This window comes from Enterobacter sp. (assembly GCF_977039595.1).
On sequence record NZ_CDRQYH010000008.1, the window covers coordinates 1 to 91,581 of the forward strand.

Consider the following 91,581-nt stretch of genomic DNA (forward strand, 5'->3'; position numbering starts at 1 on the left):
TTGCCTGGCGGCTTTAGCGCGGTGGTCCCACCTGACCCCATGCCGAACTCAGAAGTGAAACGCCGTAGCGCCGATGGTAGTGTGGGGTCTCCCCATGTGAGAGTAGGGAACTGCCAGGCATCAAATTTAGCGTGCTGATATGGCTCAGTTGGTAGAGCGCACCCTTGGTAAGGGTGAGGTCCCCAGTTCGACTCTGGGTATCAGCACCACTTTATACTTAGGTTAAAGTTCGGCAAGAAGTAAAAGAATTTGTCTGGCGGCTTTAGCGCGGTGGTCCCACCTGACCCCATGCCGAACTCAGAAGTGAAACGCCGTAGCGCCGATGGTAGTGTGGGGTCTCCCCATGTGAGAGTAGGGAACTGCCAGACATCAAATAAGTGAGAAGGCCATCCGAAAGGATGGCCTTTTTGCGTTATGATTCTCGTGAAAACCGTAAGCCCGGTAAGCGCAGCGCTACCGGGCAGAAACTGCTGATTAGTGAATCACCTGCGACAGGAATGCTCGCGTACGCTCTGACTTCGGATGCGCAAAGAACTCATCCGGTGGCGCCTGCTCAACAATCTCCCCGCGGTCCATAAAGATCACCCGATCGGCTACGGTTCGCGCAAATCCCATCTCGTGAGTCACGCACAGCATGGTCATGCCGGATTGTGCCAGCCCAATCATGGTGTCCAGAACCTCTTTCACCATTTCCGGATCGAGGGCAGATGTCGGTTCATCAAACAGCATAATTTTCGGTTTCATACACAGTGAACGGGCGATAGCCACACGCTGCTGCTGGCCACCCGATATCTGGCCAGGGAACTTATTGGCATGCTCTGCGATGCGCACTCGCTCCAGATAGTGCATTGCCAACGCCTCGGCTTCCTTTTTCGGCATCTTCCGTACCCAAATCGGTGCAAGCGTACAGTTCTGCAGAACGGTCAGGTGCGGAAACAGATTAAAGTGCTGAAAGACCATACCCACTTCCTGACGCACGCGTTCGATATTGCGGATATCTTCATTCAGCTCGATACCATCAACCACAATGCGTCCTTGCTGATGTTCTTCAAGATGATTAATACAGCGAATGGTTGTGGATTTCCCGGAGCCAGAAGGGCCGCAAAGGACGATGCGTTCTCCCTGCTTTACCTTAAGATTAATGTCCTTCAGGACATGAAACTGTCCGTACCATTTATTCACACTTTCCAGCGTAATCATCGCGTCGGCGGGTGTCATAGTTATTTGGCTCATAATTTCCTCAGTGCGGTGTACGCCCGGTGTTAAAGCGCTTTTCCAGATGCTGGCTGTAGCGCGACATGCTAAAACAAAAGATCCAGTAGATCAGGGCAGCAAAGACATATCCTTCGGTGGACATACCCAGCCAGACTGGGTCAACGGTCGCCTGTTGCACGCTGCTAAAGAGATCGAACAATCCAATGATGATCACCAGGCTGGTATCCTTGAAGAGGGCAATGATCGTGTTGACCAGACCCGGGATGACCAGCTTGAGTGCCTGGGGAAGAATGACCAGCCCCTGAGTTTTCCAGTAGCCGAGCGCCAGTGATTCCGCCGCTTCGTACTGGCCTTTAGGCAACGCCTGCAGACCACCGCGCACAACTTCTGCAACATAGGCGGACTGGAAGAGAATTACCCCGACCAGGGCACGGATCAGTTTGTCGATCGTTGTACCTTCTGCCATAAATAGCGGCAGCATGACCGACGACATGAACAGGACGGTGATAAGCGGGACGCCACGCCAGAACTCAATGAAGATAACGGAGAGCACGCGTACAATCGGCATTTTTGAACGCCGTCCCAGGGCCAGTAAAATCCCCCACGGTAGCGCACCGGCTATCCCCACAGAAGCGATAATCAGCGTCAGCGTCAGCCCGCCCCACTGGCGTGTTTCAACGCGTTCCAGCCCAAGGAAACCGCCATACAACAGCACCCAGACAATAATCGGATAAACCACCGCCCAGACGGCAATATAGCGTCCACGGTGAGGCAGCTTGTTCCAGAACATGACTGCGACAGAGAGCAGGCCGATAACCAGCGCCAGATTAATCCGCCAGCGCTGTTCATGCGGATACAACCCATACATGAACTGACCGAAGCGTTCATGGATAAACACCCAGCAGGCACCGGCTTTTGTACAGTCTGCCCGAGTTGAACCGACCCAGTTGGCCTGTAAAAACGCCCAGTTCAGCAGAGGAGGAATCAATTCCCACATGAGCCACAGGCAGACAATCGTCAGCAGGCTGTTACTCCAGCTGGAGAACAGGTTCTTGCGCGCCCAGAGAATGAAACGTCCACCTGTCGAGTTGGCAGGGCGCGAGGAGTGCGACAGTATCGCTTTTGTCATCATAAATCCTTAGCGCTCGACCAGTGCTATACGACGGTTATAGAGGTTCATCAGCAATGAAATCACCAGGCTGATGATGAGATAGACAGACATCGTGATGGCGATGGTTTCAATGGCTTGTCCGGTCTGGTTAAGCACGGTTCCGGCGAAGAGTGACACCATATCCGGATAACCAATAGCGGCGGCCAGCGACGAGTTTTTAACGATGTTGAGATACTGGCTGGTCAGAGGCGGAATGATGACCCGTAAAGCCTGCGGGATAATGACCTGGCGAAGCGTCACGGTATGGGGTAATCCCAGCGAGCGTGCCGCCTCGTGCTGTCCGTAAGGTACGGCCTGGATCCCGGCACGAATAATCTCGGCAATAAACGCGGACGTATAAATCGACAGCGCCAATGTTAGAGCTGCCAGCTCGGGAATTAACACCATTCCACCCTGGAAGTTAAAGCCTCGTAGGTGTGGAACATCCCAGTGCAACGCGGCCCCAAACAGCCAGTGTGCCACCAGCGGCAGGCTAACGAGCAGGATAACTGCCGTGGGCCAGGTTCTGCGAAGCTGACCGGTTTTGATCTGATGCTTGCGGTTAAAACGGAATACCCCGGCAGACAGAGCAAACGCTATCACAATCGCGCCGATAAAAGCGTACAGACCTTCACCCGGCAGAGGAGAAGGGATAGACAACCCACGGTTGCTCAGGAAAAAAAGCTCAAACGCGTCGACGGCCTGACGGGGGCCGGGTAGGTTACGCAATACGGCAAAATACCAAAAGAAGATCTGCAGGAGCGGGGGGATATTGCGGAACGTTTCAATATAAACAGTCGACAGCTTCCGCAGGAGCCAGTTTTCAGAAAGACGCGCCAGGCCAATAAAGAAGCCCAGTATCGAGGCGAAGACGATACAAAGCGCCGATACCAGCAGCGTATTCAGTAAACCGACCACGAACACGCGTCCATACGTGTCACCTTCCTGGTAATCAATAAGATGCTGAACAATACCAAACCCCGCGCTGCGGTCTAAAAACGCGAAACCGGAGGTAATGCCGCGATTATTCAGGTTGGTGATGGTGTTATGGATGAGATACACGGCGATGAGAACAACCGCAACAATAGCAATAATCTGGAATAGCCAGGCGCGGACCGCGGGATGAGAAAAGGATAGCGATCCTTTTACGGCTGAGCGGCGATGGGACATAAGAAACCTCAGTAACCATGACTCTGGAGTGGGCACTGCCGCAGCAGTGCCCGTTACAGCTATGACTTAACGTACTGGTGGTGCGTACTGAATACCGCCGTTGTTCCAGAGATTGTTCTGGCCGCGTTTGATCTTCAGCGGGCTTTCCGATCCCACGTTGCGTTCAAAGATCTCAGAGTAGTTGCCCACCTGTTTGATGATGTTGTAAGCCCACTTGTTATCCAGCTTCAGATCCTTGCCGAAATCACCTTCTTTACCGAGCAGGTGCGCCATATCCGGGTTGGATGGTTTAGCAGCTTTCTCGTCCACGTTTTTCGAGTTGATGCCCATCTCTTCTGCGTTCAGCATGGCGAACAGCGTCCAGCGAACAATGGAGAACCAGTCTTCATCGCCACGACGAACGACAGGGCCGAGAGGTTCTTTGGAGATCACTTCAGGCAGAACAATCCATTCTGCCGGGTTGCTCAGCTTAATGCGTAAGGCATACAGCTGTGACTGGTCAGAGGCCAGCGTGTCGCAACGGCCGGATTCCAGCGCTTTAGCCGATTCATCCGAGCGGTCGAATGTCACTGGCGTATATTTCATGTTATTTGCTTTGAAATAATCGGCGACGTTCAGCTCGGTATCGGTGCCCGCCTGGATACAAACGGTGGCCCCATCCAGCTCCTTAGCGCTTTTCAGGCCGGCTTTGTTGTGGGTCAGGAAGCCGATGCCGTCATAATAGGTCACGCCCGTAAATGACATCCCCATGCCTGCATCACGGGATGACGTCCAGGTGGTATTACGGGAGAGCATGTCGACCTCGCCGGACTGCAGTGCCGTAAAGCGTTCTTTCGCCGTCAGCGGGGTGTATTTTACTTTGCTGTCATCACCAAAAACGGCGGCTGCAACGCCACGGCAGACATCCACATCAATACCGGTAAATTTGCCGTTCGCATCGGCATAAGAGAAGCCAGGCAAACCGTCACTGATACCGCATTGAACAAAACCTTTCTTTTTAACGGCATCCAGTGTCGTTCCCGCATGGGCTTGACCAGCTACGGCAAACAACATGCCTGCAGCGGCCAGGCTGGCTATCATCGTCTTTTTCATAATGCATCCTGTGTGGCGAAATTTATCGTTATAGAGGCGTTTTTAAACGCTTTACCTGTCTGTGGCTTTGGCCAACGTTTATAAAGCAAACGTAATGCCAGTTTTGCGTCCGACAAAATTAGAGATGAGTGAACGCTTAATGCTGAGTGTAGACAGGCTTAAATAAAACGAGCGCCCTGAAACGGTGCGAAATTACAACCTGTGCCACAAATTGGAGCAAAAGTTTTGAGTCGAGTCAGGAAAAAGAAGAGATAGTTTTCAGCGTGAATATTGGCAGGGTATTCAATAATATTAATGTGTGAAAATCATCACGATAGGCCAGGTAATTTGAGTGACTATACGAAAAAGTTGTGACTGGCGTCAGGCTTAAATTAATTACGCGAATAAATGCGGGGCTATTTTTTTACTTATTTGAAAATGCTGCACTCATTAAAAGCAAAAGCGCGGACAGAGCCGCGCTTTCTCAACAGATGTTACTTCGTCAGGGCAACAATACCCAGCGTCAAACCCGCCACTGCGGCAGCACCGCCGGCGATAGCACCTGCAGTTTCCCAGTTATCCTGGGTGGTGCCTTTCATACAGGTATTGGTATGAACCAGTCGGCCCTGGTCGTCGTAAACCGGTACACATGGAGAGTCGTGCGCGCAACCAGCAAGCAGCGCAGCGAGGAGTGCAACGGAAATGAATCTTTTCATGATGTTACCTCAGTATTATTTCTCGTCCGCTATAAAGCCAGGAGGGCAATTAACGAACTGGAGGTTATTTTACCACCGGGGTAAGTCCACGTTACACGAGGAATAATCTCAAATTATGTAGTTTGTAAAAATCGTGGAGAAAAGCCGGTTTCAGGACGAATTAATGGAGACATTATGAAGGGGTAATAGAGTGTTTTTACTTAATACAAATCATCGTATTTTTAACATGACTTTTGCTTAATGCCTAATTCATTGTTTATCTTAAAAATAAAAAAGGCACCTGAGGTGCCTTTTTAGGGAAATGTTAATCTTTATGACGGGTAAAGCGTCGACGGACAACCACAAAGAAGACGGGCACGAAGAAAATCGCCAGAAGCGTTGCAGAAAGCATTCCCCCCATCACACCCGTACCGACGGCGTTTTGTGCGCCGCTCCCGGCCCCGGCGCTGATTACCAGCGGCATGACACCAAGGATAAAGGCCAGGGAAGTCATCAGGATCGGTCGAAGGCGCATCCTTGACGCTTCCAGTGTGGCTTCAATGATGCCTGAACCTTCTTTCTCCATCAGGTCCTTAGCAAATTCGACGATCAAAATGGCGTTTTTCGCCGATAAACCAATCGTCGTCAGCAGGCCGACCTGGAAATAGACGTCATTGTTTAATCCACGCAGTGACGCTGCGAGAAGCGCCCCAATGACCCCCAGCGGCACAACCAGCATAACGGAGAACGGAATGGACCAGCTTTCATACAGCGCTGCCAGACACAGGAACACCACGATCAGTGAAATGGCGTACAGGGCAGGTGCCTGGTTACCCGAAAGCCGCTCCTGATAAGACATCCCCGTCCAGTCATATCCGATACCGGAAGGCAGTTTTGCCGCGAGACTTTCCATCATAACCATAGCCTCACCGGTACTTTTACCCGGGGCTGACTCACCGAGGATCTCCATAGAGGGCATCCCGTTATAGCGCTCCAGTCGGGGTGAACCATAGACCCAGCGAGCGTTGCTAAAGGCTGAGAAAGGGACCATTTCTCCATTCGCGCTGCGCACGTAAAGGTTGTTAATATCTCCTGGCAACATACGGAATTTTGCGTCGGCCTGTACGTAGACTTTTTTCACGCGCCCATGATCGATAAAGTCGTTCACATAGGTGCCACCTAAGGCCGTTGAAATCGTCTGGTTGACGTCAGAAAGACTGACGCCCAGCGCCTGTGCTTTCTCCTGGTCGACATCAAGCTTGAACTGGGGCGTATCTTCAAGACCGTTAGGTCGCACGCTAACCAGCAGATCAGAGTGCTCTTTCACCATGTTAAGCAGTTGGTTACGCGCCTGAGTCAGCTGGGTATGCCCCAGGTTAGCCTGATCGATCAATTCAAAATCGAAGCCCGTAGCGGTACCCAGTTCGATAATTGCAGGCAGGTTAAACGGGAACACGAGGCCATCTTTAATCTGACTGAAGGCTTTAGTCGCGCGACCGACAATCGCCTCAACGCCGTTTTTCTGTCCCGGGCGTTCCTCCCAGGGCTTCAGGCTGACGAAGGCAATGCCGGCGTTCTGACCCTGGCCGCTAAAGCTAAAGCCATTTACGGTAAAGACGGATTCGACGTTCGCCTTCTCTTTGTTCAGGTAATAGTCCTGTACCTGGTCGAGCACCTGTTGAGTACGCGTCTGAGTTGCACCTGCCGGGAGTTGAACCATCGTCATGAACACCCCCTGATCCTCTTCGGGCAGAAAGGAGGTAGGTAAGCGCAGGAAGAGCACCGCCATCCCACCGACGATGATGACGTACACCACCAGATAGCGCCCTGTCTTGCGCAAAATACCGCTCACGCTGTTGCTGTAGTGCTCCACGCTTTTATCAAAGAGCGCATTAAACCAGCTGAAAAAGCCACCTTTTTTCTGACGATGGTCGTCGGATACGGGCTTAAGCAACGTTGCGCAGAGTGCGGGCGTCAGGATTAGCGCAACCAGTACCGACAGCGCCATAGCGGACACGATAGTCAGTGAGAACTGGCGATATATTGCTCCAGTCGAGCCGCCAAAAAAGGCCATTGGAATAAAGACCGCCGAGAGCACCATGGCGATCCCTACCAGCGCACCCTGGATCTGCTCCATCGACTTCTGCGTGGCCTCTTTGGGCGGCAGGTTATCCTCGACCATGACGCGTTCAACGTTCTCAACGACCACGATAGCGTCATCGACCAGCAGACCTATCGCCAGCACCATGCCGAACATCGTCAGGGTATTGATGGAGAAACCAAATGCCGCCAGAACCGCGAAGGTACCCAGCAGAACGACCGGCACCGCGATAGTCGGGATGAGCGTTGCCCGCAGGTTTTGCAGGAAGAGGTACATGACCAGGAAGACGAGAATGATTGCTTCAAACAGGGTCTTCACCACTTCGTGGATAGAGATTTTTACAAAAGGCGTGGTGTCATAGGGATAGACAACTTTCAGACCCTGTGGGAAGAACTGTTGCAGTTGCGCCAGCTTGCTCTTAATGGCAGCCGCGGTGTCCAGCGCATTTGCTCCGGTTGCCAGCTTGATCCCGAGACCGGTTGCTGCCTGCCCGTTGATTTTAGTGACCATGTTATAGTTTTCGCCACCGAGCTCAATGCGAGCCACATCCTTCAGATGAACCATCGAGCCGTCCTGATTCACCTTGAGCGTCACGCGGCCAAATTCCTCCGGTGATTTCAGGCGAGTTTGCGCGATGATCGAGGCATTCAGCTGCTGACCGGGAATGGACGGCGTTCCGCCCAGCTGGCCTGCCGCTATCTGGTCGTTCTGCGTTTTCAGCTGGCTGATAATATCCAGCGGCGTCAACTGGTATTTGTTCATCGCGTTGCTGTCAAGCCAGATGCGCATCGCATACTGAGCACCAAACAGCTGCACGTCGCCGACGCCAGACGTTCGGCTGATGGCATCTTTGACGTTTGAGGCGACGTAATCAGAGATGTCGTTCTGCGTAAGATTATTGTTGTCTGAAACAAAGCCGGCGACCAGCAGGAAGCTGCTGCTGGATTTCTCCACGCCAATTCCTTGCTGCTGCACCTCTTGCGGCAGCAGCGGCATGGCGAGCTGCAGCTTGTTCTGCACCTGCACCTGAGCGATGTCCGGATCGGTTCCTGACTCGAAGGTCAGAGTGATGGTGACGTTGCCCGCTGAATCGCTGGTGGATGACATATACATCAGGTTATCGATACCGTTCATGTTCTGTTCGATAACCTGGGTCACGGTATCCTGTACTGTCTGGGCATCTGCTCCCGGGTAGGTCGCGGATATCGCCACGGCGGGAGGTGCAATGGTTGGGTACTGTGCGACGGGGAGTTTAAGAATGGCCAGCCCGCCTGCAATCATCAAAATGATGGCAAGTACCCAGGCGAAAACCGGTCTCTGAATAAAGAAATTAGCCATGTCGTCGTCCCTTAACCGGCTGGAGTCGTTGTGGTATCCGGCGTGGCGACGACGGTTACCCCCGGTCTGACTTTCTGTAGCCCGCTGACGATCACGCGGTCACCGTTTTTCAGCCCTTCGGTTACCAGCCAGCGGTCCCCAATCGCCTGAGGCGCAACGACGGTGCGAGACTCAACCTGGTTTTTATCGTTCACCACCATCACGGTGGCTTCGCCTCGCGGTGTGCGGGTCACGCCTTGCTGGGGAACCAGAATCGCATCCGGCTGCGTACCTTCATCAATGCGGGCGCGAACGAACATGCCGGGTAACAGCAGATGTTGAGGATTCGGGAAAATAGCGCGCAGGGTAATCGAGCCGGTACTTTCGTCCACCGTGACGTCAGAGAACTGCAATCTGCCTTTCAGCGGATAGGGCTGTCCGTTCTCCATCAGTAGCTCAACGCTGCTGGCGTTATCGCCTTTTTGCAGGCTCGTTTGTTTAAGGCGCATAAAATCATTGCTGGACTGGGTGACATCGACATAAATAGGATCGAGCTGCTGGACCGTTGCCAGCGCAGCGGTTTGTCCGTTCGTCACCAGCGCCCCTTCCGTCACGCTGGATTTGCCGATGCGACCATCGACGGGAGACGTCACCTTGGTATAAGCAAGATTGATTCGTGCACTTTCAACGCCCGCTTTGGCGGCGACGACGCTGGCATCTGCCTGCTGGGCCGTGGCGACGGCCTGGTCATACTCTTGCTTGCTGACATACTGTGTGCCGACCAGCGGGAGATAACGTTTCACCGTCAGGTGCGCAATATTGGCCGCCGCCTGGGCCTTCGCCAGCTCGCCTTTCACGTTATCGTATGCCGCCTGATAGGTTGCAGGATCAATCTGATAAAGCGAATCCCCGGCTTTTACATCGCTACCTTCCGTGAAGTTGCGGCGCAGGATGATACCGCTAACCTGCGGACGAACCTCTGCAACGCGGAACGCATCTGTTCTTCCCGGGAGTTCAGTGGTGACAGCCAGAGGCGCGCTTTGCACAATATGCACGCTGACCTGAGGTGCCTGCAGGTGTTGTTGATTTTCCTGACCATCGCATCCAGTGAGCAGTACCGCGCAGACAATGAAACCGGATAAGGGCAAGCGTCTGAAATGATTCGTCATTACTGTTCCTTTAAATACCCATAAACCGATATATGCCGCGAATCGGTAGCGGGGCAGAGGGATAAAAAATAAAATGTAGCTGCGTATAATAATGAGGGTATTTAATTTTTTTTAATTTATAAGTGCGAATGACCATACTTGCAGAAAAAATCAGAATCCGACCATGTCCATTTAGGGATATACTTCATGTATATTAATCAGGTAAGTGAGTTTAATGCTTCTTATTATTCATCCCGCTAATTTAATTGATTTAATGTATTTGTATTAATTATAAATTAATAGAGGTGACCTTTTTTGTGCAAAATTAAATCGGATTTTAGTGAATACTTACATTTGCATGAACGCAATATTACCTTTAAACCTTCTGAGTCACGAGTAGTTGCCTATGGCGCGTAAAAAGAAAGAAGAAGCTCAACAAACCCGGCAGAAACTGATTGAGGCGGCTATCGGACAGTTTGCGACGCGTGGCGTAGCCAGCACGACGCTGACGGATATCGCTGATGCTGCTAAGGTGACGCGCGGCGCTATCTACTGGCACTTCACCAGTAAATCTGAAATATTTAATGCCATCTGGGAACAGCAATTACCCCTTCGCGACATTATCCGCGACAGGCTTTCCCTTTCCGATAGTGACGATCCCTTGTTAAAACTTCGTGAGAAATTTATTACTGCGCTGCAGTATATTGCCCATGAACCCCGGCAATGTGCGCTTTTACAAATTCTGTATCATAAGTGTGAATTTAGCGGTGATATGATTTCAGAGCATGAAATCAGAAAACGTATTGGATTTAATGATGACACGCTCCGTGCCACGCTGGAAACCTGTATTTCGCGGAATATCATTTCGCCAAAGGTGAATGTTGATCTCACCTTGATTGTATTCCACGGGTTTTTTAGCGGAATAATTAAAAACTGGCTAATGAATACCGACAGTTTTAATCTTTATCAGCAGGCCCCCGCTCTGGTTGATAGCATTCTGGCGACACTTCCTGTCATTCGCGTGTCGCCTGATGATGCTTACTACTCAGCGGCAGGTAACATTTCTCCTCGGGCACAAAGTGCTTCGATGGTTTCCGCACTGACGGGTTTACCTAACAGATAACCCTGAAGGGTGTTACAGCCTAGCTCGGTCAAAAAGGCCTGCTGCGCTTCGGTTTCTACACCTTCAGCCACGACTTTCAGGTTAAGTGTTTTTGCAAGGGCTACAATCGCTGAGACAATAGTCGCATCCTCACTCTCCCCGCTAAGCTCTTGTACAAACGCCCTGTCGATTTTTAGTTCGCAGGCCGGTAAGCGTTTGAGGTACAGCAGGCTTGAATATCCGGTGCCAAAATCATCAATGGAGGCTTTCACCCCCGCATCCGTCAGCTCTGTCAGCACTCGTACGCTCTCATCCGGGTTGCTCATCGCCGTGGTTTCCGTCACTTCGAGGATCAACAATTCCGGTGGCACCTGGTGAAGTGCCAGGCAGTCGAGAACCGTTTTAACCAGCGAAGGTTGTTCAAACTGCAGTGTCGACAGGTTTACCGCCATTGACCAGCTTTGATGCCCCTGCAGATGCCATTCCCGCAGCTGGCGACAGGCTTCATTAATCACCCAGTTGCCTATGGGGATGATCAGCCCCGTTTTTTCCGCCAGCGGCAGGAAAAGGTCAGGGGTCAGTAACCCCTGCTTAGGATGCTGCCAGCGTAATAACGCCTCGAATCCGAGGACAGGACCCGCGGGGGCGTTGAATTTTGGCTGATAAAGCAGGCGCAGCTCATTGCGCTCGATTGCCATCCACAAATCGTTCATTAACTGGAGATGGGTCTGCGCCAGGGTGTTCATGGAGGGCTGGAAAAAATGGTAACCGTTACGGCCCATATGCTTCGTGTGATACATCGCCGCGTCGGCGTTAAACATCAGCTCACGCTCGGTTTTGCCGTCGTGAGGGTACAGCGCAATACCAATGCTGAGGGTAACCACCAGTTCATAGGAACTGAGATTGAATGGACTATCGATCGCGCGTACCAGCGAATTCGCCAGCGACGCCGCGTCGTCCGGACCTTCTCCCTCTGCCAGCAGAACAAACTCATCACCGCCAATACGTGCAAGGGTGAACTGGCCTTTCAGGAGAAGCAGCAGACGCTGTGTAACGGCGACCAGCAGCCTGTCACCGACATCATGACCGTAGGCATCATTGATGGCTTTAAAACCGTCAAGATCCATGAACATCAGGGCAAAATGGGTTCTTTCACGATCGGCTTTGCTGATGGCCTGATCGAGTCTGTCTTCCAGCAGGATACGGTTGGGCAGACGCGTGAGGGTATCGTGTAGAGCCAGTTGAGCGAGTTCCCGGTTAGCTTCTGCAAGCGACGAGGCCAAAAGGGCGGTACGAGCCTGAAGGCGGGCATCCAGCATCGAGACCAGCAGGGTGATCCCAAGAATAGAGAGCGCGACGACGCTGACCAGCACCGCCAGCCAGCTCCCGTTGATACCCTCATGATGACCCATTGTGGACATCGGAAACTGCGCCGCTTTCATCCCGGCATAGTGCATACCGGCAATGGCAATTCCCATCGTGATGGCGGCACCCATGCGCATCAGCACGACCTGCGCTGCTTCGTGGCGCAGGCGGAAGGTCAGCCATAACGCCGCGAGTGAAGCGGCAAGCGCAATCGCGACCGAAATGGCCACCCAGACCTTGTCCCAGATAATCCCGGGCATCACTTCCAGCGCCGCCATACCGGTGTAATGCATTGCAACTATACCGCTTCCCATCACCAACGCTCCGGGCAGCAGTCGGCGCAGGCGTAATTGCTCGCAGCTAACGAGCCATAGCGCAAATAGCGACGACCCCACGGCGATGACCATAGATAACACCGTCAGGGTGGCGTTGTAGCTCATGCTCATGGAGAGGTCCATCGCCAGCATACCGATAAAATGCATGGCCCACACGCCAATACCCATAGCAATACCGCCGCCAGCCAGCCAGACGCGGGCAGCGACGCCCTCGCTTCCGGCAACGCGTGCAGCCATATTCAATGCGGTATACGCAGCAAGGATGGCAACAACAAAGGAGAGGACGACAAGGATATGGTTGTATTGGCTGACCAGCATGGACGGTTCTACTCGAGTGTGGGGTTACGCTAGAGCGGTTGAGAAGGGCGAGACATTATCACCGTCAGGTAATGGCTCAAAGGGATTTAAATCCCCGTTTTTAGTGGGTAATAACAGGTGATTTGCGCAATCGAGCGCTTAGTCGAGCTCTGAGCAGTTCACGAGTTTAAGGGGATTCACGGAGTTCATATTGCGACACTTATCGGTTTCGGTGCTCATCAGTTCAATCCACTGCATCAGGAGTGCATCGAAAATGAGAACGGAGATTGCAAAGACAACCAGCCACCAGTATTTACGAATCATTGTGTCATTCCGCGAGAAGAGCGCCAGTAAGGTGGGGGAAATATACACCAAAATCTTCGGTTTTAAAGCGGGATAAGTGAAGGTTTACAAAGCGTTGACGGACTGAAGCAGGGGAATAAAAAAGGCGCTTCCCCATGCCGAAGAGCGCCTTTTTAAACAAGCATTCAACTGATTAGTATCAGTTCATGCCGTATTTTTTCAGTTTCTTACGCAGAGTACCACGGTTGATACCCATCATCAGCGCAGCGCGGGTTTGGTTACCGCGGGTGTATTGCATCACCATGTCCAACAGTGGCTGTTCAACTTCAGCCAGTACCAGCTCATACAGGTCATTAACATCCTGACCATTCAGTTGAGCAAAATAGTTCTTCAGTGCCTGTTTAACCGAGTCACGCAGGGGTTTTTGAGTTACCTGGTCCTGAGAGTTAACGGTAGAAACGGTCAGTACGTCAGAATTTACGCGTTGTTCGAACATAGTTCTGTCAGCTCTTTATTTCATTACGCAAGATTTTCGAAGTATGCCTCCAACGCCTCCAGCTGTACGCTGGCATCCTCTATGGCGTTGAATGTGCGCCGAAACTGGTCATCTGGAGCGTGCTCCTGGAGATACCAGGAGACGTGTTTACGCGCAATTCGGTACCCTTTTGCCTGACCGTAGTGGTCATGCAGTTCCCGAACATGCGAACAAAGCAAGCGCTTAACCTCTGCCAGAGGCAGCGGGGCAAGCAGCTCCCCAGTGTCCAGATAATGCTGGATTTCCCGGAAGATCCAGGGTCTTCCCTGAGCTGCACGTCCTATCATCAGAGCATCAGCTCCCGTATAGTCGAGTACAGCCCTGGCTTTAAGCGGGTCAGTTATGTCGCCATTCGCGATAATCGGAATGGAAACTTTCTGCTTAACTGCCCGAATGCTGTCGTATTCAGCTTCGCCGTTGAACAAACAGGCGCGAGTGCGTCCATGAATGGTCAGGGCCTGAATGCCACAGTCTTCGGCCAGTTGGGCAATCTCTACACAGTTACGGTGTTCCGGCGACCAACCCGTGCGAATCTTCAACGTAACAGGAACGTCCACCGCGCTGACAACCGCCGTCAGGATAGCTTTCACCTGGTCGGGGTATTGCAGAAGGGCTGAACCTGCAAGCTTGCGATTCACCTTTTTGGCCGGGCACCCCATATTGATATCAATAATCTGGGCACCACTTTCCACGTTAATTCGCGCGGCATCTGCCATCTCTTCAGGCACGCTTCCGGCAATTTGCACGGTGCGAATACCTGGTTCATCAACGTGCACCATCCGAAGGCGGGATTTATCGCTTTCCCAAACCTGCGGGTTAGACGACATCATCTCGGATACGGTTAAACCGGCTCCCATCTCATAGCACAGCGTCCTGAACGGCCGGTCTGTAATACCTGCCATAGGGGCTGCGATCAGGCGATTTCTAAGCTGGTGGTGTCCGATGCGCATGAGTTAAGAAATGACCATACTGTGACTGCAAGGCGGCGTATATTACGCATTTTTTGCACGAGATGAAAGGCCAAACTTTGAACAATCCACTGTTGTAGATCAAGGAATCGCCGCTCAATCTTTCCGTTAAGAATTATTCACTATTTAAATCATTGTGTTATGCGGGAATGACTATTTTATGGGCGCTTACAATTTCCCGTAACTTCTCATCATTTCTGAATAAAGGGCTTACCTGAGCGGGATAATCTGCTGTTTTTAGCAGCAGATTTCCCGTCTTCTTTGCGATCTGCGTCGCATTTTAGAACATGATCTTTAGCCTCTGGATGGGCGTTATTCGACCACAACACGCCCATGCAGAGACTGTACCGGACGGTTATTATCGTGATGCATTGTCCCGGTGAATCTGGCAAGTTGTTCAGCAGAAACCGTCAAGGGTTGCTTAAGCACAATCCAGGTGACGCCTTCTGAACACGGCGGGGTGGTCAGTGAACCGCTAAAGCGCCAGTACGTTTTATTTTTCGGCAGCAGTTTGTTCAGGTTGAGATCCTGTTTGATGGAGACGTTCTGCTCGGCCTGCTGAGGCATAACGCGCCACAGTTTTTCAAGCTCCGGGTTTGCGGCCCCTTTATCAAACATGACCGCCACCACAGTCAGTTCCCCGCCGGCATTTTTATGAACCAGATGCATTTCCATCGCGTACCTTTTTCCATGCACGGTATTTTCGCTCGGCGCGTGAAAATGGAACTGTTGTAACGTCCAGGTTTGCTTATCAAGAGTAAGGGTATCGCGGGTGTCAGCCTGTTCACCAGCCTGAATGGTATGGCCATTGTTTGTCAGTGTAACAGGGCCATCAATGTAGTGGGTTTGCAGCGGGGAAAGATGGGCGTTAGCGGTCGAATCAATATTAATCGGAGACTGGTTCATTCCGCTTTGACAGGTCTTGTAGGCCTCGTCCAGCTCGCCCCAGTGTTCCGGTGAACCTTCCCCTTCGTAGTTCCAGTGTGATGCAAATGCTGAAGCCGAGATCATGCTCAGCGCCAGCAGCGCTGCCTTGCCTGTAATGTGTTTCATCATATTCTTCCGGTGAATTTTTGTAATACAAACCAACGTGATTTGTGTGGTTATTTTACCGAAGAATGACCGGGGGAGAGAGGATTATCAAAGGGAGAAAGGCGTGGTCAGATGACCACGCCAGATTCTTATTTTTTATGGCCGGTGATGCGGCACCACTCTTCTTTTTCCACGACCGGATCGAGGGCAAAGAGATCGGCGTAGGCTTCACATACGCTGTCGGCCTGGCTTGCCAGGATACCGGAAAGCCCCAGCAGACCGCCCTCAACGGGCAGCACGCTGATTAGCGGGGCCAGCTCGCGCAGTGGGCCCGCCAGAATGTTTGCGACCACCACGTCGGCTTTCATCGCTTCTGGCTGCGCATCCGGCAAATACAGTTCCAGTCGATCGGAAACGCCATTACGCTCGGCGTTATCGCGGCTGGCCTGAATGGCCTGCGGATCGATATCGATCCCGATGGCTTTTGCCGCGCCCAGCTTCAGGGCGGCAATCGCGAGGATCCCGGAGCCACAGCCGAAGTCGATCACTGTCTTACCGTCCAGATCCAGACCATCCAGCCACTGCAGGCAAAGGGACGTGGTTGGGTGAGTGCCGGTACCAAACGCCAGACCCGGATCGAGCATGACGTTAACCGCGTTTTCATCAGGAACCTCGCGCCAGCTCGGGCAGATCCACAGGCGTTTGCCGAACTGCATCGGGTGGAAGTTATCCATCCACTCGCGTTCCCAGTCTTTATCTTCCAGCTGTTCGATTTTGTGGGCAAAACCCGCACCCAGCAGAGGATGATTCTCCAGAATCGCGACAACCTCTTTCATGTCGGTTTCGGCATCAAACAGGCCAATAACGTCGGTATCACCCCACAGGCGGGTTTCGCCCGGCAACGGCTCAAAGACCGGCGTGTCATGCGTGTCCTGGAAGGTGATAGAGACCGAACCGGCCTCCATCAGCGCATCGCTCAGTTCCTCGGCGTTAGCGCCGGTTGTGTTCAGTTTTAGTTGGATCCACGGCATGGCAAAACTCTTTATTTATCAGTAGAAATCATAGCGGGCTGTGGGACGGGCTGACCGAAACGGTTCCCCACCACAAACGCCAGTAAACTTAGCAGTAACGAAGGCACAATCGGATGGAAGCCCAGGTACTGAATCTTAAACGTTGCAAGGACGGCGTACAGCACACCGCCGACAATCATGCCGCTCAGCGCGCCCGCAGCGTTTGCACGCTCCCAGTAGAGCCCTAACACCAGCGGCCACAGGAATACCGCTTCAAGCCCACCAAACGCCAGCAGGTTCAGCCAGATGATCATCTCAGGCGGGCGCCATGCGGCTAACAGCAGCAATGCCCCTAACGCCAGAGTAATAATGGCCGACATGCGCTTCAGGCGCCGTTCATTCTCTGCCTGCTCAGGACGCAGGTTCAGATAGAGATCTTTAATGATCGTAGCGGAACTTTGCAGCAGCTGAGCGTTGATTGTCGACATAATGGCGGCCATCGGGGCGGCGAGGAAGATCCCGGCGGCAAATGGCGGCAGCACTTTAACCATCAGGGTTGGGATAACCAGATCGGGTACGGTAAGGTCAGGAATAACTGCCCGACCTAACGCGCCCGCCAGGTGCATACCAAACATCAGGATCGCAACCACGATAGTGCCGATAATGATACCTCTGTGCACGGCTTTGCTGTCTTTGTAAGAGATACAGCGCACGGCGGTATGCGGCAGGCCAATCACTCCAAAGCACACCAACACCCAGAACGAGGTCATAAAGGTTGGCGAAAGGATGTCATCTGCGCCCTGCGGAGAGACCAGTTTCGGGTCGATGGTTTCCAGCGTTTCGACTGCGTGGCTCAGGCCACCAGCAGCATGCACAATGCCCACCAGCAAAACAATGGTGCCAACAAGCATCACCAATCCCTGCATCGTATCGTTAAGCACGCTGGCACGGAATCCGCCGAACGCGGTATACAGCGCAATGCTGACTCCGAAGATGATCAAGCCTGTCTCGTAGGGGATCCCGGCCGCCGTTTCCAGCAGACGTGCCCCGCCGATAAACTGCACCGTCATTGCGCCAATAAAGGCCACCAGCAGGCTTAAGCTGGCCAGCCACACCAGTAAACGGCTCTGATAGCGGGCAAACAGCATATCGTTGAGCGTCACGGCATTATAACGGCGCGCCAGAATGGCAAATTTTTTGCCCAGTATGCCCAGTGATAGCCAGACGGCTGGAAGCTGGATCATCGCCAGAAGCACCCAGCCTAACCCATATTTATAGGCTGCTCCGGGTCCGCCGATAAACGAACTGGCACTGATGTAGGTCGCGGTCAGCGTCATGGCCAGCACGACGCCGCCCATCGAGCGGCTACCAAGAAAATACTCGTTCAGGAAGGTGCCCGTCGTTCTTTTACGCATGGCGTAAACGGATAAACCAAACACCACTAACAAGTAAGCGATAAGCGGCAGAATGACTTCAAGCTGCATCATCGTCCTCCAGCGGGATATCGCGATAGATGAATTTCACCATTGCCCAGCACAGCAGGATGAAGACCAGCGGTACCAGCAGGCACGCCATTTCGAACCAGTGCGGCAGGCCGGTGATGCCAATAGCGGAGTCAGGTAAGTAAGCAGTTACCAACCATGCTGCGAGATAGAGAAGGGTCAGCCACAGCGCCCAGCGCGCTTCTTTATGGGCCTGAACAAAACGTTTGTCCATTTATTGTCCCTTGTGGATGAAGAAAGCGGGGATTGTACATGATGAGCCTTTCCAGGCCCCAGAAATAAAAAAGGCCGGATAATCCGGCCTTTTAGCAACACAGGTCTCTTACTTCTCGTTCAGACCGAGTTTTTTCTCCAGATAGTGGATGTTAGTTCCACCATTCTGGAAGTGCTCGTCGCTCATGATGCGCATCTGCAGATCAACGTTGGTTTTGATACCGTCGATGATCAGCTCCTGCAGGGCATTCTTCATACGGGCAATCGCCACGTCACGATTTTCGCCGTAGCAGATGAGCTTGCCGATCATTGAGTCATAGTACGGCGGTACGGTGTAACCGGCGTAGATATGAGACTCCCAGCGCACGCCAAAGCCACCCGGCGCGTGGAAACGCGTGATTTTGCCCGGGCTTGGCAGGAAGGTGTTCGGGTCTTCGGCGTTGATACGGCATTCTACCGCATGGCCTTTCACCACAACTTCTTCCTGCTTGATGGAAAGCGGCTGGCCTGCAGCGATACGCAGCTGCTCTTTGATCAGGTCAACGCCGGTGATCATTTCGGTAACCGGATGCTCAACCTGAATACGGGTGTTCATTTCGATGAAATAGAACTCGCCGTTCTCGAACAGGAACTCAAAGGTACCCGCTCCACGATAGCCGATATCGACACACGCTTTAGCGCAACGCTCGCCGATGTAGCGACGCAGTTCCGGGGTAATGCCCGGCGCTGGTGCTTCTTCGACCACTTTCTGGTGACGACGCTGCATGGAGCAGTCACGTTCTGCCAGATAGATTGCGTTGCCCTGACCGTCAGCCAGCACCTGAATTTCGATGTGGCGTGGGTTTTCCAGGTATTTTTCCATGTATACCATGTCATTGCTGAAAGCGGCTTTCGCTTCTGCTTTGGTCATGGAGATGGACTGCGCCAGTTCAGCATCGCTACGCACAACGCGCATACCGCGACCGCCGCCGCCGCCGGACGCCTTGATGATAACCGGATAGCCAATGCGTTTAGCATGAGCACGGTTAGCATCCATGTCGTCGGTCAGAGGGCCGTCAGAGCCTGGTACGGTTGGAACACCGGCTTTTTTCATCGCGGTGATTGCAGACACTTTGTCGCCCATCAGGCGGATGGTGTCGGCTTTCGGGCCGATGAAGATGAAGCCAGAGCGTTCAACCTGCTCAGCAAAGTTGGCGTTCTCAGAGAGGAAGCCATAACCCGGATGAATTGCCACCGCGCCGGTGATTTCAGCGGCACTGATGATAGCCGGGATGTTCAGATAGCTTTTTACGGACGGAGCCGGGCCAATACAGACCGTCTCATCCGCCAGCAATACGTGTTTTAAATCGCGATCCGCGCTTGAGTGCACAGCGACGGTCTTGATGCCCAGTTCTTTACAGGCACGAAGAATACGCAGTGCGATCTCGCCGCGGTTGGCGATAACAATTTTATCCAGCATGTTCGCCTCGTTACTCGATGACGACCAGCGGCTCGTCAAATTCAACCGGCTGACCACTTTCGACCAGAATCGCTTTCACAGTACCTGATTTGTCTGCTTCGATCTGGTTCATCATTTTCATCGCTTCAACGATGCACAGGGTATCGCCGACGTTGACTTTCTGACCCACTTCGATGAACGCCTTCGCGTCAGGGCTCGGGGTGCGGTAGAAAGTACCAACCATTGGGGAACGTACGATGTGACCACTGATTTCTGCTGCAGCGGCAGGTGCGGCTTCAGCTGCTGGTGCAACGGCTGCGGAGAGCGCAGGCTGCTGCACTGGCGCAGCATAAGCCTGCTGCATTACCGGGAAGCTAGCGGCTGGGGCTGCACGGCTGATGCGTACAGACTCTTCGCCTTCAGAAATTTCCAGTTCGGAGATGCCTGATTCTTCAACCAGCTCGATCAGTTTTTTAATCTTACGAATATCCATGAGTGGGTTCCGTACTCTTGTTTAGTGTGATTGTGACAAGCGTTTTACCGCTGTCTGTAAAGCGTATGAATAGCCGTCAGCGCCCAGTCCACAGATAACGCCAGCAGCGATATCTGACAGATACGAATGGTGGCGGAACGGCTCTCGGGCGTGCACGTTACTCAGATGGATCTCGATAAACGGGATACTCACCGCGAGCAGTGCGTCGCGGATAGCAACACTGGTGTGCGTAAACGCGGCCGGATTGATCAGGATATAGTCCACATTGTCTTTAGCCTGATGAATACGGTCGATGATTGCGTACTCCGCATTCGACTGAAAATGATCCAAATCCACATTCAGCGACGCTGCTTCCGTTCCAAGACGGTTAACAATTTCACTCAATGTCAGCGTGCCGTACTTCTCTGGCTCACGGGTGCCGAGCATGTTCAGGTTCGGTCCGTTCAAAACTAAGATATGGAACTTATCAGTCATTATGCCGCTATCTCCTGCGATTTTCGGGTAAAAGACAAAATATACCTTCGAAACGCAAATGTCACCTTTTCAGAGGCTTAAAACCGCTGTCAGGCGAACCAAGGTCGCACATTATAACGATTTCGTAGCATTTAGCAGCTAAATACTGGTCTTATCAGGGAAGATTATCAACCGCTATCCGAAAAAGATTTGCGGTTGACGGGTAATCTGCGGGAAAACGCACAGTTTCGCGAACTATCGCAACCACTGGCGGAACTTCTTATAACGCCATGCTAAAAGCGCCACGGCGGCCAGTGCGTACAGGACCGGCTGCGGGGAGAGGATCTTCACCGACCACAGGTAATGAATGGGAGCGAGGATCGCGACAAGATAGACGAAGTTGTGCAGCAGCTGCCAGCGCCTGCCCAGTTTTCGCTGTGCATATTGCGTGGAGGTTAGCGCTAACGCCAGTAAAACCACCCAGCTCACGATGCCCAGCGTCAGATAAGGGCGTGTCACCAGTTCGCGGCCAAGCAGCGCCAGATTGTTAATTCCCAGTTCCAGCAGGGCATAGCTGGTAAGGTGCAGCGTTGCCCAGGCAAAACACCATAGCCCTAACAGCCGACGGGTGCGTATCAATAAGGGCTGTTTAGCGTAGCGCGCCAGCGGCGAGACGAGCAAGGTGGCCAGCAAAAATTTCAGAGCCATCCGACCGGTAAAATGCTGGATATCCTTGGCCGGGTCTGCGCTAAAGAGCCCCTGACTGGCGGCCCAGAACAGCCAAATAAAAGGAAGTACCCCGGCCAGGTGCAGCAGCACTTTCAGCCAGGTAATCTGTTTTGCCGTTAGACGCACTCAGAAGTTCTCCCGTAAGTTGAGACCACGATAAAGCGAGGCCACTTCATCCGCATAACCATTAAACAGCAGCGTCGGCTGGCGCTTCACGTCCAGCGCACCGCCGGAACCAATAAACCGCTCGGTCGCTTGCGACCAGCGCGGATGATCCACATGCGGGTTCACGTTGGCGAAGAAACCGTATTCGTCCGGGGCCGCCAGATTCCAGGTGGTTGGCGGCCGCTCACGGGTAAGCTTAATGCTGACGATAGATTTAATCCCTTTGAAGCCATATTTCCACGGTACGGTTAAACGGATGGGGGCACCGTTCTGCGGCGGAAGCGCCTTACCGTAAACGCCGACGGTCAGCAGGGTGAGGGGGTGCATAGCTTCGTCGAGACGTAACCCTTCTACATACGGATAATCAAGCCCGCCGCCGATAAACCGATCTTTCTGCCCGGGCATTTCGTCCGGCGCATAGCGCGTCTGGAAGGCGACATATTTTGCACTGCTAGTGGGCTCAACCATCGCCAGCAATTTATGCAGCGGGAAGCCGACCCAGGGCACAACCATCGACCAGGCTTCCACGCAGCGCATGCGATATATACGCTCTTCTAGCGGGAAACGGGTGGTGAGATCGTGGTGGTCCAGCGTCAGGGGTTTCGCCACTTCGCCATCAATCTTCAGCGTCCACGGATCGGTTTTGAGGCTTCCCGCGTTGGCGGCAGGATCGGCCTTGTCGAGACCAAATTCGTAGAAGTTGTTGTAGCCGGTGACTTTATCTTCCGGCGTAAGCGTCAGTTTGTTTTGCCATTCAGCCGGTTTCGTAAAGGTGAGCGGGGCGCCGGAAGGAGCCTTTGGCCGATCGTTGCCTTTAAACCAGTCGAGCAGGTCGGCGTGAGCCGAAGGCGAGAGCGAGAGCGCGGTGGCGCTGATGCCAAGCATTTTCAGGATCTGGCGGCGCTGTAGCATAAAGACAGACTCAGACGTTACGTCGGCTTCCGTCAGTTTTCGGTTTTTCATGGCATCCTCCGTCATGCGTTTTCCTAAGCATGACGGAGGAGAGGGATTCGCGCGAATATGTCACGAAAATTTGAAGATTAGGCGATTTTCACCAGCGCGCGGCCGTGGAACTGGTTGTCCATGATCTTAGAGGCGTATTCCGGCGCCTGGCTCAGGTTTATCTCCGTCGCGCTCTGGGTATAGAAAGATTCCGGCAGATCGCGCACCAGCCGTTCCCAGGCTTCATGGCGACGAGACGGCGGGGTCATCACGGAATCCACACCCTGCAGGCGGACGTTACGCAGAATAAACGGCATCACGGTGGTTGGCAGGGCAAATCCGCCCGCCAGACCGCAGGCTGCCACGCAGCCGCCGTAGTTCATCTGCGCCAGGATTTTTGCCAGCACCTTATCACCTACGGTATCCACAGCCCCTGCCCAGACCTGTTTTTCCAGCGGACGGGTTTCAGCGAATTCGTCACGGCTGAGAATGCGGTTTGCACCGAGCTGGCGCAGATAGTCATGGGTGCTTTCACGGCCGGAAACCGCAGCGACCTGATAGCCCAGCTTGTGGAGCAGCGTGACAGCCGTGCTGCCCACGCCGCCGCTGGCGCCGGTGACGACAATTTCACCCGACTCAGGGCGGATACCCGCTTCTTCCAGCGCGATCACGCACAGCATGGCGGTAAAGCCTGCCGTACCGACGATCATCGCCTTGCGGCCATCCATGCCTTTCGGCATCGGCACCAGCCAGTCGCCCTTCACGCGCGCCTGCGTGGCCAGCCCACCCCAGTGATTTTCACCCACACCCCAGCCGGTGAGCAGCACCTGCTGGCCCGGATGGAAGCGCGGATCCTCGCTGGTATGAACCCGGCCCGCGAAATCAATACCTGGCACCATAGGGAAATTTCGGATGATTTTACCCTTACCGGTAATAGCCAGCGCATCTTTATAATTTAAACTGGACCAGTCGATGTCGACGGTTACTTCGCCTTCCGGCAGGCGGCTCTCTTCTACCGGCTGCACTGAGGCAAGCGTTTTGCCGTCCTGCTGTTCTAAGATCAAAGCCTGCATACGGGGTCCTCTCGACTCATATGATTGGAAAATAATTTCTGAAGACTATACTCGCTCAGGGAAACGCGGTGCCGATTTAACGCAATAAATTGCCAGATACACCCGATTTGGTAGTATGCCGCATTTGAAATGCAAGTTAGCGCTTACTCGCTATCCCCCATCAACCCACGGAGTAATCTCAAGGATGCGATTAACGACGAAGTTCTCAGCTTTTATCACCTTGCTGACGGGGCTTACCATTTTTGTCACCCTTCTGGGCTGCTCTCTCAGCTTTTACAACGCCATTCAGGACAAACTGGTCAACCGGGTACAGTCTGTCGCGTCGGTGATTGATACGCGTCTGCTAACGACGCCGCTACCAACGCTTACCAGTGAGCTTGATGAGTTGATGGTACCTGTTGATATTGTTCAGATCGACATTCAGCAGGGAAAGCATCGTGTTTTAAGCCATGAACGGCCGGGGAGCTATCGACCTGCGGGCGTGGTGAGCCAGTATCGGGAAGTAACGGTGCATTCCCTCAAAAATCCAGGGATGACCATACGCATGGTCTATCTCGATCCGATGGCCAGCTATTTCCGATCCATGATGACCACCGCGCCGCTCACCGTCGCGGTGGCGTTTATCGTCCTGCTGATCTTTCTCGCGGTCCGCTGGCTGCGCCGCCAGCTCTCCGGCCAGGAGCTGCTGGAGATGCGCTCCGTACGTATCCTGAACGGTGAACGCGGCCCGCAGGTTCGTGGCTCAGTCCACGAGTGGCCTTCACGCGCCAGCAGCGCGCTGGATACCTTGCTCTCCGAAGTCCAGTTTGCCAGCGACCAGCGCAGCCGTATGGATACGCTGATCCGCTCTTATGCTGCGCAGGATAATAAAACTGGCCTTAACAATCGTCTTTTCTTTGATAATCAGCTGGCCACGCTGCTCGACGATTCAGAAAAAGTGGGGACACATGGGGTAGTGATGATGATTCGCCTGCCCGATTTCGATCTCCTGCGCGACACCTGGGGACAGCGGGCCGCGGAAGAAAATCTCTTTACGCTAATCAACCTGCTCTCCACCTTTATTATGCGCTACCCGGGCGCATTACTGGCCCGCTATCACCGCAGTGACTTTGCCGTGTTACTGCCGCACCGTACGCTGAAGGAGTCGGAAAGCATCGCCAGCCAGCTGCTGAAGGCGGTGGATGCGCTGCCGCAGAGCAAAATGCTCGACAGGGACGATATGGTCCATATGGGGATCTGCGCCTGGCGTGGCGGACAATCGACAGAACAGGTAATGGAACATGCGGAAGCCGCTACCCGCAACGCTGTCTTACAGGGGGCGAACGGATGGGCGGTGTATGATGACTCGCTGCCGGAAAAAGGGCGCGGCAACGTGCGCTGGCGAACGCTGATTGAGCAAATGCTTAGCCGCGGCGGACCGCGTATTTATCAAAAACCCGCGGTGATGAAAAACGGCAATGTTCATCACCGTGAACTGATGTGTCGTATTTTTGACGGTACCGAAGAGGTCATCTCTGCGGAATATCTGCCGATGGTGCTGCAATTTGGGCTGTCCGAAGAGTATGACCGCCAGCAAATTACCCGGCTGATTCCGTTTTTATCCTTCTGGCCTGAAGAAAACCTGGCGTTACAGGTCACCGTTGAGTCGTTAATACGCCCACGTTTTCAGCGCTGGCTACGTGATACATTAATGCAATGCGAAAAATCACAGCGCAAACACATTATTTTTGAACTTGCTGAGGCCGATGTAGGTCAACACATCAGCCGGTTACGTCCGGTGGTACGTTTGATCAATGCGCTCGGTGCGCGTGTAGCGGTGACGCAGGCTGGTTTAACGCTGGTCAGTACCAACTGGATCAAGGAACTGGATGTGGAGTTATTAAAGCTACATCCGGGGCTGGTAAGAAATATTGAGAAGCGTACCGAAAACCAGCTTCTGGTACAGAGTCTGGTAGAAGCATGCAAGGGAACGCGAACACAAGTGTTTGCCACGGGCGTGCGCTCCAGAAGCGAATGGCAGATGTTAACAGCGCGCGGCGTGATGGGTGGTCAGGGGGATTTTTTTGCTGCCTCTCAACCGCTTGACACCAACGTGAAAAAATATTTGCAAAGATACTCTGTTTGACCTGCCGTTTACGCTGTTTTCACGTAGAATATCGCGCCTGTAGCTTTGAGTATGTCGAGCAAAAAGCCAGTGAACGACCTTTAATGGGTTACAAACGTCAGTGGGGAACGCAACTGTTTACTCAGCCCTGAAGGAGTCAGGGGATGATTTTGTAACATCAGGAAACGTACTGCATAAATTTTCACCGTTGCAGATGATTTTTGCGCCTTGTCGCTGCTGCGTGTGGTTGGTAAAGTAAGCGGATTTTGTTTTCCGCCCCAGCTTTCAGGATTATCCCTTAGTATGTTGAAAAAATTTCGTGGCATGTTTTCCAATGACCTGTCCATTGACCTGGGTACCGCGAATACCCTTATTTATGTAAAAGGACAAGGCATCGTATTGAATGAGCCTTCCGTTGTGGCCATTCGTCAGGATCGTGCAGGCTCGCCAAAAAGCGTGGCCGCAGTGGGTCATGACGCGAAGCAGATGCTGGGTCGTACCCCTGGCAACATCGCCGCTATCCGCCCAATGAAAGACGGCGTTATCGCCGACTTCTTCGTGACTGAAAAAATGCTTCAGCACTTCATCAAGCAGGTTCACAGCAACAGCTTCATGCGTCCAAGCCCGCGTGTTCTGGTGTGTGTACCGGTTGGCGCAACCCAGGTAGAACGTCGCGCAATCCGTGAATCTGCCCAGGGTGCAGGTGCGCGTGAAGTGTTCCTGATTGAAGAGCCAATGGCGGCGGCAATCGGTGCAGGTCTGCCTGTGTCTGAAGCGACCGGTTCCATGGTGGTGGATATCGGTGGTGGTACCACTGAAGTGGCCGTTATCTCTCTGAACGGCGTGGTGTACTCCTCTTCCGTACGTATCGGTGGTGACCGCTTCGACGAAGCCATCATTAATTATGTGCGCCGTAACTACGGCTCTCTGATCGGTGAAGCCACCGCAGAGCGTATCAAACATGAAATCGGCTCTGCGTATCCGGGCGATGAAGTGCGTGAGATCGAAGTACGTGGCCGTAACCTGGCTGAGGGTGTTCCACGCGGTTTCACCCTGAACTCCAACGAAATTCTGGAAGCACTGCAGGAACCACTGACGGGCATCGTGAGCGCGGTAATGGTCGCGCTGGAACAGTGTCCACCAGAGCTGGCGTCCGATATCTCCGAGCGCGGTATGGTTCTGACCGGTGGTGGTGCGCTGCTGCGTAACCTCGACCGCCTGTTAATGGAAGAGACAGGTATTCCTGTCGTAGTTGCAGAAGATCCACTGACTTGCGTCGCCCGTGGTGGTGGCAAGGCGCTGGAAATGATCGACATGCACGGCGGCGATTTGTTCAGCGAAGAGTAGTCGAGTTTGAGAGGGTAGCAATTTGCTACCCTTTCTCTCTGACGCGAGAATACGCATAGCCTATGAAGCCAATTTTTAGCCGTGGCCCATCGCTACAGTTTCGCCTCATTCTGGCGGTTCTGGTTGCGCTTGGGGTCATTATTGCCGATAGCCGCCTCGGTACGTTCAGCCAGATCAGAACGTACATGGATACCGCCGTCAGTCCTTTCTACTTTGTTTCAAATGGTCCCCGTGAACTGCTCGACTCCGTTTCTCAAACGCTGTCTTCGCGTGACCAACTCGAACTCGAAAACCGGGCATTACGTCAGGAACTGTTGCTGAAAAACAGCGAACTGCTGATGCTGGGGCAATACAAGCAGGAAAACGCGCGCCTGCGTGAACTGCTCGGCTCGCCGCTGCGTCAGGATGAGCAGAAAATGGTCACGCAGGTGATCTCCACCGTGAACGACCCCTATAGCGATCAGGTTGTGATCGACAAAGGCAGCGTGAACGGGGTGTATGAAGGCCAGCCAGTTATCAGCGATAAAGGCGTAGTAGGCCAGGTTGTTGCCGTGGCTAAACTGACCAGCCGCGTGCTGCTGATTTGCGATGCCACGCATGCGCTGCCGATCCAGGTCCTGCGCAACGACATCCGCGTGATCGCGGCCGGTAACGGCTGTACGGACGACCTGCAGCTGGAACACCTGCCGGCTAACACGGATATCCGCGTAGGCGACGTGCTGGTGACGTCTGGTCTGGGTGGACGCTTCCCTGAAGGTTATCCGGTTGCGGTGGTCTCTTCCGTCAAGCTGGATACCCAGCGTGCCTATACCGTGATTCAGGCGCGTCCAACTGCTGGTTTGCAGCGTCTGCGCTATCTGCTGCTGCTGTGGGGGGCCGATCGTAACGGGGCTAACCCGATGACGCCTGAAGAGGTCCATAGCGTAGCAAACGAGCGCCTGATGCAGATGATGCCGCAGGTTCTTCCGCCTGCGGATTCCATGGGGCCGCCTGCGCCAGTCCCGGCGCCGGCAACCGGGTTAACGCAGCCGCTGCCGGATGCGCCGCCACCGCCTAAACTCTCTTCGGGAGGGCAGTAGTGGCAAGCTATCGTAGCCAGGGACGCTGGGTCATCTGGCTCTCGTTTCTTATTGCACTGTTACTGCAGGTTATGCCCTGGCCGGATGACATTCTCGTTTTCCGGCCAAACTGGGTATTGCTCATTTTACTCTACTGGATCCTTGCCCTGCCGCATCGCGTAAATGTCGGCACGGGTTTCGTGATGGGTGCCATACTGGATCTCATTAGCGGCTCTACGCTTGGCGTGCGCGCCTTGTCCATGAGCATTATTGCGTACCTCGTCGCACTCAAATTCCAGCTCTTCCGTAACCTTGCGCTCTGGCAACAGGCCCTGGTTGTGATGTTGTTGTCGCTCGCTGCGGATATCGTTGTTTTCTGGGCAGAGTTTTTAGTGATCAACGTCTCTTTCCGACCGGAAGTGTTCTGGAGTAGTGTAGTAAACGGTGTGCTCTGGCCATGGCTATTCCTGCTGATGCGTAAGGTTCGCCAGCAGTTTGCTGTGCAATAAAAGGTTTCTATGACGTCTTTGTATCTCGCTTCCGGCTCCCCGCGCCGTCAGGAACTCCTGACGCAGCTAGGCGTCTCTTTTGAACGCATCGTGACCGGCATTGAAGAAAAACGTGCTGAGGGCGAAAGTGCTCAACAGTACGTGTCACGTCTGGCGCGGGAGAAAGCGCAGGCGGGCGTGGCCAGTGTGCCACGCGATCTTCCCGTGCTGGGGGCAGATACCATCGTTATCCTGAACGGTGAAGTGCTGGAGAAACCGCACGACGCCGATCATGCAGCGCGCATGCTGCGCAAGCTGTCCGGACAAACGCATCAGGTGATGACGGCCGTCGCGCTGGCTGACAGCCAGCACGTGCTGGACTGCCTGGTGGTGACGGAAGTGACCTTCAGAGTACTTACCGACGACGACATCGCCGCTTATATTGCCAGCGGTGAACCGATGGATAAAGCAGGTGCATACGGTATTCAGGGGCTGGGTGGCTGTTTTGTCAGGAAGATTCATGGCAGCTATCACGCCGTAGTCGGCTTACCGCTGGTGGAAACGTATGAGTTGCTGAGCAATTTTAACTCACTGCGTGAGGGAAGGGATAATTATGACGGCTGAATTGTTGGTAAACGTAACGCCCTCGGAAACCCGTGTGGCCTATATTGATGGTGGCATTCTTCAGGAAATTCATATTGAGCGTGAAGCGCGGCGCGGAATAGTAGGCAATATCTACAAAGGTCGTGTCAGTCGTGTACTACCGGGTATGCAGGCGGCTTTTGTAGATATTGGACTCGATAAGGCGGCATTTTTACATGCCTCCGATATCATGCCGCACACCGAGTGCGTCGCGGGCGAAGAGCAAAAGCAGTTTGCCGTACGCGACATTTCTGAACTGGTGCGTCAGGGACAGGATCTGATGGTGCAGGTGGTGAAAGATCCCCTCGGTACCAAAGGCGCTCGTCTGACCACCGACATCACCTTACCTTCCCGCTATCTGGTCTTTATGCCCGGCGCGTCGCACGTGGGCGTTTCGCAGCGTATTGAGAGTGAAACCGAGCGCGAGCGTCTGAAGAAAGTGGTCAGCGCCTACTGCGATGAACAGGGCGGATTTATCATCCGTACCGCCGCGGAAGGGATCAGCGAGGAAGACCTGGCGTCGGATGCGGCTTACCTGAAGCGCGTCTGGACAAAAGTGATGGAGCGTAAAAAACGCAACCAGACCCGCTATCAGCTTTATGGTGAGCTGGCGCTGGCGCAGCGCGTTCTGCGTGACTTTGCCGACGCGCAGCTCGACCGCATTCGCGTGGACTCTCGTCTGACGTACGAGGCCCTGCTCGAGTTTACCGCCGAATATATCCCTGAGATGCCTGGCCTGCTGGAGCACTACACCGGGCGTCAGCCGATCTTCGATCTCTATGATGTCGAAAACGAGATCCAGCGTGCCCTGGAGCGTAAGGTCGAGCTGAAGTCAGGCGGCTATCTGATCATCGATCAGACCGAAGCGATGACTACCGTCGATATCAACACCGGCGCTTTTGTCGGTCATCGCAACCTGGATGACACCATCTTCAACACCAACATCGAAGCCACTCAGGCCATTGCGCGCCAGCTTCGTCTGCGCAATCTGGGCGGCATTATCATTATCGACTTCATCGATATGAGTAATGAAGACCACCGTCGCCGCGTGCTGCACTCGCTTGAGCAGGCGCTGAGCAAAGACCGCGTGAAAACCAGCATTAACGGCTTCTCACAGCTGGGGCTGGTGGAAATGACGCGTAAGCGTACCCGCGAGAGCGTGGAGCATGTGCTGTGCAATGAATGCCCAACCTGCCATGGACGCGGAACGGTAAAGACGGTTGAGACCGTCTGCTACGAAATTATGCGTGAAATCGTCCGTGTTCATCATGCCTACGACTCCGATCGTTTTCTGGTCTATGCTTCCCCTGCGGTGGCTGAAGCGCTGAAAGGCGAAGAGTCACACGCGCTGGCGGAAGTGGAAATCTTTGTCGGCAAACAGGTAAAAGTACAAATTGAACCGCTCTATAACCAGGAGCAGTTTGACGTCGTAATGATGTAAGCGCAGTACGCTGCGTGACGAAGCTGACAAGGAGAGATGCGTGAGGCGATTGCCGGGGATTTTATTGCTTACAGGGGCAACGCTGGTCGTGATTGTCGCGTTGCTCGTGAGCGGGCTACGCCTCGTTTTACCGCATCTGGACAGCTGGCGTCCGCAGCTGCTGGCGAAAATCGAATCCACCACCGGCGTGCCGGTGAACGTAAGTCAGGTTAGCGCTAACTGGCAGAATTTTGGCCCGACGCTCGATGTCCGTGATATCAACGCCAGCCTGAAAGATGGCGGCTACCTGAAAATCAAACGCGTGACCCTGGCGCTGGACGTCTGGCAAAGCCTGCTGCATTTGCGCTGGCAGTTTCGCGATCTCACCTTTTATCAGCTTCAGTTTCTGACCAATACGCCGCTGTCTGGCGGCGATAGCGGTCAGGGTCTTGAAGCTAACCGCTTCAGCGATCTTTTCCTCCGCCAGTTCGATCATTTCGATCTGCGCGACAGCGAAGTGAGCTTTATTACCCTTTCCGGGCAGCGCGCCGAGCTGGCGATCCCGCAGCTTACCTGGCTTAACGGTAAGGATCGGCACCGCGCCGAGGGGCAGGTCAATCTCTCAAGCCTGAACGGCCAGCACGGCGTGATGCAGGTACGCATGGATCTGCGTGACGATGACGGCCTGTTAAATAACGGCAAAGTCTGGCTTCAGGCCGACGATGTGGACGTCAAGCCGTGGCTTGGCGACTGGCTCCAGCAAAACATGCAGCTGGAAACGGCCCGCTTCAGCCTTGAGGGCTGGTTGACCCTGACGAAAGGCGAATTTGCCAGCGGTGATATCTGGCTCAAGCAGGGGGGCGCGAGCTGGAAAGGCGAAAAACAACAGCATCAGCTTTCCGTCGATAACCTCACCGCGCACGTGACGCAGGAGAAAGAGGGCTGGCAGTTTGCCATTCCCGATACGCGCATCACGATGGACGGCAAGCCGTGGCCGCGCGGTGCGCTGACGCTGGCCTGGATGCCGGAGCAGGACGTTGGCGGCACGGCCAGTAAACGCAGCGACGAGCTGCGCATCCGTGCCAGTAACCTGGATTTGGCCGCCATTGAAGGGCTACGCTCGATGGCGGCAAAGCTCTCTCCTGACCTGGGCGAGATCTGGCTGGCTACGCAGCCGAGCGGAAAGATAGATTCTCTGGCGCTGGATATCCCACTTCAGGCGACCGAAAAAACCCGTTTCCAGGCGACATGGAAAGATCTTGCCTGGAAGCAGTGGAAGCTGCTGCCGGGGGCGGAGCACTTTAGCGGCAAGCTGGAAGGCAGCGTGGAGAACGGCAGGCTGACGGTTGATATGCACGACGCCAAAATGCCTTACGAGACGGTCTTCCGTGCGCCGCTGGAAATCGAACAGGGCAACGCAGTGCTTAACTGGCTCCGTAACGATAAGGGTTTCCAGCTCGATGGCCGGCATATCGACGTCAAAGCGAAAGCGGTGCACGCGCGCGGCGATTTTCGCTATCTGCAGCCTGAAGGCGATGAGCCATGGCTGGGGATTCTGGCCGGGATCAGTACCGATGATGGCTCCCAGGCCTGGCGCTATTTCCCTGAAAACCTGATGGGGAAAGCGCTGGTAGACTATCTCAGCGGCGCGATTCAGGGCGGTCAGGCGGATAATGCCACGCTGGTCTACGGCGGTAATCCCCATCTGTTCCCGTACAAACACAATGAAGGTCAGTTCCAGGTTCTGGTCCCGCTGCATGACGCTACCTTCGCGTTCCAGCCGGGCTGGCCCGCGCTGAAAAAGCTGGATATCGAACTTAATTTCCTCAATGACGGACTCTGGATGAAGTCCGACAGCGTGGCGCTGGGCGGCGTGACGGCCAGCAATCTGACGGCCAACATCCCGGATTACTCCAAAGAGAAGCTGCTGATTGATGCCGAGATCAACGGTCCCGGTAAGGCGGTAGGACCGTACTTTGAGGAGACGCCGCTGAAAGAGTCACTGGCGGCGACGCTTCAGCAGCTGCAGCTTGATGGCGATGTGAATGCTCGCTTACATCTTGATATCCCGCTGGACGGAGAGATGACCACCGCCAAAGGTGATGTCCGCCTGAAGAATAACAGCCTGTTCATCAAACCCCTTGAAAGCACGCTGAAAAATCTCAGCGGGCAGTTCAGCTTTGAGAACGGTAACCTGAAGAGCGAGCCGCTTACTGCCAGCTGGTTTAATCAGCCCGTGAATATCGACTTCACGACCACAGAGGGTGAAAAGGCTTATCAGGTGGCCGTCAATCTGGACGGTAACTGGCAGCCAGCGCGTATGGACGTCCTGCCGAAGCCCATTGAGGCGTCGGTGGATGGCGCGGTCGCCTGGCAGGGTAAAGTGGCAATCGACCTGCCTTATCACGCGGGAGCCCAGTATAAGGTCGACATCACGGGTGACCTGAAGAATATTCGAAGCCAGCTGCCAGCGCCGCTGGATAAACAGGCCGGACAGCCGCTGCCGGTAAAGCTGAACGTCGATGGCAACCTGAACAGCTTCGCACTGACCGGCAGCGCGGGCGGGACAAACCACTTCAACAGCCGCTGGTTGCTTAACCGCAAGCTCACCCTCGACAAAGCCATCTGGACAACGGATAGCCGCTCCACGCCGCCGCTGCCGGAGCAGACGGGCGTTGAGCTGAATCTCCCACCGATGGACGGTGCAGAGTGGCTAGCGCTGTTCCAGAAAGGCGTTGGGCAAAACGTTGATGAAACCGCCCAGTTCCCGCAAACCATTACCGTACGTACGCCTTCGCTGATGCTGGGCGGGCAGCAGTGGAACAACCTGAGCATCGTCTCGCAGCCTGGCGCTAACGGCACGAAGGTAGAGGCCCAGGGCAGAGAGATCAACGGTACTTTGACCATGCGCAATCACGCGCCATGGCAGGCGGCGATTCGCTATCTCTACTACAACCCGGCAAGCGCCACGAGCGGGAAAGATAAACCGGCGGAAGCGTCTCCGCTGAGTAATGCCTCCCGCGTCGATTTTAGCGGCTGGCCCGATCTCCAGCTGCGCTGCGCTGAGTGCTGGCTGTGGGGGCAGAAATATGGCCGTATTGACGGTGATTTCACTATTCAGGCCAACACGCTTACGCTCTCCGGTGGCCTGGTTGATACCGGCTTTGGCCGCATGACGGCCGCAGGGGAATGGGTGAATAACCCGGGCGAACAGCGAACGTCCCTCAAGGGTGACATTAAAGGCAACAAGCTGGATGCGGCAGCCAATTTCTTTGGTATCAGCACGCCGCTGCGCGGCTCGTCATTTGACGTCGATTACGATCTTCACTGGCGTGACGCTCCGTGGAAGCCGGATGAGGCCTCGCTGAACGGCATTCTGAAAACCCACTTTGGTAAAGGTGAGATCGCCGACGTGAGCACGGGGCGCGCCGGGCAGATCCTGCGCCTGCTGAGTTTTGATGCGCTGCTGCGCAAGCTGCGCTTCGATTTCAGCGATACGTTCAGCGAAGGTTTCTACTACGATTCCATCCGCAGTACGGCATGGATTAAGGACGGCGTTCTGCATACGGACGATACTCTGGTGGATGGCCTGGAAGCGGATATCGCCATGAAAGGCTCGGTCAACCTCGTGCGCCGCGAACTGGATATGGAAGCCGTGGTGGCACCGGAAATTTCCGCGAGCGTGGGCGTTGCGGCGGCCTTTGTGGTGAACCCGATTGTCGGTGCGGCGGTGTTTGCCGCCAGCAAAGTGCTGGGGCCGCTGTGGAGCAAGGTCTCCATTCTGCGCTACCGCATTACCGGTCCGGTCGATAAACCGCAGATTAACGAGGTGCTGCGCCAGCCGCGCAAAGATGCACAGCAATGATTTGACGTGGGCAGGTAATTGCCTCACTCTCAATAAATACGATCTTTATACCGCCACGGGCGGCAACGAACGAGTAGCAATACGATGAGTCTGAACCTGGTAAGTGAACATTTGCTCGCAGCGAACGGCCTGAATCATCAGGACCTGTTCTCCATTCTTGGTCAACTGACCGAACGCCGTCTCGACTACGGCGACCTTTATTTCCAGTCGAGCTATCACGAATCCTGGGTTTTAGAAGACAGCATCATTAAAGATGGCTCTTACAACATCGACCAGGGCGTCGGCGTCCGCGCCGTCAGCGGCGAGAAAACCGGTTTTGCCTATGCCGATCAGATTAGCCTGGCTGCACTTGAGCAGAGCGCGCAGGCCGCGCGTACCATTGTGCGTGATACCGGCGATGGTCGCGTGAAAACCCTTGGAGAAGTGCAGCACTCTGCGCTCTATACCAGCATCGATCCTCTGCAAAGCATGAGCCGTGAAGAGAAGCTGGATATCCTGCGTCGCGTGGACAAAGTCGCCCGTGCGGCGGATAAACGCGTGCAGGAAGTTTCAGCCAGCCTGAGCGGTGTGTATGAACTGATTCTGGTGGCGGCAACGGACGGCACTCTGGCGGCAGACGTTCGCCCGCTGGTACGTCTCTCCATCAGCGTGCAGGTCGACGATGATGGTAAGCGCGAGCGCGGCTCAAGCGGTGGCGGCGGTCGTTTCGGCTATGACTGGTTCCTGGGCGACGTTGACGGTGAAGCGCGCGCTGACGCGTGGGCAAAAGAAGCCGTGCGCATGGCGCTGGTGAATCTGAATGCCGTCGCGGCGCCGGCGGGCTCATTCCCGGTGGTACTGGGTGCTGGCTGGCCGGGCGTGCTGCTGCACGAGGCGGTAGGCCACGGCCTGGAAGGCGACTTTAACCGTCGCGGGACGTCGGTCTTCAGCGGTCAGATCGGGCAGCTTGTCTCCTCTGAACTGTGCACCGTGGTGGATGACGGCACCATGCTTGACCGTCGCGGCTCGGTGGCTATCGACGATGAAGGTACGCCCGGCCAGTACAACGTGCTGATCGAAAATGGCGTGCTGAAAGGCTACATGCAGGACAAACTCAACGCGCGCCTGATGGGCGTCGCGCCGACGGGCAACGGACGCCGTGAATCTTACGCGCATCTGCCGATGCCGCGTATGACCAATACCTACATGCTGCCGGGTAAATCCACGCCGCAGGAGATTATCGAATCCGTAGATTACGGTATCTTTGCGCCTAACTTTGGCGGCGGCCAGGTGGACATTACCTCCGGTAAGTTTGTCTTCTCTACTTCAGAAGCGTACCTGATCGAGAAGGGCAAAGTGACCAAAGCGGTGAAAGGTGCGACGCTGATTGGCTCCGGTATTGAAGCCATGCAGCAGATCTCGATGGTCGGTAACGATCTGAAACTGGATAACGGCGTGGGCGTCTGCGGTAAAGAGGGCCAGAGCCTGCCGGTTGGCGTGGGCCAGCCAACGCTGAAAGTGGACAACCTGACGGTGGGCGGCACGGCGTAAGTTTTCCCGTCACTCTAACCCTCTCCCAAACCGGGAGAGGTGTCTCGAATTACAAAACCTATTCTTTCCTTCTTCCCCGCATCCCCTGAAACAGCTCTGCTACGTCCACAAAATACTCGGTCAGATAGTTAATACACACCTGCACCTTTAGCGGGAGTTTGTCTTTTTCGGTATACAGGGCGTACACCGGACGCGGATCGGACTGGTAGCGCGGGAAGAGGATCTCAAGCACGCCGCTGTTGATCTCGTTGATCACCCACATTAACGGCACGTAGGCAATCCCGGCGCCGGCCACCAGCCAGCGCGAAATGGTCATCGGATCGTTAGTGACAAATCGCCCTTCCGGCAGCAGTTTGGTGGAGATCCCTTCCGGGGCAATCAGCTCAAATTCATTGTCGGGCCGCACGCTGTATTCCAGCCACGAGTGGTTGGTGAGATCGGCGGGTTTCTCCGGAACACCGTACTGGGCCAGATAGCTCTTGGAAGCGCAGACGACCATCGGCATGCTGCCCAGCCGACGCGAGAACAGGCTGGAATCCTGCAGCGCGCCGACGCGGATCACCACGTCCAGACCGTCGGCAATCAGGTCCGGTGCCGGGATACCCGTCACCAGATTAACGGTAAGCCCGGGATACTCTTTCAGCATATCCGCCGTCATGGCAGCGAGAACATTTTGTGCCATAGTTGAAGAACACCCGATGCGCAGCGTGCCGATGGGGGTGTTGTTGAAGGCGTAGAGCTGTTCGTGAACATCCTGCACTTCCAGCAGCATACGGCGACAGCCCTGATAGTAAATTTTGCCCGCTTCCGTCAGGCCAATGCTGCGGGTGCTACGGTTGAGCAGCTTGACCTGAAGCTCATCTTCCAGTTTGGACACCGTCTGGCTGATGGATGAGACGCTCATCTGAAGCTGGCGTGCAGCGGCGGTAAAGGAGCCCAGTTCAACCACTTTGGCGAAGACCGACATGCGTTTTAAACGTTCCATTGTTCACTCTGGCTTAAAAGTGATTTAGATCACATATTATAGATAACAGCATAACAGTTACGTTAATATATTATTTATTACATAACGGCTGCGCCATTCTCGCCCGGCGTTTCTTGCTCTCCTGCGATGGCGCGCGCTAAAAAAATTCTGAAGCCTGCACTCTCTCTAATCAAGGTCAACATGAGTCTGTTTCCCGTTATCGTGGTGTTCGGTCTGTCCTTCCCACCGATATTTTTCGAGCTTCTTTTATCACTGGCGATCTTCTGGCTGGTGCGCAAGGTGCTGGTCCCTACCGGGATCTACGATTTCGTCTGGCACCCTGCATTGTTCAATACCGCGCTGTATTGCTGCCTGTTTTACCTGATATCGCGCATGTTTGTCTGAGGTTGATGTGAAAACGCTAACAAGAAAAATCTCCCGCACTGCCATCACCATGGCGCTGGTTATCCTCGCCTTCATCGCTATTTTCCGCGCCTGGGTCTATTACACTGAATCACCGTGGACGCGTGATGCACGCTTCAGCGCCGATGTGGTGGCAATCGCTCCTGACGTGGCCGGTCTTATTACGGCCGTCAACGTTCACGATAACCAACTGGTGAAAAAAGATCAGGTCCTGTTCACCATCGACCAGCCTCGTTACCAGAAAGCGCTGGAAGAGGCGGAAGCGGACGTGGCCTATTACCAGGCGCTGGCTGCGGAGAAACGCCGCGAGGCTGGCCGCCGTAACCAGCTTGGCGTTCAGGCAATGTCCCGTGAAGAGATTGACCAGTCCAACAACGTGCTGCAAACCGTGCTGCACCAGCTGGCGAAAGCGCAGGCAACGCGCGATCTGGCGAAGCTCGATCTCGAGCGTACCGTGATCCGCGCGCCGTCCGATGGCTGGGTGACCAACCTTAACGTCTATGCCGGGGAATTCATTACCCGTGGCTCAACCGCCGTGGCGCTGGTGAAACAGAACTCCTTCTACGTACTCGCCTATATGGAAGAGACCAAGCTGGAAGGCGTACGCCCGGGCTACCGGGCAGAAATTACGCCGCTGGGCAGCAATCGCGTCTTTAAAGGAACTGTCGACAGCGTCGCCGCAGGGGTGACTAACTCCAGCAGTTCGAATGATGCCAAAGGGATGGCAACGGTGGATTCCAACCTCGAGTGGGTGCGTCTGGCCCAGCGCGTGCCGGTCCGTATCCATCTGGACGAACAGCAGGGCAACCTGTGGCCTGCGGGTACCACGGCGACGGTGGTGATTACCGGTGAAAAAGATCGGGATGCCAGCCAGGACTCGTTCTTCCGTAAAATCGCCCACCGTCTGCGCGAGTTTGGTTAATCGCTATGGGCATCTTTTCCATCGCCAGCCAGCACATTCGCTTCGCCGTGAAGCTGGCGTGTGCCATTGTGCTGGCGCTGTTTGTTGGCTTTCACTTCCAGCTTGAAACCCCTCGCTGGGCAGTGCTGACGGCTGCTATTGTCGCGGCGGGTCCGGCCTTTGCCGCGGGTGGGGAACCCTATTCAGGCGCGATCCGCTATCGCGGGATGCTGCGTATCATCGGGACGTTCATCGGCTGTCTCGCGGCGCTCACCATTATTATTCTGATGATCCGCACGCCGCTGCTGATGCTGATGGTGTGCTGTATCTGGGCGGGTTTTTGCACCTGGATCTCGTCTCTGGTGAAAGTGGAGAACTCCTACGCCTGGGGGCTGGCGGGCTATACCGCGCTGATTATTATCATCACCATTCAGTCCGAGCCGCTGCTCGCCCCGCAGTTTGCGGTTGAGCGCTGCAGCGAGATTGTCATTGGTATCGTGAGTGCGATTGTCGCGGATCTGCTGTTCTCTCCGCGCTCCATCAAGCAGGAAGTCGACCGTGAGCTTGACGCGCTGATCGTTGCTCAATACCAGCTGATGCAGCTGTGTATTAAACACGGCGACAGCGAAGAGGTCGATAAAGCCTGGAGCGGGCTTGTTCGTCGCACGCAGGCGCTGGAAGGGATGCGCAGCAACCTTAACATGGAGTCCTCGCGCTGGGCCCGCGCAAATCGTCGCCTTAAAGCCCTCAATACTGTCTCTCTGACGCTGATTACCCAGGCATGTGAAACCTATCTGATTCAGAACACCCGGCCGGAAGCGGTCACCGATACGTTCCGCGAACTGTTCGCCGAGCCGGTGGAAACCGTGCAGGACGTGCATAAGCAGCTTAAGCGTATGCGCCGGGTGATTGCCTGGACTGGGGAGCGCGACACGCCGGTAACGATCTACACCTGGGTCGGCGCCGCGACGCGCTACCTGCTGCTGAAACGCGGCGTGATTGGTAACACCAAAATCAGCGCGGCAGAAGAAGAGGTACTGCAGGGCGAAGTGGTGATCAAGGCGGAATCCGCTGAGCGCCATCACGCGATGGTCAACTTCTGGCGTACGACTCTTGCCTGTATGCTCGGCACGTTGTTCTGGCTGTGGACGGGCTGGACGTCCGGCAACGGCGCGATGGTGATGATTGCCGTCGTTACCGCACTGGCGATGCGTCTGCCTAATCCGCGTATGGTCGCCATCGATTTCCTGTACGGCGCCATTGCCGCCCTGCCGATAGGCGCGTTCTATTTCCTGGTCATCATCCCTTCGACGCAGCAGAGCATGCTGCTGCTCTGTATTAGCCTGGCGGTAATGGCGTTCTTTATCGGCATTGAAGTGCAAAAGCGGCGCCTGGGATCGCTGGGTGCGCTGGCGAGTACGATTAACATCATCGTGCTCGATAACCCCATGACCTTCCATTTCAGCCAGTTCCTGGACAGTGCGTTAGGTCAGCTGGTGGGCTGTTTCCTGGCCATGATGGTGATACTGCTGGTGCGGGATAACTCGCAGGCAAGAACGGGCCGCGTGCTGTTGAACCAGTTCGTGTCGGCTGCCGTGTCGTCTTTGACAACCAATACCGCGCGCCGTAAAGAGAACCACCTTCCCGCGCTCTACCAGCAGCTGTTTTTACTGCTGAACAAGTTCCCGGGCGACATCGCGAAATTCCGCCTGGCGTTAACCCTGATCATCGCGCACCAGCGTTTGCGTAACGCGCCCGTGCCGATCAACGACGATCTGTCGGCCTTCCACCGCCAGTTACGTCGTACCGCCGATCATGTGCTTTCCGCTGGCAGCGATGACAAACGGCGTCGTTACTTTACGCAGCTGCTTGAAGAGCTCGATGTCTATCAGGAAAAGCTCAAGCACTGGGAAGCGCCGCCTCAGGTGACCGAGCCGGTAGGAAGGCTAGTGTTTATGCTGCATCGCTACCAGAATGCCCTCACGGATAACTGACTGAAGTAAAAAAACCGACGCCAAAAGCGTCGGTTTTTTTGTGGCTATACTTATTCCAGCACGTTCTTACATTTCAGAAAGGGAGGACACATGACGACCCAGGCGCTTCAGGACCACATCCTTTTTCAGACCGGCTATCTGGTCAACGGAATCTGGAAAACGCTGGATACGACCTTCGATGTGTTTAACCCCGCTACCGGGGAAGTCATCGCGAAAGTTGCCAAAGCGGGTAAATCACAAACCGAAGAGGCTATCGCAGCGGCCACCAAAGCCTTCCCGGCATGGCGTGCCAAAACCGCGAAAGAACGCTCGGCGATTCTATACCGCTGGTATGAATTGATTATTGAGAATAAAAGCTGGCTCGGGCGGTTAATGACCACCGAACAGGGCAAACCCCTGAAAGAAGCGGAGGGCGAAGTGGAGTACGCCGCCAGCTTTATCCAGTGGTTTGCCGAAGAGGCTAAACGCGCGAATGGTGAAATTATTCCACCGATCAAACCTGGCTCACGCATTCTGGCGACCCGTGAACCCATTGGTGTGGCCGCTGCGATTACGCCGTGGAACTTCCCAATGGCCATGCTCACCCGCAAGTTAGGCCCGGCGCTGGCGGCCGGATGTACCGGAGTTATTAAACCGGCCAACAACACGCCGCTCAGCGCCTTTGCGCTGCTTACTCTGGCGAAACAGGCCGGTGTGCCCGACGGCGTTCTCAACGCCGTTGCCGGGAATACGCATGAAATCAGCGATGCGATTATGGCAAGCCGCGACGTGCGTAAAATCTCCTTTACCGGCTCAACCTCCGTCGGCAAAACGCTGGTGCGTAACGCAGCCGAAACCATGAAGAAAGTCTCGATGGAGCTGGGCGGAAATGCCCCGTATATCGTTTTTGAGGATGCGGACATCGACGCAGCGGTTAAGGGCGCGATCGCCAACAAGTTTCGCAATGCCGGGCAGGTCTGCGTCAGCGTGAACCGTTTTTATATTCAGGAAACCGTCTACGACAAATTTGTGAATAAACTCGCCGATGCGGTGAATGCGCTGAAGGTGGGTAATGGTCTTGAGGAGGGGGTGGTCGTCGGGCCGCTGATTGAACCTTCTGCGGTGAACAAAGTGCGTGAGCATGTCGACGACGCCGTTGCCCGGGGCGCAACCGTACTGGCAGGAGGTAAGCCCCATCCGCTTGGCGGGAATTTCTGGATGCCAACCGTATTGGGCGACTGCCATGAAGGCATGAAGCTGGCAGAAGAAGAGACGTTTGGCCCGGTGGCGGCGTGCTTTCGTTTCACCTCGGAGGATGAGGTCATCCAGCGCGCCAACAATACGCCTTATGGGCTGGCGGCTTACTTTTATACCCAGAATCTCTCACGGGTCTTCCGCGTTTCACAGGCCATCGAGAGCGGGATGATTGGCATTAACGAGTGCGCCGTCTCCACGGAGCTCGGGCCTTTTGGCGGCGTAAAAGAGTCAGGTCTTGGACGAGAAGGCTCCGTGCTGGGACTGGAAGAGTATCTGGAAGTTAAAACCCTGCATATTGGGGGATTATAATAGACAGGGCGGCAGCTGCCGCTCGCCTGGACTGGGTGGCTGGCAATGAAAACCTATACGTTTGATTTTGACGAGATCGACAGTCAGGAAGACTTCTACCGGGAATTTATCCGGGTGTTTGATCTTGAAAGGGAAAGCGTGACGAATCTGGATACGCTTTGGGACGTGGTCACCGGCAGTCTGTTGCCGCTCCCGCTGGAGATTGAGTTTATCCATTTGCCCGATAAGCTGCGAAGACGTTTTGGCGCGCTGATATTGCTGTTCGATGAAGCGGAAGAAGAGCTTGAAGGGCAGTTGCGCTTTAACGCGCGGCATTGAATGAAAAAAGCCCCTGACCATGAGGCCAGGGGCAAGTCGTATGATGAGATACGACGAGGGTTTATTTATACAGTTCTGCAGTTGCATGCCAGTGGTCACCCTGATTCAGTTCGGTGACGCGATAGCTGCTGGCACCTGCTTTTTCAGCTTTGGCGGCCAGTTCGTGACGGATATCCATCGGTGAGCCAGTGACAGACGTCACGGAGACGCTGCCCATACGCTGTAGATTTTGTGCCTGGTCGGCATTCACCTGCTGTACGGCTGCACTTGCGCCGAAAGAGAGAACGGATGCCAGACCGAGGGTTGCGATGATCAATTTGGTTTTCATAGTCTTTACTCCTGAATAGGGTTTTTACTCAACGGCGAGAAGGGTTGAACCGCTATTTTTATGCCTGGTGCCGTTGAGTGGATATTTACGTTTTCAGCTATTACTAAAACTTATTTGTAGAGCTCAGCGGTGGCGTGCCAGTGGTCGCCAGAACGCGCTTCGATGATGCGATAGGATGATGCACCCTGTTCTTCCGCTTTTTTGTTCAGCATCTCATGCATGTCCATTGGCGATGTGCCGACCGCGCCGACAGAAACCGTACCGATGGCCTGACGGGATTGCGCCTGGTCAGCATTAATAGAGTCAGCCGCGAAAGCACCGAATGACAGGACAGACAGGACGCTCAGAGCCGCTACAGTTGATTTGATTTTCATGATTCTTACCTCGTCGAATTTTTTAGTGGGGTCTTGTTTCGTGACCCTCATCACAAAATCAAGTATACACTAATAACGGTAAAAATTAATACCAGACTAATGATTTCTATTGTTATTACGTGTTAACCAGTCCTTTTTTTATAACCAAATTGCATAATATTGGGTGTTTTTTGCACGTTTTTGTTGGTGATAGCTAATGAAATCATATGGATATCAACTTTTGATTTTTTGTGCGATTCTTTGATTTAGCATTCACCATGTGAATGTTAATGAGTGGTAAAAAGCACTATTTGTCAAAGTGAAGGGCAGTAGAAAAGAGGGGAGAACGCAGCGGAAGCAGAACGATCCCCGCAGCGGCGCTACGGGGAGAGGGGATTAGAGTTCCTGTTCGAACAGAACCAGAATCGCTTCGTGGAGATCTTTCACGGAAAAACCGCTAGCCGGTGTGGTAAAGATGGTGTCATCGCCGGCGATAGTCCCGAGGATACCCTCCGTTTTACCCAGCGAGTCCAGCATGCGGGCAATCAGCTGTGCGGCGCCGGGGCTTGTGTGGATCACCACTACGGCGTCGTTATGATCGATATCCAGAACCAGATTTTTGAGCGGGCTGGAGGTGGTCGGCACGCCAAGTTCTGCTGGCAGGCAATAGACCATCTCCATCTTGGCGTTACGGGTACGCACCGCGCCAAATTTCGTTAACATGCGGGAGACTTTCGACTGATTGATATTATCGAAGCCTTGTTCCTGCAGCGCCTGAACAATTTCTCCCTGAGAACTGAATTTCTCTTCTTTAAGTAGCGCCTTAAACGCCTTAACTAATTCTTCTTGCTTAGACGAGCTTCGCATAAGTCACCCGGAATATGACGATAGAAACAACATTATTATGCATGTGGATGAATTTTTATGCAAATTATCTACTCAGCGCCAGGCTGAAATAATGTTATGAAAGGGAGTGATTTTATCAGATTTCGTTATCAGAAAACATGCCTGGGTCACGCCGCGCAAATAAGCTTAAAAGTAAATTAAATGTTATCAAAATGATGTTGTTTTGGTGGCGGGGCAGGGTGTATTGTAACCACCTCTTAATGCGTTGCCCTCTGTCGTCAGATAGTTTTCTGGTGAGAGATAAAGTCGCGTGACCTCAAATTCTTTAGCTACGAAAATTGTAATTATTTACTTGCTGAATTATGGTCGCCGCAACGGATTTACAGATACTTAAGTTAACCATAATAAGGAGTTTAGGATGAAAGTCGCAGTCCTCGGCGCTGCTGGTGGTATCGGCCAGGCGCTTGCCCTACTACTGAAAACCCAACTGCCTTCAGGCTCAGAACTCTCCCTGTACGATATTGCTCCGGTAACCCCAGGCGTGGCGGTTGACCTGAGCCACATCCCAACTGCTGTAAAAATCAAAGGCTTCTCCGGTGAAGATGCACGTCCTGCACTGCAGGGTGCCGACGTGGTGCTGATTTCTGCAGGCGTAGCGCGTAAGCCGGGCATGGATCGTTCAGACCTTTTCAATGTCAACGCGGGCATCGTGAAAAACCTGGTGCAGCAGATTGCTGAAGTGTGCCCGAAAGCGTGCATCGGTATCATCACTAACCCGGTGAACACCACCGTTGCTATCGCGGCAGAAGTGCTGAAGAAAGCAGGTGTTTACGACAAAAACAAACTGTTCGGCGTAACCACGCTGGATATCATCCGTTCCAACACCTTTGTTGCTGAGCTGAAAGGCAAACAGCCAACAGAAGTGGAAGTTCCGGTCATCGGCGGTCACTCTGGCGTCACCATCCTGCCTCTGCTGTCGCAGATCCCAGGCGTGAGCTTCACCGAGCAGGAAGTGGCTGACCTGACTAAACGCATCCAGAATGCGGGCACCGAAGTGGTGGAAGCGAAGGCGGGTGGCGGTTCTGCAACCCTGTCTATGGGCCAGGCGGCTGCACGTTTCGGTCTGTCACTGGTTCGCGCTCTGCAGGGCGAGAAAGGCGTTGTTGAATGCGCTTACGTTGAAGGCGATGGCGAACACGCTCGCTTCTTCTCTCAGCCGCTGCTGCTGGGTAAAAACGGTATCGAAGAGCGTAAATCCATTGGTACCCTGAGCGCGTTTGAACAACACGCGATGGAAGGCATGCTGGATACGCTGAAGAAAGATATCACCCTGGGCGAAGAGTTCGTTAACAAGTAATACGAACCGTCTCCCGGCAAAAAACGGAGCTTATCGCTCCGTTTTTTTATGCCTGTCAGTTTGTTGCCGGGTATTCCTGAATCGTTACGTGCAGCGTCAGTTTCTTATCGTTGCGCATGACCTCAACAGGGATGATAGAACCCGGGCGAATTTCTGCCACCTGATCCATCGTCTCCAGCGCAGAGACCGCCGGCGTGCCGTTGACCGACACAATCACATCGTTTACCTGAATTCCCGCGTTGGCAGCCGGACCCCCTGGCGCCACCTCGTTAACCACGATGCCCTGGATCTGATCGATTCCGCCGCCCTGGGTATGCATCGGCGCAATTTCGCGCCCGCCGATACCGATATAGCCGCGGATCACGCGTCCGTCGCGGATCAGCTTATCCATAATTTTGGTCGCCAGCTGGAACGGAATGGCAAAGCCGATCCCTTCAGGCGTCTCACCGTCGTTGCTCTTGTCGAACGAGAGGGTGTTGATGCCCATCAGTTCGCCCAGCGAGTTGACCAGCGCACCGCCGGAGTTACCGTGGTTGATGGAGGCATCGGTTTGCAGGAAATTCTGCCGTCCGGATGGGTTGAGGCCGATACGACCTGTCGCGCTGATAATCCCCTGGGTGATGGTCTGGCCCAGGTTGTAAGGGTTACCAATCGCCAGGACGACATCACCAATATGCGGGGTACGTTTACGGTTGATCGGGATGACCGGCAAACCGCCCGTGGCGTTAATCTTCAGGACGGCCAGATCGGTCAGGCTGTCAGACCCAACGAGTAATGCCTCAAACACGCGGCCATCCTGCAGGGCGACGATGATCTGGTCAGCATCGTTTATCACGTGCTTGTTAGTAATAATGTAGCCGCGCTCGTCCATGATCACGCCGGAGCCGAGGGTGCGGATCTCCAGCTGGTTGTGGGCTGAGCTATTCAGGCCGCGGTTATAGACGTTAACTACGGCGGGGGCGGCTCGGCGGACGGCCTGGTTATAGGTGGCCGGCGTTTCATCCGTGCTATCAAACTGGGGAGCAGACAGTTTATTGAACTGACGTAAAGACGGCAGCGCCAGCAGCAGCAGGCCAGCGACAATCAAACCGATGACAATAGAACGTAAGAGCTTTGAAAGCATGATGCGCGTTTCGTTAAAAAAGGAACGATTTGCAGCATAACATGAGTTATCCGGACATCACATGCAGCGGTGATGTCCGGATCGCAAATGCTTAGCGCAACAGAATATAGATGGACTCATTGCCACGCATGACCTGCAGGGCAATAACCGCCGGTTTGCTTTCCAGCACTTTGCGCAGTTCGGCAATAGACTGCACGCGATTGCGGTTTACACCGATGATCACGTCATCCTGATGCAATCCGGCCTGCGCGGCAGGGCTGCTCTTCTCGACGGTGTCGATGCTAATGCCTTTCGTACCGTCTTTCAGCTGACCGTCGCTCAACGTAGCCCCTTGCAGCGCCGGGGCAATAAGCTCCGCGCTGGCCGAGGAAGAGGTGCTCTTATCCAGCGTCACTTCAACGTCAAGCGGCTTACCGTCACGTATCAGGCCCAGCTTCACTTTGGCGCCAGGTTCGGTTGTGGCGATCCGCGAACGCAGTTCTGCAAAGCTGTTCAGCGGTTTGTCGTTCAGGCTGACGATCACATCCCCCGATTTCACGCCCGCTTTTGCGGAGCCGGAGTTTGGCAGCACTTCACTGACAAACGCCCCGCGCTGTACATTGATGTTGAACGCTTTTGCGATATCAGCGCTCATCTCCATACCTTTAATGCCCAGCAGCCCGCGTTTGATTTCACCGAACTGGATCAGCTGCTGCGCCAGGGTTTTGGCCATATTGCTGGGGATAGCAAAACCGATCCCGATGCTGCCGCCGCCCGGGGCCAGAATCGCCGTGTTAATCCCAATCAGCTCGCCGTTAAGGTTGAGCAATGCCCCTCCGGAGTTTCCACGGTTGATTGAGGCATCGGTCTGGATAAAGTTTTCCAGCCCCTCCAGATTCAGGCCGCTACGCCCCAGCGCGGAGACGATCCCGGAGGTGGCGGTTTGCCCTAAGCCAAAGGGGTTGCCCACGGCGACGGCAAAGTCGCCGACGCGCAGTTTGTCAGAATCCGCGATGGCAATCTGGGTCAGATTGCTCGGGTTTTGCACCTGCAGCAGCGCGATGTCGCTCTGGTCATCGCCGCCAATCAGTTTGGCATCAAATTCGCGGCCATCGTTTAGCTGGACGCTTATTTTATCGGCCTGGCTGATGACATGGTTGTTAGTCAGAATATAGCCTTTAGCTGCATCAATAATGACGCCAGAGCCCAGGCCTTCAAAAGGCTGCGCCTGCTGGTCGGGAGACTCATCGCCAAAATATTTTTTCAGTTCTTCAGGGACGCGTTGGCTTTGTACCGCCGTGCCTTCAACCTGAACGCTGACGACCGCAGGCAACACTTTTTCCAGCATGGGTGCGAGGCTTGGAATGGCCGCCTGGCCAGGCACCTGGGAGGGGATAGCAGCGAATACAGGGACGGATGCCGAGAGAGATAACCCGACACTTAACGCGATAGCGCTCAACAGCTGGTTTTTTTTCTTCATCGATGTTGACTCTCGTAACCTGGAATAAAGGAAAAACGGCCCCAAAAACACGTTGATGTTATTGAATTTTAAACCGCTGAACAATGAGGTGTTTAACTAAATGATAGCTGGGGTCATGAAGAAAGGACGGGCGCAATCGCTGCGCCCGTAAAATAAATTCAGGTTGTGCGATTAATCGCGTTTTACACCGCCGCGCAGCAGGCCGGACGCGCCATCGGAGTAGTCGCGAGGCATCTGAACGGGCGCCTGATCGTTACCGGCCTCTGAGTCAGCCAGACGGTTGCGGAATGGGTTGGTTTCAGCGGTCATTTCCGGCAGCAGGCTGCTGGAGCTTTTTGCCATATGTTGATACAGCTGACGATAGTCGGTCGCCATGTTGTCCAGCAGCTCGGCGCTGCGGGCAAAATGGCTGACCAGCTCTTCACGATACTCTTCCAGCTCGGCTTTGTTCTTTTCCAGTTCGTACTGCAGTGACTGCTGCTGACGCAATTTGCGATTACCGAAACGCATGGCCACAGCACCGATGACGATGCCGACGACTAAACCGATTAGCGCATATTCCCAGGTCATGAACTTCTCCCGTTGTCTTGTTGTTCCGTAGGGTGTTGGCTCGGCTCCTGCCTGTGCCTGATAATGCCACTATAACCGCTATTTCTGCAGAAGTGGAATCCTGACGTATCATCGCGTAGTGTAGAACGGCCTTTTTTTCATCAGTCACGTCTGCTGGTGAGCGTTAATTGAAGGAATAACAATAAGATTATGCAAAACCTGTCCCCTGCATCGCGATATCAACTGGCCCTTAACGAGGGCACTCATCAGCCTGACGACGTTCAACGTGAGGCGGTAAGTCGTCTGGAGATGATTTATCAGGAGCTCACGGCAAAACCCGCTGAAACCGAACAGAATGGCGGGCTAAAGGCGGCGTTTGGGCGGTTGCTCGGTAAAAAAGCGCCACAGGCTCACGCGCCGGCGCGCGGTTTATACATGTGGGGCGGGGTCGGTCGCGGAAAAACCTGGCTGATGGACATGTTCTACCAGGGCCTGCCGGGGGGGCGTAAACAGCGTCTGCACTTTCACCGCTTTATGCTGCGGGTGCATGAAGAGCTGACCGCACTGCAGGGTAAAAGCGATCCGCTGGAGATTGTGGCCGACCGGTTCAAGGCGGAAACGGACGTACTTTGCTTCGATGAGTTTTTTGTGTCTGACATCACCGATGCCATGCTGTTAGGCGGCCTGATGAAGGCGTTATTTGCCCGCGGGATTACGCTGGTGGCCACGTCGAATATCCCGCCGGACGATCTGTACCGCAACGGCCTGCAGCGGGCACGCTTCCTGCCCGCCATTGACGCTATCAAACAGCATTGTGACATTATGAACGTCGATGCCGGTGTCGATTATCGTCTGCGCACGCTGACCCAGGCGCACCTGTGGCTTTCGCCGCTAAATGCCGATACCACCCGCGAGATGGATAAACTTTGGCTGGCGCTGGCGGGAGCAAAACGCGAGCACGCCCCGGAGCTCGAGATTAACCATCGCCCGCTCCTCACCCTTGGCGTCGAAAACCAAACGCTGGCGGTCTCCTTTACGACGCTTTGCGTGGATGCCCGCAGCCAGCACGACTACATTGCGCTTTCACGTCTGTTCCACACCGTGATGGTGCTGGATGTGCCGGTGATGACGCGGCTGATGGAGAGCGAAGCACGACGCTTCATTGCGCTGGTGGACGAGTTTTATGAGCGCCACGTCAAGCTGGTGGTCAGCGCCGAGGTACCTTTATATGAGATTTACCAGGGAGAGCGGCTGAAGTTTGAGTTCCAGCGCTGCCTGTCTCGCCTGCAGGAGATGCAGAGCGAGGAGTACCTGAAGCTGGAGCATATGCCGTAATAAATACCACCCTCTCCCTGAGAAGGGAGCCTTGTAGGCCGGGTAAGGCGCAGCCGCCACCCGGCATTTTCCGTGGCCCCGAAAAACCCATTCCAAATCACATTTAAGGGTCGATCTTTGACCTCAACTTCTCTATAATCTTGCGACCCCACGTTACGAGAAGGTTTTTTTCCCGAAACTTTCTATGTGTCGGCATGTGCTATTCGAAGGGGTAGGTTTGCCGGACTTTGTCGTGTGAACCTCAACTGACTAAACGTTTGGGTGTTCACCAACGTGTAACTTATTATTTGGGTAAGCTTTTAATGAAAACTTTTACAGCTAAACCAGAAACCGTACAGCGCGACTGGTATGTTGTTGACGCGACCGGTAAAACTCTGGGCCGTCTGGCTACTGAACTGGCTCGTCGCCTGCGCGGTAAGCATAAAGCGGAATACACTCCGCACGTTGATACCGGTGATTACATCATCGTTCTGAACGCTGATAAAGTTGCTGTAACCGGCAACAAGCGTACTGACAAAATGTACTACCACCACACCGGCCACATCGGTGGTATCAAAGAAGCGACCTTTGAAGAGATGATTGCCCGCCGTCCTGAGCGTGTGATTGAAATCGCGGTTAAAGGCATGCTGCCAAAAGGCCCGCTGGGTCGTGCTATGTTCCGTAAACTGAAAGTTTACGCAGGCAACGAGCACAACCACGCGGCACAGCAACCGCAAGTTCTTGACATCTAATCGGGATTATAGGCAATGGCTGAAAATCAATACTACGGCACTGGTCGCCGCAAAAGTTCCGCAGCTCGCGTTTTCATCAAACCGGGCAGTGGTAAAATCGTAATCAACCAGCGTTCTCTGGAACAATACTTCGGTCGCGAAACTGCCCGCATGGTAGTTCGCCAGCCGCTGGAACTGGTTGACATGGTAGAAAAACTGGATCTGTACATCACCGTTAAAGGTGGTGGTATCTCCGGTCAGGCAGGTGCGATCCGTCACGGTATCACCCGTGCTCTGATGGAGTACGACGAATCCCTGCGTTCTGAACTGCGTAAAGCTGGCTTCGTTACTCGTGACGCGCGTCAGGTTGAACGTAAGAAAGTGGGTCTGCGTAAAGCACGTCGTCGTCCACAGTTCTCCAAACGTTAATCCATTCTGCTTACGCAGAACGATTGGCGAAAAACCCGCTTCGGCGGGTTTTTTTATGGATAATGCGCAGGTTATCCACAATATCCATGCATATATCTTCTCTTTTTCCACATTTCCAGAATCCCCTCACCACAAAGCCATCAAAATCTGGTAAACTATCATCCAATTTTCTGCCCAAATATCGGTGACTACTCGATTTTTGTTCGATTCTTGAACAATGTGTTTTCTCTGGGATGGGCGATACAACATCTGGCTGGCCCCTGTTGGGCTGGTAGCAGTAAAAATTCTGAATATACCTGGAGGTTTTCATGGCTGTCGCTGCCAACAAACGTTCGGTAATGACGCTGTTTTCTGGTCCTACTGACATTTATAGCCATCAGGTTCGTATCGTGCTGGCCGAGAAGGGTGTCAGTTTTGAGATCGAGCATGTGGAAAAGGATAACCCGCCTCAGGATCTGATCGATCTCAACCCGAGCCAAAGCGTACCGACGCTGGTGGATCGCGAGCTGACCCTGTGGGAATCCCGTATCATTATGGAATATCTGGATGAGCGTTTCCCGCATCCGCCGCTGATGCCTGTTTACCCTGTCGCGCGTGGTGAAAGCCGCCTGTACATGCAGCGTATCGAAAAAGACTGGTACTCGCTGATGAACGTGATTACCAGCGGTTCCGCTTCTGAAGCTGACGCTGCGCGTAAGCAACTGCGTGAAGAGCTGCTGGCAATCGCCCCGGTGTTTGGTCAGAAACCGTTCTTCCTGAGCGATGAGTTCAGCCTGGTGGATTGCTACCTGGCACCGCTGTTGTGGCGTCTGCCGACCCTGGGCGTAGAGTTCAGCGGTCCTGGCGCGAAAGAGCTGAAGGGCTACATGACTCGCGTCTTTGAGCGCGACTCTTTCCTGGCATCCTTAACTGAACCGGAACGTGAAATGCGTCTCGGCCGAGGCTAATGACTGTGGAAATGTCACAACTTACCCCACGCCGTCCTTATCTGCTGCGCGCCTTCTATGAATGGCTGCTGGATAACCAGCTCACGCCGCACCTGGTTGTGGATGTGACGTTGCCGGGCGTGCTGGTTCCAATGGAATACGCACGTGACGGGCAGATCGTACTGAACATCGCCCCGCGCGCGGTGGGTAACCTGGAGCTGGCGAACGATGAAGTGCGCTTCAACGCGCGTTTCGGCGGCGTGCCGCGTCAGGTTTCCGTTCCGCTGGCCGCTGTGCTGGCAATTTACGCGCGTGAAAACGGTGCGGGAACTATGTTCGAGCCGGAAGCGGCGTATGATGAAGAGGTTGCCAGCCTTAATGATGACAACGCATCCGATGAGCGCGAAAGCGACACGGTGATGTCACTTATCGATGGTGATAAACCCGATCATCACGATGACAATGACCCTGATGACGATCCGCCTCCGCGCGGTGGTCGTCCGGCTCTTCGCGTCGTGAAATAAAAAAACAGGCCCTATCGGGCCTGTTTTTTTTTACACTTCCAGGTAGTTCAGGATCCCGTCAGCCGCCTTGCGGCCTTCGGCAATCGCCGTCACCACCAGGTCTGAACCGCGAACGATATCGCCACCGGCGAAGATTTTCGGGTTGCTGGTCTGGAACGCATTATCGCTGCCTTCTGGCGCGATTACGCGGCCCTGCGAATCCAGCTCAACGCTGTGCTTCGCCAGCCACTCCATGCTGTGAGGGCGGAAACCGAACGCCATCACCACGGCATCGGCCGGGATCACGTGTTCAGAACCGGCAACGATCTCGGCGCGACGACGGCCTTTCGCATCCGGTGCGCCCATCTCGGTACGCGCCATCTTCACGCCGCTCACTTTACCGTTGGCGTTCACTTCAATACCCAGAGGCTGGATGTTGAACTGGAACTCCACGCCCTCTTCACGCGCGTTTTTCACTTCGCGCTTAGAGCCCGGCATGTTCTCTTCGTCACGACGATAGGCGCAGATCACGTGTGCCGCATTCTGACGAATGGAGGTACGCACGCAGTCCATCGCGGTATCACCGCCGCCCAGCACCACCACGCGTTTGCCTTCCATGCTGACGAACGGCTCATCGGCGGTTTCGCCGTAGCCCATGATCTGCTTGGTGTTGGCAATCAGGAACGGCAGCGCGTCATACACGCCTGGCGCGTCTTCGTTTTCCAGACCGCCGCGCATGGACTGATAGGTGCCCACGCCGAGGAATACGGCGTCGTAATCCTTCAGCAGGTCGTCGAGCTGCACATCGCGGCCCACTTCCACGTTCAGTTTGAACTCAATGCCCATGCCGGTGAAGATTTCCCGGCGACGAGTCATGACCTCTTTTTCCAGCTTGAAGGCCGGGATACCGAAGGTCAGCAGACCGCCGATTTCCGGATGACGGTCAAAGACCACCGCCTTCACGCCGTTGCGGGTCAGCACGTCCGCACAGGCCAGGCCCGCCGGGCCCGCGCCGATGATCGCCACGCGCTTGTCGGTTTGCTTCACGCCGGTCATGTCCGGACGCCAGCCCATCTCGAACGCTTTATCGTTGATATAGCGCTCGATGTTGCCGATGGTCACCGCACCGAACTCGTCGTTCAGCGTACAGGAGCCTTCGCACAGACGGTCCTGAGGACATACGCGGCCGCACACTTCCGGCAGGGTGTTGGTCTGGTGAGACAGCTCGGCGGCTTCAAAAATACGCCCTTCATTGGCCAGCTTCAGCCAGTTCGGGATGTAGTTGTGTACCGGACATTTCCATTCGCAGTAAGGGTTACCGCAGGACAGGCAGCGGTCCGCCTGTGCTTTGGCCTGGCCTTCTGAAAACGGCTCGTAGATTTCAACAAATTCAATTTTGCGGATCTTCAGCGGTTTCTTTGGGGGATCAACACGCTGCAGGTCGATAAACTGGTATACGTTCTGGCTCATCTGAATTCCTTACTGCGCCTGCACGCGCAGCTCTGCTGCGCTACGACTACGGTGACCCAACAGGGCTTTAACATCGCTGGACTTCGGCTTAACCAGCGCGAATTTCGCAGAGAACGCCGGCCAGTTCGCCAGGATCTCTTCGCCGCGCGAAGAACCGGTATGCTGCACGTGTTCGGTAATTAAACCGCGCAGGTGTTCTTCGTGAATGGCCAGCGTATCAACGTCCAGCACTTCCACCAGCTCCGGGTTCACGCGTTTGCGGAACTCACCGTCTTCATCCAGGACGTAGGCAAAACCGCCCGTCATGCCTGCGCCGAAGTTCACGCCGGTTTTACCCAGAACGCAAACAATCCCGCCCGTCATGTATTCACAACCGTTATCGCCAATGCCTTCCACCACGGTGATGGCACCGGAGTTACGCACCGCAAAACGCTCGCCCGCACGGCCTGCTGCAAACAGACGACCGCCGGTCGCGCCGTACAGGCAGGTGTTACCGATGATGCTGGCTTCATGGCTGCGGAAGGCTGAGCCGACCGGAGGACGCACCGCCAGCAGACCGCCCGCCATGCCTTTACCGACGTAGTCGTTGGCATCGCCGGTCAGGTACAGCTCAACACCACCTGCGTTCCACACGCCGAAGCTCTGACCCGCGGTACCGCTGAAATGCGCGGTAATCGGATCCGACGCCAGCCCCTGGTCACCGTGCGTCTGCGCGATGTAGCCGGAGAGCGATGCACCCACGGAACGGTCGGTGTTACGGATATCAAACCAGAACGTTTTGCTCTGCTTGTCGTCCACGTACGGCTTCGCCTGCTGCAGCAGCTGTGCGTTCAGCACGCCGTTATCAAACGGCGGGTTGTTCTCGGTGCAGTAGACCGCTTTGCCAGGATGCGGCTGCGCGGTTTCCAGCAGCTTGCTCAACTCCAGCTTCTGCTGCTTGGCGGTGAAGCCTTCCAGCTCTTTCAGCAGGTCGGTACGGCCAATCAGGTCCACCAGACGTTTAACGCCCAGCTGCGCCATCAGCTCGCGAGTTTCGCGGGCGATGAACTCAAAGTAATTAGTCACTTTGAACGGCAGGCCGTGATAGTGGTTCTTACGCAGCTTCTCGTCCTGGGTTGCAACGCCGGTTGCGCAGTTGTTCAGGTGGCAAATACGCAGGTATTTACAGCCCAACGCGACCATTGGACCCGTACCGAAGCCGAAGCTTTCCGCACCGAGGATCGCCGCCTTGATGATGTCGAGGCCAGTTTTCAGACCGCCATCCACCTGCAGACGGATCTTATGACGCAGACCGTTAGCCACCAGCGCCTGCTGGGTTTCCACCAGGCCAAGCTCCCACGGACAACCCGCATATTTCACGGAGGAGAGCGGGCTTGCGCCGGTACCGCCGTCATAACCGGCAATGGTGATGAGATCCGCATAGGCCTTCGCCACGCCGGTCGCGATGGTGCCAACGCCCGGTTCGGAAACCAGCTTCACGGAGATCATCGCCTTCGGGTTGACCTGTTTCAGGTCGAAAATGAGCTGCGCCAGATCCTCGATAGAGTAGATATCGTGGTGCGGCGGCGGGGAGATCAGCGTCACGCCCGGCACGGAATAGCGCAGTTTGGCGATGTACGGGGTGACTTTATCACCCGGCAGCTGACCGCCTTCGCCCGGTTTAGCACCCTGAGCAACTTTAATCTGAATCACGTCGGCGTTGACCAGGTACGCAGGCGTCACGCCAAAGCGACCGGATGCTACCTGCTTGATACGGGACACTTTATTCGTGCCGTAACGGGCCGGATCTTCACCGCCTTCGCCGGAGTTAGAGTTACCGCCGATGCTGTTCATGGCTTCCGCCAGCGCTTCGTGAGCTTCCGGGCTCAGCGCGCCGATGGACATCGCCGCGGTATCGAAGCGTTTGAACAGTTCCGATGCCGGCTCAACTTCGTCAATGCTGACCGCTTCATCGCCCGGATTGAGGGCAATAAGGTCGCGCAGCGTCGCCGCCGGACGGTTATTCACCAGCTCAGCGTACTGCTGATAATCGCTGTATTCACCGCTCTGAACCGCCTGCTGCAGCGTGCGCACCACGTCCGGGTTATAGGCGTGGTATTCGCCACCGTGAACGTATTTCAGCAGACCGCCCTGATCCAGCGGCTTACGTGCCAGCCAGGCGCGCTTGGACAGGTTCACCAGATCCTGCTGGAAGTCCGCAAAACCGGCGCCGCCGATGCGGCTGACCACGCCCTGGAAGCAGAGGTTGGCAACCTCGTCATGCAGGCCGACCGCTTCAAACAGCTTAGAACAGCGGTAGGAGGCAATGGTTGAGATGCCCATTTTGGACATGATCTTGTACAGACCTTTGTTGATGCCGTTACGGTAGTTCAGCATCACCGCGCGGTAATCTTTGTCGATCGCGCGGGTATCCACCAGACGGGCCAGCGTTTCGTAGGCCAGGTACGGGTAGATCGCCGTCGCGCCGAAGCCCAACAGCACGGCAAAGTGATGCGGGTCGCGGGCGCTTGCGGTTTCAACAATGATGTTCGCGTCGCAGCGCAGGCTCTTATCGACCAAACGCGTCTGGATAGCGCCGACCGCCATCGGGGCAGGTACAGGCAGACGGTTTTTCGCGATATTACGGTCGGACAACACCAGCAGCACGGTGCCGTTACGCACCATCTGTTCGGCTTTGTCACACAGCGCATTCACCGTCTCTTCAAGGCTCGCTTCGTTCACGTCGAAGGTAATGTCGAGCGTGTCGGCGCGGTAGTGCTCCTCTTTCATGGTGGTGAGCTGTTTGAAATCTGAATACAGCAGGATCGGCGATTTAAAGGTCAGACGATGCGCCTGGCCTTCGGCCTCGCAGAAGACGTTCATCTCACGACCGATGCTGGTGGCCAACGACATCACGTGCGCTTCACGCAGCGGATCGATTGGCGGGTTGGTCACCTGCGCGAACTGCTGGCGGAAGTAGTCGTAAATGATGCGCGGCTGGCTGGATAGCACGGCAAACGGGGTATCGTCACCCATCGAGCCGACCGCTTCCTGGCCGTTTTCACCGAGCACGCGGATGACAGAGTCCAGCTCTTCCGCGCTGTAGTTAAACTGCTTCTGGTAGCTCGCGAGAGTATCGTCGTCCAGCTCCCGGCTGCCCACTTCTTCGTCCGTAAGATCTTCGAACGGCACCAGGCGACGCACGTTCTTTTCCATCCACTCTTTGTACGGGTGGCGGCTCTTCAGATCGTTGTCGGTTTCGGCGGAGTGCAGGATGCGCCCGCCGCGGGTGTCGATAACCATCAGCTCGCCCGGACCGACGCGGCCTTTCTCGACCACTTCGTCAGGCTGGTAATCCCAGATGCCGACTTCAGAGGCGCAGGTGATGAGCTTGTCTTTGGTGATAACGTAGCGCGCCGGACGCAGACCGTTACGGTCCAGGTTACAGGCGGCAAAACGTCCGTCGGACATAACGATGCCCGCCGGGCCGTCCCACGGCTCCATGTGCATGGAGTTAAAGTCGAAGAACGCGCGCAGCTCAGGATCCATATCCGGGTTGTTCTGCCAGGCCGGCGGCACGAGCAGACGCATGGCGCGCACGATATCCATCCCGCCCGCCAGCAGCAGTTCCAGCATGTTATCCATCGAGCTGGAGTCCGAGCCGGTTTCGTTCACGAACGGCGCGGCATCGTGCAGGTCAGGGATCAGTGGCGTCTGGAACTTATAGGTACGGGCGCGGGCCCACTGGCGGTTACCGGTGATGGTGTTGATCTCGCCGTTGTGCGCCAGGTAGCGGAACGGCTGAGCCAGCGGCCAGCGTGGTACGGTGTTGGTGGAGAAGCGCTGGTGGAACAGGCAAATGGCCGATTCCAGACGCAGGTCCGCCAGGTCCAGGTAGAAGCGCGGCAGGTCAGCCGGCATACACAGACCTTTATAGATGTTCACCAGGTTAGAGAGGCTACAGACGTAGAACTCTTTATCGTCCTGGAGACGTTTTTCAATGCGGCGGCGGGCGATAAACAGACGGCGTTCCATATCACGTGGACGCCAGCCCGCAGGCGCGTTGACGAAAATCTGTTCAATACGAGGCAGCGAGGAGAGGGCGATTTCACCGAGCACCCCTTCGTTGGTTGGCACATCGCGCCAGCCGACAATTGACAGGGTTTCACGCTGAAGTTCTTCTTCGACGATGCGGCGTGAGGCGGCAGCCTTTTCAGGATCCTGATTCAGGAACAGCATGCCGACAGCGTAGTTTTTGGCTAAACGCCAGCCGCGCTCTTCCGCCACGATGCGGAAGAAACGATCCGGTTTTTGCAGCAGCAGGCCGCAACCGTCGCCGGTTTTACCATCGGCAAGGATTGCACCACGGTGCTGCATACGGGCCAGTGCGTGAATAGCAGTACGCACTACCTTGTGGCTAGGTTCGCCTTCTATGTGGGCGATCAGGCCGAAACCACAGTTATCCTTCTCAAGGGATTTATCGTACAACATATCAGTGAACCTCCCCAGGCTCGTCGGGCTTCCCACTGAACTTTACCGTGGCGCACAGGCACAGAAAGAGCATGGCGACGGGGTTTGCGTTTCATACGCGGACCTCGCATTCGCCCTCTTTTTCATCCTTTCGCGCAGGTAAACAAGTTTGAGGACTTGCTTCAGAGGGAATCTCAATTACTGCATAAATATGATGAGCAGGCCGCTCATCCAGAAAGCTTCCAGCGGATTTCCAACTTATCGGGAATTGGTACACAGGTCAAATGGCAATCTTATTTATACAAAAATGTGCTAAAGAGAGTCTATGTTTTTGTATTTTAAGTGTATTTAACTATTTTTACATTGATTGAATGACCTGAGAGCGAGCAGCGGAGTGTGATCTGACTCACTATATGAAAGCGGTATTATCAATGTAGCGTGCTGAATAGCGGTTTTATAGCAGAACAATAATCTGGCAATGGATGCAAACCCGCATAAACCCACTGTTTTTCAGTGGTAGCGCTATAAATGAAAAAAACAATCAGAACATAAGGAAAAGTAATCACAGGAGGCGTGAATGAAATTGCAGTAATCGTGAGTATTTATTCATATAGATAAAGGCCGTCCAGGGCGATTGATCCAGGTCATCGCCGACAGAGGCTAAAAGTGGCAGGCTTGTCCCCTTTCTCCGGGACGGTCTATCAGATTATGCAGTTACAGAAATTAGTCAATATGTTTGGTGGGGATCTTTTGCAGCGGTACGGGCAAAAGGTTCATAAGCTGACGCTGCACGGCGGGTTTAGCTGCCCGAATCGCGATGGCACCATCGGGCGCGGCGGCTGCACCTTCTGTAACGTCGCGTCGTTTGCCGATGAGGCGCAGCAGCACCATTCTATCGCTGAGCAGCTTGCCCACCAGGCCAGCCTGGTGAACCGCGCGAAGCAATATCTGGCCTATTTCCAGGCCTACACCAGCACGTGGGCGGAGGTGCAGGTATTGCGTTCGATGTATCAGCAGGCCGTCAGCCAGGCCAATATCGTTGGGCTTTGCGTGGGCACACGCCCGGACTGCGTACCGGACGCGGTGCTGGACCTGCTCAGCGAGTACAAAGAACAAGGCTACGAGATCTGGCTGGAGCTGGGCTTGCAGACCGCGCACGACAAAACGCTGCACCGTATTAACCGTGGCCATGATTTCGCCTGCTACCAGCGCACCACGCGCCTGGCCCGCGAGCGCGGGCTGAAGGTCTGCTCGCATCTGATTGTTGGGTTACCCGGCGAGGGTCAACAGCATGGTCTTGAAACGCTGGAAAAGGTGGTTGAAACCGGCGTGGACGGCATTAAGCTGCACCCGCTGCATATCGTGAAGGGCAGCATTATGGCGAAAGCCTGGGAGGCTGGGCGGTTAAGCGGTATTGAGCTTGAAGACTATACGGTGACAGCGGGGGAGATGATTCGCCATACGCCGCCGGATATTGTCTACCACCGCATCTCGGCCAGCGCCCGCCGTCCAACGCTTCTGGCACCGCTATGGTGTGAAAACCGCTGGACGGGGATGGTGGAAATTGACCGCTATCTGCGGGAGAACGGCGTACAGGGTTCGGCGCTGGGCCGCCCCTGGATTCCGCGTCTAGCGGCGACGGCCGCCTAGCAAACTCCCCAGCATGCCGCGCACGATTTGATTGGTGACCTGTCGGGCTGCGCTTTTCGCCATGGTCTGCACCACGCCATCGCGCTTGCCGCCGCGCGGCCCGGTGCTGCCGAACAGAATGTCTTTGAGCCCACCGAGAATGCCGTCATCGACGGCGACAGATTGCCCTTTAGCGGCAGGCGCATCCTGCGATTCTGTTGTCGCCTGGACCCCTTTTTGCAGCATCTCGAACGCGGACTCGCGATCCACCTCGTCTTCGTATTTCCCGTAAACCGGAGAGTGGTTAATCAGGCCGTTGCGCTCATCGTCGGTCACCGGCCCCATACGCGAGCAAGGCGCGATCACCATGGCGCGTTCTACCACAGACGGGCTGCCCTTCGCATCCAGGAACGAGATGAGCGCTTCACCGGTGCCTAGCGCCTGAATCGCCGCTTCGGTATGAAAGGCAGGATTGGCGCGCATGGTTTGCGCGGCGGCTTTCACCGCTTTCTGATCTTTTGGCGTAAAGGCGCGCAGGGCATGCTGCACGCGGTTGCCGAGCTGCCCGAGCACGTTGTCGGGGATATCCGACGGGTTTTGCGAGACAAACCAGACGCCGACGCCTTTGGAGCGGATCAGGCGGATAACCTGTTCGATCTTATCCAGCAATACCTGCGGCGCGTCGTTAAACAGCAGATGCGCTTCGTCAAAGAAGAACACCAGCTTCGGTTTTTCCAGATCGCCCGCTTCCGGTAATTGTTCATAGAGCTCGGAGAGCATCCACAGCAGGCTGGCGGCGTAGAGTTTCGGCATCTGGTAGAGCTTCTCTGAGCTCAGGATGTTAATAATGCCTTTGCCGCTGCTGTCGGTGTGCATCCAGTCCTTGATATCCAGCATCGGCTCGCCGAAGAAGTGTTCGGCCCCCTGCTGCTCAAGCGTCAGTAGACCGCGCTGAATCGCGCCCACCGAGGCGCTGCTGATATTGCCGTACTGGTTCTGGAAGGATTTGGCGTTATCGCCGATGTATTGCGTAATGGCGCGTAGATCTTTGAAATCAAGCAGCAGCAGTCCCTGATCGTCGGCAATGCGGAAGATAATATTCAGCACGCCGGACTGCACGTCGTTGAGGTTAAGCAGACGGGCCAGCAGCAGCGGGCCAAGATCGGAGACGGTGGCGCGCACCGGGTGGCCTTTCTCACCAAAGATATCCCACACCACCACCGGGTTACCGTGCGGGGTCCAGTCCGTGATGCCAATATTTTTCAGCCGCTCGAGCAGTTTTTCAGATGCCGTCCCATCCTGAGCCACACCGGTTAAATCGCCTTTCACGTCAGCCATAAAGACCGGTACGCCAATCTCTGAAAGCGACTCCGCCAGCTTTTGCAGGGTGACGGTTTTCCCCGTCCCGGTCGCTCCGGTGATCAGACCGTGGCGGTTCGCCATCGCGGGCAGTAAATACAGCTCTTTTTCCAGCGTCCTGGCAATTAACAATGGTGTACTCATGATGCGCTTCCTCTCTTAGTCCTGGGTGGAGTATAGGCAACCTGGCCGCAATTTGGTTGAGTAAATTCCTGACTTTGCGGCGCATTATCCAGCGCGGACTATGCTTTTGCATACGGTTCACAAAATAGTGGGAAACTATGTCCAGATTCTTCTTTAACGATCGTAAACAGCTGGTCAACGATGCCATTGAAGGCATACTGCTTTCTGCGCCACACGCCAATCTCGTCAAGCTTGATATCGATCCGGCCATCAGGATCGTCGCACGCGGCGACTGGGACAAAAGCCGCGTGGCGGTGATCTCCGGCGGCGGCTCAGGCCACGAACCCGCGCACGCCGGGTTTGTCGGCAAAGGGATGCTGACGGCGGCAGTGTGTGGCGATCTTTTTGCTTCGCCGAGCGTGGATGCTGTGCTGAATGCCATTGTGGCGGTCACGGGCGACCGGGGCTGTCTGCTGATCGTAAAAAACTACACCGGCGATCGCCTGAACTTTGGTCTGGCGGCGGAAAAGGCTAAACGTTACGGTCTTAAGGTGGAGATGGTGATCGTGGCGGACGATATCGCGCTGCCGGATAACAAGCAGCCGCGCGGTATTGCCGGTACGGCGCTGGTGCACAAGATTGCGGGCTATGCGGCGGAGCAGGGGAAATCGCTGAGCGAGGTGCGGGATATTGCGCAACAGGCCTGCGATAACCTCTGGAGCCTGGGCGTGGCGATGCAAACGTGCAACCTGCCGGGCAGCGACGATGAAGAGGGGCGGATTAAACAAGGCCATGTCGAGCTGGGCCTGGGCATTCACGGCGAGCCCGGGGCTTCCGTGGTGGATACGCAAAACAGCAAAGCCATTATCGACACGCTGGTGACGCCGCTCAAAACGCAGGCGGGCGAAGGGCGCTTTGCGGTATTGATTAACAATCTTGGCGGCGTATCGGCGCTGGAGATGGCGCTGCTGACCAAAGAGCTGGCGCACTCGGCGCTGAAAGAGAACATCGCGTACCTGATTGGCCCTGCGCCGCTGGTCAGCGCGCTGGATATGAAAGGCTTTTCTCTGACGCTGCTGAAGCTCAATGATTTCTTCGAAAAGGCGATTCATGCTGATGTCGAGACGCTGGGCTGGCAGAAGCCCGTGGCGTTTGCGCCACTGCGTACCGTGGCGCATAGCGCCATTCATGACCGTGTGGAATATACCCCGTCTGACAATCCGCAGGTGCGTGCGTTTGTCTCAGCAGTGTCGACAACGCTGATCCAGCTGGAAAACCGCCTGAACGCGCTGGATGCCAAAGTGGGGGATGGCGATACCGGCTCCACCTTTGCGCAAGGGGCGCGGGATATTGCGCAGCGCCTGGAGGAGAACACGCTCCCGCTTAATGATGTGTCTAAGCTGCTGCTGCTGGTTGGCGAGCGGCTGGCGACGGTGATGGGCGGGTCGAGCGGGGTGCTGATGTCGATCTTCTTCACCGCGGCCGGGCAAAAGCTTCACGATGGTCAGACGCTCCCTGAGGCCTTGCTCAGCGGACTGGCGCAGATGAAGCAGTACGGCGGGGCAGATCTCGGCGATCGCACGCTGATCGACGCGCTGCAACCGGCGCTGGAGGCGTTGCTGAAGGGAGATATCGAGGCAGCGGCGAAGGCTGCACAGCATGGTGCCGAAGCAACGGCGAAAATGGCGAAAGCCGGCGCGGGACGCTCGTCGTATGTCAATAAAGAGAACCTGGATGGGGTAATGGATCCGGGAGCGGTCGCGATAGCGGAAGTATTTAACGTATTGGCGCAGCAGTGAAGGTAGGCCGGGTAAGGCGAAGCCGCCACCCGGCAAACTCACATCAGAAATCCGCTTTCAGCACCACGCGGTAGCGGGCTTTACCGTCGCGCACGTGCTGGATCGCTTCGTTGATTTTCGACATTGGATACAGTTCGGTGGTCGGTGCCACTTTGGTGCGTCCGGCGAATTTCATCAGTTTGCGCAGCTCGTACGGCGTACCGGTAGCAGAACCGGATATGCTGCGATCCCCACCGATCAGGGTAAACGCCGGAACCGGCAGCGGCTTCATCACCGCACCCACGGTGTGGAAGTTACCGCCGTAGGCCAGCGCTTCAAAGTACGGCTGCCAGTCGAGATCCACGTTAACGGTGTTGATGATCAGATCAAACTGGCCCGCCAGCGCGTTCAGCGCCTGCGGATCGCGGCTGTTCACCACTTTATCCGCCCCCATCGCCAGCACTTCTTTCTCTTTCGCCGGGTTCGAGCTGAACGCCGTGACTTCGCAGCCCATCGCGTGCAGCAGCTTAATGGCGATATGGCCCAGTCCGCCAATACCGATGACGCCCACGCGGCTGGTGGCTGTTATATGGTGCATCAGCAGGGGCTTGAAGACGGTGATACCGCCGCACAGCAGCGGGCCGGCGGATTCGATATCAATGCTCTCCGGCAGCGGGATCACCCATTGCCAGTCGGCGCGCAGCTTATCGGCAAAACCGCCTTTGTTCAGGATGGTAGGAACGGCGCCTTCGAGGCAGTTGATCTGATTTCCGCTGATACAGGCGTCGCAGTGACCACAGCTGCGTGCCGTCCAGCCAATTCCCACGCGCTGGCCCACTTTCAGCCCTTTGTCCTGCGCGGCGCTACCGAGCGCCACGACGCGGCCAATGACTTCGTGTCCGGCAACCAGCGGATAGCTGGAGAAGCCCCATTCGTTGTCGATCATCGAGAGATCCGAGTGGCAGATCCCGCAGTAATCAACCTGTACTTCGACGTCTTCTGCTTTTAGTTCGCCCGCATCGTACTCGTACAGCTCAAGTTCTGCACCCGCCTGCGGTGCGGCGTAGCTTTTTATCTTCGACATCGTGTTTCCCCCGTTGTGGTGTGAACTGAGAGTGTAGAGCATTCAGTTTACAGCCGCTTAACAGAAGAGGGCAGGAATGAAAGTTACAGACTTTTCAGCATCCTGACTTCGCAGTCAACGTGACCGGTACAGCCCAGCGGCGCATCGATATGCTCAAAGCCCAGATGTTCATACAGGCCGATGGCCTCTTTGAGGAACGCGGTCGTTTCAAGGTAGCAGCGGGTGAAGCCCTGCTTGCGCGCGTGGTCCAGAGCAATCAGCGCCAGCTTTTTCGCCAGTCCTTGCCCGCGCGCCGTTGGCAGAAAATACATTTTCTGCAGTTCGCAGATATCCGGCTCGCTGCAGCTGAGGGGCGCCACGCCGCCGCCTCCGACAACCTGGCCGTTCTGCTCGATTACCCAGTAGGCGTGCCCTGGCTGGCTGTAGAGCTGGTAAAGCGCGTCCAGGTTCGGGTCGGCAACCGTGTAGCCTTTGTCAGCCGTCAGGCCATATTCGGCAGAAACGGTGCGGATAACGGCGGCGATAGCCGGGTTATCCTGCTCAGCGATCCGGCGCATCGTCGTCGCGACGGGGGTAATCACGCTCATAGCATTACTCATTACAAAAATTGACACATAACTGCTGTTAATAGCACCGCAGAAAGGGGAGTGCAAGCGAGGAGTTTTCAGGAAGGATACCCCTTACGCTCTGAAGCGTAAGGGGTAAAAGCATTACAGGGCAGCGATAACCGCCTGCTGCTCGATCAGCTTGGTCTTCGCATCGGCGAAGGCAACCAGACGCTCACGCTCTTTCGCGATGACCGCTTCCGGCGCGCGGGCGACAAAGCCTTCGTTCGCCAGCTTGCTTTCGATTTTGCCAATTTCCACGTCGACTTTCGCCACTTCTTTCGCCAGACGAGCCAGCTCGGCGTCTTTGTCGATCAGACCCGCCATCGGGATCAGCAGCTCGGCGCCGTCGATGATTTTGGTCACGGAAACCGGACCTTTGTCATCCGCAGGCAGCACGGTGATGCTTTCCAGACGCGCCATGGTTTTCAGGAAGGTGTTGTTCTCTGTGACGCGACGAACGGCAGCTTCGCTGCAGCCACGAAGCAGCAGCTCCAGCGGTTTGCCAGGGGCAATGTTCATTTCAGCACGGATGTTACGTACCGCAACGATCGCCTGCTTCAGCCACTCGGTATCCGCTGATGCCGCTTCATCCACTTTCGCCGCATCGAATTCCGGGAACGGCTGCAGCATGATGGTATCTGCGTTGATGCCAGCAATCACCTTCACGCGCTGCCAGATGGTCTCGGTGATGAATGGAATAACCGGGTGCGCCAGGCGCAGCAGGCCTTCCAGAACGGTAATCAGCGTGTTGCGCGTGCCGCGCAGTTCCGCTTCAGTGCCGCCGTTCATGACCGGCTTCGCCAGCTCCAGATACCAGTCGCAGAACTGGTTCCAGGTGAATTCATACAGGATGCCCGCCGCGATGTCGAAGCGGTAGCTGTCCAGCGCCTCGCGGAACGCTTTCACCGTCTGGTTGAATTCCGCCAGGATCCAGCGGTCAGCCAGAGACAGCGTCATTTCGCCGCCGTTGAAGCCACAATCCTGATCTTCGGTGTTCATCAGCACGAAGCGGCTGGCGTTCCACAGCTTGTTACAGAAGTTACGGTAACCTTCCAGACGCTTCATGTCCCAGTTGATGTCACGGCCGGTAGAGGCCAGTGCCGCCAGGGTGAAGCGCAGGGCGTCGGTACCGTGGGACTCGATCCCGTTCGGGAACTGCTTCTCGGTGCGCTTGCGGATTTTCTCAGCCAGCTGCGGCTGCATCATGTTGCCGGTGCGTTTTTCCAGCAGATCTTCCAGAGAGATACCGTCAACCATGTCCAGCGGGTCAATAACGTTCCCCTTGGACTTGGACATCTTCTGGCCTTCGTCGTCGCGGATCAGACCGGTCATATAGACGGTATGGAACGGAACCTGCGGCTTGCCGTCTTCGTCTTTGATGAAGTGCATGGTCATCATGATCATGCGGGCAATCCAGAAGAAGATGATGTCGAAACCGGACACCATCACGCTGGTTGGGTGGAACTGACGCAGCGCGTCGGTGTTTTCTGGCCAGCCAAGGGTGGAGAAGGTCCACAGCGCGGAGGAGAACCAGGTATCCAGCACGTCTTCGTCCTGACGCAGGGCAACGTCCGCGCTCAGGTTGTTTTCCTGACGCACTTCATCTTCGCTGCGACCAACGTAGACGTTGCCTTCGTTGTCGTACCATGCCGGGATACGGTGACCCCACCACAGCTGACGAGAGATACACCAGTCCTGAATATCGCGCATCCAGGAGAAGTACATGTTTTCGTACTGCTTCGGCACGAACTGAATGCTGCCGTTCTCAACCGCTTCAACAGCTGGTTTCGCCAGCACGTCGGCACGCACGTACCACTGGTCGGTCAGCATTGGCTCGATCACCACGCCGCCACGGTCGCCGTACGGCACGGTCAGATCGTGAGGTTTGATCTCTTCCAGCAGGCCGAGTGCGTCGACGGCAGCCACGATCGCTTTACGCGCGGCAAAGCGTTCCAGCTTCTGGAACTCCGCCGGGATGTCGCTGGAGTAAACGTCAGACTCTTCGCCTTTGGTATCATACACTTCTGCGCTTTCGCGGATATCGCCGTCGAAGGTCAGGATGTTGATCATCGGCAGGGCGTGACGACGACCCACTTCATAGTCGTTGAAGTCGTGCGCAGGGGTGATTTTTACGCAGCCGGTGCCTTTTTCCATGTCGGCGTGTTCGTCGCCCACAATCGGAATACGGCGGTTTACCAGCGGCAGCACCACGAATTTGCCGATCAGATCTTTATAACGTGGATCTTCCGGGTTAACAGCCACGCCGGTATCGCCCAGCAGGGTTTCCGGACGGGTGGTTGCGACCACCAGGTAATCTTTACCGTCGGCGGTTTTTGCGCCATCGGCCAGCGGATAGCGGATGTGCCACATGGAGCCTTTAGACTCGCGGTTTTCCACTTCCAGGTCAGAGATGGCGGTGCGCAGTTTCGGATCCCAGTTTACCAGGCGCTTGCCGCGGTAAATCAGATCTTCTTTATACAGGCGAACGAAGACTTCTTTAACGGCATTGGACAGGCCTTCATCCATGGTAAAGCGCTCGCGCTCCCAGTCCACGGAGTTGCCAAGACGACGCATCTGACGGGTAATGGTGCCGCCAGATTCCGCTTTCCACTGCCAGATTTTGTCGATAAAAGCGTCGCGACCGTAGTCGTGGCGGGTTTTTCCTTCTTCAGCGGCAATTTTACGCTCAACCACCATCTGGGTCGCGATACCCGCGTGGTCAGTCCCCGCTTGCCACAGGGTGTTTTTGCCCTGCATGCGCTGGTAGCGGATCATGGTGTCCATGATGGTCTGCTGGAAAGCATGACCCATATGCAAACTGCCGGTGACGTTCGGCGGCGGGATCATGATGCAGAAGGACTCTTTGCTTTCGTCGCCGTTAGGCTTGAAATAGCCCTGCTGTTCCCAGTGCTCGTAAAGCGGCTGTTCGATATCGCGTGGGTTATATGTCTTTTCCATTATTTCCAGGTTGCCGTATTCAGGTTAAAACCAGCCAGGCGGTACGCTTTGTAGCGTTCGCGCGCCAGTTGTTTCAAAGATTCTTCGTAAGGGACAAAGTCTACCACTTCTGTGAAAGCGGTGGCAAAATCTGCAAAATCTATCCGCAGGCTAATCAGAATGTCGCGCGCGCTGCTGTTGCGCTTTTGCGGCCAGGCAATTTCAACCGGCGCCCCGCCGCGCGGACCTTCGCCTGACAGGTTATGCGGAACAAAACTCTCCGGCGGGCGAGCCCACAGCGCTTCATCGAGACGAATCGCCTGCTGCTCATCTTCACAGGCTATCAACACGCGTTTGCCTGCGCGCCAACGTTCTGCGGCAATTTCACACACCAGCTGTTCGACGGCGCTGAGGCCATCCTGATGGGTGTCGTTGTCCAGAAGGTAGAACGTTGCATTCTTCATATATGGGGCTTCTTGTGCTCACTTTAAATGCTTAAGCCGGGCGGCGGCTTCGCCTTACCCGGCCTACGGTTTACTGCCGTTTTGACTTACTCGTCGCCGTTAAAACCCGCACGATTGAGCAGGAACTGCGACAACAGCGCTACCGGGCGACCGGTTGCGCCTTTGGCCTTGCCGGAGCGCCACGCGGTGCCCGCGATATCCAGGTGCGCCCAGTTGTACTTGCGGGTGAAGCGCGCCAGGAAGCAGCCCGCGGTGATCGCCCCGCCAGGACGTCCGCCAATGTTCGCCATATCCGCAAAGTTAGACTCCAGCTGATCCTGATATTCGTCACCCAGCGGCAGACGCCATGCGCGGTCCCCGGCCTGCTCTGACGCACCAATCAGCTCGTGCGCCAGCGGATTGTGGTTCGACATCAGGCCGGTAATGTGATGGCCCAGCGCAATCACACAGGCTCCGGTGAGCGTGGCGACGTCAATCACCGCTTCAGGCTCGAAGCGCTCAACGTAGGTCAACACGTCACAGAGTACCAGACGGCCTTCGGCGTCGGTATTCAGCACTTCAACGGTCTGGCCGGACATGGTGGTCAGAACGTCCCCCGGACGATAGGCACGGCCGCCAGGCATATTTTCGCAGCCCGCCAGAACGCCGATCACGTTGATGGGCAACTGAAGTTCCGCGACCATGCGCATCACGCCATAAACCGCCGCCGCACCGCACATGTCGTACTTCATCTCATCCATGCCTTCGGCAGGCTTGATGGAGATACCGCCGGAGTCGAAGGTCAGGCCTTTACCGACGAGCACAATCGGGCGTGCGTCTTCGGACGGGTTGCCTTTGTACTCAATGACCGACATCAGGGATTCGTTTTGCGAGCCGTTACCGACCGCCAGATAAGAGTGCATCCCCAGCTCTTTCATCTGCTGTTCGCCGATGACGCGGGTAATGACGTTTTTGCTGTAGGCGTCGGCCAGCTGACGCGCCTGAGAGGCCAGGTACGCCGCGTTACAGATGTTCGGCGGCATGTTGCCGAGATCTTTAGCCGCTTTAATGCCGGCTGCAATGGCCAGACCGTGTTGAATGGCGCGTTCACCGCTGGTCAGTTCACGACGGGTTGGCACGTTAAAGACCATTTTACGCAGCGGGCGACGCGGCTCGCTTTTATTGGTTTTCAGCTGATCGAAGCTGTACAGGCTCTCTTTTGCCGTTTCAACCGCCTGACGCACTTTCCAGTAGGTGTTACGCCCTTTGACGTGCAGCTCGGTCAGGAAGCAGACGGCTTCCATTGAGCCAGTATCATTCAGCGTATTGATTGTTTTCTGAATCACCTGCTTATACTGACGTTCATCCAGCTCGCGTTCTTTGCCGCAGCCAATCAGCAGAATACGCTCTGACAGTACGTTCGGAACATGGTGCAGTAACAGCGTCTGCCCAGGTTTGCCTTCCAGTTCGCCACGGCGCAGCAGGGCGCTAATATAGCCGTCACTGATTTTATCGAGTTGCTCGGCGATCGGGGAGAGTCGGCGTGGTTCAAAGACGCCCACAACGATGCAGGCACTCCGCTGTTTCTCCGGGCTACCGCTTTTTACACTGAACTCCATGCACTACGCTCCTGAATCTTAAAGACAACGGCGGCAGCTACGGATAGAATTGAAACCTTTCGTAACTCATGTCCGCTGTTGTGGTGACTTCGTGTTAATCTTACGTTACTACGGTTTCGACACGTCAGAAACAATCCTGAAGCGTGAATCCGCCGGATGTTTTAATCTTAGCGATGATTTCGACGACTCAAGAGAATAAATGACGTTTAAGCCATGAAACAAGCGATTTTCCAGCAAAGAGACGGGTTTTTACGGGCGTATTTAAAGTGATAATCATAAGATATCTGGTGCGGGAGACGCTCAAAAGCCAACTGGCGATCCTTTTCATCCTGCTGCTGATTTTTTTCTGTCAGAAGCTGGTTAAGATCCTCGGTGCGGCCGTTGACGGCGAAATTCCAACAAATCTGGTACTTTCCCTGCTTGGTTTAGGGATCCCGGAAATGGCGCAGCTTATCCTGCCGCTAAGTCTTTTCCTTGGCCTGCTCATGACGCTTGGGAAACTCTACACCGAGAGTGAAATCACGGTGATGCACGCCTGCGGCCTGAGCAAAGCGGTCCTGGTGAAAGCCGCCATGATACTGGCGCTGTTCACGGGTATCGTTGCGGCGGTGAATGTGATGTGGGCGGGCCCCATGTCTTCCCGCCATCAGGACGAAGTGCTGGCCGAAGCGAAAGCCAACCCCGGCATGGCGGCGTTAGCCCAGGGGCAGTTCCAGCAGGCAACCGACGGAAACTCCGTGCTGTTTATTGAGAGCGTCGACGGCAGTAAATTCAACGACGTCTTCCTTGCGCAGCTGCGTCCCAAAGGAAACGCGCGTCCTTCAGTGGTGGTTGCTGACTCCGGTCAGCTTGCTCAGCGCAAAGATGGTTCTCAGGTCGTGACGCTGAACAAAGGTACCCGTTTCGAAGGCACCGCGATGCTGCGCGACTTCCGTATTACGGATTTCCAGAACTATCAGGCCATTATCGGCCATCAGACCGTGGCGCTCGATCCAACGGATACCGAGCAAATGGACATGCGTACCCTCTGGAATACCGATACTGACCGGGCGCGCGCTGAGTTCCACTGGCGTATCACGCTCGTCTTCACCGTGTTTATGATGGCGCTGATTGTCGTTCCGCTGAGCGTGGTGAACCCGCGTCAGGGACGCGTGCTATCTATGCTGCCGGCGATGCTGCTTTACCTGATCTATTTCCTGCTGCAAACCTCGATTCGTTCCAACGGCGCGAAGGGTAAGCTGGACCCTATGGTCTGGACATGGTTCGTCAACAGCCTGTACATCTTACTGGCGCTGGGGTTAAACCTGTGGGATACGGTGCCTGTGCGCCGTATACGTGCCCGATTCTCGCGTAAAGGAGCCATCTAATGCAGGCGTTTGGCGTTCTTGATCGCTATATCGGTAAAACCATTTTTACCACCATCATGATGACGTTGTTCATGCTGGTGTCGCTCTCCGGCATTATCAAATTTGTCGATCAGCTGAAAAAAGCCGGGCAGGGGAGCTATGACGCGCTGGGCGCGGGGATGTATACCCTGCTCAGCGTGCCGAAAGATGTGCAGATCTTCTTCCCGATGGCGGCCCTGCTGGGTGCGCTGCTGGGGCTGGGAATGCTGGCGCAGCGCAGCGAGCTGGTCGTAATGCAGGCCTCGGGTTTTACCCGTATGCAGGTTGCGCTGTCGGTGATGAAAACCGCAATCCCACTGGTGCTGTTGACCATGGCGATTGGCGAATGGGTTGCGCCTCAGGGTGAACAGATGGCGCGTAACTACCGTGCTCAGGCCATGTACGGTGGTTCACTGCTCTCGACTCAGCAAGGTTTATGGGCTAAAGACGGTAAAAACTTCGTCTACATCGAACGGGTGAAGGGGAATGATGAACTGGGCGGGGTGAGCATCTACGCTTTCGATGACCAGCGCCGTCTGCAGTCCGTTCGCCACGCCTCTTCGGCGAAATTTGACGCCGAACATAAGCAGTGGCGGTTATCCCAGGTTGATGAATCCGACCTGACAGATCCGAAACAGATTACGGGTTCTCAGACGGTAACCGGCACGTGGAAGACCAACCTGACGCCTGACAAGCTCGGTGTTGTTGCCTTGGATCCTGACGCGCTCTCCATCAGCGGTCTGCACAACTATGTGAAATATCTGAAGTCGAGCGGACAGGATGCGGGACGTTATCAGCTCAACATGTGGAGCAAAATCTTCCAGCCAATGTCCGTGGCGGTAATGATGCTGATGGCGCTGTCGTTTATCTTCGGTCCGTTGCGCAGCGTGCCGATGGGGGTTCGCGTCGTGACCGGCATCAGCTTCGGCTTTGTGTTCTACGTGCTCGATCAGATCTTCGGTCCGCTGACGCTGGTTTATGGCATTCCGCCGATAATTGGTGCGCTGCTGCCAAGCGCCAGCTTCCTCCTGATCAGCCTGTGGCTGATGTTGAAACGCTCCTGATTGACCTCTCCTCGCTTCCGGTTAACCGGAAGCGAGGCTAATCACCTGTTTCACCCCGCACTTTTTCTCATAACCTTCAACGCCTCGCCCTGAATTTGAGTATTATTGAGCGATAACGTCGTGAAGGGATCCTCTATGAAGCAAATTCGAATGCTCGCCCAGTATTACGTCGACCTGATGATGAAGCTTGGGCTGGTGCGTTTCTCCATGCTGCTTGCGCTGGCGCTGGTCGTTCTGGCCATTGTTGTGCAAATGGCCGTTACTATGGTTCTGCATGGTCAGGTCGAGAGTATCGACGTCATCCGCTCCATCTTCTTTGGGTTGCTCATTACCCCCTGGGCGGTCTATTTCCTTTCCGTGGTGGTTGAACAGCTGGAAGAATCCCGTCAGCGTTTGTCTAAGCTGGTCGATAAACTGGAAGAGATGCGCGAGCGCGATCTGAAGCTTAACGTCCAGCTTAAAGACAACATTGCGCAACTGAATCAGGAGATCTCCGATCGTGAGAAGGCGGAAGCCGAACGTCAGGCCACGCTGGAGCAGCTGAAAATCGAAATGAAAGAGCGCGAGGTCACGCAGATCCAGCTTGAGCAGCAATCCTCTTTCCTGCGGTCGTTCCTCGATGCGTCGCCGGACCTGGTGTTTTACCGCAATGAAGATAAAGAGTTTTCCGGCTGTAACCGGGCGATGGAGTTGCTCACCGGGAAAAGCGAGAAGCAGCTGATTCACCTGAAGCCGCAGGACGTTTACTCTGAAGAGGCGGCGGCCAAGGTCATGGAGACCGACGAAAAAGTCTTCCGTCATAACGTCTCGCTGACCTATGAGCAGTGGCTGGATTACCCGGACGGACGCAAAGCCTGTTTTGAGATCCGTAAGGTGCCCTACTATGACCGCGTGGGGAAACGCCACGGCCTGATGGGCTTTGGCCGCGATATCACCGAGCGTAAGCGCTATCAGGATGCCCTGGAGCGCGCCAGTCGCGACAAGACCACCTTTATCTCCACCATTAGCCACGAGCTGCGCACGCCGCTTAACGGCATTGTCGGGCTGAGCCGTATTCTGCTGGATACCGACCTGACCGCAGAGCAGGAAAAATACCTCAAGACTATCCATGTCTCAGCGGTCACGCTGGGTAATATCTTCAACGATATTATTGATATGGATAAGATGGAGCGCCGTAAAGTTCAGCTTGATAACCAGCCTGTGGATTTCACCAGCTTCCTTGCCGATCTCGAAAACCTGTCCGGCCTGCAGGCGCAGCAGAAGGGACTGAGTTTTGTCATGGAGCCAACCCTGCCGCTGCCGCATAAAGTGGTGACTGACGGCACGCGTCTGCGCCAGATCCTGTGGAACCTTATCAGCAACGCGGTGAAATTTACCCAGAAGGGGCAGGTGGCGGTGCGCATACGCTATGACGAAGGAGATATGCTGCACTTCGAGGTGGAGGATTCCGGGATTGGTATTCCGCAGGAGGAGCAGGACAAAATCTTTGCCATGTACTACCAGGTGAAGGACAGCAACGGCGGAAAACCGGCGACCGGAACAGGCATTGGCCTGGCGGTCTCTAAACGTCTGGCGAAGAGCATGGGCGGCGATATCACCGTTGCCAGCCAGCCGGGCAAAGGGTCAACCTTCACGCTGACGGTCCATGCGCCGGCGGTGGCGGAAGAGGTAGAAGATACCTTCGAAAATGACGATATGCCGCTGCCAGCCCTGCACGTTCTGCTGGTGGAGGATATTGAGCTGAACGTGATTGTGGCTCGCTCGGTGCTGGAAAAACTGGGCAACAGCGTGGATGTCGCGATGACCGGTAAGGCCGCACTGGAGATGTTTGAACCGGGCGAATACGACCTTGTGCTGCTTGATATCCAGCTGCCGGATATGACCGGGCTGGATATCTCGCGTGAGCTGACGCGTCAGTACGCGGCCGACGAACTGCCGCCGCTGGTGGCGCTGACGGCGAACGTGCTGAAAGATAAAAAAGAGTATCTCGATGCCGGTATGGACGATGTACTCAGCAAGCCGCTGGCGGTGCCTGCTCTGACCGCCATGATTAAGAAGTTCTGGGATACCCGTGATGAAGAGGAGAGCACCATGACGTCTGTTGATAGCGCAAAAGCCCAAACGATACTCGATACCGCGATGCTGGAGCAGTATATCGATCTGGTAGGCCCGAAACTTATTACCGATGGTCTGGCGGTCTTCGAAAAAATGATGCCGGGCTATCTGAGCGTTCTGGAATCAAACCTGACGGCCCGGGACCAGAAAGGCATCGTAGAAGAAGGACATAAAATTAAAGGTGCCGCCGGCTCGGTCGGTTTGCGCCATCTTCAGCAGCTGGGCCAACAGATTCAGTCGCCTGATTTACCTGCATGGGAAGATAACGTGGGTGATTGGGTTGAAGAGATGAAACAAGAGTGGCAAAACGATGTTGCGGTGCTTAAAGCCTGGGTCGACGCCAGAAAAAAATGACCCCGGCTTAACCGGGGTGCGCGAATACTGCGCCAACACCAGGGAAATCGTGGCTGCGCCTGTTTTTTTAAAGTTATTTTCGAAAGGGCGCTGCCTGAAAAATTTAGGCCGCACGCAGATAAGATAGCAAATCTTAAATGATTTGTTACATGAATCAGTGAAATGTGTGAAGCATAGCGTTTTAATCAAAATTATTAATGTGCTTCAGCAAGTTGCAGAAAAGGATTGTCATGATGAAAAAGATTGGTGTCGTGCTGAGCGGATGCGGTGTTTACGATGGTTCTGAGATACATGAAGCCGTAATCACGCTGCTGGCCCTGGCTAAGCAGGGAGCGGAGGTTATTTGTTTTGCGCCAGACAAAAATCAGTCGGATGTGATTAACCATCTGACCGGTGAACCAATGGCGGAAACCCGTAACGTGCTGATTGAAGCCGCACGTATTGCGCGAGGTGATATCCATCCTCTTATTCAGGCAGACGCCGCAGAGCTTGATGCGCTCATTGTGCCGGGTGGGTTTGGCGCGGCCAAAAATCTCAGTACCTTTGCTGCGCAGGGGGGGGAGTGTCAGATCGATCCTCATCTTAAAGCGCTTTCGCAGGCCATGCATGCGGCAGGAAAACCGCTGGGCTTTATCTGCATCGCGCCGGCAATGCTGCCCAGGATTTTTGATTTCCCGCTGCGACTGACTATCGGGACGGATATTGATACCGCGGAAATCGTCGAGGAAATGGGGGGAGAGCACGTTCCTTGCCCGGTGGATGACATTGTGGTTGATGAAGATAACAAAATAGTCACCACGCCTGCGTATATGCTGGCGCAGAATATTGCAGAAGCGGCTATGGGGATCGAAAAGCTGGTCGCCCGAGTGCTGGTGCTGGCTGAATGAGTCGTCAATCCGGTGCTGGCGCTTGGGTAAAACGTATCCTGTTGCGCATCGTTCTGGTGCTGGCGGTGTTTTGGGGCGGTGGACTCGCCCTGTTCAGCATTATGCCGGTCCCGTTCTCTGCCGTGATGGTTGAGCGTCAGCTCGGCGCGTGGCTCAGCGGTGATTTCGGCTATGTTGCCCATTCTGACTGGGTGAGCATGGACGAGATCTCACCGCTCATGGGGCTGGCGGTCATCGCGGCGGAGGATCAGAAATTCCCGGAGCACTGGGGATTCGACGTTGCGGCCATTGAGAAGGCGCTAGCCCATAATGAACGCCATGAAAACCGCGTGCGCGGTGCGTCAACCTTGTCGCAGCAGACGGCCAAAAATCTGTTTCTGTGGGACGGCCGCAGCTGGGTGCGAAAGGGGCTGGAAGCGGGGTTGACCCTGGGGATGGAAACGGTCTGGAGCAAAAAACGCATTCTGACCGTGTATCTCAACGTTGCCGAGTTTGGTGACGGGGTATTTGGTGTTGAAGCTGCATCTCAACGCTATTTTAATAAACCCGCCAGCAAGCTGAGCATGTCGGAGGCGGCGCTGCTCGCGGCTGTTCTGCCTAATCCCATCCGTTTTAAAGCCAGTGCCCCGTCAGGGTACGTGCGTAGCCGTCAGGCGTGGATCATGCGCCAGATGCGTCAGTTGGGAGGGGAAGGGTTTATGGAGAGCAATAAATTAATGTAGGGCGGGTAAGCGCAGCGCTACCCGCCTTAATAGCTGACCTTAATCTTCGTCAAACCCTGCATTAAACAGCGCAATCACAGCTGCCAACGCTTCCTCTTCCTGAGGTCCGGTTGCTTCGACTTCAATCTGGCGCCCTTTGGCGGAATCCAGCATCAGCAGCGCGATCACGCTGTTCGCTTCCGCTTCGGTGCCTTCGTCATTTCGCAGCAGAACCTCTGCATCGAAACCCTGCATCAGCTCAAACAGCTTCATCGCCGGGCGTGCATGCATGCCCAGCTTATTGGTGATCTCAACGGTCTGTTTTACGGTCATGTTTTACGTTTTTCCAGCGTGCGATGACGGGACTGAACGTTCTTACCGCGCGAGCGGAAATAGTCGGCCAGCTGTTCGGCGATATAAACCGAACGATGTTTACCACCGGTACAGCCAATCGCTACCGTCAGGTAGCTACGATTGTTTGTCTCCAGCATAGGTAACCATAGCTCAAGGTAGCTTCGCGTCTGGTAGATAAAATTGTGTACTTCTGTGTGCCTGTCGAGGAAGGCCGCGACGGGTTTGTCCAGGCCTGTCATGGGACGCAGCTTCGGATCCCAGTGCGGGTTCGGCAGGAAGCGCACGTCGAAAACATAATCCGCATCAATCGGGATACCGTGCTTGAAGCCAAAGGATTCGAACACCATCGTCAGTTCACGCTCGCGTTTACCCAATAACCGGGTGCGCAGCATTTCTGCCAGCTCGTGAACGGACATCTCAGAGGTGTCGACAATCAGGTCTGCACGAGAACGCAGTGGCTCCAGCAGGTCGCTCTCTTCATCGATAGCACTCTCCAGAGAGAGATTCTTACTGGAAAGCGGGTGCAAGCGACGGGTATCGCTGTAGCGACGGATTAGCGTATTGCGGTCTGCATCAAGGAACAGCAGCTGAGGCGAGAACGTGTCAGGCAGGTTGCTCATGGCCTGTTCGAAGATCTCTGGCGATTCAGGCATGTTACGGACGTCGATACTGACGGCTGCAGAGGTTTGTCTCTCCGCAAGCGTGCGGGCCAGATCGGGCAACAACACGACCGGCAGGTTATCAACGCAGTAAAAACCCATGTCTTCCAGCGCGCGCAGAGCAACGGATTTCCCCGACCCTGAACGGCCACTGACAATCATCAGCACCATGTTCCGTTTCTCCTCAGGACAACAGATGTGAAGGCCATCTCCTGGTTATGCATCATCCTGATTGCCTTCTGCTTCAGTGATAATTTGGTAGAGCTCTTCATCACTTTGGGCCGAGCGCAGTCGACGGCAAATAGTTTTATCGGCCAGACGTTTTGCGACCAGCGACAGCGTATGCAGGTGGGTTTTCGTCTGATCGGCAGGCACCAGCAGCGCGAAAAGGAGATCGACGGGCTGGTTATCAATGGCATCGAAGGCGATGGGTGTTTCAAGCTGCACAAACACACCAACGGCACGCAGGGTATCCTCTTCCAGTTTGCCGTGCGGGATCGCGATGCCGTTGCCGATACCGGTACTGCCCATTTTTTCACGGGTCAGAATCGCTTCGAACACCACCTGCGGCGGCAGGCCCAGCTGTTTAGCAGCCAGTTCACTGATGATCTCCAGCGCACGTTTTTTGCTCTGGCAGTGAACCGCACTGCGGGTACATTCCTGGTTAAGGACATTGCTCAGTTGAAGAGCGGAATCGTTGTTCATCATAATTTCACCTAAGCGCTAACTGTACAAATGGCCTGTTGTGTTTCACAACAGGCCGTCCTGCACCCGTTAACTGCCCGGACAATTAGTGTTGTTTCAGTTTATCTTTATGTTTATTGAGCTGTCGCGCAAGCTTATCAATCAAGCCGTCGATAGCAGCGTACATGTCTTGCCCTTCCGCACTGGCATGCAGTTCACCCCCGTTAACATGCAGGGTGGCATCCGAGATATGAGTCACTTTCTCCACTTTCAACACAATATAGACCTGATTGATCCTTTCGAAATACTGCTCGAGTTTTGCAAACTTCGCGTTCACGAATTCGCGTAAAGCCTCAGTAATTTCGACGTTTTGTCCAGTGATGTTGAGCTGCATAGTGTCTTCCTTATCGGTTGTGTCAGACCAGCTGTTTACGCTGGTTGGACGGCGGAATGGATAAAGACTCTCGATACTTCGCAACAGTACGACGTGCCACCATAATACCCTGATCGGACAGCATGGTGGTTAACTTACTGTCGCTTAGCGGCTTCGCGGGGTTCTCCGCGGCGATCAACTTCTTCACCAGGGCACGAATGGCCGTTGACGACGCTTCACCGCCGCCCTCGGTATTCACATGGCTGGAGAAGAAATACTTAAGCTCAAAAATACCGCGTGGACTGTGCAGATACTTCTGCGTGGTGACACGGGAAATGGTTGATTCATGCATCTCGACGGCCTGGGCGATATCCGCCAGCACCATCGGTTTCATATACTCTTCGCCCTGCTCAAAGAAAGCCTGCTGCTGTTCGACAATACAGCGGCTGACGCGTAGCAGCGTATCATTTCGGCTCTCAAGACTTTTGATCAGCCATCGCGCTTCCTGAAGATTGCTACGAATATATTGATTGTCGGAGTCGTTACGCACGCTGGTGCACATGGAGGCATACTGCTGGTTGATTTGCAGGCGAGGGATGCTGTCTGAATTCAGCTCAACGACCCAGCGGCCATTGTGTTTTCTGACCAGCACGTCCGGAATAACGTACTCAGGCTCGCTGGTCTGGATTGATTGTCCCGGGCGTGGATCGAGTGACTGGATCAGATTCACCGCTTCTTTCAGCACATCTTCTTTCAGGCGCGTGACGCGCATCAGGGTGCGGAAATCGTGGTTCGCCAGCAGATCCAGGTGATCGCTGATGATCACGCGCGCCTCGTCGAGCCATGGCGTCTCTTTGCTGAACTGAGAAAGCTGGATCAGCAGGCAGTCGCGCAGATCTTTTGCGGCTACGCCTACCGGATCGAAACGCTGGATGCGCTTCAGAACGGCTTCAACTTCCTCAAGCTCTATCTCTTCGTCGCCCATGCTTTCCAGAATATCGTCAAGCGTGACGGTCAAATAGCCGGTGTCGTCAACGGCATCGACAATTGAGGTGGCAATCGCGCGGTCGGTATCGGAGAAGGGAGTGAGTTCCACCTGCCACATCAGGTAATCCTGCAGCGACTGGGTGGTTTCTCCCTGATAGACCGGTAGCTCATCATCCTGGTAGTCAGCACGCGTACCGGAAGGCGTTCCGGCGGTGTAGATTTCATCCCAGCTGGCATCCAGCGGAAGCTCGTCGGGCATCTCTTTTTGTTCGAGTGCGTCGGCGGTATCGAGCGCTTCTGTATCCTGCGATTGCTGGGTATCTACCTCGTCATGAAGATCGGTTTGTTCCAGCAGGGGGTTGCTGTCCAGCGCCTGCTGGAGCTCCTGCTGAAGTTCTAACGTGGACAGTTGCAACAGGCGAATTGCCTGCTGTAGCTGCGGCGTCATCGCCAGTTGTTGGCTGAGCCTTAATTGCAAACCTTGCTTCATGTTCAGAGCATTTTTCTCCGGTTCGGCGTTACGTTACCTCTACCCTATCAGAGTCTGAAGTCTTCCCCAAGATAGACGCGCTTAACATGATCGTCTTCGAGGATCTGCTGCGGCGTACCGTGGGCGATCAGATTGCCCTGGCTCACAATATACGCGCGTTCACATACGGCCAGCGTTTCACGGACGTTGTGGTCGGTGATCAGTACGCCAAGCCCGCTGTCGCGCAGGTGTTCAATGATACGTTTAATGTCGATAACCGAGATCGGGTCAACACCCGCAAACGGTTCATCCAGAAGGATAAATTTAGGGTTTGCGGCCAGCGCACGCGCGATCTCAACGCGACGGCGTTCGCCCCCGGAGAGTGCCTGACCGAGGCTGTCGCGCAGATGCTCAATGTGGAACTCTTCCATCAGCTCGTTGGCACGATCCTGACGCTGTTCGCTGGTCAGATCGTTACGAATTTGCAGGACCGCCATCAGGTTGTCGTAAACGCTAAGTCGACGGAAAATGGAGGCTTCCTGCGGCAGATAGCCGATCCCGCGACGCGCGCGCGCGTGAAGCGGCAGAAGACTGATGTCTTCATCGTCAATGATTATGTTGCCGGCATCGCGCGGCACAATGCCAACGACCATGTAGAAGGTTGTCGTTTTACCCGCACCGTTAGGGCCAAGCAGCCCCACGATTTCGCCAGAGTTGACGGTCAAACTGACATCTTCTACGACACGGCGGCCCTTATAGGCCTTCGCGAGGTTTTTTGCAGTTAATGTTGCCATAACGGATTAGTTACTCTTCTTCTGTGCCGGGGCCTGGCCCTTGCCTTTGTCCTGCAGCTGCGACGGAACCAGTACGGTCGTGACGCGTTTACCTTTCTCGCTGGAGGCCTGCATTTTTTGCTCTTTCACCAGATAGGTGATTTGGTCGCCGGTAATGTTGCTGTCCAGCTGTTCCAGATACGCGTTTCCGGTCAGGATAACCAGGTCCTTCGCCAGCTCGTAGTGCATATGTGAGGCGCGGCCTTTCACCGGCTTGCCGTTGTCCTGCATCTGGTAGAAGGTTGCCGGGTTGCCGTAACCATCAATGATCTCTTTGCCCTGCTCGCCACCCGGACGGGTAACGACCACTTTGTCAGCGTTAATTTTGATGGTGCCCTGGGTCATGACGACGTTACCCGTGAAGGTGACGACGTTACCCTGCATATCGAGAGACTGGGTGTCGGACTCGATATGAATCGGCTGGTCGGTATCGCCCGTTACAGCAAGCGCGGGGAGACTGGTCGCCAGCATCGCGCTGGCGATAATTACTTTAAGGCTGAGTTTGTTTGTTTTGAATTTCATAGGAGGTTCTAACCTTTTCAATCAGCTCGGCGTTCTTGCTGCGTAAGTTCCCGCGCATTCTCAAACCGCTGGAATTAAATGTTGTGCCATACAGTGTGACCAGATCCTGCGACGTCACGTCCTGAGTAACCAGGTTGATCTGGGCATTATCCGTCGTAATTTTTCGCAGTTGCGAGTCAGCGGTCAGGGCGTTGACTTCAACGTGGCCGTACAGATAAAGCATACGGTCATTTGTCAGTTTGGCCCGATCTGACTTAATTGACCACGTCGGCACTTTGTCTTTATCGAATGTGGTCATCACAGGTTGGGTAAACCACGAAATACCGTCATCTGAAAAATATTCAACATGCTGGGCAATCAGGCGATAGTTCAGCGCGCCTTCCGGGCTGTAGACCACTGTTTCGCTGTGATCGCTTTTATAGGTTGGATCGGTATTGTTAACCACTTCCGTTTGCGTATCGTCGCGATCGGCAAGGTTCACGCCAATCAATACCAGTGCGACTAGCGAAAGCAAAATGATAATCCAGCGTCTGGTTTTACTCATATCGATTGCCCTTTGGCCTCATCAAGCTTGCCCTGCGCCAGCAAAAGCAGATCGCAGACTTCACGGACGGCACCACGGCCCCCGTTGATGTGGGTAACGTAGTCAGCGCGCGGGATCAGCAGCGGATGCGCATCGGCAACGGCGATGCTCAGCCCGATTTCAGCCATCACGGGCCAGTCAATCAGATCGTCCCCAACGTAGGCCACGTTTTCCGGTGCGATAGCCAGTTTACCCAGTAAATCCTTAAACGCCGCCATCTTATCGGACTGCCCCTGATACAGATGGGTAATTCCTAAGGTTTCACAGCGGTCTTCTACCAGTTTAGCTTTTCGCCCGGTGATGATAGCCACCTCAATACCCGAGGTGAGCGCACAGCGGATTCCATAGCCGTCGCGGACGTTAAATGCTTTCAGCTCTTCACCATTATTGCCCATGTAAATCAGGCCATCGGAGAGTACGCCATCCACATCCAGGATGAGCAGACGAATGTTTTTCGCCTTTGCCATCATCTGGGTACTGACCGGGCCATAACAGGTTGCAAGGGATGCACCCGCATTACTCATTGTCTTATCCTTCATTACACTACGCCTGCGCGCAGCAGATCATGCATATGTACCACACCCAGCAACTGGTCGCCATCGGCAACCATAACGGAGGTGATATGGCGGGACTGCATCAGGTTCAGCACATCCACGGCCAGCGTACCCGGACGCACGCGGATACCGCCCGGCGTCATCACGTCGGCAATGCCCAGGGTACGGACATCAACACCCATGTCGAAGACGCGGCGCAGGTCGCCATCGGTGAAGATCCCCTGAATTTTCATCAGATCGTCGCACACGACCGTCATACCCAGATTCTTACGGGTGATTTCCAGCAGCGCATCACGTAGGGAGGCCTCTTTGCTGACGTGAGGGATCTCATCCCCGGTGTGCATAATATCGTTTACCCGAAGCAGCAGCTTGCGCCCCAGCGCGCCGCCCGGATGGGAAAGCGCGAAATCTTCCGGCGTAAAACCGCGGGCTTCAAGCAGTGCGACGGCAAGCGCATCACCCATGACCAGCGCTGCGGTGGTGCTGGACGTTGGCGCCAGGCCGAGCGGACAGGCCTCCTTGGGAACCTTCACGCACAGGTGAATATCGGCCGCACGCGCCATGCTACTTTCCGGACGGCTGGTCATGCAAATAAGCGGCACCTGCAATCGTTTCAGTACCGGGATCAGCGCCAGAATTTCATTGGACTCACCGGAGTTAGACAGTGCGATGACGATATCCTGCGGCGTGACCATACCCAGGTCGCCGTGCGCGGCTTCCCCCGGGTGTACAAAGAAGGAAGAGGTTCCGGTGCTGGCAAATGTTGCCGCCATTTTACGTCCAATGTGGCCGGACTTACCCATCCCCATCACCACGACTTTGCCAGCACAGTAGAACATCTTCTCACATGCCAGACTAAAATCCTGATTAATGTACTGATCTAACTGCGCCAGACCTTCACGTTCAATCTCCAGAACCTCTTTGCCTGCTTTCTGAAAGTCAAAACCCGGCTGCAATTCTATTTGCGACATAATGCGTTTCCGATTACCCAGAGAGAAGAGGCGAGAGCCAGTACAGCATCGCCATCCATACGATAAATCCACCCGTCAGCAGCGCGCCTGCGCCTTTGCCGATCTGTCGTTGCCGCCGCCAGCAGAGCAGGGCAAATATCACGCTGACCAATAACATCACGCCGTAGTCACGCGAGAACGCCAGGGGATTAAAGGGCCCTGGCGTAATGAGGGCCGGAAGGCCCATCACAATGGCGATATTAAATATGTTGGAACCGATGATATTACCAATGGCAATGTCATCTTCACCTTTACGTGCCCCCGCAATGGCCGTGGCCAGTTCCGGCAGGCTGGTACCGATGGCAATCACCGTCAGACCAATGGTAAGTTCACTGATGGCGAAATAGTTCGCCAGCACCGTCGCGTTATCCACGACCATACGCGTTGCCATCGGCATGATGATCAGCGCAACGCCAAGCCAGAGCAGGGCAACAGGCAGCGTGCCTTCTCGCGGAAGTTCGGCGACCTGCTCACGCGTGAGGCTATCCTGACCCTGTTTTTCCGCCTGACGGGCGATTTTAACACTATACAGCAACCAAATGACGGCCAGCGCCAGCAGGAAAATACCGTCGCTGTAGCTCAGTACGCCATCGTAAAATACGCAGCCTGCCAACAGGCTTACCATTAACATTAGCGGCAATTCACGGCGCAGAACATCAGAATGCACGCGAAATGGATGGAGCAGTGCGGCCAGGCCTAAAATCAAGAGTATATTGACGATGTTAGAGCCAATCGCGGTGCCTACTGCAAGGTCTAACTGACCATGCAGCGATGCCGAGACAGAGACGATGATTTCAGGAAGTGACGTTCCGACACTGACCACGGTCATCCCGATGACGACAGGCGGTACGCCCGTCAGGCGACACAGGATAGATGCAGCAAATACTAAACGGTCAGCACTGTAGACGACCAAAAGTAAACCAATTATTAACAGTGCTGTTGCTAAAAGCATCAAAAGTCCTTTCTTCAGGTATACTCGTCGGTCCATCGCGCGTGAACGGCTGGACTGCATACAGTCTGAGGCGTAACGAATTCCTAATTTTGACTTTATGCGCCGGAAAAGTAAAACAAATGCCAGCTTTCGCTAACCTCTACGGTTATTATTCTGTAAAAATGCTGAGTTTAGGGCTGATTCAGGCTACATGCCTTAACGTGAGCAGGATAAGAAAGGAACTATAAATGAGCCAAACCATGGCGAATTTAGTCGATGTCCGCGGGGTGAGTTTTTCTCGCGCCAACAGATTGATATTTGATGATATTTCGTTGACCGTTCCGCGTGGCAAGATCACTGCCATTATGGGGCCGTCCGGGATCGGTAAAACGACCCTGCTTCGCCTTATTGGTGGGCAGATCCCACCGGATAGCGGTGAAATCCTCTTTGATGGCGAAAACATCCCGGAGATGTCGCGCTCGCGCCTGTATACTGTCCGCAAACGCATGAGCATGCTCTTTCAGTCGGGCGCCTTGTTCACCGACATGAACGTCTTTGATAACGTGGCTTATCCGCTGCGCGAGCATACCAGTCTGCCACCTGAACTGCTGAAAAGCACGGTGATGATGAAGCTCGAAGCCGTTGGCTTGCGGGGTGCTGCGAAGCTGATGCCTTCGGAGCTGTCCGGCGGCATGGCGCGCCGCGCCGCGCTGGCGAGAGCCATTGCATTAGAGCCTGATTTAATCATGTTCGACGAACCGTTTGTTGGACAGGATCCCATTACGATGGGCGTGCTGGTGAAGCTCATCTCTGAACTGAACAGCGCGCTTGGTGTCACCTGCATTGTGGTGTCTCACGATGTACCGGAAGTATTGAGCATCGCCGATTACGCCTATATCGTGGCGGACAAAAAGATCGTCGCACACGGTAGCGCTCAGGCGCTGCAGGAAAATTGCGATCCGCGTGTTAGACAGTTCCTCGACGGTATTGCCGATGGCCCTGTGCCGTTCCGCTACCCGGCAGGCGACTATCGTGACGATTTACTGGGAATAGGGAGTTAAGCCACTCATGCTGTTAAATGCGTTGGCCGCTCTCGGACACCGTGGCATAAAAACCATCAGGACGTTCGGGCGTGCCGGATTGATGTTATTCAACGCCCTGGTTGGCAAGCCGGAATTCCGTAAGCACGCGCCGCTATTGGTGCGCCAGCTTTATAATGTCGGCGTGCTGTCGATGCTCATCATCATTGTCTCCGGTCTGTTTATCGGTATGGTGCTTGGGCTGCAGGGCTATCTTGTTCTGACAACCTACAGTGCGGAAACTAGCCTCGGGATGCTGGTGGCGCTCTCGCTGCTGCGCGAACTGGGGCCCGTCGTGGCGGCGCTGTTGTTCGCCGGGCGCGCGGGGTCGGCATTAACAGCTGAAATTGGCCTGATGCGTGCGACCGAGCAGCTTTCCAGCATGGAGATGATGGCGGTCGATCCGCTGCGTCGCGTGATCTCGCCGCGTTTCTGGGCTGGGGTGATCTCTTTACCGTTACTGACTATTCTGTTTGTCGCCGTGGGTATCTGGGGCGGCTCGCTGGTTGGCGTGCACTGGAAAGGCATCGATGCCGGTTTCTTCTGGTCCGCGATGCAGGACGCCATTGACCTGCGAATGGATCTGGTTAACTGCCTGATTAAAAGCGTGGTATTTGCCATTACGGTCACCTGGATTGCATTGTTCAATGGTTACGATGCCATCCCGACGTCGGCGGGCATTAGCCGCGCAACTACACGTACAGTCGTTCATTCGTCGCTGGCCGTACTGGGTCTGGATTTTGTGCTCACCGCACTGATGTTTGGGAATTGAGTTCATGCAAACGAGAAAAAATGAAATTTGGGTCGGTGTATTCCTGCTGCTGGCGCTGCTGGCCGCACTGTTTATCTGCCTGAGAGCGGCGGATATCACGTCTGTGCGCACCGAGCCGACGTATCGCATCTATGCCACCTTCGATAACATCGGCGGACTGAAGGCGCGTTCACCGGTCCGTATCGGCGGCGTGGTGATCGGGCGCGTATCCGACATTACGCTTGATGAGAAAACCTATCTGCCGCGCGTCGCGATGGATATCGAAGAGCGTTACAACCACATTCCGGACACCAGCTCCCTGTCTATCCGGACTTCCGGTCTGCTGGGCGAACAATATCTGGCGCTTAACGTTGGCTTTGAAGATCCCGAGCTGGGAACGACTATCCTTAAAGACGGTAGCGTCATTCAGGATACGAAATCCGCGATGGTGCTGGAGGATATGATTGGTCAGTTCCTTTACAACAGTAAAGGAGATGAGAAAAAATCTGACGCTGCCCCTGCGCAGAGCGAAGACCATACCAATGCCGCGCCGACCCCAGGTGCTGCGAATTAATATCAGGAGAAGTCATTCATGTTTAAACGACTGTTAATGGTTGCCATGCTGGTCATCGCCCCTCTTACCGCCGCCCACGCTGCGGATCAGAGTAACCCGTACAAACTGATGGACGAAGCGGCGAAGAAGACATTCGACCGTCTTAAAAACGAACAGCCTAAGATTCGTTCTAATCCTGATTACCTGCGTGACGTGGTTGACCAGGAGCTGCTGCCGTACGTGCAGATCAAATATGCGGGTGCGCTGGTGCTGGGCCGCTATTACAAAGACGCGACTCCTGCGCAGCGTGAGGCCTACTTTGCCGCGTTCCGTGAATACCTAAAACAGGCTTATGGCCAGGCGCTGGCGATGTACCACGGTCAGACCTATCAGATTGCGCCCGAGCAGCCGCTGGGCGATGCGACCATCGTCCCTATCCGTGTGACGATCAACGATCCTAACGGCCGTCCGCCGGTTCGTCTGGATTTCCAGTGGCGAAAAAACAGCCAGACAGGTCACTGGCAGGCGTATGACATGATCGCCGAAGGCGTAAGCATGATCACCACCAAACAGAACGAATGGAGCGATCTGCTGCGCACCAAAGGCATTGATGGCCTGACCGCTCAGCTGCAGTCCATTGCTCGTCAGAAAATCACGCTGGACGAGAAGAAGTAATGTCACAGCAACTCAGCTGGTCGCGTGAAGGCGAGACGTTAAAGCTGTCCGGTGAACTGGATCAGGATCTGCTGAACCCACTGTGGGACAAACGCCATGAAGTGATGCAGGGCGTGACGCTTATCGACTTAACCGAGGTCACGCGGGTGGATACGGCCGGGGTTGCGCTGCTTGCCCATCTGATTGCTGTAGGGAAAAAGCAGGGGGCTAGCGTCACGCTTCGCGGCGCGAGCGAGAATGTCGTGACCCTTGCTCAGCTCTACAATCTTCCTCAGGACGTATTGCCTCGTTAATATTTTCAGTGCGTTACTTCCGAAAGCCCTGACAGTTTCATCGTCAGGGCTTTTTGCTTGTTTAAGACAACGCCACTTTGCTCTAAGATGTTGGGCTTGTTTTCACTATCAGATGATTAAGAACCCATGGAAAATCATGAAATCCAGACAGTGCTGATGAATGCACTCTCCCTTCAGGAAGCCCACGTCACTGGCGATGGCAGTCACTTCCAGGTTATTGCTGTGGGTGAGATGTTCGACGGTATGAGCCGCGTGAAGAAACAGCAGGCTGTGTACGCGCCGCTGATGGAATATATTGCGGATAACCGCATCCACGCCCTGTCGATTAAAGCGTTCACCCCGCAAGAGTGGGCACGCGATCGCAAACTAAACGGTTTTTGAGCTGAGGGCGACAGGCCCGCAGCACGGTTGAATTTATAAGAGAGCACACAATGGATAAATTTCGTGTACAGGGGCCAACGCGTCTCCAGGGCGAAGTCACAATTTCTGGCGCGAAAAACGCTGCGCTGCCAATCCTCTTTGCTGCGCTGCTGGCTGAAGAGCCGGTAGAAATTCAGAACGTACCGAAGCTGAAAGATATCGACACCACCATGAAGCTGCTCACCCAGCTGGGCACGAAAGTTGAGCGTAACGGTTCCGTCTGGATCGACGCCAGCAAGGTGAACAACTTCTCAGCACCTTACGATCTGGTGAAAACTATGCGTGCATCCATCTGGGCGCTTGGCCCGCTGGTGGCGCGTTTTGGTCAGGGTCAGGTTTCTCTGCCGGGCGGTTGCGCCATCGGTGCGCGTCCGGTTGACCTGCACATCTTTGGTCTGGAAAAACTAGGCGCAGAGATCAAGCTGGAAGAAGGTTACGTTAAAGCGTCCGTTAATGGTCGTCTGAAAGGCGCGCACATTGTCATGGACAAAGTGAGCGTGGGCGCAACGGTCACCATTATGTCTGCGGCGACGCTGGCAGAAGGCACCACCATCATCGAAAACGCCGCGCGTGAACCGGAGATTGTGGATACCGCCAACTTCCTCGTGGCGCTGGGTGCGAAGATCTCCGGCCAGGGTACCGACCGTATCACCATCGAAGGCGTTGAGCGTCTGGGCGGTGGTGTCTATCGCGTTCTGCCGGACCGTATCGAAACCGGTACATTCCTGGTCGCAGCGGCGATTTCTGGCGGTAAGATTGTTTGTCGCAACGCGCAGCCAGATACCCTGGATGCGGTGCTGGCGAAATTGCGCGATGCGGGTGCGGATATTGAAGTCGGTGAAGACTGGATCAGCCTCGATATGCATGGCCAGCGTCCAAAAGCAGTCAATGTGCGTACGGCGCCACACCCGGCGTTCCCAACTGACATGCAGGCGCAGTTCACCCTGCTGAACCTGGTCGCCGAGGGTACTGGCTTCATCACAGAAACCATTTTCGAGAACCGCTTTATGCACGTACCGGAGCTGATCCGTATGGGTGCACGTGCTGAGATCGAAAGTAATACCGTGATTTGCCATGGCGTTGAGACGCTGTCCGGCGCTCAGGTGATGGCAACCGATCTGCGTGCGTCTGCAAGCCTGGTGCTGGCGGGTTGTATCGCGGAAGGTACAACGATTGTGGATCGTATCTATCACATCGATCGTGGCTATGAGCGTATCGAAGATAAACTGCGCGCGCTGGGTGCCAACATCGAGCGTGTGAAGGGCGAGTAATCGTTCCGGCAGCCCCCTGCCAGAAATGACCGGGGGGTTGCTGTTCCTGTCAAAAAATGCGTTATTCCTGCGGTTCTCTTTTTACTCTTCTCTGGCGAATCATGCGCGATCTGTCGATAAATTCATGGGTAATGGGATCGTGGTAGCGTGAAGGCCAAATCACCCACGGATGCGTATCCAGCGCCGTTGCGATAATTAATTCTCCTTTGGGCCAGGGGCGGGTGAGGGCGTTTGCCAGAGTTGAAGAACTCAGTCCATGGCGGCGGGACTCTGCTGCCAGTGAAGTGCCTTTTTTGCGCAGTGCGGCAATAATATCAGCCGTGTGCCAGTCGATAAATTTCGTATCCATAACGCTGTCCTTAAGTTCGGATTCACCTACGCCGTTTCTTCTGAAACGACGGGGTTTACTATACCCATTTCAACTTCTTGTTCTAAAAAGTTCGCGTTACTTGATGGGATATTCAGAATAAGACACGGCTTTATTCATGCGGTCTCTAAACCGATGAATTTACATGAACACGGAATTTACAGGCGTGTACAGGAACTCCCCGCTATCGCTGCGGGGAGATACAAGGGGATTAACGGTCGCGCTGGACGGCGATGTGGGCAAGACCAATCAGTGCCTCGCGCCACGGACTGTCTGGAATAACCTGAAGCGCTTCGATGGCTTTGTCGGCTTCTTCTTCCGCACGCTGACGCGTCCATTCCAGCGATCCGCAGATAGCCATGGTTTCCAGTACAGGTTCCAGAAGATGGCGACCATTTCCCTGCTCAATCGCTTCGCGGATCATTTTCGCCTGGTCGGCTGTTCCGTTCCGCATAGCATGAAGCAGCGGCAGGGTCGGTTTGCCTTCGTTCAGGTCATCGCCCACGTTTTTGCCGAGCGTCTCGCCGTCCGCACTGTAGTCCAGTAAATCATCGATCAGCTGGAATGCCGTACCCAGATAGCGGCCATAGTCCTGCAGGCCCTTTTCCTGTGCTTCGGTACAGTCAGCCAGAATGCCGGAACACTGGGCCGCCGCTTCAAACAGGCGCGCGGTTTTGCTGTAGATGACGCGCATGTAGTTTTCTTCGGTGATGTCAGGATCGTTCACGTTCATCAGCTGCAGCACTTCGCCTTCAGCAATGACGTTTACGGCTTCGGACATTACTTCCAGCACTTTAAGGGAGCCCAGACTGGTCATCATCTGGAAGGCGCGGGTATAAATAAAATCTCCCACCAGGACGCTGGCTGCGTTCCCGAAAGCGGCGTTTGCCGTGGCTTTGCCACGACGCATATCCGATTCATCCACCACATCGTCATGCAGAAGCGTCGCCGTGTGGATAAATTCGATGAGCGCTGCGATAGTGATGTGGGCATTTCCCTGATAGCCAACGGCTCTGGCAGCCAGAATGGCAATCATCGGACGAATGCGTTTACCGCCGCCGCTGACGATGTAATAACCCAACTGATTGATCAGTTGAACGTCAGAGTTGAGTTGCTCCAGGATTGCTGCATTCACACCCGCCATATCTTGCGCGGTTAACTCGTTGATTTTTTCTAAATTCATCGCAAAAGCCGGGCTTTTTATCCTGTTGATCCCATCTTCAATGGGGTAACGAAGGGTTTCGGTTTATCAATAGTAGTGCTGATTGTACTGAAAAAACGGCTCAGATAAACGTTACCGTACGTGTTGTGTTTTTTTTCTTCATGTATTGACGGTAGCACTTGTCAAAGGCTCGCGTTTTGCGTAATATTCGCGCCCTATTGTGAATATTTATAGCGCACTCTGATTCATACGAGGACGTGCGCGGAAGCGGAGTTTATATGTACGCGGTTTTCCAAAGTGGTGGTAAACAACACCGAGTAAGCGAAGGTCAGACCGTTCGCCTGGAAAAGCTGGACATCGCAACTGGCGAATCTGTTGAGTTCGCTGAAGTTCTGATGATCGCAAACGGTGAAGAAGTCAAAATCGGCGTTCCTTTCGTTGATGGCGGCGTTATCAAAGCTGAAGTTGTTGCACACGGTCGTGGCGAGAAAGTTAAAATCGTTAAGTTTCGTCGTCGTAAGCACTACCGTAAGCAGCAGGGCCACCGTCAGTGGTTCACTGATGTGAAAATTACTGGCATCAGCGCCTAAGACCTGAGGAGAGATTTAAATGGCACATAAAAAGGCTGGCGGCTCCACACGTAACGGTCGCGATTCAGAAGCTAAACGCCTGGGCGTTAAGCGTTTCGGTGGCGAATCCGTTCTGGC

85 protein-coding genes, 1 tRNA gene and 2 rRNA genes are annotated in these 91,581 nt (G+C 54.9%); 39 read left to right on the top strand and 49 right to left on the bottom strand.

The window, feature by feature from the left end:
• Window positions 1-3 precede the first annotated feature (3 nt).
• The 3 genes from rrf (ACWYRJ_RS04275) to rrf (ACWYRJ_RS04285) all read left to right on the top strand — a co-directional run bounded on the left by rrf (ACWYRJ_RS04275) (window position 4) and on the right by rrf (ACWYRJ_RS04285) (window position 368).
• Window positions 4-119 (top strand): 5S ribosomal RNA (gene rrf / locus ACWYRJ_RS04275).
• A gap of 14 nt (window positions 120-133) precedes the next feature.
• Window positions 134-209: transfer RNA gene (locus ACWYRJ_RS04280), tRNA-Thr, on the top strand.
• Window positions 210-252: 43 nt separating this feature from the next.
• A 5S ribosomal RNA gene (rrf, locus tag ACWYRJ_RS04285) occupies window positions 253-368 on the top strand.
• Window positions 369-474: 106 nt separating this feature from the next.
• Here rrf (ACWYRJ_RS04285) and ACWYRJ_RS04290 read toward each other — a convergent pair.
• From ACWYRJ_RS04290 to ACWYRJ_RS04320, 7 genes are all read right to left on the bottom strand, one after another.
• Window positions 475-1,233: an amino acid ABC transporter ATP-binding protein gene (locus ACWYRJ_RS04290; protein WP_111965009.1), complete on the bottom strand. Its 759-nt coding sequence runs from the start codon at window positions 1,231-1,233 to the stop codon at window positions 475-477.
• Between the two features lie 7 nt (window positions 1,234-1,240).
• Window positions 1,241-2,344 (bottom strand): amino acid ABC transporter permease, encoded by a 1,104-nt coding sequence (locus tag ACWYRJ_RS04295; protein ID WP_111965008.1) that lies wholly within the window; start codon window positions 2,342-2,344, stop codon window positions 1,241-1,243.
• A gap of 9 nt (window positions 2,345-2,353) precedes the next feature.
• Window positions 2,354-3,535: an amino acid ABC transporter permease gene (locus ACWYRJ_RS04300; protein WP_111965007.1), complete on the bottom strand. Its 1,182-nt coding sequence runs from the start codon at window positions 3,533-3,535 to the stop codon at window positions 2,354-2,356.
• A 66-nt stretch (window positions 3,536-3,601) separates the two neighbouring features.
• Window positions 3,602-4,627, bottom strand: coding sequence for an amino acid ABC transporter substrate-binding protein (locus ACWYRJ_RS04305; protein WP_023333654.1), 1,026 nt, complete (start codon window positions 4,625-4,627; stop codon window positions 3,602-3,604).
• Window positions 4,628-5,100: 473 nt separating this feature from the next.
• A complete protein-coding gene (locus ACWYRJ_RS04310; protein WP_008502867.1) occupies window positions 5,101-5,322 on the bottom strand; it encodes a lipoprotein in 222 nt (73 codons plus the stop codon).
• A gap of 304 nt (window positions 5,323-5,626) precedes the next feature.
• A complete protein-coding gene (locus ACWYRJ_RS04315) occupies window positions 5,627-8,740 on the bottom strand; it encodes an efflux RND transporter permease subunit (RefSeq protein WP_455507468.1) in 3,114 nt (1,037 codons plus the stop codon).
• An 11-nt stretch (window positions 8,741-8,751) separates the two neighbouring features.
• Complete coding sequence (locus tag ACWYRJ_RS04320; RefSeq protein WP_455507469.1) at window positions 8,752-9,888, bottom strand: efflux RND transporter periplasmic adaptor subunit; 1,137 nt, start codon at window positions 9,886-9,888, stop codon at window positions 8,752-8,754.
• 385 nt (window positions 9,889-10,273) lie between these two features.
• Here ACWYRJ_RS04320 and envR point away from each other — a divergent pair, with 385 nt between their 5' ends.
• On the top strand, window positions 10,274-10,990 hold the full coding sequence (gene envR / locus ACWYRJ_RS04325) for an acrEF/envCD operon transcriptional regulator (protein WP_455507470.1): 717 nt from the start codon (window positions 10,274-10,276) through the stop codon (window positions 10,988-10,990).
• On the opposite strand, the gene ACWYRJ_RS04330 is transcribed toward envR, so the two are convergent.
• The 14 genes from ACWYRJ_RS04330 to acuI all read right to left on the bottom strand — a co-directional run bounded on the left by ACWYRJ_RS04330 (window position 10,909) and on the right by acuI (window position 23,822).
• Complete coding sequence (locus ACWYRJ_RS04330; protein ID WP_455507471.1) at window positions 10,909-12,987, bottom strand: putative bifunctional diguanylate cyclase/phosphodiesterase; 2,079 nt, start codon at window positions 12,985-12,987, stop codon at window positions 10,909-10,911. The genes envR and ACWYRJ_RS04330 overlap by 82 nt on opposite strands.
• A 138-nt stretch (window positions 12,988-13,125) precedes the next feature.
• Window positions 13,126-13,290, bottom strand: coding sequence for a DUF2556 family protein (locus ACWYRJ_RS04335; protein WP_008502862.1), 165 nt, complete (start codon window positions 13,288-13,290; stop codon window positions 13,126-13,128).
• A gap of 178 nt (window positions 13,291-13,468) precedes the next feature.
• On the bottom strand, window positions 13,469-13,765 hold the full coding sequence (gene fis / locus ACWYRJ_RS04340) for a DNA-binding transcriptional regulator Fis (protein WP_000462905.1): 297 nt from the start codon (window positions 13,763-13,765) through the stop codon (window positions 13,469-13,471).
• 23 nt (window positions 13,766-13,788) lie between these two features.
• Complete coding sequence (gene dusB / locus ACWYRJ_RS04345) at window positions 13,789-14,754, bottom strand: tRNA dihydrouridine synthase DusB (protein WP_023309409.1); 966 nt, start codon at window positions 14,752-14,754, stop codon at window positions 13,789-13,791.
• A gap of 330 nt (window positions 14,755-15,084) precedes the next feature.
• Window positions 15,085-15,825, bottom strand: a complete 741-nt coding sequence (locus ACWYRJ_RS04350) for a carbonic anhydrase (protein ID WP_223582490.1) — start codon at window positions 15,823-15,825, stop codon at window positions 15,085-15,087.
• Between the two features lie 128 nt (window positions 15,826-15,953).
• Window positions 15,954-16,835: a 50S ribosomal protein L11 methyltransferase gene (prmA, locus tag ACWYRJ_RS04355; RefSeq protein ID WP_023617982.1), complete on the bottom strand. Its 882-nt coding sequence runs from the start codon at window positions 16,833-16,835 to the stop codon at window positions 15,954-15,956.
• 11 nt (window positions 16,836-16,846) lie between these two features.
• Window positions 16,847-18,298: a sodium/pantothenate symporter gene (gene panF, locus ACWYRJ_RS04360; protein ID WP_149367679.1), complete on the bottom strand. Its 1,452-nt coding sequence runs from the start codon at window positions 18,296-18,298 to the stop codon at window positions 16,847-16,849.
• Window positions 18,288-18,530, bottom strand: coding sequence for a YhdT family protein (locus ACWYRJ_RS04365; RefSeq protein WP_006178860.1), 243 nt, complete (start codon window positions 18,528-18,530; stop codon window positions 18,288-18,290). Before ACWYRJ_RS04365 ends, panF begins: the two co-directional genes overlap by 11 nt.
• Before the next feature lie 108 nt (window positions 18,531-18,638).
• Entirely contained in the window at window positions 18,639-19,988 is a 1,350-nt protein-coding gene (gene accC / locus ACWYRJ_RS04370; RefSeq protein WP_003860388.1) for an acetyl-CoA carboxylase biotin carboxylase subunit, read from the bottom strand.
• 10 nt (window positions 19,989-19,998) lie between these two features.
• Window positions 19,999-20,460: an acetyl-CoA carboxylase biotin carboxyl carrier protein gene (gene accB / locus ACWYRJ_RS04375; RefSeq protein ID WP_010436174.1), complete on the bottom strand. Its 462-nt coding sequence runs from the start codon at window positions 20,458-20,460 to the stop codon at window positions 19,999-20,001.
• Window positions 20,461-20,481: 21 nt separating this feature from the next.
• The gene (aroQ, locus tag ACWYRJ_RS04380) at window positions 20,482-20,934 is read right to left on the bottom strand and encodes a type II 3-dehydroquinate dehydratase (protein WP_024906320.1); all 453 of its coding nucleotides are present in this window, start codon (window positions 20,932-20,934) and stop codon (window positions 20,482-20,484) included.
• Window positions 20,935-21,168: 234 nt separating this feature from the next.
• Window positions 21,169-21,768 carry a protein-methionine-sulfoxide reductase heme-binding subunit MsrQ gene (gene msrQ, locus ACWYRJ_RS04385; protein WP_111964998.1) on the bottom strand — a complete coding sequence of 200 codons (600 nt, stop codon included), beginning with the start codon at window positions 21,766-21,768 and terminating at the stop codon, window positions 21,169-21,171.
• Window positions 21,769-22,770: a protein-methionine-sulfoxide reductase catalytic subunit MsrP gene (msrP, locus tag ACWYRJ_RS04390; RefSeq protein ID WP_455507472.1), complete on the bottom strand. Its 1,002-nt coding sequence runs from the start codon at window positions 22,768-22,770 to the stop codon at window positions 21,769-21,771. It abuts the gene before it with no gap.
• 77 nt (window positions 22,771-22,847) lie between these two features.
• Window positions 22,848-23,822: an acrylyl-CoA reductase (NADPH) gene (acuI, locus tag ACWYRJ_RS04395; RefSeq protein WP_455507473.1), complete on the bottom strand. Its 975-nt coding sequence runs from the start codon at window positions 23,820-23,822 to the stop codon at window positions 22,848-22,850.
• Between the two features lie 184 nt (window positions 23,823-24,006).
• Between acuI and csrD the strand changes: the two genes are divergently transcribed.
• The 8 genes from csrD (at window position 24,007) to tldD (ending at window position 36,276) form a co-directional block, all read left to right on the top strand.
• Window positions 24,007-25,947, top strand: coding sequence for an RNase E specificity factor CsrD (csrD, locus tag ACWYRJ_RS04400; protein ID WP_111964995.1), 1,941 nt, complete (start codon window positions 24,007-24,009; stop codon window positions 25,945-25,947).
• A gap of 282 nt (window positions 25,948-26,229) precedes the next feature.
• A complete protein-coding gene (mreB, locus tag ACWYRJ_RS04405) occupies window positions 26,230-27,273 on the top strand; it encodes a rod shape-determining protein MreB (RefSeq protein WP_000913396.1) in 1,044 nt (347 codons plus the stop codon).
• A gap of 62 nt (window positions 27,274-27,335) precedes the next feature.
• On the top strand, window positions 27,336-28,352 hold the full coding sequence (gene mreC / locus ACWYRJ_RS04410; RefSeq protein ID WP_455507474.1) for a rod shape-determining protein MreC: 1,017 nt from the start codon (window positions 27,336-27,338) through the stop codon (window positions 28,350-28,352).
• Window positions 28,352-28,840: a rod shape-determining protein MreD gene (gene mreD, locus ACWYRJ_RS04415; RefSeq protein WP_023309399.1), complete on the top strand. Its 489-nt coding sequence runs from the start codon at window positions 28,352-28,354 to the stop codon at window positions 28,838-28,840. The genes mreC and mreD overlap by 1 nt, the downstream gene beginning before the upstream one ends.
• A 9-nt stretch (window positions 28,841-28,849) precedes the next feature.
• Window positions 28,850-29,443, top strand: coding sequence for a Maf family protein (locus ACWYRJ_RS04420; RefSeq protein WP_111964994.1), 594 nt, complete (start codon window positions 28,850-28,852; stop codon window positions 29,441-29,443).
• A complete protein-coding gene (gene rng, locus ACWYRJ_RS04425) occupies window positions 29,433-30,902 on the top strand; it encodes a ribonuclease G (RefSeq protein ID WP_111964993.1) in 1,470 nt (489 codons plus the stop codon). Before ACWYRJ_RS04420 ends, rng begins: the two co-directional genes overlap by 11 nt.
• Window positions 30,903-30,942: 40 nt before the next feature.
• Window positions 30,943-34,746 (top strand): AsmA2 domain-containing protein YhdP, encoded by a 3,804-nt coding sequence (gene yhdP, locus ACWYRJ_RS04430; RefSeq protein ID WP_111964992.1) that lies wholly within the window; start codon window positions 30,943-30,945, stop codon window positions 34,744-34,746.
• 84 nt (window positions 34,747-34,830) lie between these two features.
• Window positions 34,831-36,276 carry a metalloprotease TldD gene (gene tldD, locus ACWYRJ_RS04435; RefSeq protein WP_149367559.1) on the top strand — a complete coding sequence of 482 codons (1,446 nt, stop codon included), beginning with the start codon at window positions 34,831-34,833 and terminating at the stop codon, window positions 36,274-36,276.
• 58 nt (window positions 36,277-36,334) lie between these two features.
• On the opposite strand, the gene aaeR is transcribed toward tldD, so the two are convergent.
• Window positions 36,335-37,261, bottom strand: a complete 927-nt coding sequence (gene aaeR, locus ACWYRJ_RS04440) for an HTH-type transcriptional activator AaeR (RefSeq protein ID WP_023616809.1) — start codon at window positions 37,259-37,261, stop codon at window positions 36,335-36,337.
• 180 nt (window positions 37,262-37,441) lie between these two features.
• On the opposite strand from aaeR, the gene aaeX reads away from it, so the two are divergent.
• From aaeX to ACWYRJ_RS04465, 5 genes are all read left to right on the top strand, one after another.
• A complete protein-coding gene (gene aaeX, locus ACWYRJ_RS04445; RefSeq protein WP_003860416.1) occupies window positions 37,442-37,645 on the top strand; it encodes a p-hydroxybenzoic acid efflux pump operon protein AaeX in 204 nt (67 codons plus the stop codon).
• A 7-nt stretch (window positions 37,646-37,652) separates the two neighbouring features.
• Complete coding sequence (gene aaeA, locus ACWYRJ_RS04450; RefSeq protein ID WP_023309394.1) at window positions 37,653-38,585, top strand: p-hydroxybenzoic acid efflux pump subunit AaeA; 933 nt, start codon at window positions 37,653-37,655, stop codon at window positions 38,583-38,585.
• A 5-nt stretch (window positions 38,586-38,590) separates the two neighbouring features.
• Window positions 38,591-40,558: a p-hydroxybenzoic acid efflux pump subunit AaeB gene (gene aaeB / locus ACWYRJ_RS04455; protein ID WP_455507475.1), complete on the top strand. Its 1,968-nt coding sequence runs from the start codon at window positions 38,591-38,593 to the stop codon at window positions 40,556-40,558.
• A 90-nt stretch (window positions 40,559-40,648) separates the two neighbouring features.
• Window positions 40,649-42,103, top strand: coding sequence for an NAD-dependent succinate-semialdehyde dehydrogenase (locus ACWYRJ_RS04460; RefSeq protein WP_455507476.1), 1,455 nt, complete (start codon window positions 40,649-40,651; stop codon window positions 42,101-42,103).
• A 45-nt stretch (window positions 42,104-42,148) separates the two neighbouring features.
• Window positions 42,149-42,421 (top strand): barstar family protein, encoded by a 273-nt coding sequence (locus tag ACWYRJ_RS04465; protein WP_008502839.1) that lies wholly within the window; start codon window positions 42,149-42,151, stop codon window positions 42,419-42,421.
• Window positions 42,422-42,482: 61 nt separating this feature from the next.
• On the opposite strand, the gene yhcN (ACWYRJ_RS04470) is transcribed toward ACWYRJ_RS04465, so the two are convergent.
• From yhcN (ACWYRJ_RS04470) to argR, 3 genes are all read right to left on the bottom strand, one after another.
• Entirely contained in the window at window positions 42,483-42,749 is a 267-nt protein-coding gene (gene yhcN, locus ACWYRJ_RS04470) for a peroxide/acid stress response protein YhcN (RefSeq protein WP_032659672.1), read from the bottom strand.
• Window positions 42,750-42,859: 110 nt separating this feature from the next.
• Window positions 42,860-43,123, bottom strand: coding sequence for a peroxide/acid stress response protein YhcN (gene yhcN, locus ACWYRJ_RS04475; protein WP_023309389.1), 264 nt, complete (start codon window positions 43,121-43,123; stop codon window positions 42,860-42,862).
• Window positions 43,124-43,498: 375 nt separating this feature from the next.
• Complete coding sequence (argR, locus tag ACWYRJ_RS04480; RefSeq protein ID WP_023309388.1) at window positions 43,499-43,969, bottom strand: transcriptional regulator ArgR; 471 nt, start codon at window positions 43,967-43,969, stop codon at window positions 43,499-43,501.
• A gap of 397 nt (window positions 43,970-44,366) precedes the next feature.
• On the opposite strand from argR, the gene mdh reads away from it, so the two are divergent.
• A complete protein-coding gene (gene mdh / locus ACWYRJ_RS04485) occupies window positions 44,367-45,305 on the top strand; it encodes a malate dehydrogenase (protein ID WP_008502835.1) in 939 nt (312 codons plus the stop codon).
• 55 nt (window positions 45,306-45,360) lie between these two features.
• Here mdh and degS read toward each other — a convergent pair whose 3' ends face one another.
• The 3 genes from degS to zapG all read right to left on the bottom strand — a co-directional run bounded on the left by degS (window position 45,361) and on the right by zapG (window position 48,457).
• Window positions 45,361-46,428: an outer membrane-stress sensor serine endopeptidase DegS gene (gene degS, locus ACWYRJ_RS04490; RefSeq protein WP_111964987.1), complete on the bottom strand. Its 1,068-nt coding sequence runs from the start codon at window positions 46,426-46,428 to the stop codon at window positions 45,361-45,363.
• Window positions 46,429-46,519: 91 nt separating this feature from the next.
• Window positions 46,520-47,887, bottom strand: a complete 1,368-nt coding sequence (degQ, locus tag ACWYRJ_RS04495) for a serine endoprotease DegQ (protein WP_023309385.1) — start codon at window positions 47,885-47,887, stop codon at window positions 46,520-46,522.
• A 171-nt stretch (window positions 47,888-48,058) separates the two neighbouring features.
• Window positions 48,059-48,457 carry a Z-ring associated protein ZapG gene (gene zapG, locus ACWYRJ_RS04500; protein WP_008502832.1) on the bottom strand — a complete coding sequence of 133 codons (399 nt, stop codon included), beginning with the start codon at window positions 48,455-48,457 and terminating at the stop codon, window positions 48,059-48,061.
• Window positions 48,458-48,646: 189 nt separating this feature from the next.
• Between zapG and zapE the strand changes: the two genes are divergently transcribed.
• From zapE to sspB, 5 genes are all read left to right on the top strand, one after another.
• Window positions 48,647-49,771, top strand: coding sequence for a cell division protein ZapE (zapE, locus tag ACWYRJ_RS04505; protein WP_455507477.1), 1,125 nt, complete (start codon window positions 48,647-48,649; stop codon window positions 49,769-49,771).
• Between the two features lie 302 nt (window positions 49,772-50,073).
• On the top strand, window positions 50,074-50,502 hold the full coding sequence (rplM, locus tag ACWYRJ_RS04510; RefSeq protein WP_003860434.1) for a 50S ribosomal protein L13: 429 nt from the start codon (window positions 50,074-50,076) through the stop codon (window positions 50,500-50,502).
• 15 nt (window positions 50,503-50,517) lie between these two features.
• Window positions 50,518-50,910 (top strand): 30S ribosomal protein S9, encoded by a 393-nt coding sequence (rpsI, locus tag ACWYRJ_RS04515; protein ID WP_003860436.1) that lies wholly within the window; start codon window positions 50,518-50,520, stop codon window positions 50,908-50,910.
• A 308-nt stretch (window positions 50,911-51,218) separates the two neighbouring features.
• Window positions 51,219-51,857, top strand: coding sequence for a stringent starvation protein SspA (sspA, locus tag ACWYRJ_RS04520; RefSeq protein WP_014885418.1), 639 nt, complete (start codon window positions 51,219-51,221; stop codon window positions 51,855-51,857).
• A gap of 5 nt (window positions 51,858-51,862) precedes the next feature.
• On the top strand, window positions 51,863-52,360 hold the full coding sequence (gene sspB, locus ACWYRJ_RS04525) for a ClpXP protease specificity-enhancing factor (protein WP_045355426.1): 498 nt from the start codon (window positions 51,863-51,865) through the stop codon (window positions 52,358-52,360).
• A 30-nt stretch (window positions 52,361-52,390) separates the two neighbouring features.
• Here the strand turns inward: sspB and gltD are convergent, their stop codons facing one another.
• Both gltD and gltB read right to left on the bottom strand, forming a co-directional pair.
• A complete protein-coding gene (gene gltD / locus ACWYRJ_RS04530) occupies window positions 52,391-53,809 on the bottom strand; it encodes a glutamate synthase subunit GltD (RefSeq protein WP_023309377.1) in 1,419 nt (472 codons plus the stop codon).
• A gap of 9 nt (window positions 53,810-53,818) precedes the next feature.
• Entirely contained in the window at window positions 53,819-58,279 is a 4,461-nt protein-coding gene (gene gltB / locus ACWYRJ_RS04535) for a glutamate synthase large subunit (RefSeq protein WP_115876363.1), read from the bottom strand.
• Between the two features lie 687 nt (window positions 58,280-58,966).
• Between gltB and ACWYRJ_RS04540 the strand changes: the two genes are divergently transcribed.
• Entirely contained in the window at window positions 58,967-59,908 is a 942-nt protein-coding gene (locus tag ACWYRJ_RS04540; RefSeq protein ID WP_149367680.1) for a TIGR01212 family radical SAM protein, read from the top strand.
• Here ACWYRJ_RS04540 and ACWYRJ_RS04545 read toward each other — a convergent pair.
• The gene (locus ACWYRJ_RS04545) at window positions 59,888-61,390 is read right to left on the bottom strand and encodes a helicase HerA-like C-terminal domain-containing protein (protein WP_455507478.1); all 1,503 of its coding nucleotides are present in this window, start codon (window positions 61,388-61,390) and stop codon (window positions 59,888-59,890) included. The genes ACWYRJ_RS04540 and ACWYRJ_RS04545 overlap by 21 nt on opposite strands.
• A 137-nt stretch (window positions 61,391-61,527) precedes the next feature.
• Between ACWYRJ_RS04545 and ACWYRJ_RS04550 the strand changes: the two genes are divergently transcribed.
• Window positions 61,528-63,168, top strand: coding sequence for a dihydroxyacetone kinase subunit DhaK (locus ACWYRJ_RS04550; RefSeq protein ID WP_455507479.1), 1,641 nt, complete (start codon window positions 61,528-61,530; stop codon window positions 63,166-63,168).
• A gap of 43 nt (window positions 63,169-63,211) precedes the next feature.
• Here ACWYRJ_RS04550 and ahr read toward each other — a convergent pair whose 3' ends face one another.
• The 5 genes from ahr to pepA form a co-directional block, all read right to left on the bottom strand.
• On the bottom strand, window positions 63,212-64,231 hold the full coding sequence (gene ahr / locus ACWYRJ_RS04555) for an NADPH-dependent aldehyde reductase Ahr (protein ID WP_045403564.1): 1,020 nt from the start codon (window positions 64,229-64,231) through the stop codon (window positions 63,212-63,214).
• A gap of 83 nt (window positions 64,232-64,314) precedes the next feature.
• Window positions 64,315-64,818 (bottom strand): GNAT family N-acetyltransferase, encoded by a 504-nt coding sequence (locus ACWYRJ_RS04560; protein WP_045403561.1) that lies wholly within the window; start codon window positions 64,816-64,818, stop codon window positions 64,315-64,317.
• Window positions 64,819-64,941: 123 nt separating this feature from the next.
• Complete coding sequence (locus tag ACWYRJ_RS04565; RefSeq protein WP_111964979.1) at window positions 64,942-67,797, bottom strand: valine--tRNA ligase; 2,856 nt, start codon at window positions 67,795-67,797, stop codon at window positions 64,942-64,944.
• Window positions 67,797-68,240: a DNA polymerase III subunit chi gene (gene holC / locus ACWYRJ_RS04570; RefSeq protein ID WP_008502815.1), complete on the bottom strand. Its 444-nt coding sequence runs from the start codon at window positions 68,238-68,240 to the stop codon at window positions 67,797-67,799. Before holC ends, ACWYRJ_RS04565 begins: the two co-directional genes overlap by 1 nt.
• Before the next feature lie 86 nt (window positions 68,241-68,326).
• Window positions 68,327-69,838 (bottom strand): leucyl aminopeptidase, encoded by a 1,512-nt coding sequence (gene pepA / locus ACWYRJ_RS04575; RefSeq protein ID WP_023309366.1) that lies wholly within the window; start codon window positions 69,836-69,838, stop codon window positions 68,327-68,329.
• A gap of 266 nt (window positions 69,839-70,104) precedes the next feature.
• On the opposite strand from pepA, the gene lptF reads away from it, so the two are divergent.
• The 5 genes from lptF to mtgA all read left to right on the top strand — a co-directional run bounded on the left by lptF (window position 70,105) and on the right by mtgA (window position 76,365).
• On the top strand, window positions 70,105-71,205 hold the full coding sequence (lptF, locus tag ACWYRJ_RS04580) for an LPS export ABC transporter permease LptF (RefSeq protein WP_047650945.1): 1,101 nt from the start codon (window positions 70,105-70,107) through the stop codon (window positions 71,203-71,205).
• Complete coding sequence (gene lptG, locus ACWYRJ_RS04585) at window positions 71,205-72,287, top strand: LPS export ABC transporter permease LptG (protein WP_115876359.1); 1,083 nt, start codon at window positions 71,205-71,207, stop codon at window positions 72,285-72,287. Before lptF ends, lptG begins: the two co-directional genes overlap by 1 nt.
• 135 nt (window positions 72,288-72,422) lie before the next feature.
• The gene (gene arcB, locus ACWYRJ_RS04590) at window positions 72,423-74,756 is read left to right on the top strand and encodes an aerobic respiration two-component sensor histidine kinase ArcB (protein ID WP_252093502.1); all 2,334 of its coding nucleotides are present in this window, start codon (window positions 72,423-72,425) and stop codon (window positions 74,754-74,756) included.
• A 233-nt stretch (window positions 74,757-74,989) separates the two neighbouring features.
• On the top strand, window positions 74,990-75,643 hold the full coding sequence (gene elbB, locus ACWYRJ_RS04595) for an isoprenoid biosynthesis glyoxalase ElbB (protein ID WP_455507481.1): 654 nt from the start codon (window positions 74,990-74,992) through the stop codon (window positions 75,641-75,643).
• Window positions 75,640-76,365, top strand: coding sequence for a monofunctional biosynthetic peptidoglycan transglycosylase (gene mtgA, locus ACWYRJ_RS04600; protein ID WP_115876357.1), 726 nt, complete (start codon window positions 75,640-75,642; stop codon window positions 76,363-76,365). Before elbB ends, mtgA begins: the two co-directional genes overlap by 4 nt.
• Before the next feature lie 39 nt (window positions 76,366-76,404).
• Here the strand turns inward: mtgA and npr are convergent, their stop codons facing one another.
• The 11 genes from npr to ACWYRJ_RS04655 all read right to left on the bottom strand — a co-directional run bounded on the left by npr (window position 76,405) and on the right by ACWYRJ_RS04655 (window position 84,324).
• Entirely contained in the window at window positions 76,405-76,677 is a 273-nt protein-coding gene (gene npr, locus ACWYRJ_RS04605; protein WP_003861872.1) for a PTS phosphocarrier protein NPr, read from the bottom strand.
• Window positions 76,674-77,528 (bottom strand): RNase adapter RapZ, encoded by an 855-nt coding sequence (gene rapZ / locus ACWYRJ_RS04610; protein WP_008501442.1) that lies wholly within the window; start codon window positions 77,526-77,528, stop codon window positions 76,674-76,676. The genes npr and rapZ overlap by 4 nt, the downstream gene beginning before the upstream one ends.
• 45 nt (window positions 77,529-77,573) lie before the next feature.
• Window positions 77,574-78,065 carry a PTS IIA-like nitrogen regulatory protein PtsN gene (gene ptsN / locus ACWYRJ_RS04615; protein ID WP_008501443.1) on the bottom strand — a complete coding sequence of 164 codons (492 nt, stop codon included), beginning with the start codon at window positions 78,063-78,065 and terminating at the stop codon, window positions 77,574-77,576.
• Window positions 78,066-78,147: 82 nt separating this feature from the next.
• Entirely contained in the window at window positions 78,148-78,435 is a 288-nt protein-coding gene (gene hpf / locus ACWYRJ_RS04620) for a ribosome hibernation promoting factor (protein ID WP_111964975.1), read from the bottom strand.
• Between the two features lie 22 nt (window positions 78,436-78,457).
• Window positions 78,458-79,891 (bottom strand): RNA polymerase factor sigma-54, encoded by a 1,434-nt coding sequence (rpoN, locus tag ACWYRJ_RS04625; protein ID WP_111964974.1) that lies wholly within the window; start codon window positions 79,889-79,891, stop codon window positions 78,458-78,460.
• A gap of 47 nt (window positions 79,892-79,938) precedes the next feature.
• A complete protein-coding gene (gene lptB / locus ACWYRJ_RS04630; protein WP_023309359.1) occupies window positions 79,939-80,664 on the bottom strand; it encodes an LPS export ABC transporter ATP-binding protein in 726 nt (241 codons plus the stop codon).
• A gap of 6 nt (window positions 80,665-80,670) precedes the next feature.
• Window positions 80,671-81,225, bottom strand: a complete 555-nt coding sequence (lptA, locus tag ACWYRJ_RS04635) for a lipopolysaccharide ABC transporter substrate-binding protein LptA (RefSeq protein ID WP_033146750.1) — start codon at window positions 81,223-81,225, stop codon at window positions 80,671-80,673.
• A complete protein-coding gene (gene lptC / locus ACWYRJ_RS04640) occupies window positions 81,194-81,769 on the bottom strand; it encodes an LPS export ABC transporter periplasmic protein LptC (protein WP_111964973.1) in 576 nt (191 codons plus the stop codon). The genes lptA and lptC overlap by 32 nt, the downstream gene beginning before the upstream one ends.
• On the bottom strand, window positions 81,766-82,332 hold the full coding sequence (kdsC, locus tag ACWYRJ_RS04645) for a 3-deoxy-manno-octulosonate-8-phosphatase KdsC (protein WP_111964972.1): 567 nt from the start codon (window positions 82,330-82,332) through the stop codon (window positions 81,766-81,768). Before kdsC ends, lptC begins: the two co-directional genes overlap by 4 nt.
• Before the next feature lie 14 nt (window positions 82,333-82,346).
• Window positions 82,347-83,333, bottom strand: coding sequence for an arabinose-5-phosphate isomerase KdsD (kdsD, locus tag ACWYRJ_RS04650; protein ID WP_023333606.1), 987 nt, complete (start codon window positions 83,331-83,333; stop codon window positions 82,347-82,349).
• A gap of 13 nt (window positions 83,334-83,346) precedes the next feature.
• Window positions 83,347-84,324 carry a calcium/sodium antiporter gene (locus ACWYRJ_RS04655; RefSeq protein WP_455507480.1) on the bottom strand — a complete coding sequence of 326 codons (978 nt, stop codon included), beginning with the start codon at window positions 84,322-84,324 and terminating at the stop codon, window positions 83,347-83,349.
• Window positions 84,325-84,551: 227 nt separating this feature from the next.
• Between ACWYRJ_RS04655 and mlaF the strand changes: the two genes are divergently transcribed.
• The 7 genes from mlaF (at window position 84,552) to murA (ending at window position 89,345) form a co-directional block, all read left to right on the top strand.
• On the top strand, window positions 84,552-85,364 hold the full coding sequence (gene mlaF / locus ACWYRJ_RS04660; RefSeq protein WP_024906354.1) for a phospholipid ABC transporter ATP-binding protein MlaF: 813 nt from the start codon (window positions 84,552-84,554) through the stop codon (window positions 85,362-85,364).
• A gap of 7 nt (window positions 85,365-85,371) precedes the next feature.
• Window positions 85,372-86,154 carry a lipid asymmetry maintenance ABC transporter permease subunit MlaE gene (gene mlaE, locus ACWYRJ_RS04665; RefSeq protein WP_010436044.1) on the top strand — a complete coding sequence of 261 codons (783 nt, stop codon included), beginning with the start codon at window positions 85,372-85,374 and terminating at the stop codon, window positions 86,152-86,154.
• Between the two features lie 4 nt (window positions 86,155-86,158).
• Window positions 86,159-86,707 carry an outer membrane lipid asymmetry maintenance protein MlaD gene (gene mlaD, locus ACWYRJ_RS04670; RefSeq protein WP_111965012.1) on the top strand — a complete coding sequence of 183 codons (549 nt, stop codon included), beginning with the start codon at window positions 86,159-86,161 and terminating at the stop codon, window positions 86,705-86,707.
• Window positions 86,708-86,725: 18 nt separating this feature from the next.
• Window positions 86,726-87,361, top strand: a complete 636-nt coding sequence (gene mlaC / locus ACWYRJ_RS04675; protein ID WP_045403542.1) for a phospholipid-binding protein MlaC — start codon at window positions 86,726-86,728, stop codon at window positions 87,359-87,361.
• Window positions 87,361-87,654, top strand: coding sequence for a lipid asymmetry maintenance protein MlaB (gene mlaB / locus ACWYRJ_RS04680; protein ID WP_127732410.1), 294 nt, complete (start codon window positions 87,361-87,363; stop codon window positions 87,652-87,654). Before mlaC ends, mlaB begins: the two co-directional genes overlap by 1 nt.
• Window positions 87,655-87,780: 126 nt before the next feature.
• On the top strand, window positions 87,781-88,035 hold the full coding sequence (ibaG, locus tag ACWYRJ_RS04685) for a BolA family iron metabolism protein IbaG (RefSeq protein ID WP_008501458.1): 255 nt from the start codon (window positions 87,781-87,783) through the stop codon (window positions 88,033-88,035).
• Between the two features lie 50 nt (window positions 88,036-88,085).
• Window positions 88,086-89,345 carry a UDP-N-acetylglucosamine 1-carboxyvinyltransferase gene (murA, locus tag ACWYRJ_RS04690; protein WP_115876352.1) on the top strand — a complete coding sequence of 420 codons (1,260 nt, stop codon included), beginning with the start codon at window positions 88,086-88,088 and terminating at the stop codon, window positions 89,343-89,345.
• A gap of 61 nt (window positions 89,346-89,406) precedes the next feature.
• Here the strand turns inward: murA and sfsB are convergent, their stop codons facing one another.
• Window positions 89,407-89,694, bottom strand: coding sequence for a DNA-binding transcriptional regulator SfsB (gene sfsB / locus ACWYRJ_RS04695; RefSeq protein ID WP_111964968.1), 288 nt, complete (start codon window positions 89,692-89,694; stop codon window positions 89,407-89,409).
• Between the two features lie 229 nt (window positions 89,695-89,923).
• Window positions 89,924-90,895, bottom strand: a complete 972-nt coding sequence (gene ispB / locus ACWYRJ_RS04700) for an octaprenyl diphosphate synthase (RefSeq protein WP_024906360.1) — start codon at window positions 90,893-90,895, stop codon at window positions 89,924-89,926.
• A gap of 257 nt (window positions 90,896-91,152) precedes the next feature.
• Here ispB and rplU point away from each other — a divergent pair, with 257 nt between their 5' ends.
• Both rplU and ACWYRJ_RS04710 read left to right on the top strand, forming a co-directional pair.
• Window positions 91,153-91,464 carry a 50S ribosomal protein L21 gene (rplU, locus tag ACWYRJ_RS04705; protein ID WP_003025032.1) on the top strand — a complete coding sequence of 104 codons (312 nt, stop codon included), beginning with the start codon at window positions 91,153-91,155 and terminating at the stop codon, window positions 91,462-91,464.
• A gap of 19 nt (window positions 91,465-91,483) precedes the next feature.
• A partial coding sequence (locus ACWYRJ_RS04710) for a 50S ribosomal protein L27 (RefSeq protein ID WP_214152676.1) occupies window positions 91,484-91,581 on the top strand: 98 nt, incomplete at its 3' end.

Bases quoted from the DNA above. Each gene is read 5' to 3' on its own strand.
- holC (WP_008502815.1), bottom strand. From the start codon at position 68,240: ATGAAGAATGCAACGTTCTACCTTCTGGACAACGACACCCATCAGGAT.
- aaeR (WP_023616809.1), bottom strand. From the start codon at position 37,261: ATGGAACGTTTAAAACGCATGTCGGTCTTCGCCAAAGTGGTTGAACTG.
- envR (WP_455507470.1), top strand. From the start codon at position 10,274: ATGGCGCGTAAAAAGAAAGAAGAAGCTCAACAAACCCGGCAGAAACTG.
- hpf (WP_111964975.1), bottom strand. From the start codon at position 78,435: ATGCAGCTCAACATCACTGGACAAAACGTCGAAATTACTGAGGCTTTA.
- rplM (WP_003860434.1), top strand. From the start codon at position 50,074: ATGAAAACTTTTACAGCTAAACCAGAAACCGTACAGCGCGACTGGTAT.
- ACWYRJ_RS04300 (WP_111965007.1), bottom strand. From the start codon at position 3,535: ATGTCCCATCGCCGCTCAGCCGTAAAAGGATCGCTATCCTTTTCTCAT.
- ACWYRJ_RS04320 (WP_455507469.1), bottom strand. From the start codon at position 9,888: ATGACGAATCATTTCAGACGCTTGCCCTTATCCGGTTTCATTGTCTGC.
- ACWYRJ_RS04465 (WP_008502839.1), top strand. From the start codon at position 42,149: ATGAAAACCTATACGTTTGATTTTGACGAGATCGACAGTCAGGAAGAC.
- ACWYRJ_RS04560 (WP_045403561.1), bottom strand. From the start codon at position 64,818: ATGAGCGTGATTACCCCCGTCGCGACGACGATGCGCCGGATCGCTGAG.
- acuI (WP_455507473.1), bottom strand. From the start codon at position 23,822: ATGCAGGCTTTGATCTTAGAACAGCAGGACGGCAAAACGCTTGCCTCA.
- mreB (WP_000913396.1), top strand. From the start codon at position 26,230: ATGTTGAAAAAATTTCGTGGCATGTTTTCCAATGACCTGTCCATTGAC.
- ACWYRJ_RS04460 (WP_455507476.1), top strand. From the start codon at position 40,649: ATGACGACCCAGGCGCTTCAGGACCACATCCTTTTTCAGACCGGCTAT.
- rplU (WP_003025032.1), top strand. From the start codon at position 91,153: ATGTACGCGGTTTTCCAAAGTGGTGGTAAACAACACCGAGTAAGCGAA.
- ACWYRJ_RS04655 (WP_455507480.1), bottom strand. From the start codon at position 84,324: ATGCTTTTAGCAACAGCACTGTTAATAATTGGTTTACTTTTGGTCGTC.
- ACWYRJ_RS04295 (WP_111965008.1), bottom strand. From the start codon at position 2,344: ATGACAAAAGCGATACTGTCGCACTCCTCGCGCCCTGCCAACTCGACA.
- aaeX (WP_003860416.1), top strand. From the start codon at position 37,442: ATGAGTCTGTTTCCCGTTATCGTGGTGTTCGGTCTGTCCTTCCCACCG.
- npr (WP_003861872.1), bottom strand. From the start codon at position 76,677: ATGACCGTAAAACAGACCGTTGAGATCACCAATAAGCTGGGCATGCAT.
- zapG (WP_008502832.1), bottom strand. From the start codon at position 48,457: ATGACCTGGGAATATGCGCTAATCGGTTTAGTCGTCGGCATCGTCATC.
- ACWYRJ_RS04540 (WP_149367680.1), top strand. From the start codon at position 58,967: ATGCAGTTACAGAAATTAGTCAATATGTTTGGTGGGGATCTTTTGCAG.
- mlaD (WP_111965012.1), top strand. From the start codon at position 86,159: ATGCAAACGAGAAAAAATGAAATTTGGGTCGGTGTATTCCTGCTGCTG.
- ptsN (WP_008501443.1), bottom strand. From the start codon at position 78,065: ATGATGAACAACGATTCCGCTCTTCAACTGAGCAATGTCCTTAACCAG.
- argR (WP_023309388.1), bottom strand. From the start codon at position 43,969: ATGCGAAGCTCGTCTAAGCAAGAAGAATTAGTTAAGGCGTTTAAGGCG.
- sspA (WP_014885418.1), top strand. From the start codon at position 51,219: ATGGCTGTCGCTGCCAACAAACGTTCGGTAATGACGCTGTTTTCTGGT.
- ACWYRJ_RS04545 (WP_455507478.1), bottom strand. From the start codon at position 61,390: ATGAGTACACCATTGTTAATTGCCAGGACGCTGGAAAAAGAGCTGTAT.
- ispB (WP_024906360.1), bottom strand. From the start codon at position 90,895: ATGAATTTAGAAAAAATCAACGAGTTAACCGCGCAAGATATGGCGGGT.
- gltD (WP_023309377.1), bottom strand. From the start codon at position 53,809: ATGAGCCAGAACGTATACCAGTTTATCGACCTGCAGCGTGTTGATCCC.
- yhcN (WP_023309389.1), bottom strand. From the start codon at position 43,123: ATGAAAATCAAATCAACTGTAGCGGCTCTGAGCGTCCTGTCTGTCCTG.
- panF (WP_149367679.1), bottom strand. From the start codon at position 18,298: ATGCAGCTTGAAGTCATTCTGCCGCTTATCGCTTACTTGTTAGTGGTG.
- mlaB (WP_127732410.1), top strand. From the start codon at position 87,361: ATGTCACAGCAACTCAGCTGGTCGCGTGAAGGCGAGACGTTAAAGCTG.
- murA (WP_115876352.1), top strand. From the start codon at position 88,086: ATGGATAAATTTCGTGTACAGGGGCCAACGCGTCTCCAGGGCGAAGTC.
- gltB (WP_115876363.1), bottom strand. From the start codon at position 58,279: ATGTTGTACGATAAATCCCTTGAGAAGGATAACTGTGGTTTCGGCCTG.
- lptC (WP_111964973.1), bottom strand. From the start codon at position 81,769: ATGAGTAAAACCAGACGCTGGATTATCATTTTGCTTTCGCTAGTCGCA.
- ACWYRJ_RS04305 (WP_023333654.1), bottom strand. From the start codon at position 4,627: ATGAAAAAGACGATGATAGCCAGCCTGGCCGCTGCAGGCATGTTGTTT.
- mlaC (WP_045403542.1), top strand. From the start codon at position 86,726: ATGTTTAAACGACTGTTAATGGTTGCCATGCTGGTCATCGCCCCTCTT.
- arcB (WP_252093502.1), top strand. From the start codon at position 72,423: ATGAAGCAAATTCGAATGCTCGCCCAGTATTACGTCGACCTGATGATG.
- rpsI (WP_003860436.1), top strand. From the start codon at position 50,518: ATGGCTGAAAATCAATACTACGGCACTGGTCGCCGCAAAAGTTCCGCA.
- rpoN (WP_111964974.1), bottom strand. From the start codon at position 79,891: ATGAAGCAAGGTTTGCAATTAAGGCTCAGCCAACAACTGGCGATGACG.
- degQ (WP_023309385.1), bottom strand. From the start codon at position 47,887: ATGAAGAAAAAAAACCAGCTGTTGAGCGCTATCGCGTTAAGTGTCGGG.
- lptA (WP_033146750.1), bottom strand. From the start codon at position 81,225: ATGAAATTCAAAACAAACAAACTCAGCCTTAAAGTAATTATCGCCAGC.
- ACWYRJ_RS04335 (WP_008502862.1), bottom strand. From the start codon at position 13,290: ATGATTCGTAAATACTGGTGGCTGGTTGTCTTTGCAATCTCCGTTCTC.
- csrD (WP_111964995.1), top strand. From the start codon at position 24,007: ATGCGATTAACGACGAAGTTCTCAGCTTTTATCACCTTGCTGACGGGG.
- prmA (WP_023617982.1), bottom strand. From the start codon at position 16,835: ATGCCGTGGATCCAACTAAAACTGAACACAACCGGCGCTAACGCCGAG.
- ibaG (WP_008501458.1), top strand. From the start codon at position 87,781: ATGGAAAATCATGAAATCCAGACAGTGCTGATGAATGCACTCTCCCTT.
- mreC (WP_455507474.1), top strand. From the start codon at position 27,336: ATGAAGCCAATTTTTAGCCGTGGCCCATCGCTACAGTTTCGCCTCATT.
- lptB (WP_023309359.1), bottom strand. From the start codon at position 80,664: ATGGCAACATTAACTGCAAAAAACCTCGCGAAGGCCTATAAGGGCCGC.
- elbB (WP_455507481.1), top strand. From the start codon at position 74,990: ATGAAAAAGATTGGTGTCGTGCTGAGCGGATGCGGTGTTTACGATGGT.
- rapZ (WP_008501442.1), bottom strand. From the start codon at position 77,528: ATGGTGCTGATGATTGTCAGTGGCCGTTCAGGGTCGGGGAAATCCGTT.
- ACWYRJ_RS04550 (WP_455507479.1), top strand. From the start codon at position 61,528: ATGTCCAGATTCTTCTTTAACGATCGTAAACAGCTGGTCAACGATGCC.
- mdh (WP_008502835.1), top strand. From the start codon at position 44,367: ATGAAAGTCGCAGTCCTCGGCGCTGCTGGTGGTATCGGCCAGGCGCTT.
- ACWYRJ_RS04315 (WP_455507468.1), bottom strand. From the start codon at position 8,740: ATGGCTAATTTCTTTATTCAGAGACCGGTTTTCGCCTGGGTACTTGCC.
- mlaE (WP_010436044.1), top strand. From the start codon at position 85,372: ATGCTGTTAAATGCGTTGGCCGCTCTCGGACACCGTGGCATAAAAACC.
- ACWYRJ_RS04310 (WP_008502867.1), bottom strand. From the start codon at position 5,322: ATGAAAAGATTCATTTCCGTTGCACTCCTCGCTGCGCTGCTTGCTGGT.
- ACWYRJ_RS04290 (WP_111965009.1), bottom strand. From the start codon at position 1,233: ATGAGCCAAATAACTATGACACCCGCCGACGCGATGATTACGCTGGAA.
- kdsC (WP_111964972.1), bottom strand. From the start codon at position 82,332: ATGAGTAATGCGGGTGCATCCCTTGCAACCTGTTATGGCCCGGTCAGT.
- fis (WP_000462905.1), bottom strand. From the start codon at position 13,765: ATGTTCGAACAACGCGTAAATTCTGACGTACTGACCGTTTCTACCGTT.
- sfsB (WP_111964968.1), bottom strand. From the start codon at position 89,694: ATGGATACGAAATTTATCGACTGGCACACGGCTGATATTATTGCCGCA.
- dusB (WP_023309409.1), bottom strand. From the start codon at position 14,754: ATGCGCATCGGACACCACCAGCTTAGAAATCGCCTGATCGCAGCCCCT.
- ACWYRJ_RS04330 (WP_455507471.1), bottom strand. From the start codon at position 12,987: ATGCTGGTCAGCCAATACAACCATATCCTTGTCGTCCTCTCCTTTGTT.
- mtgA (WP_115876357.1), top strand. From the start codon at position 75,640: ATGAGTCGTCAATCCGGTGCTGGCGCTTGGGTAAAACGTATCCTGTTG.
- accC (WP_003860388.1), bottom strand. From the start codon at position 19,988: ATGCTGGATAAAATTGTTATCGCCAACCGCGGCGAGATCGCACTGCGT.
- ACWYRJ_RS04565 (WP_111964979.1), bottom strand. From the start codon at position 67,797: ATGGAAAAGACATATAACCCACGCGATATCGAACAGCCGCTTTACGAG.
- mlaF (WP_024906354.1), top strand. From the start codon at position 84,552: ATGAGCCAAACCATGGCGAATTTAGTCGATGTCCGCGGGGTGAGTTTT.
- degS (WP_111964987.1), bottom strand. From the start codon at position 46,428: ATGCTTTCAAAGCTCTTACGTTCTATTGTCATCGGTTTGATTGTCGCT.
- kdsD (WP_023333606.1), bottom strand. From the start codon at position 83,333: ATGTCGCAAATAGAATTGCAGCCGGGTTTTGACTTTCAGAAAGCAGGC.
- yhcN (WP_032659672.1), bottom strand. From the start codon at position 42,749: ATGAAAACCAAATTGATCATCGCAACCCTCGGTCTGGCATCCGTTCTC.
- ahr (WP_045403564.1), bottom strand. From the start codon at position 64,231: ATGTCGAAGATAAAAAGCTACGCCGCACCGCAGGCGGGTGCAGAACTT.
- rng (WP_111964993.1), top strand. From the start codon at position 29,433: ATGACGGCTGAATTGTTGGTAAACGTAACGCCCTCGGAAACCCGTGTG.
- pepA (WP_023309366.1), bottom strand. From the start codon at position 69,838: ATGGAGTTCAGTGTAAAAAGCGGTAGCCCGGAGAAACAGCGGAGTGCC.
- accB (WP_010436174.1), bottom strand. From the start codon at position 20,460: ATGGATATTCGTAAGATTAAAAAACTGATCGAGCTGGTTGAAGAATCA.
- tldD (WP_149367559.1), top strand. From the start codon at position 34,831: ATGAGTCTGAACCTGGTAAGTGAACATTTGCTCGCAGCGAACGGCCTG.
- aroQ (WP_024906320.1), bottom strand. From the start codon at position 20,934: ATGACTGATAAGTTCCATATCTTAGTTTTGAACGGACCGAACCTGAAC.
- lptG (WP_115876359.1), top strand. From the start codon at position 71,205: ATGCAGGCGTTTGGCGTTCTTGATCGCTATATCGGTAAAACCATTTTT.
- ACWYRJ_RS04350 (WP_223582490.1), bottom strand. From the start codon at position 15,825: ATGAAACACATTACAGGCAAGGCAGCGCTGCTGGCGCTGAGCATGATC.
- aaeB (WP_455507475.1), top strand. From the start codon at position 38,591: ATGGGCATCTTTTCCATCGCCAGCCAGCACATTCGCTTCGCCGTGAAG.
- zapE (WP_455507477.1), top strand. From the start codon at position 48,647: ATGCAAAACCTGTCCCCTGCATCGCGATATCAACTGGCCCTTAACGAG.
- ACWYRJ_RS04365 (WP_006178860.1), bottom strand. From the start codon at position 18,530: ATGGACAAACGTTTTGTTCAGGCCCATAAAGAAGCGCGCTGGGCGCTG.
- msrP (WP_455507472.1), bottom strand. From the start codon at position 22,770: ATGAAAAACCGAAAACTGACGGAAGCCGACGTAACGTCTGAGTCTGTC.
- ACWYRJ_RS04420 (WP_111964994.1), top strand. From the start codon at position 28,850: ATGACGTCTTTGTATCTCGCTTCCGGCTCCCCGCGCCGTCAGGAACTC.